This window comes from Pseudomonas cavernicola, from assembly GCF_003596405.1.
GTDB classification, from domain to species: Bacteria; Pseudomonadota; Gammaproteobacteria; order Pseudomonadales; family Pseudomonadaceae; genus Aquipseudomonas; species Aquipseudomonas cavernicola.
In genome coordinates this window covers 285281-399717 of sequence record NZ_QYUR01000008.1, presented here as the reverse complement: position 1 = coordinate 399717, position 114437 = coordinate 285281, and the positions used below count along the sequence as shown (strand labels likewise).

101 protein-coding genes and 16 pseudogenes (2 of these 117 running past the window's edge) are annotated in these 114437 nt (G+C 60.1%); 50 read left to right on the top strand and 67 right to left on the bottom strand.

Annotated elements, in window-relative coordinates; genetic code table 11:
* From D3879_RS23865 to D3879_RS23845, 5 genes and pseudogenes are all read right to left on the bottom strand, one after another.
* Positions 1-405, bottom strand: partial view of an NnrS family protein gene (locus tag D3879_RS23865; protein ID WP_119956683.1) — the 5' portion only. It extends 783 nt beyond the left edge of the window; the window shows 405 of its 1188 coding nt (coding positions 1-405); the start codon lies at positions 403-405; its stop codon lies off the left edge, out of view.
* A 27-nt stretch (positions 406-432) separates the two neighbouring features.
* Positions 433-1056 (bottom strand): molybdenum cofactor guanylyltransferase MobA, encoded by a 624-nt coding sequence (gene mobA, locus D3879_RS23860; RefSeq protein ID WP_119956682.1) that lies wholly within the window; start codon positions 1054-1056, stop codon positions 433-435.
* Positions 1057-1208: 152 nt separating this feature from the next.
* Positions 1209-1805, bottom strand: a pseudogene (locus D3879_RS23855) (DDE-type integrase/transposase/recombinase); the annotation flags it as partial.
* A gap of 34 nt (positions 1806-1839) precedes the next feature.
* Positions 1840-3042: a type II toxin-antitoxin system HipA family toxin gene (locus D3879_RS23850; protein ID WP_119956681.1), complete on the bottom strand. Its 1203-nt coding sequence runs from the start codon at positions 3040-3042 to the stop codon at positions 1840-1842.
* Positions 3039-3290, bottom strand: coding sequence for a helix-turn-helix transcriptional regulator (locus tag D3879_RS23845; protein WP_119956680.1), 252 nt, complete (start codon positions 3288-3290; stop codon positions 3039-3041). Before D3879_RS23845 ends, D3879_RS23850 begins: the two co-directional genes overlap by 4 nt.
* Positions 3291-3507: 217 nt before the next feature.
* Between D3879_RS23845 and D3879_RS27965 the strand changes: the two genes are divergently transcribed.
* Positions 3508-3762, top strand: a complete 255-nt coding sequence (locus tag D3879_RS27965) for a DUF433 domain-containing protein (protein WP_420800950.1) — start codon at positions 3508-3510, stop codon at positions 3760-3762.
* Positions 3763-3787: 25 nt separating this feature from the next.
* On the opposite strand, the gene D3879_RS23835 is transcribed toward D3879_RS27965, so the two are convergent.
* Together D3879_RS23835 and D3879_RS23825 are read right to left on the bottom strand one after the other, a co-directional pair.
* Entirely contained in the window at positions 3788-4537 is a 750-nt protein-coding gene (locus tag D3879_RS23835) for an IS5 family transposase (protein ID WP_119956678.1), read from the bottom strand.
* Positions 4538-5234: 697 nt separating this feature from the next.
* Positions 5235-5986 (bottom strand): annotated as a pseudogene (locus D3879_RS23825) (substrate-binding periplasmic protein).
* Positions 5987-6375: 389 nt separating this feature from the next.
* On the opposite strand from D3879_RS23825, the gene D3879_RS23820 reads away from it, so the two are divergent.
* The 3 genes and pseudogenes from D3879_RS23820 (at position 6376) to D3879_RS23810 (ending at position 8924) form a co-directional block, all read left to right on the top strand.
* Positions 6376-6897: a sugar dehydrogenase complex small subunit gene (locus tag D3879_RS23820; protein WP_119956676.1), complete on the top strand. Its 522-nt coding sequence runs from the start codon at positions 6376-6378 to the stop codon at positions 6895-6897.
* Positions 6898-6910: 13 nt separating this feature from the next.
* A complete protein-coding gene (locus tag D3879_RS23815) occupies positions 6911-7765 on the top strand; it encodes an NAD(P)-binding protein (protein ID WP_119956675.1) in 855 nt (284 codons plus the stop codon).
* A gap of 145 nt (positions 7766-7910) precedes the next feature.
* Positions 7911-8924, top strand: a pseudogene (locus D3879_RS23810) (catalase family peroxidase).
* Between the two features lie 538 nt (positions 8925-9462).
* On the opposite strand, the pseudogene D3879_RS23805 reads toward D3879_RS23810, so the two are convergent.
* Positions 9463-9921 (bottom strand): annotated as a pseudogene (locus D3879_RS23805) (IS5 family transposase); the annotation flags it as partial.
* A gap of 72 nt (positions 9922-9993) precedes the next feature.
* Entirely contained in the window at positions 9994-11202 is a 1209-nt protein-coding gene (gene ltrA / locus D3879_RS23800; protein WP_274381411.1) for a group II intron reverse transcriptase/maturase, read from the bottom strand.
* Between the two features lie 423 nt (positions 11203-11625).
* Here ltrA and D3879_RS23795 point away from each other — a divergent pair.
* Both D3879_RS23795 and tnpC read left to right on the top strand, forming a co-directional pair.
* Positions 11626-12012, top strand: a pseudogene (locus D3879_RS23795) (Tn3 family transposase); the annotation flags it as partial.
* Positions 12012-12374: a Tn3 family transposase post-transcriptional regulator TnpC gene (tnpC, locus tag D3879_RS23790; protein WP_177412486.1), complete on the top strand. Its 363-nt coding sequence runs from the start codon at positions 12012-12014 to the stop codon at positions 12372-12374. The pseudogene D3879_RS23795 and the gene tnpC, both read left to right, overlap by 1 nt.
* Before the next feature lie 85 nt (positions 12375-12459).
* Here tnpC and D3879_RS23785 read toward each other — a convergent pair whose 3' ends face one another.
* Together D3879_RS23785 and D3879_RS23780 are read right to left on the bottom strand one after the other, a co-directional pair.
* Positions 12460-12801 (bottom strand): type II toxin-antitoxin system HicB family antitoxin, encoded by a 342-nt coding sequence (locus D3879_RS23785; protein WP_119956672.1) that lies wholly within the window; start codon positions 12799-12801, stop codon positions 12460-12462.
* On the bottom strand, positions 12801-13049 hold the full coding sequence (locus D3879_RS23780; protein ID WP_119956671.1) for a type II toxin-antitoxin system HicA family toxin: 249 nt from the start codon (positions 13047-13049) through the stop codon (positions 12801-12803). Before D3879_RS23780 ends, D3879_RS23785 begins: the two co-directional genes overlap by 1 nt.
* Positions 13050-13155: 106 nt before the next feature.
* Here D3879_RS23780 and D3879_RS23775 point away from each other — a divergent pair, with 106 nt between their 5' ends.
* The 3 genes and pseudogenes from D3879_RS23775 (at position 13156) to D3879_RS23765 (ending at position 14217) form a co-directional block, all read left to right on the top strand.
* Entirely contained in the window at positions 13156-13362 is a 207-nt protein-coding gene (locus D3879_RS23775; RefSeq protein WP_119956670.1) for a hypothetical protein, read from the top strand.
* Between the two features lie 128 nt (positions 13363-13490).
* Positions 13491-13694, top strand: a pseudogene (locus tag D3879_RS23770) (DUF1654 domain-containing protein).
* A gap of 277 nt (positions 13695-13971) precedes the next feature.
* On the top strand, positions 13972-14217 hold the full coding sequence (locus D3879_RS23765; RefSeq protein WP_119956669.1) for a hypothetical protein: 246 nt from the start codon (positions 13972-13974) through the stop codon (positions 14215-14217).
* A gap of 182 nt (positions 14218-14399) precedes the next feature.
* On the opposite strand, the gene D3879_RS23760 is transcribed toward D3879_RS23765, so the two are convergent.
* On the bottom strand, positions 14400-15260 hold the full coding sequence (locus D3879_RS23760) for a LysR family transcriptional regulator (RefSeq protein ID WP_119956668.1): 861 nt from the start codon (positions 15258-15260) through the stop codon (positions 14400-14402).
* Between the two features lie 793 nt (positions 15261-16053).
* Here D3879_RS23760 and D3879_RS23755 point away from each other — a divergent pair.
* The 4 genes from D3879_RS23755 (at position 16054) to D3879_RS23740 (ending at position 20772) form a co-directional block, all read left to right on the top strand.
* Positions 16054-17568: an FAD-dependent oxidoreductase gene (locus D3879_RS23755; protein WP_119956667.1), complete on the top strand. Its 1515-nt coding sequence runs from the start codon at positions 16054-16056 to the stop codon at positions 17566-17568.
* 41 nt (positions 17569-17609) lie between these two features.
* Positions 17610-18482 carry a patatin-like phospholipase family protein gene (locus D3879_RS23750; RefSeq protein WP_177412485.1) on the top strand — a complete coding sequence of 291 codons (873 nt, stop codon included), beginning with the start codon at positions 17610-17612 and terminating at the stop codon, positions 18480-18482.
* Between the two features lie 82 nt (positions 18483-18564).
* On the top strand, positions 18565-20439 hold the full coding sequence (locus tag D3879_RS23745; RefSeq protein WP_119956665.1) for a multicopper oxidase family protein: 1875 nt from the start codon (positions 18565-18567) through the stop codon (positions 20437-20439).
* Between the two features lie 42 nt (positions 20440-20481).
* Positions 20482-20772 carry an SCO family protein gene (locus tag D3879_RS23740; protein ID WP_119956664.1) on the top strand — a complete coding sequence of 97 codons (291 nt, stop codon included), beginning with the start codon at positions 20482-20484 and terminating at the stop codon, positions 20770-20772.
* Between the two features lie 36 nt (positions 20773-20808).
* Here D3879_RS23740 and D3879_RS28035 read toward each other — a convergent pair.
* Positions 20809-20949, bottom strand: a pseudogene (locus D3879_RS28035) (IS3 family transposase); the annotation flags it as partial.
* Positions 20950-21178: 229 nt separating this feature from the next.
* On the opposite strand from D3879_RS28035, the gene D3879_RS23730 reads away from it, so the two are divergent.
* From D3879_RS23730 to folE, 4 genes are all read left to right on the top strand, one after another.
* Positions 21179-21526, top strand: coding sequence for a DUF488 domain-containing protein (locus D3879_RS23730; RefSeq protein ID WP_177412484.1), 348 nt, complete (start codon positions 21179-21181; stop codon positions 21524-21526).
* Between the two features lie 602 nt (positions 21527-22128).
* Positions 22129-22764, top strand: coding sequence for a hypothetical protein (locus D3879_RS23725; protein ID WP_119956663.1), 636 nt, complete (start codon positions 22129-22131; stop codon positions 22762-22764).
* Positions 22765-22830: 66 nt separating this feature from the next.
* A complete protein-coding gene (locus D3879_RS23720; RefSeq protein ID WP_119956662.1) occupies positions 22831-23475 on the top strand; it encodes a helix-turn-helix transcriptional regulator in 645 nt (214 codons plus the stop codon).
* Positions 23476-23497: 22 nt separating this feature from the next.
* Entirely contained in the window at positions 23498-24058 is a 561-nt protein-coding gene (gene folE / locus D3879_RS23715; protein ID WP_119956661.1) for a GTP cyclohydrolase I FolE, read from the top strand.
* 141 nt (positions 24059-24199) lie between these two features.
* On the opposite strand, the pseudogene D3879_RS23710 reads toward folE, so the two are convergent.
* From D3879_RS23710 to D3879_RS23695, 3 genes and pseudogenes are all read right to left on the bottom strand, one after another.
* A pseudogene (locus tag D3879_RS23710) lies at positions 24200-24355 on the bottom strand (integrase core domain-containing protein); the annotation flags it as partial.
* Between the two features lie 6 nt (positions 24356-24361).
* Positions 24362-24739: pseudogene (locus tag D3879_RS23705) on the bottom strand (recombinase family protein); the annotation flags it as partial.
* Positions 24740-25106: 367 nt separating this feature from the next.
* Entirely contained in the window at positions 25107-25487 is a 381-nt protein-coding gene (locus D3879_RS23695) for a hypothetical protein (protein ID WP_119956659.1), read from the bottom strand.
* 58 nt (positions 25488-25545) lie between these two features.
* Here D3879_RS23695 and D3879_RS23690 point away from each other — a divergent pair, with 58 nt between their 5' ends.
* On the top strand, positions 25546-26409 hold the full coding sequence (locus D3879_RS23690; protein WP_119956658.1) for a LysR family transcriptional regulator: 864 nt from the start codon (positions 25546-25548) through the stop codon (positions 26407-26409).
* Positions 26410-26422: 13 nt separating this feature from the next.
* On the opposite strand, the gene D3879_RS23685 is transcribed toward D3879_RS23690, so the two are convergent.
* The 3 genes from D3879_RS23685 to ccoN form a co-directional block, all read right to left on the bottom strand.
* Entirely contained in the window at positions 26423-27547 is a 1125-nt protein-coding gene (locus D3879_RS23685) for an HPP family protein (protein WP_238474314.1), read from the bottom strand.
* Positions 27548-27693: 146 nt separating this feature from the next.
* Positions 27694-27924 carry a hypothetical protein gene (locus tag D3879_RS23680; RefSeq protein ID WP_119956656.1) on the bottom strand — a complete coding sequence of 77 codons (231 nt, stop codon included), beginning with the start codon at positions 27922-27924 and terminating at the stop codon, positions 27694-27696.
* A 13-nt stretch (positions 27925-27937) separates the two neighbouring features.
* Positions 27938-29374, bottom strand: a complete 1437-nt coding sequence (gene ccoN / locus D3879_RS23675; protein WP_119956655.1) for a cytochrome-c oxidase, cbb3-type subunit I — start codon at positions 29372-29374, stop codon at positions 27938-27940.
* A gap of 485 nt (positions 29375-29859) precedes the next feature.
* Between ccoN and D3879_RS27700 the strand changes: the two genes are divergently transcribed.
* Positions 29860-31317 carry a nitronate monooxygenase gene (locus D3879_RS27700; protein ID WP_119956654.1) on the top strand — a complete coding sequence of 486 codons (1458 nt, stop codon included), beginning with the start codon at positions 29860-29862 and terminating at the stop codon, positions 31315-31317.
* 388 nt (positions 31318-31705) lie between these two features.
* Here D3879_RS27700 and D3879_RS23665 read toward each other — a convergent pair whose 3' ends face one another.
* From D3879_RS23665 to D3879_RS23635, 7 genes and pseudogenes are all read right to left on the bottom strand, one after another.
* Positions 31706-32077 (bottom strand): VOC family protein, encoded by a 372-nt coding sequence (locus D3879_RS23665; RefSeq protein ID WP_119956653.1) that lies wholly within the window; start codon positions 32075-32077, stop codon positions 31706-31708.
* 281 nt (positions 32078-32358) lie between these two features.
* On the bottom strand, positions 32359-33756 hold the full coding sequence (locus D3879_RS23660; protein WP_177412483.1) for a YncE family protein: 1398 nt from the start codon (positions 33754-33756) through the stop codon (positions 32359-32361).
* A gap of 42 nt (positions 33757-33798) precedes the next feature.
* A complete protein-coding gene (locus D3879_RS23655) occupies positions 33799-34257 on the bottom strand; it encodes a DUF305 domain-containing protein (protein WP_218567863.1) in 459 nt (152 codons plus the stop codon).
* A gap of 10 nt (positions 34258-34267) precedes the next feature.
* Positions 34268-35011 (bottom strand): anti-sigma factor family protein, encoded by a 744-nt coding sequence (locus D3879_RS23650; protein WP_218567862.1) that lies wholly within the window; start codon positions 35009-35011, stop codon positions 34268-34270.
* Positions 35012-35085: 74 nt separating this feature from the next.
* Positions 35086-35595: an RNA polymerase sigma factor gene (locus tag D3879_RS23645; RefSeq protein ID WP_119956650.1), complete on the bottom strand. Its 510-nt coding sequence runs from the start codon at positions 35593-35595 to the stop codon at positions 35086-35088.
* 92 nt (positions 35596-35687) lie between these two features.
* Positions 35688-36128: a nuclear transport factor 2 family protein gene (locus tag D3879_RS23640; protein ID WP_218567861.1), complete on the bottom strand. Its 441-nt coding sequence runs from the start codon at positions 36126-36128 to the stop codon at positions 35688-35690.
* Positions 36129-36315: 187 nt separating this feature from the next.
* Positions 36316-37424, bottom strand: a pseudogene (locus D3879_RS23635) (IS3 family transposase).
* A 422-nt stretch (positions 37425-37846) separates the two neighbouring features.
* Here D3879_RS23635 and D3879_RS23630 point away from each other — a divergent pair.
* From D3879_RS23630 to D3879_RS23625, 3 genes and pseudogenes are all read left to right on the top strand, one after another.
* The gene (locus tag D3879_RS23630; RefSeq protein WP_119957077.1) at positions 37847-38737 is read left to right on the top strand and encodes an alpha/beta fold hydrolase; all 891 of its coding nucleotides are present in this window, start codon (positions 37847-37849) and stop codon (positions 38735-38737) included.
* 425 nt (positions 38738-39162) lie between these two features.
* Positions 39163-39292, top strand: a pseudogene (locus tag D3879_RS27305) (hypothetical protein); the annotation flags it as partial.
* Positions 39293-39357: 65 nt separating this feature from the next.
* Positions 39358-39636, top strand: a complete 279-nt coding sequence (locus D3879_RS23625; protein WP_119956649.1) for a DUF2790 domain-containing protein — start codon at positions 39358-39360, stop codon at positions 39634-39636.
* Here D3879_RS23625 and D3879_RS27300 read toward each other — a convergent pair.
* Positions 39637-39885, bottom strand: a pseudogene (locus D3879_RS27300) (peptidogalycan biosysnthesis protein); the annotation flags it as partial.
* A gap of 436 nt (positions 39886-40321) precedes the next feature.
* Here D3879_RS27300 and D3879_RS23615 point away from each other — a divergent pair.
* On the top strand, positions 40322-40855 hold the full coding sequence (locus D3879_RS23615) for a LysR substrate-binding domain-containing protein (RefSeq protein WP_119956647.1): 534 nt from the start codon (positions 40322-40324) through the stop codon (positions 40853-40855).
* A 490-nt stretch (positions 40856-41345) separates the two neighbouring features.
* On the opposite strand, the gene D3879_RS26405 is transcribed toward D3879_RS23615, so the two are convergent.
* Positions 41346-41588 (bottom strand): hypothetical protein, encoded by a 243-nt coding sequence (locus tag D3879_RS26405; protein WP_147411222.1) that lies wholly within the window; start codon positions 41586-41588, stop codon positions 41346-41348.
* Between the two features lie 305 nt (positions 41589-41893).
* Here D3879_RS26405 and D3879_RS23610 point away from each other — a divergent pair.
* A pseudogene (locus D3879_RS23610) lies at positions 41894-42181 on the top strand (FAD-binding protein); the annotation flags it as partial.
* Between the two features lie 240 nt (positions 42182-42421).
* Here D3879_RS23610 and pcaC read toward each other — a convergent pair.
* The 22 genes from pcaC to D3879_RS23500 form a co-directional block, all read right to left on the bottom strand.
* On the bottom strand, positions 42422-42814 hold the full coding sequence (gene pcaC / locus D3879_RS23605) for a 4-carboxymuconolactone decarboxylase (RefSeq protein ID WP_119956646.1): 393 nt from the start codon (positions 42812-42814) through the stop codon (positions 42422-42424).
* Between the two features lie 118 nt (positions 42815-42932).
* The gene (gene pcaD, locus D3879_RS23600) at positions 42933-43721 is read right to left on the bottom strand and encodes a 3-oxoadipate enol-lactonase (protein WP_119956645.1); all 789 of its coding nucleotides are present in this window, start codon (positions 43719-43721) and stop codon (positions 42933-42935) included.
* Between the two features lie 9 nt (positions 43722-43730).
* A complete protein-coding gene (locus D3879_RS23595) occupies positions 43731-45092 on the bottom strand; it encodes a 3-carboxy-cis,cis-muconate cycloisomerase (RefSeq protein ID WP_119956644.1) in 1362 nt (453 codons plus the stop codon).
* 276 nt (positions 45093-45368) lie between these two features.
* On the bottom strand, positions 45369-46574 hold the full coding sequence (gene pcaF / locus D3879_RS23590; protein ID WP_119956643.1) for a 3-oxoadipyl-CoA thiolase: 1206 nt from the start codon (positions 46572-46574) through the stop codon (positions 45369-45371).
* The gene (locus D3879_RS23585; protein ID WP_119956642.1) at positions 46571-47353 is read right to left on the bottom strand and encodes a CoA-transferase subunit beta; all 783 of its coding nucleotides are present in this window, start codon (positions 47351-47353) and stop codon (positions 46571-46573) included. The genes pcaF and D3879_RS23585 overlap by 4 nt, the downstream gene beginning before the upstream one ends.
* Entirely contained in the window at positions 47350-48198 is an 849-nt protein-coding gene (locus tag D3879_RS23580; protein WP_119956641.1) for a CoA transferase subunit A, read from the bottom strand. The genes D3879_RS23585 and D3879_RS23580 overlap by 4 nt, the downstream gene beginning before the upstream one ends.
* 275 nt (positions 48199-48473) lie before the next feature.
* A complete protein-coding gene (locus tag D3879_RS23575; protein WP_119956640.1) occupies positions 48474-49754 on the bottom strand; it encodes an OprD family porin in 1281 nt (426 codons plus the stop codon).
* A 273-nt stretch (positions 49755-50027) separates the two neighbouring features.
* Entirely contained in the window at positions 50028-51257 is a 1230-nt protein-coding gene (locus D3879_RS23570) for a benzoate/H(+) symporter BenE family transporter (RefSeq protein ID WP_119956639.1), read from the bottom strand.
* A gap of 116 nt (positions 51258-51373) precedes the next feature.
* Positions 51374-52306, bottom strand: a complete 933-nt coding sequence (catA, locus tag D3879_RS23565) for a catechol 1,2-dioxygenase (protein ID WP_119956638.1) — start codon at positions 52304-52306, stop codon at positions 51374-51376.
* A 52-nt stretch (positions 52307-52358) separates the two neighbouring features.
* Entirely contained in the window at positions 52359-52649 is a 291-nt protein-coding gene (catC, locus tag D3879_RS23560) for a muconolactone Delta-isomerase (RefSeq protein ID WP_119956637.1), read from the bottom strand.
* Positions 52650-52673: 24 nt separating this feature from the next.
* A complete protein-coding gene (locus D3879_RS23555) occupies positions 52674-53795 on the bottom strand; it encodes a muconate cycloisomerase family protein (RefSeq protein WP_119956636.1) in 1122 nt (373 codons plus the stop codon).
* Between the two features lie 28 nt (positions 53796-53823).
* Positions 53824-55164: an MFS transporter gene (locus D3879_RS23550; protein ID WP_119956635.1), complete on the bottom strand. Its 1341-nt coding sequence runs from the start codon at positions 55162-55164 to the stop codon at positions 53824-53826.
* 53 nt (positions 55165-55217) lie between these two features.
* Complete coding sequence (locus D3879_RS23545) at positions 55218-55994, bottom strand: 1,6-dihydroxycyclohexa-2,4-diene-1-carboxylate dehydrogenase (protein WP_119956634.1); 777 nt, start codon at positions 55992-55994, stop codon at positions 55218-55220.
* A gap of 172 nt (positions 55995-56166) precedes the next feature.
* Positions 56167-57180: a benzoate 1,2-dioxygenase electron transfer component BenC gene (gene benC / locus D3879_RS23540; protein ID WP_119956633.1), complete on the bottom strand. Its 1014-nt coding sequence runs from the start codon at positions 57178-57180 to the stop codon at positions 56167-56169.
* A 13-nt stretch (positions 57181-57193) separates the two neighbouring features.
* Positions 57194-57682 (bottom strand): benzoate 1,2-dioxygenase small subunit, encoded by a 489-nt coding sequence (gene benB, locus D3879_RS23535; RefSeq protein WP_119956632.1) that lies wholly within the window; start codon positions 57680-57682, stop codon positions 57194-57196.
* On the bottom strand, positions 57682-59043 hold the full coding sequence (gene benA / locus D3879_RS23530; RefSeq protein ID WP_119956631.1) for a benzoate 1,2-dioxygenase large subunit: 1362 nt from the start codon (positions 59041-59043) through the stop codon (positions 57682-57684). The genes benB and benA overlap by 1 nt, the downstream gene beginning before the upstream one ends.
* 221 nt (positions 59044-59264) lie before the next feature.
* The gene (locus D3879_RS23525) at positions 59265-60221 is read right to left on the bottom strand and encodes an AraC family transcriptional regulator (protein ID WP_119956630.1); all 957 of its coding nucleotides are present in this window, start codon (positions 60219-60221) and stop codon (positions 59265-59267) included.
* 388 nt (positions 60222-60609) lie between these two features.
* Complete coding sequence (locus tag D3879_RS23520) at positions 60610-61452, bottom strand: IclR family transcriptional regulator domain-containing protein (protein ID WP_119956629.1); 843 nt, start codon at positions 61450-61452, stop codon at positions 60610-60612.
* Positions 61453-62145: 693 nt separating this feature from the next.
* The gene (locus tag D3879_RS23515; RefSeq protein WP_119952286.1) at positions 62146-63141 is read right to left on the bottom strand and encodes an IS110 family RNA-guided transposase; all 996 of its coding nucleotides are present in this window, start codon (positions 63139-63141) and stop codon (positions 62146-62148) included.
* 389 nt (positions 63142-63530) lie between these two features.
* Positions 63531-64493: an L-histidine N(alpha)-methyltransferase gene (egtD, locus tag D3879_RS23510; protein ID WP_119956628.1), complete on the bottom strand. Its 963-nt coding sequence runs from the start codon at positions 64491-64493 to the stop codon at positions 63531-63533.
* A gap of 2 nt (positions 64494-64495) precedes the next feature.
* On the bottom strand, positions 64496-65785 hold the full coding sequence (gene egtB / locus D3879_RS23505) for an ergothioneine biosynthesis protein EgtB (RefSeq protein ID WP_119956627.1): 1290 nt from the start codon (positions 65783-65785) through the stop codon (positions 64496-64498).
* A gap of 210 nt (positions 65786-65995) precedes the next feature.
* Entirely contained in the window at positions 65996-66274 is a 279-nt protein-coding gene (locus tag D3879_RS23500; RefSeq protein ID WP_119956626.1) for a hypothetical protein, read from the bottom strand.
* A 127-nt stretch (positions 66275-66401) separates the two neighbouring features.
* Here D3879_RS23500 and D3879_RS27295 point away from each other — a divergent pair.
* Both D3879_RS27295 and D3879_RS23490 read left to right on the top strand, forming a co-directional pair.
* Positions 66402-66666, top strand: a pseudogene (locus D3879_RS27295) (iron-containing alcohol dehydrogenase); the annotation flags it as partial.
* Between the two features lie 458 nt (positions 66667-67124).
* A complete protein-coding gene (locus D3879_RS23490; protein WP_119956625.1) occupies positions 67125-68327 on the top strand; it encodes an NAD-dependent formate dehydrogenase in 1203 nt (400 codons plus the stop codon).
* A 145-nt stretch (positions 68328-68472) separates the two neighbouring features.
* On the opposite strand, the gene D3879_RS23485 is transcribed toward D3879_RS23490, so the two are convergent.
* From D3879_RS23485 to D3879_RS23455, 7 genes are all read right to left on the bottom strand, one after another.
* Positions 68473-69399 carry a CobW family GTP-binding protein gene (locus D3879_RS23485; RefSeq protein ID WP_177412482.1) on the bottom strand — a complete coding sequence of 309 codons (927 nt, stop codon included), beginning with the start codon at positions 69397-69399 and terminating at the stop codon, positions 68473-68475.
* Positions 69399-71144, bottom strand: a complete 1746-nt coding sequence (locus D3879_RS23480; RefSeq protein WP_119956624.1) for an amidohydrolase — start codon at positions 71142-71144, stop codon at positions 69399-69401. The genes D3879_RS23485 and D3879_RS23480 overlap by 1 nt, the downstream gene beginning before the upstream one ends.
* A 235-nt stretch (positions 71145-71379) precedes the next feature.
* Positions 71380-72561, bottom strand: coding sequence for a pyridoxal phosphate-dependent aminotransferase (locus D3879_RS23475; protein WP_119956623.1), 1182 nt, complete (start codon positions 72559-72561; stop codon positions 71380-71382).
* Between the two features lie 62 nt (positions 72562-72623).
* Positions 72624-73313: an ABC transporter permease gene (locus tag D3879_RS23470; protein ID WP_119956622.1), complete on the bottom strand. Its 690-nt coding sequence runs from the start codon at positions 73311-73313 to the stop codon at positions 72624-72626.
* Positions 73314-73323: 10 nt separating this feature from the next.
* Positions 73324-74037: an ABC transporter permease gene (locus tag D3879_RS23465; RefSeq protein ID WP_119956621.1), complete on the bottom strand. Its 714-nt coding sequence runs from the start codon at positions 74035-74037 to the stop codon at positions 73324-73326.
* Positions 74038-74081: 44 nt separating this feature from the next.
* The gene (locus D3879_RS23460) at positions 74082-74918 is read right to left on the bottom strand and encodes a transporter substrate-binding domain-containing protein (RefSeq protein ID WP_238474313.1); all 837 of its coding nucleotides are present in this window, start codon (positions 74916-74918) and stop codon (positions 74082-74084) included.
* Complete coding sequence (locus D3879_RS23455; RefSeq protein WP_119956619.1) at positions 74915-75709, bottom strand: ABC transporter ATP-binding protein; 795 nt, start codon at positions 75707-75709, stop codon at positions 74915-74917. Before D3879_RS23455 ends, D3879_RS23460 begins: the two co-directional genes overlap by 4 nt.
* A 517-nt stretch (positions 75710-76226) precedes the next feature.
* On the opposite strand from D3879_RS23455, the gene D3879_RS23450 reads away from it, so the two are divergent.
* Together D3879_RS23450 and D3879_RS23445 are read left to right on the top strand one after the other, a co-directional pair.
* Positions 76227-77147 (top strand): LysR substrate-binding domain-containing protein, encoded by a 921-nt coding sequence (locus D3879_RS23450; RefSeq protein WP_119956618.1) that lies wholly within the window; start codon positions 76227-76229, stop codon positions 77145-77147.
* A 212-nt stretch (positions 77148-77359) separates the two neighbouring features.
* A complete protein-coding gene (locus tag D3879_RS23445) occupies positions 77360-78985 on the top strand; it encodes a 5-guanidino-2-oxopentanoate decarboxylase (protein WP_119956617.1) in 1626 nt (541 codons plus the stop codon).
* 248 nt (positions 78986-79233) lie between these two features.
* Here D3879_RS23445 and D3879_RS23440 read toward each other — a convergent pair whose 3' ends face one another.
* Together D3879_RS23440 and D3879_RS23435 are read right to left on the bottom strand one after the other, a co-directional pair.
* Complete coding sequence (locus D3879_RS23440) at positions 79234-80652, bottom strand: heavy metal sensor histidine kinase (RefSeq protein WP_119956616.1); 1419 nt, start codon at positions 80650-80652, stop codon at positions 79234-79236.
* Positions 80649-81332: a heavy metal response regulator transcription factor gene (locus D3879_RS23435; protein ID WP_119957075.1), complete on the bottom strand. Its 684-nt coding sequence runs from the start codon at positions 81330-81332 to the stop codon at positions 80649-80651. The genes D3879_RS23440 and D3879_RS23435 overlap by 4 nt, the downstream gene beginning before the upstream one ends.
* A 488-nt stretch (positions 81333-81820) precedes the next feature.
* On the opposite strand from D3879_RS23435, the gene D3879_RS23430 reads away from it, so the two are divergent.
* The 6 genes from D3879_RS23430 (at position 81821) to D3879_RS23405 (ending at position 86726) form a co-directional block, all read left to right on the top strand.
* On the top strand, positions 81821-82027 hold the full coding sequence (locus tag D3879_RS23430; RefSeq protein WP_119956615.1) for a co-regulatory protein PtrA N-terminal domain-containing protein: 207 nt from the start codon (positions 81821-81823) through the stop codon (positions 82025-82027).
* Positions 82028-82242: 215 nt separating this feature from the next.
* The gene (locus D3879_RS23425; protein ID WP_119956614.1) at positions 82243-84090 is read left to right on the top strand and encodes a copper resistance system multicopper oxidase; all 1848 of its coding nucleotides are present in this window, start codon (positions 82243-82245) and stop codon (positions 84088-84090) included.
* A 12-nt stretch (positions 84091-84102) separates the two neighbouring features.
* Complete coding sequence (locus tag D3879_RS23420; RefSeq protein WP_119956613.1) at positions 84103-84411, top strand: hypothetical protein; 309 nt, start codon at positions 84103-84105, stop codon at positions 84409-84411.
* Complete coding sequence (locus tag D3879_RS23415; RefSeq protein WP_420800949.1) at positions 84362-85513, top strand: copper resistance protein B; 1152 nt, start codon at positions 84362-84364, stop codon at positions 85511-85513. The genes D3879_RS23420 and D3879_RS23415 overlap by 50 nt, the downstream gene beginning before the upstream one ends.
* A gap of 9 nt (positions 85514-85522) precedes the next feature.
* Positions 85523-86269, top strand: coding sequence for a c-type cytochrome (locus tag D3879_RS23410; protein WP_119956611.1), 747 nt, complete (start codon positions 85523-85525; stop codon positions 86267-86269).
* A complete protein-coding gene (locus D3879_RS23405; RefSeq protein ID WP_119956610.1) occupies positions 86259-86726 on the top strand; it encodes a DUF411 domain-containing protein in 468 nt (155 codons plus the stop codon). Before D3879_RS23410 ends, D3879_RS23405 begins: the two co-directional genes overlap by 11 nt.
* Here D3879_RS23405 and D3879_RS27560 read toward each other — a convergent pair.
* From D3879_RS27560 to gfa, 3 genes and pseudogenes are all read right to left on the bottom strand, one after another.
* A pseudogene (locus D3879_RS27560) lies at positions 86707-86877 on the bottom strand (FAD-dependent oxidoreductase); the annotation flags it as partial. The gene D3879_RS23405 and the pseudogene D3879_RS27560 sit on opposite strands and share 20 nt — an antisense overlap.
* 376 nt (positions 86878-87253) lie before the next feature.
* On the bottom strand, positions 87254-87658 hold the full coding sequence (locus D3879_RS27290) for an MFS transporter (RefSeq protein ID WP_238474312.1): 405 nt from the start codon (positions 87656-87658) through the stop codon (positions 87254-87256).
* Between the two features lie 5022 nt (positions 87659-92680).
* Positions 92681-93259 carry an S-(hydroxymethyl)glutathione synthase gene (gene gfa / locus D3879_RS23385; RefSeq protein ID WP_119956608.1) on the bottom strand — a complete coding sequence of 193 codons (579 nt, stop codon included), beginning with the start codon at positions 93257-93259 and terminating at the stop codon, positions 92681-92683.
* 79 nt (positions 93260-93338) lie between these two features.
* Here gfa and D3879_RS23380 point away from each other — a divergent pair, with 79 nt between their 5' ends.
* The 9 genes from D3879_RS23380 to D3879_RS23340 all read left to right on the top strand — a co-directional run bounded on the left by D3879_RS23380 (position 93339) and on the right by D3879_RS23340 (position 100367).
* The gene (locus tag D3879_RS23380; RefSeq protein ID WP_119956607.1) at positions 93339-93629 is read left to right on the top strand and encodes a hypothetical protein; all 291 of its coding nucleotides are present in this window, start codon (positions 93339-93341) and stop codon (positions 93627-93629) included.
* Between the two features lie 406 nt (positions 93630-94035).
* Positions 94036-94887 carry a CAP domain-containing protein gene (locus D3879_RS23375; protein ID WP_119956606.1) on the top strand — a complete coding sequence of 284 codons (852 nt, stop codon included), beginning with the start codon at positions 94036-94038 and terminating at the stop codon, positions 94885-94887.
* A 165-nt stretch (positions 94888-95052) separates the two neighbouring features.
* Positions 95053-95412, top strand: a complete 360-nt coding sequence (locus D3879_RS23370) for a DUF4440 domain-containing protein (protein ID WP_274381410.1) — start codon at positions 95053-95055, stop codon at positions 95410-95412.
* Between the two features lie 136 nt (positions 95413-95548).
* The gene (locus D3879_RS23365; protein ID WP_119956605.1) at positions 95549-95950 is read left to right on the top strand and encodes a hypothetical protein; all 402 of its coding nucleotides are present in this window, start codon (positions 95549-95551) and stop codon (positions 95948-95950) included.
* Positions 95951-96150: 200 nt separating this feature from the next.
* Complete coding sequence (locus D3879_RS23360; protein WP_119956604.1) at positions 96151-97023, top strand: GNAT family N-acetyltransferase; 873 nt, start codon at positions 96151-96153, stop codon at positions 97021-97023.
* Entirely contained in the window at positions 97023-97916 is an 894-nt protein-coding gene (gene puuE / locus D3879_RS23355) for an allantoinase PuuE (protein WP_119956603.1), read from the top strand. The genes D3879_RS23360 and puuE overlap by 1 nt, the downstream gene beginning before the upstream one ends.
* Before the next feature lie 604 nt (positions 97917-98520).
* Entirely contained in the window at positions 98521-98985 is a 465-nt protein-coding gene (locus tag D3879_RS23350) for a hypothetical protein (protein WP_119956602.1), read from the top strand.
* Positions 98986-99081: 96 nt separating this feature from the next.
* Complete coding sequence (locus D3879_RS23345) at positions 99082-99489, top strand: SRPBCC family protein (RefSeq protein ID WP_119956601.1); 408 nt, start codon at positions 99082-99084, stop codon at positions 99487-99489.
* Positions 99490-99569: 80 nt separating this feature from the next.
* Positions 99570-100367: an alpha/beta fold hydrolase gene (locus D3879_RS23340; protein ID WP_119956600.1), complete on the top strand. Its 798-nt coding sequence runs from the start codon at positions 99570-99572 to the stop codon at positions 100365-100367.
* Positions 100368-100743: 376 nt separating this feature from the next.
* On the opposite strand, the gene D3879_RS23335 is transcribed toward D3879_RS23340, so the two are convergent.
* Both D3879_RS23335 and D3879_RS23330 read right to left on the bottom strand, forming a co-directional pair.
* Positions 100744-101451 (bottom strand): transposase, encoded by a 708-nt coding sequence (locus D3879_RS23335; RefSeq protein ID WP_238474310.1) that lies wholly within the window; start codon positions 101449-101451, stop codon positions 100744-100746.
* A 117-nt stretch (positions 101452-101568) separates the two neighbouring features.
* Positions 101569-101754 (bottom strand): annotated as a pseudogene (locus D3879_RS23330) (site-specific integrase); the annotation flags it as partial.
* Positions 101755-101835: 81 nt separating this feature from the next.
* Between D3879_RS23330 and dusA the strand changes: the two are divergent.
* Positions 101836-102861: a tRNA dihydrouridine(20/20a) synthase DusA gene (dusA, locus tag D3879_RS23325; protein ID WP_119956599.1), complete on the top strand. Its 1026-nt coding sequence runs from the start codon at positions 101836-101838 to the stop codon at positions 102859-102861.
* A gap of 144 nt (positions 102862-103005) precedes the next feature.
* Here dusA and D3879_RS23320 read toward each other — a convergent pair whose 3' ends face one another.
* Positions 103006-104025, bottom strand: a complete 1020-nt coding sequence (locus D3879_RS23320) for a zinc-dependent alcohol dehydrogenase family protein (RefSeq protein ID WP_119956598.1) — start codon at positions 104023-104025, stop codon at positions 103006-103008.
* Positions 104026-104191: 166 nt separating this feature from the next.
* On the opposite strand from D3879_RS23320, the gene D3879_RS23315 reads away from it, so the two are divergent.
* The 5 genes from D3879_RS23315 to tal all read left to right on the top strand — a co-directional run bounded on the left by D3879_RS23315 (position 104192) and on the right by tal (position 112350).
* On the top strand, positions 104192-105109 hold the full coding sequence (locus D3879_RS23315) for a LysR family transcriptional regulator (protein WP_119956597.1): 918 nt from the start codon (positions 104192-104194) through the stop codon (positions 105107-105109).
* 121 nt (positions 105110-105230) lie between these two features.
* Positions 105231-106463, top strand: a complete 1233-nt coding sequence (gene mexE, locus D3879_RS23310; RefSeq protein ID WP_119956596.1) for a multidrug efflux RND transporter periplasmic adaptor subunit MexE — start codon at positions 105231-105233, stop codon at positions 106461-106463.
* A gap of 12 nt (positions 106464-106475) precedes the next feature.
* Positions 106476-109646, top strand: a complete 3171-nt coding sequence (locus D3879_RS23305; protein WP_119956595.1) for an efflux RND transporter permease subunit — start codon at positions 106476-106478, stop codon at positions 109644-109646.
* Positions 109643-111037: an efflux transporter outer membrane subunit gene (locus D3879_RS23300; protein WP_119956594.1), complete on the top strand. Its 1395-nt coding sequence runs from the start codon at positions 109643-109645 to the stop codon at positions 111035-111037. The genes D3879_RS23305 and D3879_RS23300 overlap by 4 nt, the downstream gene beginning before the upstream one ends.
* Positions 111038-111423: 386 nt before the next feature.
* Entirely contained in the window at positions 111424-112350 is a 927-nt protein-coding gene (tal, locus tag D3879_RS23295; RefSeq protein WP_119956593.1) for a transaldolase, read from the top strand.
* Positions 112351-112406: 56 nt separating this feature from the next.
* Here the strand turns inward: tal and rssC are convergent, their stop codons facing one another.
* Together rssC and rssB are read right to left on the bottom strand one after the other, a co-directional pair.
* On the bottom strand, positions 112407-112889 hold the full coding sequence (rssC, locus tag D3879_RS23290; protein ID WP_119956592.1) for an anti-sigma factor antagonist RssC: 483 nt from the start codon (positions 112887-112889) through the stop codon (positions 112407-112409).
* Positions 112890-112899: 10 nt separating this feature from the next.
* Positions 112900-114084, bottom strand: coding sequence for a two-component system response regulator RssB (gene rssB, locus D3879_RS23285; protein WP_119956591.1), 1185 nt, complete (start codon positions 114082-114084; stop codon positions 112900-112902).
* A 216-nt stretch (positions 114085-114300) separates the two neighbouring features.
* On the opposite strand from rssB, the gene D3879_RS23280 reads away from it, so the two are divergent.
* A protein-coding gene (locus tag D3879_RS23280; protein ID WP_119956590.1) for a PilZ domain-containing protein crosses the window boundary here: on the top strand, positions 114301-114437 show its 5' portion. 163 nt of this gene lie beyond the right edge of the window; only the first 137 of its 300 coding nucleotides appear in the window; the start codon lies at positions 114301-114303; its stop codon lies off the right edge, out of view.

The window sequence follows — 114437 nt, the reverse complement described above, 5'->3', positions numbered from 1 at the left end:
AAGCAGGCGCGCCATCACCAGCGCCACACCGGCGAAGAACGCCAGGTTGGCGACGATCAACAACAACGGCGCACCCGACCACCAGGCCAGGCGTGCGGCCAGCCAGATCGCCACCAGTACCGCCAAAGGTTTGCCCGACAGCCCGGGACGCCCGGTCCAGGCCTGCACCGCCGTGAGCAGGAAGCCGGCGATGATCGCGCCAGCAAAGCCGAACACCAGTTCGTGCCGATGCCAGGCCAGCCAACCGCCCAGCGGCTGCCCGGCCACCTTCTGCCCCTGCAGAGCCAGAATCCACAGCGGGATGGCCAGCGCCGCCAACAGGCTGCCCAGCAGGAAGAAAGGGCGGAACCCCAGGCGCAGCAGTGGCGGAGTTTCCATCGCCTTGCGCTTATCGAGAATCTGCATGCCCACTCCTATAGCTTGCGACACTGGCTAGCCACCCAAGGTGGCGCCAATTGATTCGATCCTACGACTTGGCTGCAATAGCTCCAGGGAATTGCAGTTGAACAGGCGTGGATCATCTTCGGCATAGTTCAACGTATGAGCCTTCATCCCCAGCCAGAGCCGCAATGGGCTGCGTATACCGGCGGACCAAGCAAAGTCGACCTCTTCAAGGGCCAGACGCGGTAACAGGCAAACAAGGGGTTGCCAGTGCCTGCCCTGCTTGACCAGAACAGAGTGCCCACCACTGTGTTGGGCTGCCCGATACAGCTCCTCCAATAGTTCATGATCGATTCTCGGCAGATCGCAAGGCACCACCAACAACCAGTCGCCAGTCATCGCCCGCAGCCCCATGCGTATACCTGCCAGCGGCCCCTGGAAGCCCTTGCACTCATCCCTGACCACCAGATCGGCTAAGGAAGCATAACGCTCGATATTACGGTTGCAGGAAATGATCAGCTCATCCGTAAGCGGTCTTACCTGGCGATGCACCCATTCGATCATAGGCACGCCCTGCCAGGGAATTAGTCCCTTGTCTCGGCCGCCCATGCGACTGCCTCGGCCACCACTCAGGATGAGCACTGAACAGCCGGATAGCGCTGCTGAGAAACCCATACGCCCTCTATCGCCTTATCTGTGTAGGCTCGGCGGTCATCATGGAACACTCATCTATAAAAGTTTTGATCGAGATCAAGTCAGCCGAGCCTGGCCGCAAAATAACCAACCCGGTTATTGCCATCTCGCGTTACTGAAATAGGTTGCCGCTCGATGGCCAGATTGCGCAGTGCCGTCGCTCGATCAGGTTTGGGCATGTGGGTGATGTAGTCGCGCTTCATCGTCTTCACGAAGCTCTCTGCCATGCCATTGCTCTGTGGGCTGCACACTGGAGTTGTCAGGGGCAGCAGACCGATCTGCCGGGCAAAGGCACGGGTCTGCTCGGCGGTATAGGCCGAGCCATTATCGCTCAGCCATTGCACCGGCGACGCGGGCGGTCCTTGACCGAAGCGCTGCTCGACGGCCTCCAACATCACGTCGCGGACATCGTCGCCGCTGTAGCCGTTTGGGCTGGCCACCCAACTGATGGCCTCGCGGTTGCTGCAGTCCAGGGCAAAGGTCACGCGCAACTTGGCACCATCCTCACAGCGAAACTCGAAGCCATCCGAACACCAGCGGGTGTTGCTCGCCTCAACGGCAACACGACCTTCGTGACGCCGCGCCACGCCCGGCTGTCTGCGCTGTCGCTCCAGCAGCAGATCGTGGTCACGCATGACGCGGTAAATCCGTTTCACATTGACTGGAGGCAGAGCCTGCTGCTCATGCTGCCGCCGCAACAGGCCCCAGACCCGACGATAGCCATATCTACTCCAATCAAGCAATTGGTAGATGAATCCCTACTCGCTAGCCAAATGTCTGGATGAATGGAGTCGCCACATTTTGAATGGCTCTGCCAACATGCGGAGCCTGCTCCATCAGATCGCCGTTGCGATTGAGGACACGCTCAAGGGCCGCAAGCAGCGCCTGAATCCGCTCCTTCGGGTTCGAGACATCACAAGTCTGAGCGAATTCCAGAAGCCCTTGCCGCGAGGCGAACAGCGATTTGTTTCCGACCAAGTCCAGGGCCAGCACATCCTCTGGGATGTAGGCAGTGGTATTGACGATGTCATACGCGGGAGCAAGGCGTGCATCACGCTGGGTCGGCTCCGAATAGAGTAAGCCGAAGTTCTTCAGGTGCGCGTCGCCGTTGCCCACGATGCAACTCAGCGCCACGCTGTCGAACAGCTGATTGAGCGAGCTGCGCAGGTGCTCGGTAGAACAGAATAGCCTCACCGCCTTAGCGACCGCAGCATAGCTCTTGCTGTACTTCTGTTCCGCCGAAAGGCCCATCAATGCCGCCATGTCCTCGAAGCCGATGGGATTCAGTTGCTCATCCCGATCAAAGCGGCGCATGACAAACAGCTTGGCATTGTCCGACAGATAGAACTCGGGCACGGGCATACCCGCCTCTTTGGCGATGGACATGCAAAGAAATTCATTGATGGCCAAACCCGGAAACTCGTCTCGACCGCTCTTGATGATTAGATCGGAGGTCTTCGACGTAAACTTCTGCGGAGCAGAATCCTGCTGCTCAGGCACTAGCACTTTAGGCTGCACGCCAGAAATGCCTGCGCGCAGGATGTAGCGATCAACGAGGTCGACGAAGATGTCCTCCGTTCCATCCCAGGTCAGAATTTCTTCAAGCTTCTCCCCTGGGAAACGCTGCTGATTGCTCAGCAGCGCATCCACCGCTTCGGAATGCACGAAGACGCGTCCGATGGGGGAGCTGCTGCCGGAAAGCGCCAAGAGCAGCATGGGGTCGACGTTCACCGTTTTAGCCAGTCGGTTACGCAGCTGTTCTAGCACGTAGCCTTCAGGCAAGTTCATCTGGAAGATCGGATGCAGCTCCCGGCGACGAAACTCTTCGGTGCGCACTGGCATCAGCAGGCTGATCGCCGCATTGGCTATGGCTTCGTCCTGATAACGAAACAGATAGTCTTCGCCACTGAGCAGGATGCGCCCGCTGGCACCTTCTGGAGTGCTGACTTTTAGCGAGGTCATTTTCATTCAAACAGATCCTGCACTTCATCCAGTGTTGGCATGGCAGCGGGAATGACCGAGAGCTCGCAATCCAACGCACCAAGCGCTCGCGCGTAAGCACTCACGCCAACAGAGCCGCTGCCTTTTTCTACGGCAACCACCTTCTGCCGCGTCAGTCCGGCGATCTGCGCAAGCTCTGCCTGGGTCAGACCTCGGCTCAAACGCTTATCGCGTATCTGCAGCCCCAATCGCTGGGTCAGAATCTGATAGTCCATGTCTCGAATCCACGACATTAATTACTAAATGTATCGTATACAAGACACTACATTAGGTCAAAGGCTAATGGCCTGAGAGACAGGATGGACGCGGGTGACAGCCGGTTTGAACCTGCTACATGTAACAGCTTGCAAACGAAAACGGCCGGGCTCGCAAACAATGCGATTTCCGGCTCAGATTACCTGCGACTGACGAAGCCCTCGGGCCATCCAGACAGTGGTGCATGTCGATCCCGAGATCCAAGGGGGGCACGCGGTGTTCCGTGGCACGCGTCTGCCGGTAACAATCGCACTCGGCCGACTGGATGCCGGCGAGTCGTTCGAATCCTTGCACGAAGATTACCCCTACCTAACCCTGGAAAAGTTAAAACTGGCGCGGCTCTATCTAGACATCTTCCCCGCGGCGCCTCCCCCTCTCAATCGCCTAAACCAGGCGACTGGCGTCTGGTGGCCAGCGGGGTGCTGCCGATAGAGCGCCGCTAGGGGCTGTTGACGTTTCACATGGGTAGCCAGAGGAAGCCGCAGGCCATGGCGACCATGCTTTCGTAATTCCGCTTCAGCTTGTCATAGCGGAACGCCACAGCCCGGTAATGCTTCAGGCGCGCAAAGGCGTTCTCGACCAGATGTCGGTAGCGATACAGTCCCCGGTCCAGACCGGCATTGCCCTTGATCGAGTTGCGCTTCCTGGGTATCACCGCTCGAGCCCCTTGCGCCTCGATCTGGTCGCGGATGCGCTCACTGTCATAGCCCTTGTCTGCCACGACCACCTCGGCCGAGGGCAGCTGTGCGATCAACTCAGGGGCGGCGGTACAGTCGTTGACCTCGCCTCCGGTAATCTCGAACGCCACAGGCAATCCATGCGCATCGACAGCCAGGTGGATCTTGCTCGTATGGCCAGCGCGGCTTTTGCCGATGGCTTCTGGCTGATCGCTGGCGGCGCCGGCACTGTGCTGACGGGCCTTCACATAGGTACCGTCGATGAACGTCCACTCAAAGTCAGGTTCCTCAAGCAAGGCGTTGAAAACCTTGAGCCACTTGCCGGCAGCCGACCAGGCGTTGAAGCGCTTGCAGACTGAGTTCCAGCACCCGAAGGCGCTGGGCAGGTCTCTCCAGGTGCAGCCCACCCGCATCCGGTAGAGCATGCCCTCAACCGTCCTGCGCAGATCCGGCTTGTGGTAAATGGCTTGCTGAAGCAGAATTTTTTCCAGCTTCGACCAAAGCTCGTCACTGAGCATCAATCGGGGAATTGCAAACCCGCAGAGTTATTGGTGGAGGAACCTCAATTCTGCGGGTTTGCTCCTCTTCCTCCGCGCCTCTGACTCGAAACGTCAACAGTCCCTAGGGGAAGCGACCCGCATTCATAAGGGCGTGCGGGACAACCTGAAGTTGCATCAACAGGTCCGGCAACTCAGAGACGAACTGCGGAAGGCGTACTCCGAACTGAATCGCTACCGCCAGACGCACGCAAGAGCAGTTACCAACCTGCGCCAGTTCGAACGCGAGACCACGGCGCAGACCAGCACACTACGGCGCCGAAACCCGGGGCGATTCACCGTCTGTGTTGTCACGAATTGACGCTTGGCAAACTGGGGGCGTCCATGTATGTGAGAGGATGGCGGGGGTGACCTCGCCTCCTACTCGATTTCATCGCGCTTTCCCGGCGCCGCGGCGTTGCCCGCCGGCCTTCTCGTTTCACTAAGCCCTGTCCACCTTCATGGATGAAGGTCGGACTTGCCATGTCGATAGTAAGCGGCTGGGCACCGTGTGAAATTCGCTCTGCGTGTGAACAAGAAGCACCCACTTCGCAGGCATTGCCTGCGGCTTATGGCTCGCCTTTTCAGCTCGACTCCCGTTGCCGTTGGCGGCAGGATTTTCCCTCACCGCCACCGGCCAGGCTGGCTTGCACGTCAAAGCTCACACCAGGCGATCGGCAAGTAATGACATTCAGCGATAATTGTCGATGGTTTCGTCGACATAGCCCTCGGCGCGCATCTGATCCAGGGCACGCTGCAGCTTCTGCACCACCTCATCCGGCACCTCCTTATTCAGCGCCAGATAGAGCTCCGAGCGCTTGAAGCGCAGAACCGTCTTCAGACCGGTAATGCCTTCCTGTTTGGCCAGGTAGCGGCCAGCCGGATCACCAGTGGCCCAGAGGTCAAGTTGGCCGTTCTGCAGTTTCTTGGCGTTTTCCTGGTCGCGCAGCGCGGTGATTGGCGTCAAACCTTGCTGGGACAGGAATTCAGCGGTGGCATCGCCCTTGTAGGCTCCGACCTTATATCTCTTTGCTTCGTCCAGATTGCTCAGGCTGATCTGGCTGTCCCCCTTGGCCAACATTACCCAGTCATCGGAGCTGATCGGGCCCACCCATTTGAACAATTGCTCGCGTTCCGGCAGGCGGGTGGTGGAAAACACCCCGTAGCCGGGTTTTTCCAGGGCCAGCTTGTAGATCCTGTCCCAGAGAAAACGCAGGGTGAGGCTGTACTTCACCTCGGCGCGTTTGAACATCTCGCGGACAATATCGACGCCTATGCCGTCGATCGTGTCGTCTTGCGCAAAGTTCTTGCCATTGATCGCCATGTTGTAGGGCGGGTAGTTTTCGGTGAGCAGGACGAGGCGTAGTTCGGGTCCACTTCTGCGGCGACAGCGGTGGAAAGCAGCAGGCTGCAGGCAAGCGAAAGCGCTAGGCGTTTGGACATGTGAAGCTCTCATTATTATTGAAGTGGGCAACGCCGCTGCAGCATAGCTGTTCGCTTATAAAGGGCCGAGAGCTTTTGTGTCTCCGGCGTGGAGCGGCTGTGTCGCTCAGGGGCCGGTTACACAAAAATTCGTACCCCCTCTGCAAAGGGAACTCACGTCCGTCGGATGGACAGCGGGTTCCTGTCCGCTCAGGGAGGGACTGGATCAGGTCCATGTCGTGCCGTCGCGCTGGCCGCTGCGCTGTGCGCCGGCGAACAGGGGCCTGCTCCCTGTGCTGACGGACGCCCACATGGCGGAAGAACCACGACCGGTCATCACTCAACCTCGCACAGGGCCGAGCGAACCCTAGACTTCTTCCTGTTCCATTTGCTTTCAGCAGGTGATCGACATGGCTCAGGATGAAACTGCAGCAAGGGTCGGTCGTGGGCCGGAAAGCCCTGTGCGGCGCGACTTGCTGCGCGGCCTCCTAACCTTCTACTGCCTAACGCTGCTCCCCAGGACCGTGGTGGCAGCGGCGCCCAACGATGCCCAGGGCGCCTTCCGGGCAGTTTCCGAGTTCCTGACCGGCCGCCGTTCCCTGAGGGGCGGACTGGAGGGCGACATCTTCCAGGCGCTAGCCGCCATAGACCTCAAGTTTCCTGGCCGGGTCAGCCAGCTGCTCGCGGTAATCAATGAGCGCCGGCTGCAAGTCGGCCAGTTGCAAGGGGTACTGAATGCCGGGTTTCCCGAGCTGGCGCCGCTGCCCCGACAAATCGCCAGCGGCTGGTTCCTGGGCGTCGTCGGTAGCGGCTTCGAGGCTAGCTCGGTGGCGTACGAACATGCGCTGAACGCGGAAATCGTCGAGGACGTGCTGGAGCCCCAGGGCGTCTGTCTGGGTAATCCCGGCGTCTGGGCCGAGCTGCCACTTTAGTGAGGAGCAAGCAATGTCCGAGCAACCGTTGGCAGCCGATTACGTCGTGATCGGCTCAGGTATCTGTGGCTCGCTGGTGGCTCACCGGCTGGCTCACCGGCTGGCTCAGCAAGGCGCTTCCGTGCTGATCCTCGAAGCCGGTCCACGCATCAGGCGGGACGATATCTTCAAGGCCTTCCTCGACTCCCCGCGCAAGCGGGATTTCCAAGCCCCCTATCCATTTTCACCCTGGGCGCCGCATCCGGACTTCCAGCCGGTGGACAACGACTACCTGCAGCAAGCCGGCCCCGATCCGTACAAGGCCGAATACCTGCGCGTGGTTGGCGGCACCACTTGGCACTGGTCGGCGATGGCCTGGCGCATGGTGCGCAATGACTTTCGTCTCCAAACCCTGTATGGCATCGGGGTGGACTGGCCCTTCGACTACGAAACCCTCGACCCCTTCTATCAGGAAGCCGAGGAAATCATGGGGGTGGCCGGCTCCGCAGATGAGCACCCCGAATCGCCCCGTACCCGGCCCTTCCCGCTGGAGCTGGTGGCGGAACCTTTTGCCATAGCCATAGCCGGAACGCTTCTCCGGGGGCTCGAACACGCGTTTGCCGCGCGACTTGACGCGCTGAACGCCGGCGCGTTGCAGCGTCGTGGCCAAGGTGGCCGGATGCGTGGCGATGCCCGTCCGCTCCGTGAACAGTGCCATCAGCTCCGCCTGGCTCGCCAGCGGGTTGGTCCGAGCCAGCTCGACCAACAGCGCGTACTGCGCAGGAGAAATTCTGGGCGGGCGTCCCGCTTTGGCCATCATCCATACGCCGAAGAACCGGAGCAGAAGTACACTTTATTTTGTCCCCGCCCTCTTATAGGCACCTCCTGAATGAAGTCACTGCCGATTAGACAGAAGCGCGCGGGCCAGAGCCTCTGGCAACGTTTCCAGTCGCCAAGCCCGGTCTGCCCACACATCCCGGGAGAGCTGTCTATGCTTGCTGTTTCCAGAGCCCCGCGCACAGAGGAGCAGCCTGATGAGCCACAAACCCGATCATTCCCCACTACTGGACGGCCTGCTGGTAGCCTTGCTGGTTGGCGCTGCCGCCAACGCCGTAGCCGCTGAAAACGACGTGGCGCCCGACCAGGTGATCGGCGCCATCGAGAAGGTATTCGGGGCGACCAAGGGCGAGCGCCGCAACCACACCAAGGGCACCTGCGCGGAGGGCGAGTTCGTCGGCCTGCCTGCCGGCGCGGAATACTCAGGTTCGGCCCTGTTCTCCGGAAAACCGGTCCCGGTGGTCGCCCGCTTCTCCTTGGGCGGCGGCAATCCCAAAGCATCGGATGCCGGCAAGAGCCCGCGCGGCATGGCCTTGGAGTTCCGTATGCCGGGCGGCGGGCTGCAGCACATGACCATGCTCAACGTACCGATCTTCGGGGCATCGGTTCCGCGCACCTTCTTCGACCAGATGCAGGCGCTGCAACCCGACCCGAAAACCGGCAAGCCGGACCCGGAAAAACTCAAGGCATTCGCCGCCAGCCATCCGGACAGTCGTGCCTTGGGGCAGTTCATGGCCAGCCACAACCCACCACCCAGCTACGCCAACAGTGCCTACTTCGGCATCCACACCTTCAAATTCACCAACGCCAAGGGAGGGACCACCCCGGTGCGCTGGCGCTTCGTTCCCGCCGATGGGGAGAAGCGGTTGAGCAATGCCGAGATGCAGTCGCTGCCGGCGGATTTCCTCCAGCAACGGCTGATCGAGCGTACGACCCAGGGGCCGGTACGCTAGGACATGTGGATCGCGGTCGGCCAGCCCGGCGACCCGGAGGATGATCCGACCAAGACCTGGCCGGAAGACCGCAAGCAGGTACAGGTCGGGACCCTGACCATCACCAAGGCCATGAACCAAAAAGGCGCCGCCTGCGAACCGATCAACTACGACCCGATGGTGATGGCCGATGGCATCTCGCCGACCAATGACCCGATATTGCGCTTCCGCTCGCCGGCCTATGCCGTCTCGTTCGGCAAGCGCATGAGCGAGCAGTAGTGCGCCCGGCGCGACGGACCATAATGCCCGCCGCGCCGGGCATTGTCTTCGACTGTCAGCTCGCAGTACCCGCCGTCCCCGCGCGCGCGGACGCGGGTCACGCAGCACAGATTGTCCATGTATCGGGGAAGCCGCCCGAGTCCTTCGAGTAGTTTCCGGTCTGTGGTGACGTGGATGATCCGAAGAGCCAGGCAGCGCACCTGGTTCAAGCCTTGTAGTCGGGTTTGCGCAGCCCCCTGCTCGCTGCCGTTGGATAGCAGCACTCTTATGGCCCAGCTCCGAGGTTAAGAACTTCTGCAGCTCCCCGATGAGCAGGCTGACACGAATTGGACATGCGCAGCCTTCATATCGAATGGCACTCTCAACTGGCACGTCCCCACAATCCCGTCTAGGGATGGTCTGAAGTAGTCATGTATTTCTGGCTGACTTCAGCCTCCGACGATTTTGAAAGCGGAGAATCGATCAAAAACGATCCGACCACCCGCTCATTTCTGGTTTTTTGGCCACCGAGAGCACCTCGCAGCGGCCGTTTTCCGCATTACAGGCGCACCTCGCCTGCATTGGTCAGTAAGTGTCGGCGCGCCATCCACAGGTTCGACAGCGCGAACAGCGTCACCAGTTGCGCGGTGTTCTTGGCCAGGCCACGGAAGCGCACCTTCACGTAACCGAACTGGCGTTTGATTACCCGGAACGGATGCTCGACCTTGGCCCGTACCTGCGCCTGGGCCTTCTCGATCTTGCGCTTGGCTTTGTACAGGGCACTGCGCTTGCCCAGCTTCTGATAGGTGCTGCGCCGCGCCGCGACCTGCCAGATCACCTGACGCCCCTCGTGCTCGGTACGCTTCTCGACGCCGGTGTAACCGGCGTCGGTACCGACCATGTTTTCCTCGCCGTGCAGCAGTTGGTCGACCTGGGTGACATCTGCCACGTTGGCCGCCGTGCCCACCACGCTATGCACCAAGCCCGACTCGTCATCCACGCCGATGTGCGCCTTCAGTCGGGTAAAGCAAGAGTGTTACCACTCCTGCCTCCCCTAAGAACCGTACTTGAGAGTCACCCCTCATACGGCTCAAGCCTTCCAGCAGCCTGCTTGAGACCGGGCTACCTGACGATGCGCTCTTCGGCGCTCAAGGTAAAACGTCCATGCCGGATCGAACGGGTTCGCTGCACTGCATATTTTGATATGCCGAACAATCGAAACACTGGCTGCGGCAAAAAGCCAAGCGGATTGACTCATGCCGCGCACTTTTTCCTTGGTGGCGAAAATCCAGTGCCGTTGACCCACTACACGAAAGTATCGTTGCTTTACCCAATGGGCACTTTTCATGGCATGCCGGCGGACAGCCCAGCGCCATAACACACGCCAAATCTGATGGTCGATCCACGCGAAACGCTTGGCAGCGACAACATGGCGATGATACATGGCCCACCCCCGGATCACCGGGTTCAGGACCAGGATCAGGTTTGCTTGCGTCGCCGCCTTGTTCCCGCTTGTGATTTCCCGGACCTTATCCAGAAGCGCTTTCACACTCTTGCGAGCCGGAGTGATGAGTAGCTTGCCAGCGTACTTGCGTACGTTCTGGCCCAGAAAATCGAAGCCTTGCGAGATATGCGTGATGTGAGTCTTTTCACCAGAGAGTTCCAAGCCTTGCTCTTTCAGGAATGCCTCAATTGCAGGGCGGACCTGATGTTGCAGGATAGCCTTCGAAGTTCCCGTGATGATGAAGTCATCGGCATATCTTACGACGTGTATCTTGAATGGCCGTCGCTTGCGCTCCGTCGAAGCCACGCTTGTGTGGACAACCTGTTCCAGCCCATCCAACGTCCAATTCGCAAGTATCGGGGAGATGATTCCCCCTTGCGGGGTTCCTGCCTCCGTTGCGAACAAGGCTCCCAGATCGATATACCCGGCTCGAAGCCACTTACGCAGGACCACTTTATCCATGGGTACGTTGGCGAGCAGCCAATCGTGACTGATGTTGTCAAAACAGCCTCGAATGTCGCCCTCAAGTACCCATTGTGCCGAACTGCGTTTTGCCAGCGCATTGAAGCAATGTGCGATTGCATCGGCTGTGGATCGCTGCGGCCGAAATCCATACGAATTTGGATCCGCACGCGTTTCTGCAACCGGCTCAAGTGCCAGTTTCCACAGCGCCTGCATGGCGCGATCCCGCATCGTTGGAATTCCCAGCGGGCGCTTCTTGCCATTACTTTTGGGTATGTAGATACGTCTCAGCGGTTGAGGGCAATACGGGGTATGCCGAGATAAGCCAAAAATAGGACAATTGCGTTACAACCGTTTGATCTATACAGGCTTGCGGGCAAGCGACTTGAAGTGCGCCTGGAGGGCTGGTCCGGATCTCGGCCGATCCGCGCACGCCTGCCGCGTTGTCTGTGGAGTTTTCAATTCCTCCAAATAGTTGCGGACCAAATGAGTGAATTTTCCCCTTATCTCGGCATATCTCCAAATAGCCGTTCGATGTGCCGTGGGCGTTGCGCCGGAGCACGTCAAAAGAGCGGAAATGCGTATTTCGGCCCATCGTGACCGCCTGTTTCGGTCAATCGTGACCGGCCATTGCGCTAACGCGTGACCGCTCATTTCGCTAGCAGCGTGACCGGGCTGATCGCCGGAAAGAGCATTTTTATTAGTCAACTCATAGAGTTAAGTGAGCTATGGCGAATTTTGTGCGAATCCCGGCCAACCCTCAATACCAACAAGATCGAGTCCTACAACGGCTTCTCGAAGTGGTTGTCCTTCGGCGGCGATGTGATTGCCGAGAACGATCCGGATGAGCAACAGAAACGCCTGCGCTACAACGACATGGTTGCCTCCTCGGTGATTCTGCAGAACACCGTGGACATGATGCGCATCCTGCAGAAGCTCGCCCGTGATGGCTGGCAGTTTACCGATGAGGACGTATCGTTCCTCAGTCCCTACCTGACCAGCAACGTCAAACGCTTTGGGGAGTTCAATCTGAAACTCAAGCGCCCACCGGAGCCATGGATCAAGGATTCCGTTTTCCAGCAGGCTGCCGGTTCAATTCGTGGGCAACAGGCACCCAATAGCAAAGTTGAGGAGACGAACTGATGCACATCCCGCCGGCTTCGTTTCGGGTTACGCCTTATGGAGAGGTCGATGCTCAAGCGCTGAAGGCGCTGCGTGAGCATTACGACACCGCCAGCCTTCTCGGTATGGTCGATGCTTTGGATAAGTGCTTGGCTCGGGTAGGTGGGATTGACAGACTCCGTGATGAACTCATACGCCTACACGCAATGGCGCACACCGCCATCAACGGAGCGCCATTGTCCGTTCTCCCAGAGACGACAGGCAGCATCTGGGAGAACGCCGACGCCATCCTGATGGATCTTGAGGCGCTCAATGACTGGATCATTGCCGTGCGAGACACGGTAAGCCCTCTTGCAGGCCTTTCACCAGGCCATGATGGTTAAGGATTTAGTGTAATCACAGCCTAATCATCAGCAGAAAGCCCGCCATGTGCGACGCCCCGCGCGGGCTTTTTGTTATTGGCTCCGATCAGGAGTGGTGCTCCAGGTACTCGCTCAGCGCCTTGCGGGTCAGATCATTCAGAGAGATGCTTTGCCGAGTAGCGGCCACGCTGGCGGCCAGGTGCAGGTCATGCCCTACCCTCACATTGAACGAGCCTTTGCATGGAACCTCTGCCTCCTGCCCAAGTGACTCGCAGGTGCCCAGGTAATCGTCTACTGCGTCGCGAAACGCCTGGGTCAAATCGGCAACCGTTTCACCTTCATAGCTGATCAGGGCACGAACGAACTGAAGCCTGCCGAACAGGCAGTTGTCCTCGGGACTGGCTTCGATGGAGCCGTAATAGCCCCGGTGCTGCAACATGGTACTCATCACATCAATCCTCCCGCTTTCAGGTGCTCAATCACTTGGCGTTTGACGTAGGCCTTCAGCTCATTCCCCGGATGAGGCTTGTGCAGGTTGATCATGGCCTGCGGATTGCCGTTATCGAACTTCACCCGGCTGCCGTCACCTTCAAGCTGGCTATAGCCAAGGGCGCGAAGCAGTGTTACCAGCTCAGGCCAGGTAAATCCGGCTTGCTTGTTGAGCAGTTTGGCGAGCAGCTTTTCTTGCTTGGACATTTGGCCTCCTGCAATGCGACTAATTTTAGTCGCATGACCTCTCTATGTCGAGTGCTGGCCCTTTTTGTCCCTGCTAAGCTTTCCTCACGCAAAGGAGGATCAAGCCATGCCAACCAACGACCTCATCCCTTCACTGATCTTCAAACTCAACGAAAACCAGCTCGCCATTGCTGCGGCCGTGGAAGAGCTGTCGAGGTGGGTGGAACTGCACGGCTCCGCCGACGTGGCTGTCACTGTGCGCGCCACCCTGGCAACTCTCGATAAGAATCTGACATTCATCACGCGCGGGATTGCCGACCTGATGAATGACTGATCGGACCATCCACACTCCCTTGTCAAAAAGCGCCTATTTTTATACTGTATGCAAATACAGTATAAAAGGACGGTCATCATGGCAAAAGGCAAATCTGCAGTACCAGCCTCCCCAGTTCCTACGAACTTATGGGCATGCGCATCCAAAAGATCATCAACTCCCCTGCTGCGCAGAAGGCCAAGTCCGCCCTCCTCTACTGTACAAATCGCCCGACGAATCAGATGACGACTGGGCGCAGATCCTTGAGGAAATCGGCGAGACCGACAACGTGACTCTGGCGCACCGGGATGATGGCGGTGTCCATCCTCTGGGTTGCGCCCAGCGAGGACTGAGATAGCTGCCGGATTGAACCCGCCACTGCGCGCAATGCTGTTCACTTAAGAAAAAACGCCGCTTACCCCAGCTTGGGATAGCGGCGTTTTTATTGGCTTTCGCCGAACGTCGGTAGTCCAAAAAACACCGACGTTCGGCTTAAGTGAACAGCATTACGCCATGTGCGGCTTTCTGCTGTCCTTCCCAGCTTCGACCTTTTGTCGGCTAGTGGGAAAACTTCGGAAGAGAAGTGGATAGTGGGGGCTCGACTTGAGATCTAATTAATCTGAGGCCGCCATGAAACCACGACATTTTCCGGGGCACGTCGCATGGAGTGAGGCCCGTTTGAATGGTGACCATGCTTTGGCATTCGTTGCCGTTAAACCTCATGATTCTGAGGCCGAGCCACTGTTTCATCTGGTCTACGAGGGGGTCTACTTCTCTCGATTGTCAGAAGCCATCGACGCCGCTGAGGACGCACTCAGCAAGCTTCTTCATATCGACGAGGAAGGCAGGCCGGTATTCAGTTCGGTTGAGTGCTGAAGTACGCGCCGCAAGAGTTAGGTCCATCATCCATGGAGGTGCCCGCCTGCGCAGGCTCTCACGCGTCTGGTCTACCCTTCCCTTTCCAGGCTTTCATGAGGAGCGCGCCATGCGCAGGCGCCTTACTCATGGGTTAGTAAACCGAATTGCAGAGCGTCTGCCCAGGCACTGGCGATATCGTGTTACGCACTCTGACGCAAAATCTCTACCGTGACCTCACGCACGATCCGCAGGACAAGCCCCACCGCCTCAGGCTGCGGATCGACCGGATAAACCATATAGGCAGGCAAAAGAAAATCTGGGGCGCCAGGGTGTCGGTGCAGTCGTCCTGCGGTCAGCTCATTCTTGACGAGTCGCAGTGGGAAATACCCGGAGCCGCCATAGGCCAGGATGTGGTTCAGGCCCAGCCAGCCGATATTGGCGCTCAACCCTGGGCCTAGGAAGTCGGGGAAGGCTGCACTGTGCTTGCTGGCAAATTCCGGGCCCCAGTCGATATACACATAGTTCTCACCAGGTGGATTGGGGGTGTCGTCGCTGGTGGTCACGTAGACCAGTTGCTCTTCGAGCAGCGGTTCAACCACCAGCCCCGGCCGGCTTTGCGGCGTGTACATCACACCGATGTTGGTGCGCCCCTCGATCAGCCCCTGTATGAGTTCATCTTCGAAGGCGATCTCGGCGCGTATTGCGATGTCTGGTACCGCACTGCGGATTCGCGGCAGGCAGACAAACAGCAGGTCGTCCCAGAGCCCGAAACGTCCGCCGATGGTCACGGAAGCCCGAAAGCCCATGGCCACGCCTATGTCGTGGCGGGCACGTTCCACGGTGCGCACGAGCGTGGTCGCGTAGGGTTGAAAGGAGCGACCTGCGGGGGTCAGAGCCGTGCCGGCCTTGTTGCGCACGAACAGGCTGCAGCCGAGTTGCTCCTCCAGCGCGGCAATTCTGGCACTGACGGTCGATTGCGTGACGAACAGCCGCGAGGCGGCATTGCGGAAATTTCCGGCGGCGATGACCGTCAGAAACGTTCGGGCAAGTTCAGTATCCATAAGCTGCTATCCGTCCAGTAGGTCGTCAGGTAGAAGCATCATCTGCCCATGCTTCGTCTCTTGCGACGTCGATAACAGCCCCACCGCTTGACCAACCAACTGCCAGGAGCGTCGGGGGCTTTCTGGACTAATGTCGAGCGCCTTGCGGTGTCGGCGCTGCAGCTCAGCTCACTGGTTGGCTCGCGGTAAGACCTGGGGTGAGGCACCGGGCCGGGTGCGGCAGCCATCTTGCGCTTGGGCAGGCCCCACGCGCCCATTTAGGTAGCGGTGCCGCCAGCTGTCAAATGAATTCGATGTTGCCGATATAACCGGCCAATATTTATCGTTATTCAAATGCATTAGGGCGGCGTAACGTCGGGGGTGACATCCCGAATAGGCTCCTGCCGAGGTGGTCAAAATGCATCTGCTGGGCTCAGAGGATCGACAATCACTGCGCAGCGTCGCGTTTGTGCTGATGGGCTTCCTGTTAGTTGTTGGCCTATTGATCGTTGTCGCGGTGGCTGCCGGCTGACAACTAGCGAGTTGCCGATATCGTGATCCGCGACCTCTATGGACGCAAACGGGCGTTAACGATGGACGCCAGGATCTGTCCTTAAGATGAAGCTCTGGGCTTCTAGGAAGTAGATAAGGCAGCATCTTGAAGCACCCTGCTTTCGTAGACGTCTTCGAGCAGCCGCTATATTGGGTCGTTCTGAGTCGGTCGCGAGGGGCTCAGAACGGCCAAGAGCGGCCATGCCGTCCGTGCAAAACGGCTGCAGGGCAAGCGGATTTCCCACACTAAAGGAGTCGCACCATGGCTCAAACCGACACCACCCCCTCCGGTCCCGATCTGGCCAAAGGCGTGCCCTTGGCCAGTGTGCCGGCCGCTGGCGTGCTCGCCGGCCACGTCGATGGAAGCCCCGTCCTGCTGGTGCGAATGGATGATGGTATCCATGCGGTCAGCGGGCTCTGTACCCACTACGGTGCGCCGCTGGCCGATGGCCTGGTGGTCGATGACGAGATCCGCTGCCCCTGGCACCACGCGTGTTTCAGCCTGCGCACGGGCGCCGCGCTGCGAGCGCCCGCCTTCGCAGCGCTGGCGACGTGGCGTGTGGAGATCGTCGGCGAGACCGTGTTCGTGCGCGCCAGGGAAACGGCCACGCGGCCGTCGCGACCGCGTGCACCGCACAACCAGCCCGGACGCATCGTGATCATCGGTGGCGGCGCCGCGGGGTTCGCGGCGGCCGACCGGCTGCGCGAACTGGGCTATTCCGGCGCCTTGTCGATGCTCAGCGCCGATGCTTCGGCGCCCTATGACCGGCCCAATCTGTCCAAGGACTACCTGGCCGGGACCGCACCGGAAGACTGGATTCCACTGAGGGGGCCGAAGTTCTACGCCGATCGCCAGATCGACCTGCGCCTAGGCTGCGAGGTCACCGCGATCGATATCGGTGCACGGCAGGTGCTGACCGGATCAGGCGAGCGGCTGGCCTATGACGTCTTGCTCATCGCCACCGGTGCGGAACCGCGGCAGTTGCCCGTGCCGGGTTTCGACCGGCCCAACGTGTTCATGCTGCGCTCGCTGGCCGATGCCCGGGCCATTGTCGAGGCGAGCAAGAGCGCGGCTTCGGTGGCCCTAATCGGCGCCGGCTTCATCGGCATGGAGGCGGCGGCGGCCCTGCGCGCGCGCGGACTCAGGGTGCATGTAGTGGCACCCGAGGACGTGCCGATGGAGCGTGCGCTCGGTCGCGAAGTGGGCGGCTTCATCACCGGCCTGCACCAGGAACAGGGAGTGGTGTTCCACCTTCGGTCGGTGGCCAAAGGCTTCGATGGCAAGGTGCTCATACTGGGTGACGGCACCCGGGTTGCCGCGGACCTGCTGATCGTGGGTGCGGGTGTCGCGCCGCGCATGGAGCTCGCGGCTGCGGCCGGACTGGCGGTACAGGACGGCATCCTGGTCGATCCCAACCTGCAGACATCGGTCGCCGGCCACTTCGCCGCCGGCGATGTCGCGCGCTATCGGTACGGTGCGGACCTGGTCCGGGTCGAGCACTGGGTGCATGCGCAGCGGCAGGGCCAGGCTGCCGCGGCCAATATGCTGGGCGCCGGGCAGGTGTTCACGGATGTGCCGTACTTTTGGACCCACCACTACGGCCTGGATCTTCGCTACACCGGATACGCGGGCGGTTGGGACGAAGTCCGGATCGACGGCACGTTGTCGAAACAGGACTTCACGGCGCGGTTCTTTCGCGCGGGGATCCTCGTCGCGGCCGCATCGGTCGGGCGTGATCTGGAGAACCTGTCCATCGAGGCGACGTTGCAGGGTTGACCGGGTCCCCGTAGGGGCGGATGAGTCGTGGGACGGTTTGCATGAATCAGCATAGAGCCCGAAGGACTGCGTTCGTGCTGGCCGGCGGCGGCAGCCTCGGAGCCGTGCAGGTCGGCATGCTCAAGGCACTGAACCGAGCGCGCATCACCCCCGATTTGGTCGTCGGCGCCTCGGTGGGGGCGATCAACGGCGCCTACTATGCCGCCGCCCCCGACGAAACCGGCATCGCCCGCCTCGAGCGCATCTGGCTGGGGTTGCGCCGCCCGGATATCTTCCCGTTCTCGACGCTCAGCACCGTCCTGTGCCTGCTTGGCCGGCGCGACCACCTAGCACTGCCCCGCCACTTGCACGCGCTCATCGAGTCGCAGCTCCCCTACCGGCGCCTGGAAGATGCCGCATTGCCCTGTCACGTTGTCGCCACTGACGTTCTCGATGGCACGGAGGTCATCCTGTCCTCGGGAGAGGCCGTGCCGGCGCTGCTCGCCAGCACGGCCATCCCGGCAGTGTTTCCAGCGGTGGCCATCGCGGGCCGGCCGTTGATGGACGGCGGTATCGCCAGCAATACCCCGATCTCCGCGGCGGTTTCCCTGGGGGCAACCCGGGTGGTGATCCTGCCGACCGGAACGCCGTGCGTCCTGCAGGCACCGCCACGTGGTGCACTGGCCGCTGCGCTGCATGCGATCAACCTGCTGGCCATGCGCCAATTGCTGGCGGACGTCGATCGCTTCGCCGATCGCTGTGAACTGATCGTCGTTCCGCCATTGTGCCCGCTGGCCATCAACACCTACGACTTCTCACAAACGGGTGAGCTCATCCGTCGTGCGGAGACAGCCACCAGCCACTGGCTGAAGGACGGATTGCAGGGCAAGGATCCCCGTTGGGCCCTGGCACCGCATCGCCATCGCGCGGGCTGAGGGGTGTTTTGCGGCCATGAATTAAGCATGTCTGCAACCAGCATCGAGGAATACGCAACAAGCAACAAGGAGAAGAACCGCCATGAAAGCAAAACTCTTGGCCCACTGGAAAGGCAAACTACAAGCCGGCAGTTGGGGAATATCCATCCAGGCGAATGGCTGGAAACCCCTCTCACCCGCCCCTTTGGATGAACCCGACGGCGCCGGCCGCCGCGCCTTCCTCAAGCTCGGCGCCGCCGCGCTGGCCGTGCCGCTGCTGCTCAGCGCGCGCCCCAGCGCAAGTAAAGACGGCGAGCCCGAGACGCCGCTACCGGTATTTCCCCCCAGTCCGCCGACCAAGCCGTGGCAGGTGTTTCTGCCCAACGCGATCACGCCACTCGCCCCGGTCGACCCGCTAACTCCGCCCCCCAGCGTGACGGCGAATATTGCGGGCGGAGAAGAATGCGGCCGGGCCACGCACCAGCGTTATGCCGAACTCCTTGACGCGCTGGGTGTGACACCGACTGTTTACGAGCTGAATGCCGTGGAGCGACCCGATTGGGAATTCCATCCGGACTATCCGAAACAGCCGGTCTGGGTCTTCGAGAGCGACACGCCGGATAAGACGCAATTTAGCCCGGTGTTCTTCGCGCGTTATGGCCAGCCTATCCTCTGCCGCGTCCGCAATCGGCTGCCGCAGGATCACACGGGCTTCGGCACGCCGGAGGTCTCCGTCCACCTGCACAATTTGCATACGCCGTCGGAGAGCGATGGCTTCCCGGGCGACTACTTCAGCCCGGATAAGGCCGGGCCGACCCTGAGTGCGCCAGGGAAATGGAAAGACCACTTCTACCCCAACGTCTATGCCGGCTACGACCAGCAGAAAACCCGCCTTGGCGATCCCAACGAAGCCCTCGGGACGCTGTGGTTTCACGACCACACCCTGGACTTCACCGCGCCGAACACCGTCCGCGGACTGTTCGGCTTCTACCTGTTGTTCGACAACCTCGATTCCGGCGACGAGGGCCCGCAAAGCAGCGGGCTAAGGCTGCCGAGCCATCCCTACGATTACACCCTGAGCTTTGGCGATCGGCGCTTCGACGCCAACAAACGGTTGTTCTTCGACGAGTTCAACCCCGAGGGGGTGCTCGGCGACAAGGTGATAGTCAATGGCAAGATCGAGCCGGTGTTGCGCGTCGCTAGGCGTAAGTATCGCCTGCGCCTGCTGAATATCGGCCCGAGCCGTAATTACGAGCTGTATCTCACTCGGGCGGGCGTCGTGCAGCGATTCACCCATATCGCCAATGACGGCAACCTGTTGCCGGCCCCGCTGCTGTACCAGACCAGGGTGCGGATCGGCGTGGCCGAACGCGCCGACATAGTCGTGGACTTTTCCAGCTATCCGCTTGGCACCGAACTGTTCATCGTCAACCGTCTCGTTCAGGACACTACTCGCAAGCCTGGGGACGTGGTCGCGCCGGGTACCCAGTTGCTGAAGATCATCGTCGACCGCACCGCGGCGGATGTCAGCATGGTGCCGAGCGCGCTACGACCGCTGCCGGATATACCCAGCCCTGCTGAAATCGCGGCATTGCCGGTGCGGCGCTGGGAGTTCGATCGCAAGAATGGCCTGTGGCAGATTAACCAGCGGCTGGTCGACGTGAAGACTCCACGGGCCAAGATAAAGAAAGGCAGCGCCGAGGTCTGGGAGCTGGTGAATGACTCCGGCGGCTGGACTCACCCGATCCACATCCACTTCGAAGAGGGCCGCATCCTCAGCAAGACCGTGGATGGGGTTAACGTGCCCGTGCCGCTGCACGAGCGTGGCCGCAAAGACGTCTTCGTGCTCGGCCCAAACACGACCCTGAGGGTGTTCCTGCGCTTCCGCGATTTCATCGGCAAGTACGTCATGCACTGCCACAACATGATCCACGAGGACCACGCGATGATGCTGCGCTGGGACATCGAGGACGACTGAGTGGTACGTGGCAACAACACTCATGAGCCGGGAGAAATACAGATGAACACTCGCAGAAATCTATTGGCCGGCATCGGCGCCCTCGGCGCCACCGCGCTCGGCTGGGCCGCCTGGCGCGGGGTCAGCGAAGCACCGCAACTCGTTCGCAGCGCTGCCGCCGCTGGCGAGCGCTTCCCGAACGCGCGGCTCTATACCCACGAAGGCAAGGCGGTCAGCTTCTACGACGATCTGATCCGCGACAAGGTGGTCGCCATCAACATGATGTATGCCTCCTGCGCCGGGATTTGCCCGACCGCGACGGCCAACCTGCGGCTGGTGCAGAAGCTGTTATGAACCGTCCCGGGTTTCTCGGAGGCCCGTTGGTGTGAGTCAAGCCACTTGGGTCGACCCACTGAGTTGTTGATAATAGATAGCTTCGGCCTCTACCGGTGGAATGTGACCAGTCGGTTCCAGCAATCGGCGGTGATTAAACCAGTCCACCCATTCCACCGTCGCTAGTTCCACCGCTTCACGATTCAGCCGCCTGCTCTGGTTCACCTGACCGACATGGACACTCTCGGCAACCTGGTAGACGGACTTGGAATACGCTTGTGCATAGCGACTCTCCCAGCGATCACCACGAACTGTTCGGTTCGCAGAAGTGTGGTGATTACAGCATTCAAGCCGTTCGCTTCGCTCACTCGGGACCGGCTAAAGCCGGCCCCTTAACCAAACGTTAGGTCCCACAGGAGGATGAGACATGAGCGTGATGTTGAAGCGAGCTTATGAACCAGCGACCAAGGCCGATGGCGAGCGGATTCTCGTAGACAGGCTTTGGCCGCGTGGATTAGCCAAAGTCAAAGCAAAGATTGATCTATGGCTCAAAGACGTCGCTCCATCCACTGAACTCCGCCAGTGGTTCGGTCATGACCCGGAGAAATGGCCGGAATTCAAGAAACGGTACCGAGTCGAACTGAAAGGGAATCCTGCACTTTCGGAGCTTATGGCACTTTCGCGTCAAGGTGACATCACTCTCGTATACGCGGCCAAGGATCAGTTGCACAATGAAGCCGTGGTACTCAAACAAATTCTTGATCGCGGGACCTAACAGTCCGCAACATTCTTGGGGTCGTCTCAGAATTCGAAATTTAAAGCACGCTAAGGAATGCTCGATCCAACTGCGGCGCGGCTTGGCGGTTGGCGGTTATCGCTGGAAGCGGCGTTATGGTCGTTCTCGAAACTCGACAGTCTCGGAAGCTCGATACGAGAGCGGTTTTCGAGAATAGGATAGGCAAGGCCAGCACTGGCGCGGCCTGCTTTCTCACTCTGGCATCTCGAAAACGATCGTTTGCGAGCAAGGAAACCATGCCAACGGCTTAACGTACGATTTTTTCCGAATTCTGAAGCGACCCCTAGGACAGAAATTCACTGGCTAGACTTGATCCGGCTCAGGGGCGCCATGAGCCAGATCGGCGCAGGGTGCCGGAGTGGAATCCAGGGCGCTCGATCTGGCGAAACCGCCCCCGCGACGCATCCAAAACGCTCCCAGGCAATCCAAGCCGCTTTTGAGTCTAAAAATAACTCTATATAAATCAATTAGATAATTATTTATCTAGGTTTATCCAGAGGGATTTTTTGCTTTTTCCTATAATGGCATTATTTTATGCTTTAATTGATTTTGTAGGGAAATCCATAACCGAGGGTACCGCCATGAATATCAGGACACTGGCTTTGCTGCTTCTTGCACTGTGCGTTCAACCCGCCTGGAGCCAGACGGATGAGGGCCACGTCAAACCGGTCGGTTCGGAGGCTGCCGCACTCAGCACGCGTCTGGCGCTACGGGATCTGTGGGTGGAGCATATTTTCTGGGTGAGAAACTACGTGATCGCCAACCAGCAGGGTCAGCGCAAGCAGGCCGACACTGCTGGCACTGAGGTGGTGGCCAATGCCACTTCGATTGCCAATAGCCTCGCGCCCTTGTACGGCCAGCCGGCTGCAGACCAGTTGCTCAAGCTGCTGGCTGGGCACTGGGGCGCAGTGAAACACTACAGTGACGCCTCTGTAGCGAAGAATGCGGCAGGAAAGGACGCCGCCGTTGCCGAGCTGACGAGCAATGCCAAGGCTATCGCGAAGTTCCTGGCCACGGCCAATCCGAACTTGCCGGAAGACACGCTGGTCGCGATGCTCAGCGCTCACGGCGGGCACCATATCGTCCAGGTCGATCAGCTGGGCAAAAAGGACTACGTCGCTGAAGCCAGAACCTGGCAGGCCATGCGCGAACACATGCTTGGCTTCGCTGATACCTTGGCGGCAGCACTGGTCAAGCAGTTCCCGGACAAGTTCTGAGATGGGCCGGGGCGCCTAGGCGCCCCTCCTCCCTTTTTGGGTAGCTGGAAATGACGAGGTAGCAGAATGTTTCAGGGGATGGGTCGCACGCAGCAAGATCTTCTATCTGCATTGCTGTACCAACCGGCGGGTATGAGCATTGACGACCTGGCCAGCCACTTGGCGGTGACTCGCACAGCGATACGTCAGCATCTGGCCGCGCTGGAACGTGACGGTCTGATCCTTCGCGGGGTAACTCGACCAACCGGCCGTCGTCCCGAGCAGCTGTACCTGCTCTCGGCACGCGGCAAGGAACTCTTTCCCAGGCAATACCAGCTGCTGGCCGACCTGTTGATCGGTGAGGTCGCAGAAATCATCGGCCACGACAACCTAGTCCGATTGATGCGCAGCCTCGGCCGCAAGATGGCGGCCGGCATGGAGCAGCAGGCGGTGGCCGAGGAGCGGATCGTCAGCCACATGAATCAGGCCGGTTATGAGGCCGAGGTGTTTTTCCGCTCCTCTGGCGAGAAGGAAATAGTCGCGCACAACTGCGTTTTCCATCATCTGGCCAAGGCTCATCCGGAAGTCTGCGAGCTCGATCTGGCCCTGATCGGCGCCCTCGGCGAGGGCGAGGTGGAACACCTCGAATGCATGCTGCGTGGCGGCAATGTCTGTCGCTTCCAACTAACCGACACCAGCCCTACCGTCAGCGGCGGCCACTCCCTCAAGTAAGGTGCGCTGCGAGGATCTATCGATGCACGAACAACTGCCCAATCACTATCGCGAGATCTTGATCGGGGTGGGTGAAAACCCCGAGCGAGAAGGCCTGCTGGACACCCCAAAGCGTGCAGCCAAAGCCATGCAATACCTGTGTCACGGTTACCAGAAAAGTCTGGAAGAGGTGGTCAACGGCGCACTGTTCGCCTCGGACAACGACGAGATGGTAATCATCAAAGACGTCGAGTTGTATTCGCTGTGCGAACACCATCTGCTGCCCTTTATCGGTAAGGCCCACGTTGCCTACATCCCGACCGGCAAGGTGCTCGGCCTGTCGAAAGTCGCGCGGATCGTCGATATGTATGCGCGGCGCCTGCAGATTCAGGAGAGCCTGACCCGGCAAATCGCTGAGGCGATTCAGGAGGTCACTCGCGCCGCCGGGGTGGCGGTGGTGATCGAGGCCCAGCATATGTGCATGATGATGCGCGGGGTGGAGAAGCAGAATTCGGTGATGAACACCTCGGTGATGCTTGGCGCCTTCCGCGAGTCGGGCAGCACGCGTCAGGAATTCCTGCAGCTGATTGGGCGGGGCAAGTAAGCATGCCGCGACCGGCACCTGGAATGGCGCGGATTCTCGCCTAAATCGGTGTCCGGGATCAGTAAACCACTACAACAAGCGATTTTATCCACCTGGGTATCGGTGGACTTGCCCCCTATCAAACCGGACACCGGCACCCCGTTAAGTTGATGCCTTGGCCAAGTGCCTGAACTCCCGTGGTGAACGGTATTTCAGGGCGCTGTGGGGGTGCTGTTCATTGTAATGCTCGAAGGCAATTGCCAGGTTGCGCAGCGCCGTCTCTCGATTGGGCTTAGGCATGTGGGCGATGTAGACGCGGCATGGTCAGTCGTCCGTTCGTAGGTATTGGTGTAGAGTTTCGCGGCTAATGCCGTACTCGCGGGCGAGCTTCGCTTTCTGCACGCCGGTAGCGGCCCGACGCCGAAGCTCGACCACCTGTTCGGGCGACAGCGCTTTCTTGCGACCCCGGTAGGCCCCGCGCTGCTTGGCGAGTGCGATGCCTTCGCGCTGCCGCTCGCGAATCAAGGCCCGCTCAAATTCGGCGAATGCGCCCATCACCGACAGCATTAGGTTTGCCATCGGCGAATCCTCACCAGTGAAGGTCAGACTCTCCTTGACGAACTCGATGCGCATGCCGCTCCTGGTCAGCTTTTGCACTAGGCGGCGCAGATCGTCCAGGTTGCGGGCCAGGCGCGGCACCGATGCGTGCCAGTGTCCGAAAAATTTATTTTTGCGCCCCTAGGTTCTGTTGACGCATCAGCGTAACCACAGCAGAACAGCAGCGAAGGCTAGCATTGACCTGAAATGACAGGCTTTCTTCTCAAAACGTGTAGCGATCCGTCGGTAGTACTTCGGTTTGCTGAACAGGCACTCAACGGCGTGGCGCCCTTTATAGAGATACCAGTCACAAGAGCGTTGCTCGACACGGTTGGTCTTGGGAGGAATCACCGCTTGAATCTTGCATGCCTCTATCCGCCCTTCTGCACTCACTGGATCGCTACAACACCCTCTCTAGTCAGGGATTCAGAAGAGGACAAGGAGTCTGTTCCACCTGTTCCATAACGCTTTTTTACAGCACAAGCCGTCGATCTGTCAGTGAGCCAGAATCATCATGCGCATTGCACTCGAATCGCCTGATCAGTCCGAAGTCATAGATCTCATTGCGAAATTGGATCCGCGCCGCGTAGTAACCCGATCGGCTCACACTCAGTAAGCCTTGCTTGAGGAGTCCCGCTCGAATGCGCCGGTAATTCAGCCACCTCAGGAGCCGATGTTTCATCCGCTGGGTCTTGTCGAAGATGCAGTTGAAGAGACGCTCAGAGAAGAAACCCCAATATTGCTGGCTGACTTGCCGCAGCCAACAGAACATCACGGGCAAGCTGGTGTTTAGAAATAAACATATCGGTACATGGGCAAGTGAAACGCTATTTCGCTTGAACAGCAGAATCATCCCAAGGATGCACCATGCCCTCTACAATGGCGCTCCACTTTCTGCGCTGGGATGGCACATGGATATCGAGCTCGCCCGCACCTTTCTCGAAATCGTTCGCTGCGGCAGTTTCATCGCCGCAGCCGAGCGCTTGCACGTCACTCAGACCGCTATCACGGCGCGTGTCCAGAACCTCGAGAGCCAGCTCAACTGCAAGCTATTCGTGCGTAATCGTGCTGGAGCCAAACTCACGGCCAACGGCGAGGCCTTCGTCGTTTATGCCAACCAGATGGTGCAGACTTGGGAAGCCGCTCAGCGTGATCTGCCCCTACTGGATGGCTACCGCAACGTGTTGCACGTCGGTGGTGAAGTCAGCCTGTGCAACCCCCTGATGCTCAGTTGGGTGCGCAAATTACGCGAGCACATTCCTACCCACGCGATACGCGCGGAAATTGGTGACGGTCAAAGCCTGCTACGCCAACTCGAACTAGGGGTGCTGGATGCTGCACTGGTTTACCAGCCGGTCTACTGGCCAGGTCTGCAGGTCGAGCAACTGCTGGAGGAGAAACTGATCCAGATACGCTTGCCTTCCGCACCGGACCCTTACGTTTATATCGACTGGGGCGAAGACTTTCGCCGTCAGCATAACGCGGCTCTGCCGGACAAAGCCAAAGCCGCCCTCAGCTTCAACCTGGGACCACTGGCCCTGCAGTACATCCTCGAAAGTGGCGGCTCCGGCTATTTCCGAACCCGTGTGGTCCAGAGCTATCTCGACAGCGGGGTTCTGGAGCGGGTGACCAAGGCGCCAGAGTTCAGTTATCCCACCTACCTGGTCTATTCCCGCGACCGTGACTCGGCGATCCTGCAGCAAGCCTTCACGCTGTTGCGTGAGGCGGTCAAAGGCGACAGTGACTGGTCTCAGCGCTGGGACCCGCTGATATAGCCAGGATTGAGATTCAGCCCAAGTGCATGATCAGGTCCCGATGCAAGGCTGCAATCAAGTCGGTCTGGGTGACGATACCCACCAGCTCACCCTGCTCCAATACGGGCAGGCAATGAAGGCCCTGGCCGGACAATAGGGGAATCAGCTCGACCACGTGGGCGCGGCTGTCCACGCAGGTGACCGGGCTGCTCATCACTTGCTCCAGCAACACATCACGGCGTAGCCCTAAGCGGCCAAGCAGGTTGCGGCGCCCTGACCGGCGGGAATGCCCGATCAGGTCGATCAAGCTGACGATGCCCACCAGATGGCGCTCCTCGTCGAGAATCGGCAAGGTTTTCAGGTGATGGTGCTTGAGCATCCGCAAGGCCTGCTTGAGTGTGGTTTCCGGCGTCGCGCATTGCACATCGCGAGACATGATCTGACCGGCACGAATCTCCCCCATGCTACGGCGCAAGGCATGCTTCTCGGTGGCGCGGATGATCAGCTCGAGGTTCTCGCGGGTGACATCGACGAACTCGCCCATATCGGTCAGTGCCTGGTCCACGTCAGCAGATGTGATGCCGACACGCTGCTCCGGCGACGGATCGTGGGTATGGTGCAGATCGGTGGCGGGCGTCATATGCGATTTGGGGTAACGCACACGGGTCAAGTTGTTGTACAGCAACGCACAGCCGAGCAGACACAAGGCATTCAGCAGCACCGGGTACAGCAGCATGAAGCCCATGTTGACCATTGCCGGGCCGGCCAGGACCACACAGAGCGCCACGGCTCCGCCTGGAGGATGCAGGCAGCGCAACGGGCACATCAGTGCCAGGGAAATCCCGACCGCCAGGCTGGCGCTGCCCAGAGAACGGCCGAAAAAATGCACCATCAACAGGGCGACAACTGTTGCCGTGAGGTAACTCCCCACGATTGACCAGGGCTGGGCTAGCGCCCCGGAAGACACGGCGAACAGCAAAATCGCAGAAGCCCCCAGTGGCCCCATCAGATGCAGTGCTACCTCGCTGCCGAATACCTGACGACAGACCAACGCACTGAGCAGCACACCTAGGGCCGCACCGAACGCTGCGCGCAGCCATTCTTTGGGGCGAGTATTGAGTGCAGAGGGAACAAAACTAGCGAACCAGCTTGAGAACATAGGGCGATGCCGCATCTTGGAAGTCATGACAGGAAGGCGAAAAAAGGAGGGCTCACGCGGAGCAACCCGTGAGCCCTTAACCGTGCTGGGGAGCACGCGGAGGTTCCATTCCTGGAGAGAAAAATGTCTGCCCAGCGGAGCCTCGATCAGGCATCCAGGCGGTAACAATCCGGGTCGTAGGCAGCTTCGAGTGCGGGCGTCACCACCCGCTCGCAGAGCCGTCCGGTGGCGGCCGTCATGTTGCGGGCGGCCTCCAGGTCGTCCGCGAACGGCAGCAAGGCTGCCTGTTCGAGCTCGTGATCGCTTCGCTGCAGCAGGCAACTGTGGATGCCCGCGCAGAACGCAATGAACCCGAGAATGAACATCAGCGTTTGCATGCCGTTACCTCGCTCAGGCCACGGCAGGCACTGGCGCTTGCACGCCACGCTCGCCGGCTCGGATGGTGCGCCAGGTGTTATAGGCCATCAGCAGCATCCCGCTGGCGAAGGTCGCACCACCGAGCAGGCGCACGATATAGCCCGGGTGGCTGGCCTGCAGCGCCTCGACGAAGGAATAGGTCAGCGTGCCGTCGTCGTTGATCGCGCGCCACATCAGGCCTTGAGTGATGCCGTTGACCCACATCGAGGCGATGTACAGCACGGTGCCGATGGTGGCGAGCCAGAAGTGCGCGTTGATCAGGCCGACGCTGTGCATCTGCTCGCGACCATAGAGCTTGGGAATCATGTGGTAGAGCGTGCCGATGCTGATCATCGCCACCCAGCCCAGCGCGCCGGCGTGTACGTGGCCGATGGTCCAGTCGGTGTAGTGGGACAAGGCGTTGACCGTCTTGATCGCCATCATCGGCCCTTCGAACGTGGACATCCCGTAGAAGGCCAGCGACACCACCAGAAAGCGCAGGATCGGGTCGGTGCGCAACTTATGCCAGGCGCCGGACAGCGTCATCATGCCGTTGATCATGCCGCCCCAGCTCGGGGCCAGGAGGATGATCGACATTGCCATGCCGAGGGACTGCGCCCAGTCTGGTAGCGCGGTGTAGTGCAGGTGGTGCGGACCGGCCCAGATATACAGGGAGATGATCGCCCAGAAGTGCACGATGGACAGCCGGTAGGAATAGATCGGCCGCTCGGCCTGTTTCGGCACGAAGTAGTACATCATGCCGAGAAAGCCCACCGAGAGGATGAAACCCACCACACTGTGCCCATACCACCACTGAATCATGGCGTCGGTGGCGCCCGAATAGACCGAGTAGGACTTCATCAGACTAATCGGCACCACGGCGTGATTGATGATATGCACCATCGCCGTGACCACGATGAAGGCACCGTAGAACCAGTTGCCGACATAGATGTGCTTGACCTTGCGCCGCGCGATCGTGCCGAAGAACAGGTAGGCGTAGGCCACCCAGACGATGGTGACCCACAGGGCGATCGGCCACTCCATCTCGGCGTACTCCTTTGAGGTCGTGTAGCCCAGTGGATAGCTGATCAGCATGGCGACGATGGCCGCCTGCCAGCCCCAGAACACGAACTTCGCCAGCGAGTCGGAGATCAGCCGCACGCGACTGGTGCGCTGCACCACGTAGAAGGAGGTGGCGAACAGCGCGCCGCCGCCGAAGGCGAAGATCACCAGATTGGTATGGATGGGGCGGATGCGGCCGAAGGTGATCCAGGGCAAGTCAAAGTTCAACGCCGGCCAGACCAACTGGGCGGCGATGAACACGCCCATGCCCATGCCGAGAATGCCCCAGAACAGGGTCATCAGGGTGAACTGGCGGACCACATCGTAGTTGTAGGTAGAGTTTGTATCAGGGGGGATAGCACTGGCCATAGAAGTTCCGTTGCACCGAAGGAATCGCAGATCTGATCCCCCCACCGCATTCCGAACCGACAGACTCCCTCTTCGTGGGGACTAGGTATCAACGGGACTGAGCACGTCCGCTACGCTATGTGAGGCGGACCTAGGTGGCAGGACCGGGCTAGTCTGCCGCCCAACTTAACTCGTAACAAACTAATAATAATGAACTATAAGTGCATTTATTTTGATTTAAAAAGAGTTACCACTCTCGGCACCTCACCCAAGAGCCTGTTTCCATCTTCGTCTGGATGGGTTTGAACAATTCGACCGCATTGAAACAGCTGGAGAGCAATGAGAGCGCCGCACGGTCTCAGAAACTCAGCAAATAAAAATCAAAATCAATGATCTATACGTACATTAAATTTCATTTTTTATCATTCAATACCCGTGGATACCATTGGTTGGTTATCTAATCCTCAACAGCCCCTCTACCAGTCTGTCCTCTGGAGGAACCGACCATGACTCACCCAGCTTTCCACACTCCTTTGATCGACCTGTTAGATTGCGATCTGCCAATCATTGCCGCCGGCATGGGCGGCGTCGCACGACATGAACTCGCTGCCGCGGTCAGCAATGCCGGAGGTTTTGGTTGTCTAGGCATGGTGCGTGAACCAGCCGAGCGTATTCGCGCCGAGGTAGAAGCCTATCGCCGTTTGAGCGACCGGCCGTTTGCGGTCAATCTCATTCCCGCGGCTACGGAGCCACGATTACTCGAAGCTCAGGTACGAACCTGTTTGCAGCTGCAGGTGCCGACCATGGCCTTGTTCTGGGATGTCGATGTAGCCTTGATCCGCCGACTCAAGGCCGCGGGCATCCTGCTGCTGCAACAAATCGGCAATCGTGCTCACGCAGAAGAAGCGCTGCTGGCGGGCGCCGACATCCTGATCGCCCAAGGTTACGAAGCCGGCGGGCACCTATGGGGTACCACCGGCAGCTTCGCCCTGCTCCCGGAAATCGTGGCGATGAGCACGGTGCCAGTAGTGGCCTGCGGAGGCATTGCCAGTGGTGCGGCATTAGTCGCCGCCTTGGCGCTGGGCGCCCAGGGCGTCAGTTGCGGTTCGGCCTTCCTCACCACCCACGAAGCCAACGCCCACGACTATCACAAGCGACAACTGCTCCAGGCGAGCGCTTGCGAGACTGTGGTTAGCGAACGCTTTTTTCGTAACTGGCCAATGAGCGCCCCCGTGCGAGTGCTGCCCAATGCCGTGACTCGCGGCCAGCACGATGCACTGTATGCCACACGCAGCAGCCCGATCATCGGTGAGCAGGACGGCATGCCGATTCATCTGTTCTCCACCGATTCACCCCTGCGCGATGCGCGCGGAGAACTGGCAGATATGCCGATCTACGCTGGCCAGTCTTGCGGGCAAATCCAGCAAGTCTGCAGTGCGGCTGAACGAGTTGCACAACTGATGGATCAGGCCCGCGACACTCTTGAGCGCCTTTCATGCACACGCCCTGAAGGCCCAACGACACCGAGCGCGCCAGACTATAAACAAAGCGCCACACCTACCCTCGTCGAAGCCTTAAATGAGCTGCTGAGTGCGGAACGGGCCGGCGCCCGCGTAGCCGCAGCGAGCCTGAAAGAAACCGGTAATAGCCGGCAGCGCACTCTGCTATCGCGGATTCACCAAGGCGAAGCAGACAGTTGCCGACGCCTGCGACATTGCCTCGAGCACCTAGGGGCTGAACCGACACGTGAGCTTGGCGCCTTCCATGGCAAAGCCATGGCCATCAATGATCTCGAGGAACGCCTGGCATTCATCGACAAAGGCCAGCGCTGGGTGATCCGCAAAATAACCGAACTGTTGGCGGACACACTCGACGTCAAGGTTCGCCATGAACTGGAAGAGGTCCTGAAGACACACAAGCTCAACAGCGATGAACTTGCCTCGGGCACAGGTAACATTCAATAGGAAAGGAAAGGCCCATGTCCGCTGAAGTATCTGCCCCCCCTCTACTCCCACGCACAGCAAGCCCTCACGTGCACTCCGCCTGGCGGAAGTCCGGTTGGAAAATGCCGGTGTGGAACTCAACGGCAACGATCCCTGGGATCTGCAACTCAACGCGCCCGATGTACCTGAACAAGCATTGGCATACGGCAACCGCGGCTTGGCCCCGTTGCGCGAACTACAGAGTGGCCCGGGTCACAGAGCCCAACCAAGGCCGAATATACGAATGCAACCGCACTGACGACGGGGTTGGAAAAGCATTACTCACCGCTTGTGGGGAGAGTCCATATACGCTTTGTTAGGTCGCGCCCCTGCCGCACCCAAACAGCATCTGGCGGGCACAAGGCCCGCATCAAGAGCTTCCCAACTCAATCACGTATCCGTCTGGGTCGGTGAAATACGCATACGGAAGGCCGGGCGCATGATCGCCCCGGCTTAGGAGTCTTCCGCCCGCCCGCTCGACTTGCCGGACGCTCTCTTCGAACTGGTCCTGTCCGGCCAGGGCGAAGCCGAAATGCGAGACACCCCCCGCCCCAATCGGCTGATCCGTATCGACCTCGCACAACGTGATCGTGTCGTTGCCGCCTGGCGAGCCAAGGAAAACCATCCGCCGGCCATCCCAGAACCTGACTTCGAGTCCAAAAGCCGCTTGGTAGAATCTAAGCGAGCGTTGAATATCGCTGACGTTCAGGTTGATGTGGTTAAGCCCACGCGATTTGATCATCGGTTTTGCCTCCAGCGAGGAATGCTTCCATGGCTCTCGGCGGCGACGCGAGTACCCGTCGACCCGCCCACTCCATTCGAACTCGCGCGGCCTAACGTCAAAGCTAAAGGGCGCCGGCGCTCCCAAGCTCAGGTTATGTGCAGGACTGTCACCGGCGTCCCTGTTGAGTGTTATGCGCTTGTGTACCCAAGAGCTTCGATGAGAAGGAATTTACCTCTAACAAAAATGCCGTTGCCCCTTGCAAGCTCATTGGCAAATACCATGGTCTGTATGCGGTCGAATCACCGGCCACTGCTGAGCACTACCTTGGACGAGTTCATTGCACCTTCACCTTCCATAATCATCAGTGTGGCCGCTGTCGCAGGCTGCTTTGATTGCGCGGAAATAACGGTGCGGAGGGGGCCGATAACCGTGCTATTGGCAGCTCCGGCCGGGTTGGTTTTGAAGCTTGCCAGAGGGCGGTCTTGTCCGCTCATATACAAGCTATAGAGTGTTTGCGGCTTGAGTTTGAACAGCGACACTTCCAGCGAGTCGACTACCCCCAGATTGCGCGCGACCACAAAGCCCTTGCCGTCACCCGTAGAGGCTTTGAGCGCGACGTTAAGCGGTTCGTCATTCACCCGCGCAACCAGATTAGCGGTGCCATCGCCCGTGGATACCGCGTTGGAGACGTACACCAAGGCCTGTGGCGCTTGACCGGCGGGGACACGGGCAATGACCTGGTCGTTCGCCGTGTCAATCACATCAACGGCGTCACCATTCTCCAAGCCCACGTACATCCGCGTACCGTCGTCCGAGGGCCAGATGCCGTGTGGCAGCGCGCCCACTGTAATTGAAGTGAGCAGCTTAGGCGTGTCATCCATGGAGTAGACCTTGACGAGGTTATCGCCCCCTAAGGTGACGTAAGCCCGTGTGCCTTGCGCTGTCTTGGCGAAGCCGATGTGGTTGGTGATGAATCCGGTGTCAAATACGCTTTTTACTTCCAGAGACTCAAGATCAATACGCGTTACCTTGCCCACGTCCTTGTGCGTCATCCACAATTCTTTTGCGTTCGGTGTGAACTGCAAAAAGGGCGAGAACGGGCTGACCACCGGAATACGCTTGATAACTTTATGGGTCGCGACATCAATCACGTCCACTTCAGCAGTGAAGCTGTGCACGACGAAGGCGAGTTTGCCATTCGGGTGAAAGAGCACCATGCCTGGCCCCGCCGCCGTTTCGATACGGCGGGTTTCTTTAAACGTGGTCGGGTCGATCACCGAGATGTAATTCTCTCCCCGAACAACCACCCACACTTCTTTGCCATCGGCACTGAAGAACCCTTCATGGGGTGAGCGGCCAACATAAGTGATGCCTTTGACCTTGTTGGTGGCAGTGTCGATAAACGCCACCGAGTTGGAGCCATTGGAGATCGCGATCAAGGTTTTATGGTCAGGCGAGAAACCTAAGCCATGTACATTTATTTCACCTTTATAAAGGGGTGAAAGGATGTCTGGGCGTTGGTTGCCGAGGCGAATTTGACCCAGCAGCGTATTGCTCGCGGGGTTGATCACCGACACCGTATTGGTATTTTGATCCGCGGTGTAGACCCGGTCTGTAGGGCTGGGTGCCGCGAGCGCGAGGTGAGTGCCTAGCGTGAATGTCAGGCTTAGCGCGACAGCGCTTAAGGGCGTTTTCATTACGTTCTCCATCTGCTTAATCAGCTTAATCAGCTTATTGGCCTAGTGTTGAGTGTGTGCCGGTTGCGCGACGAAGCGCTTTTGCCAGGCTTGCATCACTCGAATTTCGTTCTCTTGCTCGGTAATGATCGCCTGGGCCAGATTGCGCAGTTCCGGATCCTCGCTGCTCAGTAACAGCGCCTTGGCCATATTCACGGCGCCCATGTGATGAGGAATCATCATGCTGACAAAGTCGTGCTCCGGAGAGCCGTTCATGGGGGCGGCACGCATGTCGTGGTCCATCACCGCCATGGCATCGTCCATCAGTTGGCTAAAGGGCTTGGCCGTACTGGCCACAAACGGTGCGGGCGCAGTACCCGTTACGGCTACATGTGAGTGAGGTGCGTCTTGTGCGTAACTTGGCATGCCACCTAGCAATACCAGCGCAGTCAATACAGCACCGCATAGCGGGCCACAGTGCTGCTGGAGCAAGGGTTTAGTCGCGATTATTAATTTTTTCATCGCCAGGCATTCACCTTTTCTCAAGTTGTTCATAGACGGCGGTAGCGACTCGCACGAGCTCACCCTTATCGATACCGGCCGAGAGCGCATAACCAAACTGACCATCAATCCAGTAGAAGACATTCACCGGGCCCTCTTGGGCGAAGTGAAAACCAGTGTCCTGGTTGGTGCTGTTTTCAGTTGAGACGTAGAGGGTCAGCCGCTGGCCGGTGATGTCGTGATACATAAACTGCGCAACGGGTCCGCTGTTACCCGGCAACAAACGGCCACCGATCAGTTCGTACCCCAACGCGCCCAATGTCGGCGGGCGGATCTTGGCTTTCAGGCGCTTGGATAACCACTCCACCAACTGTTCTTCCTGGTCCGCGCCGATTTCAACCGGACGGCGCACATCGGGGCTGTACACCACATGGGCAATTGCCGCTTGTCTGGACAAACTCGCAGGCTGCTCGCTCGCGAACGGCTGGATGTATGAATGCTGCACCAGGGGCTCAGGCCGCGACTGCACTTCCCCGCGTATGAGCCAACCCGACCAGCCCCCGACAAAGGCCATGACGAGACCGGCCGCTAGGCTTTGCCACGGCCAATGCTGTGTTTGGCGACGCGACGGCTCTTTGCCGGCAGCATCAAGGAGCCGCTTCGGCATGGGCTCATTCAGCACAGGGCTAAACAACGCGTTGAGGGCACGATTCTGTTCTTGATAGCTGCGCACACGTTCAGCCGCTTGCGGGTTGGCGGCCAGGTACTCGGCCATCTCAACCTGCCGAGAAGCCGGCCAAACCCCGTCAACGTAAGCGTGCAGGTCATGTTCGGTGATTGTAGGTCGGTTCATTTCACCACCTTGAATGTTGCGCTCAGCTCGCGACCTTCGAGCAGAGCGCGGAGCTTTTCCCGGCCCCGCGCAAGGCGCGACATCACCGTACCAATGGGAATATCAAGGGTTGTAGCCACTTGCTCGTAGGTCATTTCTTTAAGCGCCACCAACAGCAGGATTTCACGTTGATCGTCGGGCAAACGCTGCAACATCGCTTGAAGGTCACGCACCTCCAGGCTGTCAGCCTGAGTGGCACGCGTGGGCACGTTGAAATCTTCATCGCTGGTTAAAGACGTGGTCATGATGACGGGCTTACGCCTTTGGTCGATGTGCATGTTGTGCATGATGCTGAACAACCAGCTGCGCATATTCGTGCCACGTCGCCACAAGGCGAATTTGCTCCACGCACGCTCAAGGGTGTCTTGCACCAAGTCGTCAGCCGCAGCGGAGTCACGCACCAACGCTCGTGCGTAACGACGCAAGCGCGGTATGCAGGCCAGCATTTCTTCGCTGTTAGGGCTCATCGACAGTATCCGCAGGTATCAGGGGCAGCATGACGTAATGTCTGTGCAAGACCTGACCCTCATCGGAACAGGCCTCGCACGCGCTGGCGTAATCAATAAGCACTGGGCGCTGGACTCACTGGGACAATCTGCCAAGTTTCGTTGGCGATCTTGTCTTCGCGATAGGTCAGCACATAGCGCACGTTGATCAGTTGTGTACCGGTGAACTGCACATTGGCTGTCACCGTCGCGCCTTTTGGGTTGGCAGACTCCTGCAGTGTGTCCATGCTGACCTTGAGCGGGCCTTGAGCCTTGCTGAACTTGTCCCATACGCTGCGAATGTCGCTCGCACCGCGGTAAGTGCCATCCAGCGGACCGCCGACCCAATTTAATTGGGCGTTGTCGGCATAGTCAGCCATGACCTGAGCAACATCACCCTTGCCAATGGCCTGGAAGTGCAATGTGGCATCTTCGCTAGGTTGCGCCGCTAACACGGCATGGCTGAAGCCAAGTGCGGCACAGAGAGTCAAGGCGCCAGTAAGTTGCTTGTACATGGTGTGTCCTCCAAAGGGTCATGCCTTATCAATCAGGTTGAGCTATTTAGGTATACGAGAGCGGCGGAATGTTTATTCCGCCAGGCTGAGCAGAAATCCTTAAAGTGAATCCCCCGGATTTTCTAGACACTCTCCAGGCTTGTGAAATACCGCTCTGAGGTCGTCCCGGTTTTCCGACAGTTCTAAACTAGAGTTCGGCCGATTTGAGGGCCTGTTTCTGACCTCCTTGGGTGAACTCACTGGGGGGCAGATTGCCCAATGAGCTGCGCGGACGGAAATCGTTGTAGTCCTGGCGCCATGCTTCGATCCGAATCTGCGCATCCTCGACCGACACGAACTCGTGGGCATTCAGGCACTCATCCCACAGTCTGCCGTTAAAAGACTCGATAAACCCGTTGTCCGTGGGCTTTCCAGGGCGGCTAAAGTCCAGCTGGATGCCCTGCTGCCAGGCCCATTCGTCGAAGGTCTTGGCGGTGAATTCGGTGCCGTTATCGAGGGTAATTGTCTGCGGCAAAGACCCGGTCTGGGACAGTGCTTGCAAGGCGTCCACTACGCTCCGGCCGGTGAGCGAAAAACTGGTCTCCAGCAACACACTCTAGCGACTCCATTTATCGATCACCGTCAGCACCCGGAACTTGCGCCCGTTCTGCAACTGGTCGTGGACGAAGTCCATGCTCCAGGACTGGTTGGCGTGTGTCGGTGCCGGTACTGGCCCGCGAGGTAGGCTGATCCGCTTGCGCCGTCGACTGCGCCTGCGCACCTGCAAGTCTTCCAGGCGATAGAGGCGATGCACCTTGTGCCGACCGGCTTGCCAGCCCTCACGACGCAGCAGGATGTGGATACGGGCGTAGCCAAAGCGTGGACGGCTGTGCGCCAGCTCGCGGATACGCTGACGGAGGGCGCTGTAATCCTTGGCCACGCTCTTGTAGTAACAAGTGGCCCGATGTAGCCGGGCCAGCCGTCAGGCGCGCTTTCGGCTGATCTGGAAGCGCTCGTGAATCCACTGGGCCAGCTCGCGTCGGCGAGCCGTCCTCAGATCTTTTTTTTGATCACTTCCTGGAGGATATGGCGATCCAGAGTCAGGTCGGCCACCAGCTGCTTGAGCCGCGTGTTTTCGTCCCTGAGTTGGCGAAGCTCCCGTAGCTCCAGCACACCGAGGTTGGTGTACTTCTTCCACACATAGAAGGTGGCCTCGGCCACCCCGAGCTGCCGGCAGACCTCCGCCACCGGCATGCCGACCTCGGCTTGGCGCAAGGCAAAAGTGATCTGTTCTTCAGTGAATCTCGACTTTTTCATCGCCGCTCTCCTGCTGGGAAAGCAGCCATCGCCGCGACCGTACTCTAGTTATGCGCTGTGCTGGAATTTCGGGACAACGTCGGCTCGTCGGAATAATTCGTCTGCGTTCTTGCATGCGGGGGGTCGCCTGCTTAACTCTGAACCCCAGGTCAACTAGTGACCATTTGGTCACAATGACCATCTAAGCGCGCTCGCGCTGTTGTTGTTTGTCTGTGCTGCCTGGTTGAATCGGGGAAATCCCTTGCTTTGACGCCCGAAATTCACCCGAACAACCTCCGTAACAAATTGAAAGTAAATAAGTTATTAATTTATTCGCCTGGCACTCGACTGTCAGGTGCAGGCGTTCTGCTGTCTACCATATGGCCTGCGAACAGCCGCTCACGCTGTCCGCTGAGCCCAACTTGTGCCAGAAGGCTAACGACATGAAGCCAGAAACTGCCATCGTCGAGATTCACAAGAAGTACCAGGTTTATACCGAACGCTATCTCAACGACGCCGCTGACAAGACCATCATTCTGGTCAACGGCTCGCTGGCAACCACCGCATCCTTCGCCCAAACGGTGCGTTACCTGCAACCGCGGTTCAATGTGGTTCTCTACGACCAGCCCTACGCCGGCCAGTCGCGACTGCACAACCGCCACGACCAGCCGATCCGCAAGGAAGACGAGGCAGAGATACTGCTGGAGTTGATCGAACACTTCTGCGCCGACCATGTGCTGTCCTTCTCCTGGGGCGGCGCGGCTACCCTGCTGGCGCTGGCCCAGCGGCCGCGACGGATCGAGAAGGCGGTGATCAATTCATTCGCAGCGCGGATCAATACGCCGATGCGCGACTACCTGGAGAGCGGCCTGAACTTTCTCCAGGCCTGCGACCGCTGCAACGTCGGCCGCTTGGTCAACACCACCATCGGCAAACACCTGCCGTCGCTATTCAAGCGCTTCAACTACCGCCATGTCAGCAGCCTGGCCGAGCACGAATACCTGCAGCTGCACTTTCATATCCGCGAGGTGCTGACGCAGGATACCCAGTGCTACGTCGCCTGCGCCGAGGCCATAGATATCCCGCTGCTGTTCGTCAACGGCGAGTGGGACGAGTACACCACGGCGAGAGACGCCCGCCTTTTCGCCGACCATGTCCGTCGGTGCCAGTTCCGCACCATCAAGAACGCCGGGCACTTCCTCGATATGGAACACAAGGCGGCCTGGCACGACACCCAGCAGGCCCTACTCGGCTTTCTGCAGCCGGTTTCCAGCCTGGCCAAGCCGAAGCACGCGCGGCCCTGGACAGCCGACACCGCTGCGCAGACCGCATAGTCACAGCGCGGCGCATGGCCACTTGTCCCATCAGAGAGGGCGTGTCTCTGGGTTGATTCTTGGCGCGGCAGTTTGGATTCATCTCCAACGCGCCTTGGCGCAAGCCCTTTCTGTTTGGCTCTATGACGGTATGACGACGGAGTGTGCTCCATGCGAGAGAAACCAGCGGCGGGCTCTTTGCCCGTACCCTCGTCTTTCATGACTGCCGAACAAGGCGCCATGGTCGGCCTGCGCGGCCGCAATCTGTTCTCCGCGCTGCGCACCCAGCCTGTTCAAGGGCATCGGCCACCTGCTCGTCGGACAAGGCGCTAAGCATGCGGTCGCGGCCGATAGGTTTATGGTCAATTATGCTCGCGACCATAATTTATACCCTCAAGCATAATTGCCAATAATTGCTGCTTGGGGAAAGCATCGACTGCCTGGGAGACCGCCTAGTGGTGCTGGATAAAGGACGAGTGGTCGAGAGCAGCAACCACGGGGGATTGCTGGGACTTGGTGGCCTTTACATGCGGCCCTGGCAACACCAAACAGGGGGCGTTCGTCGGGGTGGAGTGAACTTCACTTTCATCGACGGTCACATGAAGTCCTTGTTAAGCGAACTCCAGCAGAGGAACAGCCTTATGAAATTGGCCTCGGTTGTCAGCGCCGTGATTTCCAGTCTCGCGCCCAGTGTATTCGCCCAGGATGGCCTGCATGAACCCGGCGCGAGAATCTCCGCCGTGGACTACCACTACGGGATGGAAATCGATGTGCAGAAGGTGCTGCAACGCACCGACACGTCCCAGAAGACCGGCGTGGTACCGGTGACCCTGGTCTACGAGGACAGCGAGGGCGAGATGCACAAGATCCGCTTCCTCGAGTGGGGCGGGAGCACAGCCAGCACCACCAGCATTGCCTGATCAGGCCTGTCGATAGGGGTGTAGGCCACGGGCCTCCCCGGCGTGCGCCTGCACCCCTCGCCCCTGTCGCACGAACTCTCCCACCGCCGAGCGCAGGCCGGGGTGGGCCAGCCAATGCCCGGAGAGGGTGATCACCGACTTGAAGCCACAGATCAGCTTGTGCTCGCCCTGGGCACCGGCGTCGAAGCGCTGCAGGCCATCGCCGATCGCATGCTCGGTCCCCTGGTAGAAGCAGGTCGCGAAATGCAATCCGTACTTGGTGGTGCCCTTATCGGTATCCTCGGAATGACGGGTATGCCGATCAGCTCTGATGACCGCGATACCGAATCTGCCCCCAGCGATAACTTTATAGCCCGCCACCTGATCGCGGATTTTGAGCACCGTGGTGGAGGAGTTCGCGTGCCGTGCGGCGGCTCGAATGCCCATGTTGGCGCCCAGCAGTTCCCGAACGCACTTGTGCAGATCCTCGTCCATCGGCCTGCCCGTGTAATCCCGCTGAGATGAGGTGCATTTCGGCACAAGGACTGAGCCAAAAAACCCATACAAACAATCTTTAAAATCAAATAATTACAGAACGAATGTCCTAATTTCCCCCTTATCTCGGCACGCCCCCATCAGGGAGCACTCGTTCGATCTGATAGCGAACCTCCTTTTCGCCGACGCTGTAGGTCAGAGTCGCCTGCTTATGCGTTGCTACCTGCTCGGCGTCGGCTGCGGAGGTATCCGTCTGGGCGAAAGCTTGGCTGAGCATATGGTGGCAGTTCCTATTACCCCCATGCTTGAAATGGTTGTTGTTGGGTCGCCCGAATACTTTAAACGCCACGAGCTACCCGGAACGCCAGCCGATCTGGTACACCACAACTGCCTTAGCTACCGGAATACCACCAGCGGAGCGATATACCACTGGGAGTTCTCATCACCGGAAATTGAGGGGCACACCTTTGTGGTGGAACCGCAAGGCACACTCACCACAAATGACGATGACGGCATGATCCGTGCGGCGCTCCAGGGCTTAGGACTAATCCAGCACATGGACTTCGCCTTGCATTCGCACCTGAACGAAGGCTTGCTGGTGCGCGTATTGCGATCATGGAGCAAGCCGTTTCCGGGCTTTTACCTCTATGTGCCGACACGTGAGCAAATGCCGGCGAAGGTCCGGGCATTGATGGACTTTTTACTGGAGAAGCGAGCACAAGTGGACACCGGACCAAAGGGATAGCGGTTGCGGTCTCGGCCGCTCGATCTGATCAAACACTTCGCACAGTGGGCCTGTGCGGACCATTTGGGAGGAAAAACCCAAAGGAAAAGCCGCGGGCCTTGAATAATCCGAATTCTCAATAATTTAAAACGGTGGATGTGAAGCGCAACAAATGGCCCTGAGATCGTTAGCCATCCGACGTGACGACGCTGAAAATTGTTGCTCTTCGTCTATAAGGCTTTAGCAACAAAACGCCGATTTTTGCTTAGGCAACATGTTAATCCAGGAAAACCATCTAAGAATTTGAAATTCATAAGAAAAATAATAGCAACACTTCCCGGCCCAACCCGTTTTAGGAAGCCTTGGTATTCGCTCAGGAGTATTCCCCGGGCGATTCTGGCTACTGGAAAGGATTCGCCGCAGCTGGGCTGGCAGGCGTCCTCATCCTTCGGATCGCTCCGTCAGACCAGCAACGGCTCCATACCACCGGCAATAGAAATTACCGGAGCAGTCACTCGAGCACCTCAAGCACTGTGAGGTCTGCAATATCTGCGTAGTACGGATCGCTGCCATCGACGTCCTGCAAGAGCAACCCCGTTTCGATGCCATGCTCGATGCTGCCCAGATGGACTGCCAGAACAATAGACACGGTAATCGAAGACTCAGGAGCAAATGGATAGCCGTCCATATTACACGCATGGACGATCTGAGCATTGCGGATGCGTTTACCCATGAGGGCCAAGGGATGAAGCAACGATTTACCACGAATCGAACATGATACCTTTTCAAGTTCAGGCAGCTTTAGCAGCTTTAGCAGCGCCTGGGGAAAAGCACTAAAGCCAGTAACCGCAATGGACGGGATAGAATCTGCATTAGCTATTTCGCTCTCCTTATCAGATCGTTATTGGTAGCCGTCCTGGAGAGCGGCAACTCTCCAAGGCGGCATCTAGCCCACCACTGGGCTGGATTCACTGCAGCACCGCCGCTGCGCTCTGAACCGAGCCGCTTAGCGACGACGCCATACAAAAGAGAGCGGCAACTCCCCTTCCCCGCACCTAGCCTATCAATCAACCCAACCCCTGCGTGGCGCCCATCGACAAGGGGCCCTTTGATGCGGTCAAGGCGCAGCCGGGCTGCTTCGGCACCTTCGCCGGCCTGAAGACCAACGAGTATGCCCAGGTCCTGAATGGCGAGGGTCAGACAATCGGTGGCCTGTATGCCGTGGGTACCGACATGGCCAGCATCATGGGCGGCCACTACCCGGCCGGCGGCATCAACCTCGGGCCGGCTGTGACCTTCGGCTATGTCGCAGCTCGCCATATCGCCGGGGCGACGGCTTACGAATAAGCGCCGGGGTGTCCGGATGCGCCTTCAGCACCCCGGGCACCCGCCTGAACAATACGATGGGAGCTAGCGACCTGAGCGGTTGATTCGTTTACCTATTGCGGTCCCTGTACCACGCGCTCTGTAGGCTGGGTGGAGCGAAACCCAGCGGGGTATGAGGTATGAGCTGGGTTTCGCTTCGCTCTACCCAGCCTACGGTCTACAGAGCGCGCCTACAAAGAATTGAATTGTTGCAGCCAGGCTTCAGCCTAGGGACTCCACACCCAACTCATCCCACACTTCCTCGGCCAGGTGGAAGGTGGCGTTGGCCGCCGGAATGCCGCAGTAGATTGCGCTCTGCATCAGCACTTCCTTGATCTCGTCGCGGGTCACGCCGTTGTTCTTCGCCGCGCGCAGGTGCAGCTTCAGTTCGCCTTCGCGGTTCATGCCGATCAGCATGGCGATGGTGATCAGGCTGCGGGTATGTCGCGGCAGGCCGGGACGGGTCCAGATATCGCCCCAGGCATGCCGGGTGATCATTTCCTGGAATTCGGAATTGAACGGCGTCAGATGCTCCAGGCTGCGATCGACATGAGCATCGCCGAGCACCGCGCGGCGCACCTGCATGCCGGCTTCGTAACGTTCTTTCTCATCCATTTGGATGGCTCCATCGCTGCTAAGCCCTTTCCTTTCAGGAAAAGGGCTCGGGAAAGTAAATCGCTCTGCTATTGCGCAACTGTCTGAGAACAACGCCGCCCCCGACAAACAGTTGCAGTCAGGCGCTCAGGAAATCCAGCACACGCTGGCTGAATACTGCACCGGCTTCAACGTTGGACAGATGCGCCGCATGAAACTCGACCATCTCGGCGCCATGGATGCGCTCGAGCATGAAACGGCCATCCGCCGGGGTAGTCACCGCATCCTGGGCGCCACAAACGACCAGAGTCGGCACTTGGATGGAGGCGATCTGCTCGCGGAAATCCGCATCACGTACCGCCGCGCAATTGGCTGCATAGCCTTGCGGCGAAGTGGCCGCCAGCATCTCGGTGACCACCTTGACTTTGGCCGGTTCGGCCACGGCGAATTCCGCAGTGAACCAGCGCGCGATGGAGGCATCGCGCAGCGCCAGCATGGCCGCAGGACCGTCGCGCAGCACGGTTTCGATCCGTGGGTTCCACACCTCGGGGCCAGCGATCTTCGCCGCGGTGTTACACAGCACCACGCGCTGCAGGCGCTCGGGTGCATTGATCGCCAGCCACTGGCCGATCAGCCCACCCATGGACAGGCCGCAGTAACTGGCACGCGGGATATCCAACGCATCCAGCAGGGCCAGCACATCATGGCCCAGTTGCTCGATGCTGTAAGGCCCCTCGGTCACCAGCGATTTGCCATGGCCACGGGTGTCGTAGCGCAGCACGCGGAAATGCCGGGTAAAAGCCGGGATCTGTTCATCCCACATGCAGAGGTCGGTGCCCAGGGAGTTGGACAGCAGCAGAACCGGCGCAGCGGCCGGACCTTCGAGCAGGTAGTTCAGTTCGCCATCGGCGAGTTGTACGACAGGCACGGGAATCTCCTAATGCGAGAAAGCTTGATGATCGGCCAGAGCACGCTCGACCCAGCGACGCGCCTGGCCAAGGTACTGGGTCGGGTCGAGTAAACGATCCAGCTCGACGGCTGAAAGTTCGGCGGTGACTTGCGGCTCCTCACCGAGCACCAGACGCAGATGGGCGCCCTCCTGCACTGCCCGACGGCAGCATTGTTCGATCAAGTGGTGGGCGGCATCGCGACCGATACGCTGGGCCAGGGCGATGCTCACCGCCTCGGCCAGCACCAGCCCCTGGGTCAGGTCGAGGTTGGCACGCATGCGCTCGACATCTACCTCCAGCCTTGGCACCACCAGTAGTGCCTGCTGCAAGGCACCGGATACCAGGCAACACAGCTCCGGCAGGGTTTCCCATTCGGCATGCCAGAGGCCGAGGCTGCGCTCGTGCTCCTGCGGCATGGCGCTGAACATGATCGACACCAGCCCCGGCGCACGGGTCGCGGCGCCGATCAGTACGGCAGCGCTCACCGGGTTGCGCTTGTGTGGCATGGTCGAGGAACCACCCTTGCCCGGCGCGGCGGGTTCGAACACTTCGCCGGCCTCGGTCTGCATCAGCAGGCTGAGGTCGCGCCCGAGCTTGCCCAGGCTGCCGGCGACCATGCCCAGCAGGCTGGCGAACTCCACCAGACGATCGCGCTGGGTATGCCAAGGCTGCTCAGGCAGGCTCAATTGCAGTTCTTGCGCCAGGGCCTCGGCCACCGGAAAAGCCAGGTCGCCGAGCGCGGCAAGGCTGCCGGAGGCACCGCCGAACTGCAGGCACAGCAGGCGCGGCTTGAGTTCCACGAGGCGCTGACGATGTCGGGTGACAGCCCCGAGCCAGCCAGCAATCTTCATACCGAGGGTCACCGGCGTGGCATGTTGCAGCCAGGTGCGCCCGACGAGGGGGGTGTCGGTGTGGCGCTGGGCCTGTGCGGCCAGGGCATCGGCGAGGCTGGCGAGATCGCTTTCCAGCAGGGCGATGGCCGCACGCAGTTGGAGCACCAAGCCACTGTCCATGGCGTCCTGACTGGTAGCGCCGAGATGCACGAAGCGCTCGGCCTCGACACTGCGCGCGGCAATCAGGCTGCCCAGCGCCTTGACCAGCGGAATGGCGGAGTTACCGGCACTGGTGATGGCGCCTGCCAGCGCCGCAAAGTCATACAGTTCGGCCTTACAGGCGGCTTCGATGGCCGGCACGGCGTTCTGCGGAATCAGTCCCACGCTCGCTTCGGCGCGGGCCAGAGCAGCTTCGAAATCGAGCATGCCCTGCACCCGGCCATGGTCGGAAAAGATCGCGCGCATGGCAGGCTGGGTGAAATAAGCATCGAAGAGTTGGTTGCGTGGCCTGTTCAAGCCAGTGCTCCAGAAATCAAGTAAGTGGGTTCTGTTATAGATGCAGCGTGGCACTTGCGGCCAGCCCTGCTTTTGTATGAACAGGTTTGCAAGAACAGGCTCGTCTGCCGATCGGGTTTCCGAGACCCTGATGATCGCAGACGAGCCTGCTATGCAAAAAATGCTGGCCCAAAGCAGTCTCGTAGGGCGGGTTAGCCAAAGGCGTAACCCGCCAACAGCGCCAACGGTGGGTTACGCCGCTTCGCGACTAACCCAGCCTACGGGTCTAAACGCCGGTCAAACTCGCTCGATGGCCAGCGCCAGGCCCTGACCAACGCCCACGCACATGGTCGCCAGCCCTTTGCGGCCGCCGGTCTTCTCCAGCTGATGCAAGGCGGTCTGAATCAGCCGCGCGCCGCTGGCGCCCAGCGGGTGGCCGAGGGCGATGGCACCGCCGTTGGGGTTGATCTGCGGCGCGTCGTCGGCCAGGCCGAGTTCACGCAGCACCGCCAAGCCTTGGCTGGCGAAGGCTTCGTTCAGTTCGATGGTGTCGAAGTCGCTGATCGCCAGGTTCAAGCGCTCCAGCAGCTTGCGCACTGCCGGTACCGGGCCGATACCCATCACGCGTGGCGCCACGCCGGCGCTGGCCATACCGAGCACCTTCGCGCGCGGAGTCAGGCCGTGCTTCTTCACCGCCTCGGCCGAGGCCAGAATCAGCGCCACCGCGCCATCGTTGACGCCCGAGGCGTTGCCGGCGGTGACGGTCTTGTCCGCACCGTTGACCGGCTTGAGCTTGGCCAGGGTCTCGAGGGTGGTGTCCGGGCGCAGGTGTTCGTCCTGCTCGATCACGGTCTCGCCCTTCTTCTGGGCGATGCGAACCGGCACGATCTCTTCGGCGAAGAAGCCTTGCGCCTGGGCGCGGCCGGCGCGTTGCTGGCTGCGCAGGGCGAAGGCGTCCTGGTCCTCGCGGCTGACCCGATAGTCGTCGGCGACGTTGTCGGCGGTCTGCGGCATCGCATCGACGCCGTACTGGGCCTTCATCAGCGGGTTGATGAAACGCCAGCCAATGGTGGTGTCCTCGATCTTCTGACCGCGCCCAAAGGCGCTGTCGGCCTTGCCCATCACATAAGGCGCGCGGGACATGGACTCGACGCCACCGGCGATGGCCAGCTCCATCTCGCCACTGGCGATGGCGCGGAAGGCGGTGCCGACCGCATCCATGCCCGAGGCGCACAGACGGTTCAGGGTCACGCCCGGGATGCTGTCCGGCAAACCGGCCAGCAGCAGCGCCATGCGCGCCACATTGCGGTTGTCCTCGCCGGCCTGGTTGGCGCAGCCCATGAACACCTCATCGACCTGGCTCCAGTCGACCGACGGGTTACGCTCGATCAGTGCCTTCAGTGGCACCGCCGCCAGGTCGTCGGCACGCACAGTAGCCAGGCCACCGCCGAAGCGGCCGATCGGCGTGCGGATGGCGTCGCAGATAAAGACTTCGCGGCTCATTCTTCACCTCCCAGTTGTCCGTGGGCGGCGGCGGTGCGAGCTTCCAGCGCACGCAGCGCGGTCAGTTCGACCTCGCTGGGTACTTCGCTTACCGCCACGGCTTCGGCAAAGCGGATCTGCCAGCCGGTGGCTTCGATCACCTGCTCGCGGGTCACGCCTGGATGCAGCGCAGTAACGATGAACTCGTTGCTGCCCTCCTCCGGCTCCATGATGCACAGGTCGGTGATGATGCCGACCGGCCCGGCGCCCGGCAGGCCGAGGCGCTTGCGCGAATCGCCGCCCTCGCCATGACCGACCGAGGTGATGAAGGCCAGCTTGTCGACGAAGGTACGGTGCGACTGCTTGAGGATGATCAGCACCTGCTTGGCCGAACCGGCGATCTCCGGAGCACCACCCGCGCCCGGCAGACGCACTTTCGGTTTGTGGTAGTCACCGATCACGGTGGTGTTGATGTTGCCGTACTTGTCGACCTGGGCAGCGCCGAGGAAGCCCATGTCGATGCGCCCGCCTTGCAACCAGTAGCGGAAGATTTCGCCGGTCGGCACCACGGTGTCGGCGGTTTCGGCCAGCTCGCCGTCACCGATGGACAGCGGCAGCACACTCGGTTTGGCGCCAATCGGACCGGATTCGTAGATCAGCACCACGTCCGGCGAAGACGTCAGGCGCGCGAGGTTGGCGGCCTTGGACGGCAGACCGATGCCGACGAAGCAGACCGCGCCATTCTTCAGCCGGCGGGCGGCGGCCACGGTCATCATTTCATTGGTGGAGTAAGTCATTATTTGGCCTCCGCGAGTTTGGATTGGAAGGCGGCGAAATCTGCGGTGCCACGGATGTATTCGTCGATCCAGGCGCTGAAGCTTTCGCGGTCACGGGCAATCGGGTCCCAGGCTTGATAGAAGCGGTTGTCGCGCTCGTAGTAGCCATGGGCGTAAGACGGGTGCGCACCACCCGGGACGTGGCAGACCGCGGTCAGCGCCCAGGTCGGTAAGACGCAGGCGTTCATTGGCGCGTTCAGGTCGTCGACGATTTCTTCCACTGTGACGATGCAGCGCTTGGCCGCCAGGGCCGCTTCCTTCTGCACGCCGAGGATGCCCCAGAGCAGCACGTTGCCTTTGCGGTCGGCCTTCTGCGCGTGGATCACGGTGACGTCCGGGCGTACCGCCGGCACGGCCGCCAGCACTTCGCCGGTGAACGGGCAAGTGACGGACTTGATCAGCGGATTGACCTTCGGCAGATCGGAGCCGGCATAGGCCCGCAGGACCGCAAACGGCAGGCCGGATGCCCCGGCGATGTAAGAATTGGCGAGGTCGGCGTGGCTGTGCTCCTCGATCTCCAGCGCATGCGGCCAGTCCTTCTCGACCGCGTCGCGCAGACGGTGCAGCGAGCCGACACCCGGATTGCCGCCCCAGGAGAAGATCAGTTTCTTGGCGCAACCGGCGCCGATCAGCAAGTCATAGACCAGGTCGGGGGTCATGCGCACCAGGGTCAGGTCTTGCTTGCCCTGACGGATGATCTCGTGGGAGGCGGCAGTCGGAATCAAGTGGGTGAAGCCTTCGAGGGCGACGGTGTCGCCGTCGCTGACGAAACGTTCGACGGCTTCGCGGAGAGTCAGAAGTTCAGCCATGGTGGTTCTCGTGTCGTTATCCAGGGCGCGGTTAATGCGCCGGGTGGAAAAACAGTAGCGCCGTGTTGCAACTCGAACAATCCGATAATCGACTAGTGGTGCGATTATCGAACAATTCTTGACCAGCAAACGATCAAGGAAAGCTCGCCCCTGCGTCACACCAACACCTCGCTACCTCAATTACGCTTACTACAGCGCGCGCGAGCTTGCTGGCGCAGCTGGTCGATCAATTCGCCAGCAACCACCAACAGCCCCAAGGCTCCCGCGCCCGGCCCTCAGAACAGGACCCAGGTGTAGCTGAGGATCAAGCGGTTCTCGTCGATATCGGTGCGGTAGTTGGAGCGCGCGGTAACGTTGCGTATGCGCACCCCGAGGTCCTTCAACGGGCCGCTCTGGATGGCGTAGCCGATATCCAGGTCGCGCTCCCAGTCCTTACCCTCGAAGCCCCGCCCGGTGCTGACGTTGTCGCCGTTGATGTAGCGCACGGTGGTGACCAGACCGGGTATGCCGAGAGCGGCGAAGTTGTAGTCGTGACGCACCTGCCAGGAACGTTCGTCCGGGGCGGCGAACTCGAAGGTTGGCACCTCGTTGCCGAGCGGCGAGATGTTGTCGCCGATGCGTAGGAAACCGTCTCTGCCACTGATGTCCTGATAACCCAGATAGAAGGTGTGGCCGCCATGCGCTGCGGATAGCAGCGAGAAGAACGCGCGGTTGTCCAGGCTGCCGGCCTTGCTCTGGCCATCGTCCTGCGAGTCGTAGAAGCCCAGATTGGCGCCGAGCTTCCAGTCGCCGAACGGTTCGACATGTTTGAGACTGTAGAAACGCTGTTGATAGATGTCCTGCAGCTGCGCCTGCCAGATGCCGACTGTGGTGCGTTTGTCGTTGAAGGTGTAATCCGCCCCCGCGTAGTTGAAGCGATCGGAGGTAATGTTGGCGATGCGCCGCGGGTTGATCGGGTCGTTGATCAGGGCGTACATCTCCTGATCGTTGCTGGAGTCGCGCAGGCTGGTAGAGCGCAACTGGCCGGCATTCAGAGTCAGGCCGTCGATTTCGCTGGAAACCAGGCTGGCCCCTTGGTAGCTCGGCGGCAACAGGCGGATGTCGCTGAAGGTCAGCACCGGCAGGTTGGGTTGCAGCTCGCCGATCTTCAGTTCGGTCTTCGACATCTTGACCTTCAGCGCACCGGCCAGGCGGCTGTACTCGTCGGCGGACTTGCCATCGCCGTGCAGCGGCAGCAAGCCGGTCTTGACCCGGTCGGGACTGCTGTCGAGCTTGATACCCAGAGTGCCGATGGCATCGATTCCGAGGCCGACCGGCCCGTCGGTATAGCCGGACTTGACGTTGAGGATGAAGCCCTGGGCCCACTCCTCGGCCTTGGACTGCTTGTTCGGCCCGACAATGTCGGAAAAGTCACGACTGAAGTAGTAATTGCGCGCTTGCAGGGTGGCAGTCGAATCCTTGATGAAACTGCCTTCAGCCGCAGTAGCCAGCCCGGAAAAACCAGCGGCCACGCCAGCCGATACCATCACACAGGTAATGCTCACATTGTTTTTCATGCTGTCGCTCTTGTTTTTATTGGGACAAAGCGATCCCCTTCCGCATGGCCCGGTTTTGAAAACCGTGCAGCTGCAGCAAACACTCAAGGGGGGATCTATTGATTAGCGCCGGTATGCAGATCGCTCCAAACCTGCAAACACTCTTCGACAGGGGGTTCAGCCCTCGCCTGCCGCGTACCACAGATTCAACGTTTCGTTTCACCTCCAGAAACCCAGCTGGGTTCATCGTTCATTGCCGGCTCTGGCGAACCTGGTTCGAGGGTTGGCATTCACTTAGTTGTCCGCGGGCCAGGCTGGCATGGCGTCTGGCGGCGCAGTCTGTGCTGTAGGTTTCGCGACTCCGTTGAGGGTCAGCAGCAGGTGCGCGGCGAGGCCGAAGATCAGCCCCCAGAAAGCCGCCGACAGACCCAGGAAAGACATACCCGAAGCGGTGACCAGGAACGTGATCAGTGCAGCCTCACGGTCTTCCGGCACCGCCATGGAACCGGCCAGCGCGCCGGCAATCGCGGCGAACAATGCCAACCCGGCCAGTGCGGCAATCAGCTCCTTGGGGAAGGCACTGAAGACCGACACCAGCGTTGCACCGAAGATGCCCAGCAGCAGGTAGAACAACCCGCCGACCACACCGGCCACATAACGCTTGCTCTTGTCCTCATGGGACTCCCGCCCGGTGCAGATGGCTGCGGTGATCGCCGCCAGATTGAGGCCATGGCAGCCGAATGGCGCCAACAACAGCGTGCCCAGCGCGCTGCTGGTAATGATCGGGCTGGCCGGCGTCTGGTAGCCCGCGTTGCGCAGCACGGCGATGCCCGGCACGAACTGGCCGGTGAGCGCCACCATCACCAGCGGCAAGGCGATGTTCAAGGTCGCGTGCCAGCTGAACTCGGGGCTGATGAACACCGGCGTTGCGAAACCGACTACCAGTGCATCGCTGTGCAGCTCACCGGCCAACGCCGCAATCAGGCAGCCCACCACCAATACCGCCAGCACTGCGTAGCGCGGCAGCATGCGCTTGCACAGCAGGTAAGTGGCGAACATCGCCAGCACCATGAACGGCTTGTCCTTGATCGACACGAACAACTGGGTACCGAAGCTGAACAGAATGCCCGCCAGCATCGCCGCGGAAATCGCGGCCGGCAGTTTGCTGATGATCTTGTCGAAGGCGCCGGAAAAGCCGACCACCAGGATGATCAAACTGGAAATGATGTAGGCGCCAATCGCCTCGTTGAGGCTGATCGACGGCAATAGCGCCACCAGCAAGGCCGAGCCGGGGGCCGACCAGGCGATGATCACCGGGACCTTGAAGCGCATGCTCAGGACGATGCCCAGCACCCCGCTGCCGATGGAAATGGCCCAGACCCAGGAGGACAACACGTCATGGGGAAGATTGGCCGTTTTAGCCGCCTGAAAGATGATGACCAACGGACCGGCATAGGAAATGACCGTTGCAATGAATCCCGCAACCGCCGCCGATAACGAAAAGTCTCTTAGCAATTCTTTCATCGGGCCTCGCGAAGCTCGAACGGCACTCCTCGGGCCACGCCCGGAAACGCTCTTTTAGTCAATTTGTTGAACCGCGGACTTGCCCGGCACAGGCAAGTCCGCGGTTCAGCTCAGGCTTACTGCAGGGCGCGCGGCCGCTTGCTGCGCGCTTGCTCGACCGGAGCCGGAGCAGTTTGCAGCTGGAAGTCGAAGTCCAGCTCGGCGAAACGCCCTTCGATACCGCGGGCACGGGCGGCGGCAGCGTCTTCGACGAAGTGGATATCGCCGACCAGGCCATCACGGGTGGCGTAGGCGAAGTCGTCCCACAGGTACTGATCACCCGCCAGGTTGATCTGGGTGGTCAGGTGGCGGTAGCCCGGGGCCGAGATGAAGAAGTGGATGTGCGCCGGACGCTGGCCGTGACGACCGAGCTGATTGAGCACTTCCTGGGTCGGGCCATCCGGCGAGCAACCGTAGCCGGACGGCACGATGCTGCGCGCACGGTAGCGGCCTTCGGCGTCGGTGATGATCCGGCGGCGCAGGTTGTACTCGGACTGGCTCTGGTCGAAGTAGGAGTAGTTGCCCAGGGTGTTGGCGTGCCACAGGTCGACGGTGGCACCGGCCAGCGGCTTGCCCTGCGGGTCGAACACCTGGCCCTGGAGGAACATCACAGTGGCGACGCCCTCCTCGCTGCCGTCATCCAGGCGCGCTTCGCCCTGGCAGATCGGTGCGCCGGCCACGTACAGCGGGCCTTCGATGGTGCGCGGGGTGCCACCGGTGAGATCGGCCTGTTCGTCCTTGGCGTCCTGCAGCAGGTCGAGGAAGTGCTCGATGCCAAGGCCGGCGACCAGCAGGCCGGCTTCGTTGCGACCGCCGAGACGGTTGAGGTAGTCCACTGCCTTCCAGAATTCTTCGTCGCTGATTTCCAGGTCTTCGATGATCTTCGCGCTGTCGTTGAGGATGCGCAGGATGATCTGCTTCAGGCGCGGGCTGCCGTTGTCGTTGCCGAAGCCGCTGGCTTCTTCGAAGAACTTCTGGATCTCGGCAGTCTGGGAAATCTTCACGGTCATGATGGTTACCTCGAATTGTTGTTATCGCTGGTGAGTCGCGGGCATCGCCGGCTCAGCGGTCATCGGCATGGATCGACGACGGGTGCCGGCACAGGCCGTCGATCTCGATGTCCATGTAGGGGAACAGCGGCAGCTGCAGCAGGGTGTCGTGCAGCGCCTCGACGCTCGGCAGGTCGAACACGCTGTAGTTGGCGTAGTGCCCAGCGATGCGCCACAGATGGCGCCAGGTGCCTTCGCTTTGCAGGCGTTGGGCCAGGGCCTTCTCATCGGCCTTGAGTTGGGCGGCCTGCTCGGGGTTCATGTCGAGCGGGATTTTCACGGTCATCTTTACGTGGAACAGCATCGGCTTTTGCTCCTGTGCTGAGGGTTACTTGCGGCGAAAGAACGCCAAGCGCTCTTCGTCGATGGCCAGGCCAAGGCCCGGCAGTATCGGGACTTCCAGCTGAAAGTCGCGGTACACCAGCGGCGTGGTAACGATGTCTTCGGTCAGCAGCAGCGGGCCGAACAGTTCGGTGTCCCAGGTCAGCTTGTTCAAGGTGACGAAGGCGTGCGCCGACGCCAGGGTGCCGACGCTGCCCTCGAGCATGGTGCCGCCGTACAGGCCGATTCCGGCCGCTTCGGCGATCGCAGCGGTACGCAGCACGGCGCGCGGGCCGCCGTTCTTGGCGATCTTCAGGGCGAACACCGAGGCCGCGCCATCGGCCGCCAGGCTGAAGGCATCCTCTACGCATTCGATCGATTCGTCGGCCATGATCGGCGCCGGGCTGCGCTGGTTCAGGCGCACCTGACCACTGCGGTTGTGGCGTGAAATCGGCTGTTCGATCAGGTCGATACCGTTGTCGCCGAGCACTTGGCAGGCGCGGATGGCGACTGCTTCGTCCCAGTACTGGTTGACGTCGACGCGCACGCTGGCGCGATCGCCGAGAGCCTTCTTGATCGCGACCACGTGGGCCAAATCCTGGCTCACTTCATTGGCGCCGATCTTCAGTTTGAAGATGCGATGGCGGCGGATGTCGAGCATGTGTTCGGCTTCGGCGATGTCCTTGGCGGTATCGCCGCTGGCCAAGGTCCAGGCCACTTCCAGGCTGTCACGCACACGGCCGCCGAGCAGTTCGCTGACCGGCAGGCCGAGGCGTTTGCCTTGAGCGTCCAGCAGCGCGCTCTCGACACCGGACTTGGCGAAGGTGTTGCCCTTGATGACCTTGTCCAGGCGCAGCATGGCGGCGTTGATGTTGCTGGCGTCCTGGCCGATCAGCAGCGGCGCGAAGTGGCAATCGAGGTTGGTCTTGATGCTGTCCGGGCTTTCATTGCCGTAGGACAGGCCGCCGATGGTGGTGGCCTCGCCAATGCCTTCGATACCGTCGGCGCAACGAATGCGGATGATTACCAGGGTCTGGTTCTGCATGGTGTGCATCGCCAGCTTGTGCGGGCGGATGGTCGGCAGATCGACGATGATCGCCGAGAGGCTTTCGATCAGGACTTGGCTCATTTCAATCTTCCAGTTTTAGGTATCGGACTCAGGCCTTGGCCGCCAGCAGCGGCGCGGACGCCGGCTGGCTGCGCCGCTCGCTGAGGCTGTACACCAGCATCGCCAGGGCGGCGACGGCGCCGGGCACGGCGAAGGCCATGAAGTTGAGTTGCAGCGGCAGGTTGATGCCGAGCAGCGCGCCGCCGAGCAGCGGGCCGACGATGGCGCCGTTGCGGCCGATGCCCGAGGCCCAGCCGAGGCCGGTGGAGCGGATGGACAGGCCGTAGAGCTGCGCAGCACCGGCGTACAACAGGATCTGCGTGCCGATGGTGGTGGCGCCGGCGACGAAGATCAGCAGGTAGAGCAGCGGCGTCGGACTGTTGAAGCCGAGCAGGCTGATCGACACGGCGGCGGTGACGAAGAATGCCGCCACCACACGCGGCAGGTTGAAGCGGTCGCCCAGCCAGCCGCCGAAGATGGCGCCGAACATGCCGCCGAAGTTCAGCGCGAGCAGGAACGACAGGCTCGAACCCAGGCTGTAGCCGGCGTTGGCCATCAGCTTCGGCAGCCAGGAACTCAGCGCGTAGACCATCAGCAGGCAGCAGAAGAACGCCACCCAGATCGACAGGGTCCGCACCGCGCGGCCGTCGCGGAACAGCTCCAGCACGGCCACGCCCTTGCCCTTGGTGTCGCTCATTTCCAGCACGTCGTCGGCCTGCAGTGCACGGCTGTCATCGACGCGGTTGAGGATGGCGCGCGCCTGCGCGGTACGCCCCTGGCGCAGCAGGAAGCCGACCGACTCGGGCAGGAACCAGAGGATCAGCGGCAACAGCAGCAGCGGCACCGCGGCGGCGAAGAACATCGCCTCCCAGCCGAAGCGCGGCAGCATGTAGATGCCCACACCGGCGGACAGCATGCCGCCCAGCGAGTAGCCGCTGAACATGATGGCGACCAGGGTGCTGCGCAGTTTCTTCGGCGCGTACTCGTTCATCAGCGCCACCGCGTTGGGCATCAGGCCGCCGCAGCCGAGGCCAGCGAGAAAGCGGCAGATGCCGAACTCGGTGGGATTGCTGGCGAAGCCGTTGACGATGGTGGCACTGCTGAACAGCGCGAAGCAGATGGCGATGCCCTTCTTGCGGCCGATCTTGTCGGCCAGGCTGCCAAACGCCAGGGCACCGAACATCATGCCGAACAGCGCGTAGCTGCCGAGGGCGCCGGCCTGCAGCGGGGTCATGCCCCACTCCTTCATCAGCACCGGCAGGACCACGCCGTAGATGAACAAGTCGTAGCCGTCGAAGATCAGCAGCAGCGCGCACCAGCACATCACCATCCAGTGGAAGCGGCTAAAGCGCGCGTTGTCGATTACCTCATGTACGTCGATTTTTCGCATGGCATCTGTCTCTCTTTTGTTTTTGTTGTCTAGAAACCGCGTAAGCGGGCCGATCAACCCAGATCGCCACCGCCGACTGGCAGAGTCATACCGGTGATATACGAAGCCTCATCCGAGGCCAGGAACAGAATCGCCCCGACCTGCTCGTCGATGCTGCCGTAGCGTTTCATCAGCGTGCTGTCGAGGGTCTGATCGACGATCTGCTGATACCAGACCTTTTCCTCTTCACTCTGCTCGGCCGCGTTACGTGGAATCCGCCGTGGCGGCGCTTCGGTGCCGCCTGGCGCGGTGGCGTTGACGCGGATGCCGCGCTGCGCGTTCTCGAACGCCAGGCAGGCGGTCAGCGCATTCACGCCACCCTTGGCCGCGCCGTAGGGCACACGGTTGAGGCTGCGGGTGGCGATCGAGGAGACGTTGACGATGGCGCCACTGCCCTGCTCGAGCATGTACGGCAGCGCCGCATGGCAGCACCACAGGGTGGGGAACAGCGAGCGGCGCACTTCGGCTTCGATCTCGTGCTCCTGGTAATGCTCGAACGGCTTGGCCCAGATGGTGCCGCCGACGTTATTGATCAGGATGTCCAGGCGCCCGAAGCGCTCTCGGGCCGCCGCCATCACCCGCGAGCAATCGCCATACTGTTCGAGGTCGGCGGTCAGGGTCAGCACGTCGCTGACGCCGTTCAGTTCTTCGGCCAGTTCGTGGACCAGTTCGGAACGGTCGACCAGCACCAAACGCCCGCCCTCGGCGGCCATCCGCTCAGCGACACGGCGACCGATACCTTGGGCCGCTCCGGTAACCACCGCGACCTTGTTATGAAATCTCTTGTTCATGGCAATGATCCGTTCAATGGGATCCCGCGAACGGGTCCAAGGCTATCTCGTGGTCCAGCTTCGCCCCCTCTCCCGCTTGCGGGAGAGGGCTGGGGAGAGGGCAGCTTTTGCGTTGGCTGCTACACTCTCTCCCCCAGCCCCTCTCCCATGAATGGGAGAGGGGAACTGAGGCTCAGGCGACGCTGGCGGCGAATTTCTCGTAGTAGAAGTTCGCCGGCTGAATGCCCTTCTCTCGGATGAACTGGCTGACCGCCTCGACCATCGGCGGCGGGCCGCACAGGTAGATGTCGACTTCGCCATCGTTGAGGTGCGCAGGCGAAATGTGCTGAGTCACATAGCCCTTCTGCGGATAGCTGCTGTCCGGGTTGGCCACACAGGCGCTGTAGGTGAAGTTGGGAATACACGCGGCCAGGGCCTCGATACGCTCCATTTCCACCAGGTCGAAATCGTTAGTGACCCCGTAGATCAGGTGCAACGGGTGCTCGCTGCCCTGCTCGGCAATCTTCTCGAGCATCGCGGTGAACGGCGCCAGGCCGGTGCCGCCGGCCAGCAGTAGCAACGGACGCTTGATCTCACGCAGGTAGAAGCTGCCCAACGGGCCGGCCAGGTTCATGCTGTCGCCAGCCTTGGCCAGGCTGGTGAGGAAACTGCTCATCAGCCCACCCGGCACGTTGCGGATCAGGAAGCTGACCTCGCCATCGCGCTGCAACGAGCTGAACGAATAGGCACGGCTCTGCTCGCTGCCCGGCACCTGCAGGTTGACGTACTGGCCCGGCAAGAAGGCCAGCTTGGTCAGTGCCTCGCCCTTGATTGACAACGCGATGGTGCTGTCGGACAGCTGACGCACGTTGCTGATCGCCGCTTCGAAACTGGCCTGCGCGGTTTTGCAGACTTGCGACGAGGCCGGCACGCTGATCACGCAGTCGCTCTGGGCGCGCATCTGGCAGGTCAGGACGAAACCTTGCGCGGCTTCCTCTTCGCTCAGGGCGTCATCGATATAGTCCTGGCCCAAGTCGTACTGACCGGCTTCGGCGCGGCACTTGCAGGTGCCGCAGGCGCCATCACGGCAGTCCAGCGGAATGTTGATCCCCTGACGATAGGCCGCATCGGCAACTGTCTCGTTGGGGGTGGCGTCGATGAACCGGGTCACCCCGTCTTCGAAGTTGAATGCGATTTTATGGCTCATGTTGGCGCGCCCCTCAGAGGTGATACACGTCGATGACTTGGCGTACGTAGTCGTTCTTCAACACAACCTTCTTGGCCTTGATCAGCGGGCTGTCGCCGCGCACATCGAGGGTGTAGAAGCTGGTGCCGAAGTAGCTGTCCACGGTCTTGTAGCGGAAGCTCAGGGTGTGCCAGTTGAAGCGCAGCGTGCACACGCCATCGGCCTGCTGGAGGAGCTCGATGTTGCTGATGTTGTGCGAGGTACGGGTGTCCGGAATGCTCGCGCTGGAGCGCTCGGTCTTGATGCGGAACACGCGGTCTTCCAAGCCACCGCGGCTGCCGTACCAGATCAGCGAGATTTCGGTCTGCGGGTCCTCGGTCAGCTCGTCATTATCGTCCCAGGACGGCATCCAGAAGGTCGCATCCGCGGCGTACAACTCCAACCAGCTGTCCCAGTCCTTGTCATCCAGGTAACGCGCTTCGCGGTAGAGGAAGTCGCGCACGGCTTCGTAGGAAATGCTCATTACGCACCCTCCACGTGAATCAGTTGCTCTTGCTCTTTTTTCAGCGCCGCGATCATGGTCTGCTGCCAGTACTGGTGCTGCAGCACGAACAGACCCTCATCTTCGGTGCGCACACCGCTGAGCTTGGGTTTGAGGTCAATTTCTTGCGCGGCTTCATCGGCGCCTTCCACCCAGTGCTCGGCACCGCGGGACATATCGTTCCAACCGGCGTGACTGCCCTGATAGCCCTGCTGGCAGGAGCGGAACTCTTCCAGGTCATCGGGGGTAGCCATGCCGCTAACGTTGAAGAAGTCTTCGTACTGACGGATGCGGCTGGCGCGTGCCTCGGCGCTCTCGCCCTTGGGTGCGATGCAGTAGATGGTGATTTCGGTTTTGTCGATCGAGATCGGCCGGGCAATACGGATTTGCGAGCTGAACTGGTCCATCAGGTACACGTTCGGGTACAGGCAGAGGTTGCGCGAGTTGCCAATCATCCAATCGGCACGCGCCGGACCGTAATCGCTCACCAATTCATCACGGCGCTCGTACAGCGGACGGTCTTGCGGGTTGTCCCAGCGGGTCCAGAGCAGCAGGTGGCCTTGCTCGAAGGAGTAGAAACCACCGCCCTTCTTGCCCCAGCCACCAGCGCTCATGGTGCGCACTTCTTCGCCGGCTTCGCGCTGCTTGCGCTGGTTCTGGGTGGCGGCGTAGTTCCAGTGCACGGAGCTGACGTGGTAGCCGTCGGCGCCATTCTCGGCGGTCAGTTTCCAGTTGCCTTCGTAGATGTAGCTGGATGAGCCACGCAGCACTTCCAGCCCATCCGGCGACTGGTCAACGATCATGTCGATGATCTTCGCCGACTCACCCAAGTGCTCGACCAATGGTTTGACGTCGGCGTTCAAGCTGCCGAACAGGAAGCCACGATAGGACTCGAAACGCGCGACCTTGGTCAGGTCGTGGGAGCCTTCGCAGTTGAAGCTATCCGGGTAGCCGGCATCGGCCGGATCTTTGACCTTGAGCAGCTTGCCGGAGTTATTGAAGGTCCAGCCGTGGAACGGGCAGGTATAAGAGGACTTGTTGCCGCTCTTGTGGCGGCAGAGCATCGCACCGCGGTGACTGCAGGCGTTGATGAACGCGTTGAGTACGCCGTCTTTGTTGCGCGCGATGAAGATCGGCCGGCGCCCCATAACGGTGGTGATGTAGTCGTTCTTGTTGGGGATCTGGCTCTCGTGGGCGAGATACAGCCAGTTACCCTCGAAGATGTGTTTCATCTCGAGATCGAACAGCCGGGGATCGGTGAACATCTCACGCTTACAGCGGTAGATGCCCTTCTCCTTGTCTTCTTCAAGCAGGGAATTAATAAAGTCGAATCCCAGGGACATGGCCAGGGCCTCCATTGTTTTTGTACTGACAGGCCAAGACTAGGGACGCAGGAGGGCGCGCAATATCCGCTTTGCGCAGACATCTATCCGTTTTGTGCAGTGGCTGTTGTTACTGGGTCCCCGCCTGCGCGGGGATTACGGATGGGTATATGGCGGGATATCGAGGGGATGGCGCGGATTTACCTGATTACGTCTTCCCCGCGAACGCGGGGATCAAGCGATCAGACCCTGTGCTTGAGGGTGTCCGAAGGCAGCTCGCCGAAGGCGATCTTGTAGCTTTCGGAAAAACGTCCGAGGTGCAGGAAGCCGTAATCCAGCGCGATCTCGGTGACATTGCGCACGCTACAGCTCGGGTCGCTCAGGCAAGCATTGATCTGTTCCAGCTTTTTGCGCCGGATGTAGCTCTTCGGCGTACTGCCGGCATACCGCTCGAACAAGGCATACAGCGAGCGCAGGCTGATATGCGCCTGGCTGGCCAGCTGCTCGACGCAGATGTCCTGCTTCAGATTGCTGTCGATGTAATGGGCAATCCGCTCGAACGAAGCCGCCTGCGCACACAGCTCCTCGCGGCTGACGTTGGTCTTGAGCAGGGTCAACAATTTGCTGGCGATGATCTGCGTGTAGTGCTCACTGATCCTTGGCAGGATCAGATCGGACTCCGCCTCCTGGCAAACCAGGCCGAGCAAGCCGACAAAGCCTTCGAGTTCCTGCAGACGGTAGCGGTTCTGGGTGAAACGCACGCCTTCGCTTGGCTTCAACCAGCGTTGCTCGTTGCAGGTGGCTTCGAGCAGCGACACGGGTAGCTTGAGGATGAATTTTTCGCAATCGTCCGAGTAGGTCAGGTCGACTGGATCATCCGGATTGATCAGCAACAGCTCACCGGGAGCGAGGAATTTTTCCTGCTCGCGGCCCTTCCACAGGCAGTGCCCCTTCAACAGGATCTGCAGATGGAAGATGTTCTCCAAGGCCGGGGAAGTGACGCGCACGCTGCCGCCATAGCTGATCTGGCAGAGATCCAGGCTGGCGAACTTGCGGTGGCTGAGGCTAGCCAGCGGATGGCCGACAGCGGGCAGACGAATGCAATGGTTGCCCACATGCTGATTGACGTAGCCAGACACCTCGTAGGGGTCGCCACGCTCAAACACCATACTGCGTTCACTCAGCAGGGGACTATTCATACGCAAGACACTCTTGATGTCATTTTCAACTCGCGCGGCTCAAGCATCCAGGCCAAGCCTTATGGCTAATCTACCGGATTCCCTACCACAGATTGTCAGACAACTGACCGGCGGGCGGGCCCACCCTGCCCTGCCGGTCAGGCTCTGAGGTTACATCCTGGTAGTGCTGCATCTGCGCATGAATGTGGCCATCTGGTATCGAATGGAGGTGCGCTTGCGCGCTGGAAGCAGAAGTTAGTCACGGCCACATCTCATTGTTTTTATCAGGACGCGCTCCAGATGGAGCGCTGCAACCTGCACGGTAAGATGTGCTGCCCACTCTCACAATTCGGTTATCAGCCCAGTAGCCGATAATCGAACGGTATTACCAGCAAGTGACTGCTGCCTTCTAAGGGAACAATCGCGCACTCAGTTCCTTGCTGGCCTCCAGCAACGCCGGCAGAAAGCGCGACTCCAACTCCTTGCGGGTAACTCGACCGGCATGAGTGCCTACGTTGAGGGCCGCCAGCACCTGCCCGGCTGAATCCCTGACCGGCACCGCCACCGAACGCAGGCCGACCTCCAGCTCCTGATCGATCACCACCCAACCCTGGCTTCGGATCTCCTCGATGCTCGCCCGCAATGCTTCGGGGGTGTGCACGGTGCGCGAGGTCTTCACTTGCAGATCGGCATGGCTGAGGTAGTCGCTCAGTGCCGCGTCATCCAGTGCGGCGAGCAGAATCCGTCCCATGGAGGTGCAGTAGGCCGGCAGGCGGCTGCCGACACTCAGATCGACCGAGATCAACCGTTGCGGCGTCGCCGAGCGGGCGATGTAGAGAATCTCGTCGCCTTCCAGGGTCGCCATCGAACAGGCTTCGTGCAGTTGCTCGCTGAGGCGGTCGAGGATCGGCTGGGCGGTGACCGCCAGCGGGGTCGAGGACACATAGGCGTGGCCAAGGGTCAGTACCTTGGGCAGCAGCGAGTAGGTGCGCCCGTCGGTGGTGACGTAGCCCAGCTTCATCAAGGTATACAAGCAGCGGCGCACGGCAGCGCGGGGGATCTCGGTGCGGTGGCTGATCTGCGCGATGGTCAGGTGGCGCTTGCGTTCCTGGAACGCATGGATAACGACGAGGCCCCTGGCCAGGGATGTCATGAAGTTCGGATCACCCGCGAAAGCCTCGATGCGCTTGGCCGGCGAGGCAATAATCGGAGGCGCTAGTGGTGGCGGGCTTGCGCGCTGTTCGTCGCTCATTGTTCTTGTCCTTGCAGGCATTGGAGTTGAGGTTCCGACCGATTATCGAACCATAGTTCGATAATCGCAATTGACCATAACGCCCGAGGCTCCTAACTTAGCGCAGCCGTCCGGCGCCCCGCTTAAGTCACTGGTCAGGTTGTACCTGGTGGCGCCCGGCTCGGCTTCGCTCATAAGGTGAAGTCGCACTCCCCCACGTCAGGTGCCAGACTCCCGGCGTGCCATAAGCACGTTTGGGACTGGTTTTCAGCCCTGAAATAGCAGCAGACGCAATGCCGGCGCAGACTCCACGGCAGCCCTCCCCCTCGGCAAGTTGCTCCGGCGGCACCTGCGTAAATGCTGGTTCCTACGCAAGAACTTGGGAACGATCAAATTGGATTGCCGTCCCGCCCTACGAAGCCTGCAGGCGAAAGGTAGCCCGTTGGTGCTGAACGAAGTGATACCCAACAAGGAGTCGCTCGGCGACTCCCCTATGCACGATCCCGAATTTGATTGAATTCCCGCCTGCGCGGGAACCCTGGCAGGACACTCTGCGTCCGGCATGTAGAGCAGACGCGGAGCGTCTTTAGCTGCGTTCCCACGCTGGAGCGTGGGAACGATCAACGCAAAAGCTTGGGAACGATCAAATTGGCTTGCGTTCCCGCCCTACGAACCCTGCAGGCGAAAGGTAGCCCGTAGATACTCTGTTGGACGTCAAGCTTCAGCCAGATGGATTTTGCTGAATAGCTTGCTGGAGTCGAAGGGTTCGCCCAGTTGGATGCAAGCCCAAAGCCCGGTCAGGTACTTGCGCATGACGGCGCATACGGCCTGTATTTTCTTTTTGCCACGGCGTTGTAGGGACAGGTAGAAGGCCTTGGCGTTTGGGTCATGTCGTACCGCGCTCAGTGCCGGCATGTAGAGGGCGCTTCGTAGATAGGCATTACCCGCCTTGCTCAGCCGTGAAGCCTTATTGACGCTACTGCCCGATTGGCACAGGCGGATATCTAGCCCGGCATAGCGACTGACTTGCGGCGCCTTCAGATGCTGGGGCAGGACACTGAGTTCAGCCAGTAACGCAATAGCACTGGCAACGCCAACACCTTTGGCTGCCAGCAGATGCTGAAACTGACTGTTCAACACGGCGTCCTCGGCAATCAGGCGCTGTGCAGCGTTGCTGAGTCGCTCGATGCGCTGATCCAGCCTCTCGACCGCTTCAACTTCGTCTTCAATCAGCAGCGCCAGCGTGTCACGTTTGGAGCGCAAGGCGTGCAGGCGGTTCTTGGCTTGTGTACGGGTCGCGGTCAGCCGATTGATTTGTCGGCCGATGTCACGCAGCGCCATACGGAGGGTATCCGGCGCAGTCCAAGGGGCTGGCGTCATCCGCTCGGCGTACTCGGCCAGGAGGGCCGCGTCTAGCGGGTCGGTCTTGCTTTGCGCCAACTTGAGTTGGGCAAAGTGGTGGAAGCTTTTGGGGTTGATGACAGACACGACGATCCCGGCCTTGCTCAAGGCAACGGCCAAGTCCAAGTAGTAAACGCCGGTGGCCTCCATCACGACTTGGACGGCTTCTAGCGCTTTAATCCGCTCCACCGCCTGGGCGTGCCCCTCGGGCGTTTGCTGGATGTCCAGCTTGCCCCGCGTGCGACCACCCTTTCGCCATGCCAAGACAACTGTCTTGGCACCCACATCCACACCGACAAATACGCTCATTGTTTTCATCTCGCCCGGCATTTGAGCAACAATAGCTACCGGTTCCCCGACCTCGCACTTCTTGCCGCTGCAACCTTGTGATGCGAAGTCCACCTCAATGAGCTGGCTTCCGGATACTCCACGCGGTGGGCAATGAGGCGGGGGGCCAATCTACGGACGAGGTTGAGTGTGAACTCACCTCCAGGTTGGAACGGCCTCCCCAGTAACTGCTTCTCTGCGTCAAGCGCAGGGCCTGAAAGGCTAACCCGGTTGACGGAAAACAACATACAAGGCTGGATAGAGGCCCTGGCCGAAACCCAGCGCTTTGACAGCGCTGGGTTTCACTGCGTTCTACCCAGCCTACAAGGCTGGAGTACGGCGCAGCGCGGGTTTCATCCATCCTAGAGGGTTTATTCGCGCTGCAGGTAATGCACGCTGAACAGCTGACGCGGGTCGAGCCATAGGGCGACCGACTTGAAGCCGGCACTGCTGGCCAGGTCGCAGAAAATCGCCGGGGTGTATTTGTAGGAGTTCTCGGTGTGCAGGCTTTCGCCATGGGCGAAGCTGAAGCGCTTGCCCTCGATGGTCACGGTCTGCGCCCCCGGGCTGAGCAGGTGCATCTCGATGCGCGCGGCCTCCTCATTGTAGAAGGCTTGGTGGTCGAAGCGCGCTGGCTCGATGTCGCTGTCCAGTTCGCGGCGGATGCGCTCCAGCAGGTTGCGGTTGAAGGCGGCGGTGATGCCGGCCGCGTCGTTGTAGGCGGCCTCCAGCACGGCCTTGTCCTTGATCAGATCGACGCCGATCAGTAGGCCGCCGCCCGGCGGCAGCAGGGTGTGCAGGTTGCGCAGGAAGACCTGGGCCTCCGGCGGATCGAAATTGCCAATGCTCGAGCCGGGGAAGAACGCCAGCGGGTGCTCGCCGTCGAAGCCCTCCGGCAGCTGCATCGGCCGGCTGAAGTCGGCGCAGGCGGCATGCACCTCGAGCCAGGGATAATCCGCCGCCAGCCGCCTTGTGCTCGAGAGCAGGAAGTCGCGGGAAATATCGATGCCCAGGTAGCTGGCCGGGTGCAGGGCTTCCAGCAGCAGGCGCACCTTGCGGCTGGCGCCACTGCCCAGCTCCAGCAGGCTGGCCTGCGGCCCGGCGATTTCGGCGATCTGCCGGGCCGCCAGGCGGAGGATCAGCTCTTCGGTACGGGTCGGGTAATACTCGGGCTGCTGGCAGATCTGCTCGAAGAGTTCGGAGCCGCGCCGGTCATAGAAGAACTTGGGCGAGGCCCACTTGGGATCGCCGGCGAAGCCGGCCAGAGTCTCTTCGCGCAGCGAAGCGTTGGCGCCGTTCTGGCATTGATCATGAAAGTGAATAGCCGCTGCCATCCTCAAGCCTCCCTGGCCAGACGCAGGCCGGCGAACTGCCAGCGCATCGCGGGGTAGAAGAAGTTGCGGTAGCTGGCGCGGATGTGCGCTTGCGGGGTTGCGCAGCAGCCGCCGCGCAGCACCATCTGACCGCACATGAACTTGCCGTTGTATTCACCAAGGCTGCCCTCCAGCGCCCGGAAGCCGGGGTAAGGGCGGTAGGCGCTGCCGGTCCATTCCCAGACGTCGCCGTACAGCTGGACCGGACCGTCCAGTCCGGGCGCAGCGGCGAGCGGTTGCAGGTAACCGGACTCGATGAAATTGCCGTTGAGCGGCTGCTCCAGCGCCGCCACTTCCCACTCCGCCTCGCTCGGCAGGCGCGCACCGGCCCAGGCGGCATAGGCCTCGGCCTCGTAGAAGCTGATGTGGCAGACCGGCGCCTGCCGATCCAGCTCGCGCAGGCCAGCCAGGGTCATTTCCAGCCAGCGGCCGCCGCGGCGCTGCCAGTACAGCGGCGCCTGCCAGCCGGCCTGCTGCACCAGATTCCAGCCATCGGACAGCCAGAATGCGCTGCGTCGGTAGCCGCCGTCCTCGATGAAGGCGAGGAAGTCGGCATTGCTGACCGGCTGGCTGGCCAGCTCGAAATCGGCGACGAACACCCGGTGGCGCGGCAGCTCGCAGTCGAAGGCGAAGCCGTCGCCGGCATGGCCGATATGCCGCAAGCCGCCCGGATAGCCATGCCAGCGTTGGACACTGGCGGGCTGGGCGACCGGCACCGGCAAGTCGCGGCGATAGGCCGGCTGCAGCGGGTTCTGCGCGAGAATGTGTTTGATGTCCATTAGCAGCAGCTCCTGATGCTGCTGCTCGTGCTGCAGGCCCAGTTCGAGGCGCCGGGCTATCTCCTCAATGTGTTCCGCGGGTGGCTGGCGGAGCAGCTCGGCGATCGCCGCATCGACCTGCGCCCGGTAGCTATAAACCTCTGCCACCCCTGGGCGCGACAGCAGGCCGCGTTGCGCGCGCGGGAAGGGCGTGCCGTGGGTCTGGTAATAGGAGTTGAACAGGTGGTCGTAGGCCGGCTCCAGCGGCCGATAGCCGCGCAGGAAAGGCGTCAGCAGGAAGGTCTCGAAGAACCAGCTGACATGCGCCAGATGCCATTTCGGCGGGCTCACGTCGGGCATGCTCTGGATCACGAAGTCCTCGACCTCGAGCGGGGCGCAGAGCGCCTCGGAAGCGGCGCGCACCTGCCGGAAGCGCGTCAGCAGGCGCTCGAGATCGGCCAGGGCGGGTGCGGCTGCAGGGGCCGGATTGGGCATTCAGCTCCCTCCTGTGCAGGGTGATGGGGCCAGCTCGCCGTGAGCCGGTGGTCTTACAAGCGGCCGGGAGGCATCGGGAGAGTTTCGGCGCTGGTCGTCTTTTCGCGGCGAGTCCGAATTTAGAGCGTAGCGGGTTCACCGAGCTTCGATCGGCGGTGCCCGACGAGCGCACCGATCCCCCTATGGCCAGCTCGCGCCTGCGCGGCACGCTCAATAATTCGGCGGCATTTCTGGCAACCCGCTGGGATCGGGGATGAACGGCATCGTCCAGTCTTCCAGGTGGCGCCCCTGATACTGCAGGTCCAGACGGACCTGCTCGATCACCCCGGCCAGGCGCAAGGGGTTGGTGTATTGCGTGCTCGGGATATGTGGAACGCTCAGCACCTGGGCGCAGGCGATGTCCAGCACCCGAAAGCCGAAGCTGTCGTCGCTCGCATTGACGTTGGTGATGCAGCTATAGGGCTGGAAGGCTTGCGAAGCCAGTCTCATCGCAGTGTCGAGTGAGATGGGCTGTTCATAGAACCTCCAATCACGGGGCTTGCATGAGGCTAAAGGGTCAGGCTAAAGGGTCGGAGTGATCTATTTTTGATCAGTTAAATGACTCCGACCCTTTGCCTCTATCGAGGAACGCATCACTCGACTAGCGGCTTACCTGAGCCTGCCAGCAGCGGGCTTCGACAGCTTCCTGGCCTTCGTCCTCAAGCTGCGCGAGGACGAAGGCGTGCCCCAAACGTTACCAGAGCTGGGTGTCGATGATCGCCAGGCCGCTTTGATCGCGGAAATGGCGATTGTCGACCCCTCCGCCGGCGGCAACCCGCTGCCATTGACGTGGGAAAGCCGCCGCCGAAATTTTCTCCGCGGCTTTCCACGGCCATATTTAGAAGCAGTCGTCTATCCATGGCCGAGGCTTGAGCATGCAGCATGGACGGGTTTTACGCGCTGGAGAAAGGAGCAGCACGACAAGGGATTGAGTGCCAGGGTCTGTGCGAAAAAAAGGGGGGGAAAGATTTATTTTCCATAGCCAAAAATAATTCTGTCCCCTTTCTTTCTGTCCCCTTTCTTTGGCGGTGTTTTTTCTATGGACTAAGCTGGGTTATGTGGGTAATCGGGGACAGGTAATCGGGGACAGACCACGGTTAGTCAGACGGATTGGAAAAGATAACCGTGGTCTGTCCCCTAATGCCCTAGTCCCCTAATGTCCTAATGTCCCTTCGCCTGACGCTCAGCATGCACAGCTCGGAGCATGGCCATGTGCCAAGCCCGTAGCATGGGGACGACACGCTGACTTTACGCATGCCGTGCCTAATCCAACCCTGCTCATAAAAGATGGAGACACAGTATGGCCAAAGTTTTGTGTGTGCTTTACGACGATCCCGTGGGCGGTTACCCCAAGACGTACGCGCGCGACACGATTCCCAAGATCGAGCTTTATGCCGATGGGCAAACCACACCGACCCCCCAGGCGATCGATTTCAAGCCGGGCGCGCTGCTGGGCAGCGTGTCAGGCGAGTTGGGACTGCGCAAGTTCCTTGAGGCGCGCGGCCATACCCTGGTCATCACGTCTGATAAGGACGGTCCGAACTCTGCGTTCGAGAAGGAACTGATCGACGCGGAGATCGTCATCTCGCAACCATTTTGGCCTGCCTATCTGACGGCAGATCGCATCGCCAAGGCGCCCAAGCTCAAGCTTGCATTGACGGCCGGCATCGGCTCGGACCATGTGGATTTGCAGGCAGCGATCGATCGCAAGATCACGGTGGCGGAAGTCACCTTCTGCAACAGCATCAGCGTGGCCGAGCATGTGGTGATGATGATCCTGGGCTTGGTGCGAAACTACATTCCATCCTATCAATGGGTCGTGAAAGGCGGCTGGAATATTGCCGATTGCGTTGAGCGCTCTTACGACGTGGAAGGCATGGAAGTCGGCACGGTAGCGGCGGGACGTATCGGGCTGGCCGTGCTGCGTCGGCTCAAGCCCTTTGACGTGAAGCTACATTACACTGACCGCCATCGTCTGCCGGAAAGCGTGGAGAAGGAGTTGAACCTGACCTATCACGCAGATGTGGAATCGATGGTCAAGGTCTGTGACGTGGTCACGATCAATTGTCCGTTGCATCCCGAGACAGAGCATCTGTTCAATGCTTCGCTGATCGCGAAGATGAAACGCGGTGCCTATATCGTCAATACGGCTCGTGGCAAGATTTGTGATCGCGATGCCATTGCGAGTGCGCTGGAGAGTGGCCAATTGGCCGGTTATGCGGGCGATGTCTGGTTCCCGCAACCCGCACCGAAGGATCACCCCTGGCGCACGATGCCGCACCATGGCATGACCCCGCATATCTCGGGTAGTTCGCTGTCGGCGCAAGCGCGCTATGCGGCAGGCACGCGCGAGATCCTTGAATGCTGGTTCGACGGAAAGCCCATCCGCAACGAGTATCTCGTGGTCGATGGCGGCAAGCTTGCCGGTGTTGGTGCGCATTCCTACAGCGCAGGCAATTCCACAAAGGGCTCCGAGGAAGCAGCGAAGTTCAAGCGGGTCTAACGACCTTGGTCATGTGACCGTCCCGGGGGTGCGATCCCCCCGGGTCAAATTCCTTGAATATTCGATGAAAACGTATTCAGCTAAAGGGGTCGGAGTGATTTGATCTTGATCAGCTAAATGACTCAGACCCTTTGCCTCTTCGATCTCAAGCCGCCACCAGGCAGGCTTCCAGCCCTTGCTCCAGCGACTCCCGCAGATCGCTGCCGCGTCTGGCGATAAACACCAACTGCACGGCTGGCGCGTCGCCGCTGCTCGCTGCCGGACTGAACTGGCTGCGTGTGCCTACATGCTGCACCCAGTACGGATGGCCAGTGCCTTGCAGGAGAACCTGGCCTTTCAGACGAAATACGTCTGCCGGCAAACGGGCCAACCAGGCTCGAAAGGCTGTCGGTTCGAGCTGTTGCTGACTTTTCCAGACCCAGCTCTCGAACAGTTGATCATGACGGGCGCTAACCGGCGTCATTTTCAGGCTGGCGGGCTCGTCTCTATCCGCCAGCAATAAGGCGTCTGGTAACTCTGCCTGAACGGTGCTGAATACTCGCGCCCGCCCTCCCAGACTGTTACGCACGCTTGCCAGCTCGCTCGGGCTCACCAGATCCGACTTGTTCAGCAGCACCAGATCGGCACAGGCAACCTGAGCGCGGGAAAGCCTGGCGAACTCACCTTCGAGTGCGCTGTAGCCAGTGGCATCCACCAGGGTGATCACCGCGTCCAGATGCACATAAGCGCGCAATTGCGGATAGCCGAGTGTCTGCACGATCCGTTGCGGGTCGGACACGCCGCTGCACTCGATGACGATGCGTTCCAGGCGTGGCGTGAGCTGAGTCAAGCTAACCAACTGAGCCAGCAGATCCTCTTGCACCGTGCAGCAGATGCAACCGTTTTGCAGGCTGTAAACCGCGTCGGTGACCTCGGCAATGATCGCCGCATCGATGTTCAGCTCACCGAAGTCATTGACGATCACCGCCAGCCGCCCACCCTCGGCGCGCTGCACCATGCGGTTGAGCAGCGTAGTCTTGCCGGCGCCGAGAAAGCCGGCGACCACCGTGACCGGTATGCTTGAAATGGCCATCAGGCTTTCCCTTCCAGCACCGGCGGCTCGCCCTGCCACAGCGCTTGCAGCGCAGTATCGGCAAAATCACCCTGGCGGTCGTACACCGGCCGGCCTTCTACGAAGGTGAGCAGCACCTGAGTGCGGTGGATGTAGTTGCGCGGCGCCTGGGCAAACAGGTCACGGTCGAGCACGATCAGATCCGCCGACTTGCCCACTTCCAGACTGCCGGTGAGCTGCTCAAGCCCCATCGCGTAAGCACCGTTGAGGGTGGCAACCTGCAACGCCTGCTCCAATGTGATCGGCTCACCAAAGCAGTTCGGCTCCTGGTTCCATGGGTTCTGCCGGGTGACCATGGTTTCCAGCGCCAGCCAGGGGTCGATCGAGGCCACCGGCCAGTCGGTGCCCATCACTGCGATGCCGCCAGCCGCCAATACGCCCTTGAAGTCGTAAATGCGCTTCAGGCGTTCCTGGCCATAGCCAGAACGCGCGCCACTGGCGAACGGCGTCGGATACCACGCCGCCGGCGAAAACTCGGCAATCACCTCCAGTTCGCGGAAGCGTTTGAGATTCCCCGGATGCAGCAAGGTACTGTGCGCACACTGGTGCCGAATACCGCTGAAGCCATTACGCCGCCGCGCCTCGGCGACCGCATCGAGGAATACATCCGAGGCCCCGTCACCAGTGCAGTGGGCGATCACTCGCAGGCCACGGCTGTCCATGTCCACCACCATGTCGGTGATGTGCTCCGGGGTCAGGTTGAGCTTACCGCGCCAGCTCGACTCCTCTGGCCATGGGGTAAGCAGGTAGGACGAGCGTGGCTCGACCGTGCCGTCGAAGTGGAACTTCACCGCGTTGGCATTCAGCCGGGCACTGCGGTAATAGTGGCGCTCACCGCTGAGCAGCTCCCAGCGGCGACGCACCGGAAAAATGTCGTCCTGCCAACTGATGGCCGCCTCGACGCGCAACGTCAGTTCGCCGCTATCGTCGAGCTCCTTCAATGCCTCCAGCCGCCGCTCGCAGACATGCACATACTTGGTCGCAGTCACCCCGCGCGCGCTCTGGAAGTGCACGCCATCGCGGTAAGCGCGCCGCAGCACACTCACCGGCGTCGGCGGCATGGCTGCATGAATCAGCGCATAGGCCCCATCGATCAGCAGGCCATTGGGCTCGCCGCTCAGCTCATCACGCTCCAGATAGCCGTTGCGCGGATCGGCCGTGGTGCGGTCGATACCCGCCAGCTCCAGGGCCTTGGAGTTGACCATCATGGTGCCCCACATGCGGTCGAGCAGCGCGACCGGGCGATCCGGCATGACGCTGTCGAGCCACTCGCGACCGGGGGTCAAACCGGCTTCGCGGAAGGTGTAGCGCACCCAATATTGGCCATAAATCCAGCCGTCGCCGGGGTGCGCATCGGCATAGGCGTGGATCGCCTCGACCAACTGCTCCGGGGTCGGATCTTCGATACCGACATCCAGGTCATCGCTGTAACGCGGTGCCAACGCCAGGTCTGGGTGAGTGTGCATGTCGTGTAGCCCAGGCATGCAAAACGCGCCGGCCAGGTCATGCTGCAGGGTTTTCGGGCCGATCAGCGACTGCAGCGACTGCAAACTACCGACAGCGACGAAGCGCCCCTCGCGGATGGCCACCGCCTCAGCCCATGGCTGCGCAGGATCAAGCGTGTAGAAACGCCCGTTGCTGAGAACCAAATCGGCATATTGGTCGACAGCACTATGAGTGGAGTAGAAGTTGTCTGAATCGGTCACGTTATAAACCCCTTGTTCTCATGCAATCTTCAGCTCGGGGCTGTTGGATTGGTCTGGGCAACAGCTACGAACTGTTGGTTCGCGCACGCCCGGCGATCCTTGATCCGCGCCTGAAAAAGCTTTCGACGTACAAATTTCAGGCGCAGTGCTACTGCTCACCTGGGCGTTGCCGCCTGGGTGACTTGTGGCATCAGGCGTCAGCCGGTGCCTACACGAAAATTTTCAAGTGAAGCGCTTAGCGGCCCACGCGCAGCGACTCGACGAATCCAGCGATGCGCTGGCAAGCGTCTTTCAGCACGTCATCGGCAACGGTGAAAGACAACCGCACGAAGCCCTGCGCGCTGGCGCCAAAGGCCTGCGCATCGAGCACCGAGACGCCGGTCTGGCGGAACAACTGCCAGGCGAAGTCGATGCTCGACAAGCCAGTCCGACGCACGTCCACCAGCATGAACATGCCGGCTTCCGGCGTGCGGCAATCCAACTCACGCACCTGGCTCAGACCGGCGACCACCAGGTCGCGACGGCGCCGGTACAGCTCACGCGCTTGCGCCACGACCGGCTCATCCAGTTCCAGCGCTTTCAACGCCGCTTCCTGGATAAAGCCCGGCAGCCCGTACAGCATGCACAGCAAGAGGTTGTCCAAATGCTCGATCAGGGTGGGCGGCGCAACGACCCAGCCGACTCGCCAGCCAGTCATCGCGTGTGATTTCGACAGGCTATTGAGCACCACTGTGCGCTCAGCCATCCCCTCGAACGAGGCGATGCTCAGGTGCGGGTGGTCGAAGGTGATCTGGCCATAGACCTCGTCGGAGATCACCCAGAGGTCGTGGCGCCGAGCGACCTCCGCCACCGCCTCCAGCTCCTCGCGGGTGTAGACGTTGCCGGTCGGATTGCAGGGTGTAGCCAAGGCAATGCCACGGGTGTTTTCAGTCAGCGCGGCCTCCAACGCCGCCGCGGTCAGCCGAAAGCCGTTCGCCGCCGGCTGCTCGATGGTCGCAATGCGCGCGCCAGAGGCATGAATGCACGCCTCATAGGTCAGGTACATCGGCTCAGGGACCAGTACCTCGTCGCCCTGGTCGAACAGGCACAGAGCCGTCGCGAACAAACCATTCTGCGCCCCCGCCACCAACGCCACGTTCTCCGGCAGCACAGGCACGCCGAGCAAGGCGCTCTGCTTGGCGGCGATCGCCTCACGCAGCAGTGGCCGACCCAGCACGTGGGTGTAATGGGTATCGCCATGACGCAAGGCCTCGACCGCGGTCTCGCAGATCGCGCTATCGGTAGCGAAATCAGGGTCACCGACACTCAGGACGATCACGTCCTCGCCCCGGCCGCGCGCTTCAATGGCCGCGTAATGGATGTCCCACGCGCTTACCGACTCGCCGGAAATGCGCTCGACAAAGGGTGAATAACGCATTGTTTCCTCCTCGCCGGCGATCGTTCGCCAGCGTCTATCAATTCATAGGGCAAGCAGCTGACTCAGGCCTGGCGCTGCGGTACCTTGCCAAAGCGCGCAAAGCCATGCTCGATCAAAAACGCCAGGATGATGTAGATCACCGCCACCGCCAGTAGCGGCTCGTAAACACGCAGGGTCTGGGCACGCACCAGGTTGGCGGCGCCGAGTAGATCGGTCACCGCCACGGTCGAGGCCAGCGCCGTAGACTTCAGCAGCATGACGCTCTCGCCAGCCAGAGTCGGCTTCAGAATCTGCAGTGCACGCGGCAGCCAGACCCGCCGCAGCAATAACCAGCGGCCCATGCCATAGGCTCTACCAGCCTCAAGCTCGCCACGCGGCACCGAACGCAATCCACTGCGCAACACTTCCCCAACGTAGGCGCCGACACTGAGGATCAGCGCCAGGGTCACGTACCAGAAGCCTTCCCGCAGGTAAGGCCACAGCGCACTGCCACGAATCAATGGATAAGTGGCAAACAAGCTGCCAACGCCGTAGTAAAGGATATAAATCTGCACCAACAATGGCGTGCCACGAAAAATACTGGTGTAAGCACGCATGCTGTTTGAGATCAGCCAGTTGGGAGACAAACGGCCCAGCCCAACACTTACAGCGAGAATGAAACCGAAAACGCCCGAAAGTAGTAACAACGCCAGGGTAATACCCACGCCACGCAGTAGCTCAGAAGCAAAACCAGTTATCCAGGAGAAATCCATTACGCCACCCTCAGTGCTTGGGCATCCAGCGATTGGAATGTCTTTCAATAAGCTGGAAGACAACATTGGAAAGCAGAGTAATCGCGAAGTAGAACGCTGCTACAGCCAGATAGAACGCTAGGTAATGCTTGGTCGAGCCGGCAGCCTGCTTGCCCACCGAGAGCAACTCGCTGTAGCCGACGACACTGATCAGCGCGCTGTCCTTGATCAGCACCAGCCAAAGGTTGGATAGCCCGCCCATGGCATAGGGCAACATGCTCGGCAATATGACTCGGCGCAGCAAAAGTACCCGCTCGATGCCAAAGGAACGCGCGGCCTCGATCTGGCCGAATGGAATCGCCTGAACGGCGCCACGGATGATCTCCGCCGAATAGGCCCCTTGAACAATGCCCAGCACCACCACCGCCGCGATGAAGCCATTCACCTGAACGCTGGGCTGGCCGAGCGAGGCCAGCGCAGCATTGAGGAAGTCAGTGCCCGCGTAATACAACAGCAGTATCAAGAGCAACTCAGGCACGGCCCGGTACAGCGTCGTGTAGCAGTTTGCCAACTTGACCAACCAGCGCGGCCCCTTGAGCTTGATCATGGCTACTACTAGACCAATACCCAGGCCTAGCACGAAGGCTCCCGCAGAAATCTGCAAGGTGATCAAGGCTCCCTGCATGAGAGCGACTAGCCAGCCATCGGCGACGAATAGCTGTGATATTTCGGGCAATGACATCATGACCTAGATCCCGCAATGAAGTTGACTGCACAGGGGTCGCTATATCAGTGGACAGAAATGTCCAGAGCGAAATAGCGGCTGCGGATCTTGTCGTAAGTGCCGTCGTCACGAAGAGCATCCAGTCCTTGGTCGACTTTGCTCTTCAATTGCGTATCACCCTTGCGGATCGCCACGCCAACACCGTCGCCGAGCAACGGATCTTTTGGCGCCATGCCCATCTCAGCCAGCGCTTCTCCGCCCGGGGTTTTCAGCAAGGATTCGACGCTCAGCGCGTCGACCAGCATGATGTCGATACGGCCACTTTGCAGATCCGCGGCCATATCGTCCTGGGTGTTGTAGTACCGAAGAGTCGAGTCTTTACCGTAGTGCTGCTTCACGTAAGCGGCGTTAGTTGTCGAGTTCTGCACCCCGATTTGCTTGCCCTTGAGTCCCTCGGGGGTCGGTTCCAGCGGCAGGTTTTTATCACCGACCCAGGTGGACGGGGTCTGATAGTACGGCTTGGAAAAATCGATGACTTGCTGACGCTCGGGGGTGATGCTCACCGAGTTCAGAATGGCATCGATCTGCTGCGCTTGTAGCGCAGGGATGAGACCATCCCAAGCGATCTCTTTAAGCGTGCATTGTGCCTGCATACGCTCGCACAGCGCGCGGACCAGCTCCGGCTCAAACCCTTGCCATTCACCATTACCGGCCTTCATCGAAAAGGGTGGATAGGGTTCCAAGGCAATACCGAAGACGAGTTTCTCATCCGCACTCACCTGGCTCGCGGCCAAAGCCAGGAGGCAGCTACCGACAATGGCGCTCAATACTTTTTTCATGGCTGTTACCTTTATGTGGGTTTTATTTTTGTTAAGCACACAAGCATGAATCTCCGCATTCAACTGCGGTTGTCCTCTGCCGTCACGAATTGGCGGCAACGCTCACTTTTCGGATCGAGGAACACCTGCTCTGGCGTGCCCTCCTCCGCCACCAAGCCTTGATGCAGAAACATCACCTTGCTCGAAACATCCCGAGCGAAAGCCATCTCGTGGGTGACCAGAATCATCGTCCGGCCTTCCTCGGCGATCCCTTGAATCACCCGCAGCACTTCACCGACCAACTCCGGGTCGAGTGCTGAAGTCGGCTCGTCCATCAGCAACACTTGCGGCCGCATAGCCAACGCACGCGCAATCGCCACCCGCTGTTGCTGGCCGCCGGACAGAAAGGAGGGAAAGACGTCGCGCTTGTCGACTAAACCGACTTTTTCCAACAGGTGTTCAGCGTGGGCTATCGCATCTTTACGGTCCTCACCCAACACATACACCGGCGCTTCGATGACGTTTTCCAGCACGCTGCGATGCGGCCACAAATTGAAATTCTGAAACACCATGCTGAGACGTGTGCGCAGCCGCGCCACCTGACGGGCATCGGCAATCATCGGCGTGCCGGCACGGTCTTTTTTCAGCCGGACCTCCTCACCGTTGATGCGCAAGCTGCCGCTACAGGGGACTTCAAGAAGGTTGATGCAACGCAGCAAAGTGCTCTTGCCCGAGCCGCTAGAGCCGATCAGGGAGACCACCTCGCCTTCGTTAGCACGCAGGGAGATACCTTTGAGCACGTGGTGATCTGCATAACTCTTGTGCAGATCGTCTATCGCCACCACCGGGTTTACTGAATTGGACTGCAATTCCAAGGATCGACCCTCTTGTTTTTGTGAAGTCGCCTACTGCAACAAATATGTGCAGGTCATTTCATCCCTGGAAATCCGCTGCTACCTCCATGAGGCAGAGCTATTGCGACGCTCATAAGCAACCTGTCTTGGCTGCCGAGAATAGCCAATGGCAAAACAGGGTCAATCGAGCTTTTTTTGAGGAATAGTGAAAATTAATTCAATTGTTGAGCATGCAACCGCTACTTCGTTGCACCTGAAAATGGTCAGACGAGGGCAGGCATGTCTTAATCTGCTCGCGAACGATGCAAAGCCCTGTTGAGGCAAGCATTCTGCGCCCAGTGCTGCCATACAGATATGGGCTAAAGAGGCCTGACTGGCTGTTGCCTCCAGACGATTCCGGCTATCTTAAAAACCCACTACAAATGCCGACTGCGACAGGGCGGCGATGGGTACTTTGCACAGGTTGTGCCTCACCCCGTTTGACATGGTTCTGCCGCGCAACCTCACACCGACCCAACCGGGGGATTGATTCATCTCTATGCGCTTTCCTTCAATGACCGCTTTACGTGCGCTAGATGCGGTTGCCCGCTTAGGCAGTGTGTCCGATGCGGCCAGCGAGCTGAATCTGACGCCCAGCGCCATTAGTCACCAGATCAAGAGTCTTGAGCAGACCCTCGGATTCGCCTTAACCGAGCGCATAGGACGAGGCATCCGCATCACCTACCAAGGTGAGCGTTATGCAAGAGACATTCATCAGCTGCTGGCCAATATCTTAGAAGCGGGCCAACGCTTCGATGGTCAACAAGTCACTGGCAGACTCTGTATCAGTAGCCCCGCTGGTTTCGCGACCTATTGGTTGTGCCCGCACATTGCAGCGTTTCAGGACCTCTACCCGCAGGTGGAGTTACATCTGATTTCGCCTCGTACACCGGGCGACACCAGCGATAGCAACGCCGATCTGTTCATTGCCTATGGCTTGGGCGACTGGCCTAACCAGCATGTCCAACAAATCGTGACGCTGCGCTTTTTCCCGGTTTGTAGCCCACGGTTGGTCAATGCCTTGGGTGGATTAAAAAGCCCACAGGAACTGGATGGCTGCCCACTTTTGCACATGATCGACTACTCGGATTGGCGGGTTTGGCTGGCCGCAGCCGATGCCTCGAATGTCGATGTGCGCAACGGGATTGTGTTTTCTGATGCGCACTTCGTGCAGTCCGCCTGCATTGCCGGCCAAGGCATCGCCATAGGCGACAATTTGATTAGTGGCGAAGCATTGGCGCGGGGCTTGTTGATACGGCCTTTCGAAACGGAAATTGAGTCCAACCGCGGCTACTACCTGGTCGCTGATCAACAAAAAGCTGAGCGTCCGGTTGTTCAGGCCTTTAGTGAGTGGGTCAAAGCTCAGCTGAGCACCCCTACCCGAACACGAACTGACGTGCGCAGAACGCTAAAAACGTGAATTTAATTGCTCAATAGCAAGCAAATTTTTCGATTGTTGACGCTGTGGTCCCCCCACTACTGTCTCCTCGTTCTCTACCTGTGTGACCTACCCCTGCCATCTTCGGGCTAGTCCGGACGTTATCAACGTCCTCCAGGTATTTCAGTTCTCAGTACACAGGATCAGCCGGGCTAGCCCTGCTGGTCGGTGCATAAGAATAAGAGGAGTTTTTGATGACCACGTGTGCTCAGTCGCTAGTTCACTTGCTTGAAGGCTATGGCGTAAAAACCATTTTTGGCATTCCCGGCGTACATACCGTCGAGCTGTATCGGGGATTGCACGGCAGTAGCCTCACGCATATGAGCCCGCGCCACGAACAAGGTGCGGGCTTTATGGCCGATGGATATGCCCGTGCCAGTGGCAACCCAGCGGTGTGCTTCATCATTACCGGCCCCGGGATGACCAATATTCTGACCGCAATGGGCCAGGCCTATGCCGACTCGGTGCCGATGCTGGTTATCTCCACCACCAATCGCCGCGAGCAACTGCGCCTGGGCCACGGGCATCTGCACGAACTCCCCGACCAGCGTGCAATGATCGCCGGGGTCTGTGCCTTCAGTCATACCCTGCAGTCCCCAGCCGAGTTACCGGAACTCCTGGCCCGCGCCTTTGGCATCTTCAATTGCGCCCGTCCGCGACCGGTGCATATCGAGATCCCGCTGGACGTTCTGGAAATGTCGGCAGACTCGCTCGACCTCCTGCCGCGCACCTTGCCCAACCCGCCCGCCCCGGCCCCTGCGGCTATCAAGGAGGCGGCCAAACTGCTCGACACGGCCAAGCGCCCGTTGATACTCGCAGGTGGCGGCGCCCGCCGAGCGGCTGAGGCACTGCAACAGCTGGCCGAACGTCTGCAAGCCCCCGTTGCGCTCACCACCAACGCCCGCGGCTTACTCCCCTGCGGGCATCCGCTACTTTTGGATGGCGTGCAATCTTCTGCGCATGGACGGGCCTTGTTCGATGAGGCCGATGTGGTACTCGCCGTCGGTACCGAGCTGGGCGAAACGGACTATGACTTCTTCGGTCTTGGCCCTGTGCAATTTCAAGCACCGCTGATTCGCCTCGATATCGATCCGATGCAAGTCATGGGGGCTCAGCGAGCACAGGTCGGCTTAGTTGGCGATGCCAATGAAGGGCTACAAGCGCTCCTCGCGCAGACCACGCCCAATCACCCCCGAGGGAGCTGGGCGGTAGACAGCGTGGTGCGCGTCAACAACTGCGAGCGCGCCAGCTGGACGGCAAAACAGAACAGCCTGCAAGCACTCCTCGATCTGCTGCGCGACACCCTGAAAAATCCGCTGATTGTCGGTGACTCAACGCAACCTGTGTATCAGGGTGCGCTCGGTTATCAGGCGCCCCAAGCCAATAGCTGGTTCAACGCTGGGACCGGCTACGGCACGCTGGGCTATGGCCTACCTGCAGCGATTGGCGCCAAGCTCGCATTACCCCAGCGCCCGGTCGTCGCACTGGTTGGAGATGGTGGCATGCAGTTTTCTTGTGCTGAGCTCATCGCCGCACGCGAGGCGGGCATCGGCGTTATCCTGCTGCTCTGGAATAACCAATGCTACGCAGAAATTCGCGATTACATGGAGGCCCGTGAAATCCCGCCCTTGGGTGTGAATATCCTGCCGCCAGACTTCGAGGCCATGGCCCGCAGTTTCCATGTCGCTCATCACGCGCCACAAAGCCCGGAGAGCTTGCGCGCCTTGCTCCTAGAGCTGGCTGAGACCACTCAGCCAGTGATGATTGAACTGGACGCCGCCACCCTGTTGCCACAGCTCAATCGGAAATACGTGGAGTAGCCATCACCTAAGTACGGATAGCGTAAGGCGTGGCTGATAGTGTTCATCTCCCCTCCGAGGGCGGTCGGCTTCGTAGGCTGGGTAGAGACCCAGCGTTTCGATAGCGCTGGGTTTCACTGCGTTCTACCCAGCCTACAAGGCTGTGCCTACGACTATCAGGCCTTAATCCGGCAGCATCGAATCGTGCACAGCCATTCACGGGCTGGAAACTGCTGGAACTTCGAGCGGTGGGCAGCAATGGGCAGTACTTAACTAACTGTCCACCGACCCAGGGAAAGACCATCCTTTGATATCTCTGGGCTGGGAAACTCCATATGGAAAGCCGTCCACCCGCTGGTGGAGGTACACCAGATCCGGCCTTGGTGTGCTTCAACGATAGAGCGGGCAATGGCTAGCCCCAAACCGGCGTTACTGGGACCGCCTTCGCGTCGAGCTGGGTCAACGCGATAGAACCTGTCGAATAACCTTTCCAGATGCTCAGGAGGGATGGGCTCACCAGGGTTTCCCACAGTCAGCACTGTGGAAACGTTATTCTGGCGGATCTGCACGCTGATGGTTTTACCCTGCGGGGTATATCGCAGTGCATTGGAAAGGAGGTTCGAAATGGCGCGATGCAGCATCAGGACATCGCCTTGAACACTTCCGGAACCAGACAGTTCAAGCTCAATGCCGCGCTCGTCAGCCAGCAGGTAGTAATACTCGAGCAGCTTGGCCACCACCTCCTCGAGGGCAATCCGCTTGCGCTCGGGAATGATCAAGCCGTTGTCCGCCTTGGCCAGGAACAGCATGTCATCGATCATCCGTGACATGCGCGTCAAGTCATCCAGGTTCGAGTAAAGAGTTTCCTCGTAGTCCTCAGTGTTTCTCTTTCTGGAAAGAACTACCTCCGTGTGCGTCATCAGGTTGCTGACCGGTGTACGCAGCTCATGGGCAATGTCGGCGGAAAAGTTGGAGAGCCTTACGAAGGCGTCGTCCAGCCTTGCGAGCATGGCGTTGAATGAGGAAACCAATTGCTGTAGCTCCAAAGGAATAGGCGCCATTGGGATTCGCTCCTTGAGCGACTTGGCCGACATTGAAGCGGCTAGAGCAGTCACCTGCCGCAATGGGCGCAAGCCACTTCGAGCCACTACCCACCCGAGTCCGGCGCTTACGAGAGCACTGATAACCAGGCCTATCCAGAACCACCGCTGCAGGGTCACAAAGAAGGACATGTGGTGGGTGACCTCGAGAACCAGTATCACGGTCAGGGGCTTCTCCTGCCCTGTAACCGCTACCTGCGCAGTCATGCCGCGGAACATCTGCTCCTGGTCCTGCCACTCCCAATCACGCTGGCCTGCGGAGGTGCGGAACCGCTCGGGAATACTCACCTGTGCCGGATCGGCAAATAGCACCTTTGCATTGCTGTCCAGAATGATCGCCGTGAGCTCTCGATGCGCCCCCAGCAATGCCTGCAATTGCGGCTTCGCCTCATCGAAAGCCTCAATGCTAGGCAGCGCCCCCAAAATACTTTGGCTGGACTGCAGCTTCTCGAGCAGGGTGTGCTGATCGAGTGATTTGAAGTGCAGTTGGCTGAGATGGTTGAAGCCGAGCCCTGCGACGGTCAGGACCGCAGTGACAGCGAGCATGAACATCAAGCTCAGTCGTACTGTCAGGGAAAGCCTCCTCATGCCGACTCCGGGGCGTCGAGCATGTAGCCCATTCCGCGGGCGGTGTGGATGAGTTTGAGCTCGAAATCATCATCGATCTTCGCCCTCAGCCGTCTGACAGCCACCTCAATGACATTGGTATCGCTGTCGAAATTCATGTCCCAGACTTGCGATGCGATCAATGCCTTCGGCAACACCTCACCACGCCGGCGAAGCAGGAGTTCAAGAAGGGCGAACTCCTTTGCGGTGAGGTCGATGCGCCGGCCTCCACGGATGGCTCTGCGTTTCATCAGGTCGACCTCAAGGTCGGCGATCTTCATGTGTGTCAAAGACGGGGCACTGCTACCACGGCGCAAGAGGGTCCGAACCCTGGCCAACAGCTCGGAGAAGGCAAAGGGCTTGATCAGATAGTCGTCAGCGCCAAGCTCAAGCCCTTTCACCCGATCTTCCACCCGGTCGCGGGCAGTCAGAAAGAGCACGGGAACATCTTTGCCCGCTGCACGAACCTTACGCAGCACTTCCCAACCATCCAAGCCAGGCATCATGACGTCCAAGATCAAGAGGTCATACGCTTCGCTCAACGCCTGCTGAAGGGCATCTGTGCCGGTGGTGACTCGATCAACGTTGAACCCGGCCTCACTGAGGCCCTGCTGTAAGTAGATACCAATTTTCGGTTCGTCTTCAGCAACCAAAAGTTTCATGTGGCGGTTCTCAAGGAATGTAGTGATGGTGTTGAGGTCCGGCGTGAGGTGCTTGCTTCTAACCCGCTGAAGGATAGGCACGACTGCCTCGCATGTAATTCAGGCGACCGCTCAAGCCGGTTACCTGCCCAGTGGCCTGTGTGGCTAGTTCCATTAGTCAATTTCGGCGCCTGAAGCCCCGATACTGCGTTGCCGCGGATCAAAGTAGCCCTGCTATGACTCGTCACGGCGCCTTGTCGCAGGACTCCAGGCATCCGAACTTGAGTTAACCAACTAGCCGTACAGGCCACTAGCAAGGCCTAGACACTACAGAGCAAGCAGGAAGCTCATCAAGGAGGAAGCTGGAACCTGACTGATCTGTAATGTTCGTCTCAGGTTTCTGACAGGGCGTGATGGTTAAGGTTACTCCGAGCTTGAAGCTCAGCCCCAGAAAACCACTTAGTGATGTGGACCATTGGGGTAACTAACGCTCTCTCGAGGATACCCAAATGAAATCCATGAAAGCTCTTTTCGTCGTCGCCGCTCTGACCGTCTCCTCCCTGGCCATGGCCGCAGGTGGCGGTGACCGGACCTTCGCGCGTATGGAGCAAGCCCGGAAAGTCTCGATGGAGGCCTACCAGCTTGCGCAGAAGCAGAAGGCTGAAGCCCCTGTCGCTGAAACCAATGCCAAGTCGGCCGAACACGCCAACTGCTAACCCTCAGGGTGCGCGTCAACCTTACAGAAATGTAATCACTCGAATGGTTGGGATGTGGCAGTTTCAACGCTCGCTGGCCGCCCGCATTTGACCTCCGCGGCTGCGGGCAAGCAGATGGGATCAAAAAGGCGATCCTGCAAAGGCTGCCCATCCTGCAAGCAACATGTGTTGGCTGTTCAGCACTGGTTTCTTTTGACTGATTGGACATAAACGGCATGCAACCCAAAACCTCAAGGCGGACGTTCGTCAAAGGCCTGGCCGCCGGCGGCATTCTCGGAGGCCTAGGCCTATGGCGCACCCCGGTATGGGCAGTGACCAGTCCGGGGCTGCCGACTGTGCTTACCGGTACCGAGTTCGACCTGTTCATTGGTGAAACCCCGGTTAACATCACCGGGTCACCGCGTACGGCCATGACCATCAACGGCACCTTGCCAGGTCCGCTGCTGCGCTGGCGTGAAGGCGACACGGTCACGCTTCGGGTCAAGAACCGCCTGGATCAAGACACTTCCATCCATTGGCACGGGATCATCCTGCCCGCCAACATGGATGGCGTTCCTGGCCTGAGCTTCCACGGCATCGCGCCCGATGGCATGTACATCTACACATTCAAGGTTCATCAGAACGGCACCTACTGGTACCACAGCCATTCAGGGCTGCAGGAGCAGGCCGGGGTCTATGGACCGATCGTGATCGATGCGAAAGAGCCCGAGCCTTTCCTGTACGACCGCGACTATGTCGTGATGCTGACGGACTGGACCGATGAAGATCCTGATCGTGTCATGGCGAAGCTCAAGAAGCAGTCGGACTACTACAACTTCCACAAGCGCACCGTCGGCGACTTCATCGATGACGTGAGCGAGAACGGCTGGTCCGCCACCGTTAGCGACCGGAAAATGTGGGCTGAGATGAAGATGAGCCCCACCGATCTCGCCGACGTCAGCGGCTACACCTACACCTACCTGATGAACGGCCAGGCGCCCAATGGCAACTGGACCGGCACTTTCAAGCCTGGCGAGAAGATCCGCCTGCGCTTCATCAACGGCTCGGCCATGAGCTATTTCGATGTGCGCATCCCGGGTTTGAAAATGACCGTGGTGGCCGCCGACGGCCAGCGCGTGAAACCTGTCAGCGTCGATGAGTTCCGCATCGCTGTCGCGGAAACCTATGACGTGATCGTCGAGCCAGCCAACGAAGAGGCCTACACCCTCTTCGCTCAGTCCATGGATCGCACGGGCTATGCCCGCGGCACCCTGGCCGTGCGTGAAGGCTTGAGTGCTCCCATTCCCGAGATCGATCCCCGGCCGCTGATCGGCATGAGTGACATGGGCATGGACCATGGAAGCATGGGCGGCATGGCCGGTATGGACCACAGCAAGATGGCTGGCATGGGCAACGGCGACATGGCCGGCATGGACCACAGCAAGATGGCTGACATGGGCAGTGGCGACATGGCCGGCATGGATCACAGCAAGATGGCTGGCATGGGCAGCGACGACATGGCCGGCATGGACCACGGCAGCATGGCCGGGATGACCGGAATGCAGTCACACCCGGCATCAGAGGAGAACAATCCGTTGGTCGACATGCAGACCATGTCACCGACACCGAAACTGGATGATCCTGGTATTGGCTTGCGGAACAACGGCCGTAGGGTTCTCACCTATTCGGATCTCAAAAGCACCTTCCCCGATCCCGATGGCCGCGAACCGAGCCGCACGGTTGAACTGCATCTGACCGGCCACATGGAGAAATTCGCCTGGTCGTTCGACGGCATCAAGTTCTCCGATGCGGAGCCCCTTCGCCTCAAATACGGCGAGCGGTTACGGATCACCCTGGTGAACGACACCATGATGACTCACCCCGTCCACCTGCACGGCATGTGGAGTGACCTCGAGGATGAGAACGGCAACTTCATGGTACGCAAACACACCATCGATATGCCGCCAGGCTCGAAGCGCAGCTACCGGGTAACGGCGGATGCCCTCGGCCGCTGGGCCTACCACTGCCACCTGCTGATGCACATGGAAATGGGCATGTTCCGCGAAGTCCGTGTGGATGAGTAAAGGAGACCAATAATGAGCAAATTCCTGAATCGTAAAACCCTGATCGCCAGTGCCTTCGCGGTTAGCCTGCTGGGTGTCATGCAAATGCCCATCGCGGTTGCTTCTGGTGACCATGGTGAGCACGCGCACTCCTCCGCTCCTGCTGCGAGCTCCACCGGCAAGCCCGCCCCCCAGCAGAAGGACCAGGCCGCTGCCTCGCAAAAAATGGATCACGGCTCGATGAACCATGGTTCGATGGATCACAGCAAGATGGCTCATGGCTCGATGAACCATGAGCTCAAGGCCAACGAGGCCGCTGCGGAACCAAATCATGACCAGTAGGTTTTCACGCCCGACCCTGATGGCTCTGGCCGTTTCGTTCAGCACGGTTACGGCCGGGCTGGCGAACGCTGCCGAGCCAATGGACCATTCGGTGCACTCATCTTCGCCGGCGCCTGCCGCGGTGGAAGTTAAGCCTGCATCTAAAGCTGAATCCACGCCGCCTAAGCAGACCGATTCCAACAGCGCCCAGATGGATCACTCGGCAATGGGACATGGCTCAATGGAGTCCATGGACCACAGTAAAATGGGTTCGATGGACCATAGCGCTATGGATCACAGCAAGATGAACCATGAGCAGATGGGCCAAGGCCAATCGGACGCGATGGATCACGGTTCCATGGACCACAGCCAGATGAACCATGGCAGCGCTGACGAAGGACCCAGGACAACGAGTCGGACCCCGATTCCGGTCCTGACCGATGCCGATCGCGAAGCAGCGTTCCCTCCGCTGCCTGGCCACGCGGTGCATGACAAGCAGCTCAACTCCTTCTTCTTGCTCGACCAACTGGAATACCAGGACGCCGATGAGGGCAGCACACTGAATTGGGATGCCATCGGCTGGATCGGCGGCGACGTCGATCGCCTCTGGTTGCGCTCCGAAGGTGAGCGAACCAACGGCGTGACCGAGGAAGCTGAGATCCAAGCACTCTGGGGGCACTCCATTGGCCCTTGGTGGGATGTCGTCACCGGTGTCCGGCAGGATTTCAAACCAGGCTCAGCGCAAACCTGGGGCGCCTTCGGCATTCAGGGCATGGCGCTCTATGCCTTCGAGGCCGAAGCCACCGCGTTCATCGGCGAGAACGGTCAGACCGCCGCTCGCCTGGAAGGCGACTACGACATCCTGCTCACCAACCGCCTGATCCTGCAGCCGACGGCCGAGGTGAATTTCTACGGCAAGAACGACCCGGAACGCGGCATCGGTTCTGGCCTGGCCAATACCGAGGTTGGCCTCAGGTTGCGCTATGAGATACGCCGAGAGTTCGCCCCCTATATCGGGGTCACCTGGAATCGCTCCTATGGCAATACTGCCGACCTGGCCAGCGATGAAGGTGAGGATGATAACGAGGCTCGCTTTGTAGCCGGTATTCGGATGTGGTTTTGAGGGCCTGAGATGAAAAGAACAATTAAAACCTTAGTGGCAGCGAGTATCGTCGCAAGCGCCGCAGCAGGCGCCGGTGCCTACTTTGGCCTGGTTAACGTAGGCGCCGATGATCCCCATCTGCCCGCCGTGCATGCCTTCCTGGCCATGGCCCGTGATCGCTCGATCGAGGTGCGTTCCCGGGACATCCAGGTGCCCAACCTAGAGGATGAGGCGATGATCCGCGCCGGGGCCGGCAACTACAACTCGATGTGCATCGGCTGTCACCTGGCCCCTGGCACCGCAGAAACCGAGTTGAGCCAGAGCCTGTACCCGGCGCCGCCGAACCTGACCGAGGTCGGCGTCGATGGCAACCCGGCCACTGCGTTCTGGATCATCAAGCACGGCATCAAGGCCACCGGTATGCCTGCCTGGGGCAAGAGCATGGGCGACCAGTATATCTGGGGGATGGTTGCCTTCCTCCAGCAGCTCCCGACTCTCGATGCCGAGAAGTACCAAGCCTTGATCGCATCCAGCGGTGGCCACCAGCACGGTGGTGGCGAAACAGACATGCATAACCATGAGGGCCAGCACGGTAGCGGCGAGGCAGCCGGTGCTGAGCACCATCAAGACAGTGGTGAAGATCATCATGCTGGAGAGCATGCCGGGGCAGATGGTGAGGCTAGCCACCATGACTCGAGTGACGTTCAAGACAAATCTGCGCCCGCTGCTAAAACTCACACCCACGCCGATGGGAAAGAGCACGTCCATGAACGCTAAACTTCTTCTGAAAGGCCGAGCACTGCGTATCGCAGCATTCGCCACCTTGTTCATTGCTTCTGCAGCTCAGGCAGCAGAGGCACTGACAATTGATGTGCACCGCAGTGCCAGCTGTGGATGCTGCAAGAAATGGATCGAGCACCTCGAAGCCAATGGCTTCAAGGTCAACGACTACGTCGAGTCCAACATGAGTGAGGTCAAGCAGCGCCTCGGCGTTGTCCCGCGCCTCGCCTCCTGTCACACCGCAGTGATCGATGGGAAGTTCGTCGAGGGCCACGTCCCAGCGGCGCAGGTCATTGAGCTGAGCAAGCGATCCGATCTGCTGGGCATCGCCGTGCCAGGTATGCCGGCAGGTTCTCCTGGTATGGAAGTCGGCGGGACACAGCACGCCTATCAGGTCATCGGTTTGACCAAAGCCGGTACCGATCATGTGATCGCTGACTACCCGGCAAACTAACTTCCGAAAGCAAGAGTCCCACGCAGGTCGGGCTACCGGGAGGACAGCGCCCCTCCACACAAGCCACCTTGAGCCCGAGCTGGCCTGCGCGAATGGCCGCGTTATAACCACCGGGACCACCGCCAATCACCACAACGTCATAGGGACTCATGCTTGTGTTCCTTTACAAAGAATTGCCGGGGAGATGGGAGAGATGAAAGCGGCGCTGCCAATAGCAGCGCGACGGCAAAAAACCTCCTACACGATAGGATTAAAGCCGCACTCCCGCCTTCACGATTCACCACAGGCAGCATTCACGTATCAACCGCCTAGGAAAGGTCTGAAAAAGCCGTCATCCCCGCGCTGGCTGGGATCCAGAGCCTGCGTAACAACTGGGTTATTCACTACGTTCACCTCTCCGAGGCCGCCCTTTTGGCGTTCAACGCACTTCGTGCTTTTGTCCCGCTTTCGCGGGAACGACGAAAGGACGTTAATTCAGAGTTCCCCCAGCCATCAGGATGCCTGCCTATTGGCGGTCGCAGCCTTGATTACTCCGCTTTATCCGGCAGTGGCACTGCGGCAAGTTCGGCGCGTCTGGATCGCATCAGATGAAAGACTGCGCATGCCGTTACGGCAAAAACGACGTGGGTAGCGATCATTGGAACCGCCGTGCCGTCCTGCAACGATCTCAGTACGAGCCCGGCAACAGTCGCCCCAGCCATCTGGGCAAACCCCATGAAACCCGCAGCGAGCCCGGCACGATGAGCATTGGGCATCACTGCGCCGGCCACCGAAGCAGGCAGGACCATGCCACCACCGAGGGTTACGAGCACTTGCGGCGCGAAGAGCCCCATGACGGAAAGCCCCATGAGTTCATATACCGCCAAAGTCGCGACAGCTCCAGCGGCGACCAGGCTTGTGCCGATGGCCACGATCTTTTCTGGCCCGAGCAACGGAAATCATCCGCCGGGTCAAAATCGCGCGACAATCAAGCAGCCCTATTCAAGCGAACGTCAAGCGCCGTATTGGGCTGCAGTCCACCAAGCAAGCCACGAACACCGCGGACGAACCCGCTATGACACCTGACCATTGCCCAAGGTGCAGCCAGAGTCCGGGGCAACAGTTCTTATAGGCACGTCGCCGTCCAAGAAGGTTTGGACATAATTTCTCGCCAGAGAACGGCAGCTTGCCCGCGTGGCGGGGTCGGGCTGTGATTGCTTTCGCGGTAGATAAAAATGGCCGCGATGAAGCGCGAAGACGCCGAGCAAAAGCGAAGCAGCGATTGGGATACACGTTCCAATCGCCCCAATAGGTCGCGACGATCCCACCACCACCGGCGTTACCACGCGGCGCAGAGCATGCCGATTCACCGTCAAGGCAAGCGCCGGCCCGCCTGCTCCCGCATAGTCACGAACGATCGCGCGTGCGCAGCACCAATGCCGCACAGGCGCCCAGCCCCCTGCAGCGCCCGCGCCAACACGAACTCGGCCATGCCCGTTGCAAGCATCATCCACAGGGTTGCCAACACATAAAAGAAGAAGCCCAACCGATTCAGCACGGCGCCGCCCACTCGGTCAGAAAGCGGAACCGAAGACGAGTGCCGAGGCCAAAGGCCGGACGAATGTGGATAAGGCGAGAGATTGCGCCAGGTTGAGCAGGAAGCTGTGCTCAATATCTCCAAGGCTCGGGATAAGCAGTTTGCGTCGATATTCTCGCCAGCCAGAGAGCCCGATGAGTATCAAGAGCACTTCTGGGTGCGGTTGTCATAGGCGGTCATGGTGGCGTTTCCTGAGTCGCATGTTTATATGATGAATTTCATTTATTAATCAATTATGATCGTAATCTATTCTGTCAAGCAGGTTTCTGGCCAAGCAACAGTGGGCGGGAGCTGGACAGCGGTTTTCTATCAGCGGTTCATGACGAGCCTATATCCTGCCGGCACGCTGCCGTTTTGTTCTGGACGCTTTGTACAAGCGTCAGCCAATCACACGCTGTAGAACAACCAGCGCCCAGGAGGCGTCGCAACATCATGCCCAATCGGGAGAGAGAAATGAAGCTGGCTGGCTGCAGAAGAGATATCCGCGCCAAACTGGGCCCAGCGTGGCACCTTGACATGCGGGAGGTTCAGCGACTGAGTCCTCAGGACTTCTTTGATCGGTATGCAGCGGGCGACCTTCTCTCCCCCCTTCGGCGAGCTGCTTCCCGGGGTTTTTCCCGGGGGTGGGGGCAACCCTCGAAAATGGTCGTCAGGTCACTTCATCTTCCAGGGAACGCCAGAAGCGCATCATTAGCACATCCGCTCGGGCATCGTGCATGGCGGTTATGCGCAACCTTGCTTCGACTCGGCATGGGCTGCGGCTATTCATATGATGCTTAGAAAGGTTCAGGGCTACACCACACCGACTCAGAATCAGACGTGCCCGCCCAGTGGGTTGCTGGGACGGCCTGGCCCCGCCCTCGCCTTCATCCCCTGACTCTCGGTGTTCTGGCGGCGCTGGCTATGGTGCTGATCGGTGGCGTGGTCGCGGGACGCTGATACACGCTTGCTGTTCTTGCCGGCCGGTTATGCACCGTGTGCTTGGCAAAAGAAAGCGAAACGGCAAATGCCATTCAACAGCTCTACCCCTCCGAAAGCAGCCAGCTGAAAACCCCTGAAATGGATGCTTTCGCTGACCAAATATCTGTAGAATTAGAGTAGCAATTTTAATGTTCAGCCAAGTGGGAGGCCTTGCAGTGCGGTATTCAAAGATCACAAGGCGCAAACCCAACCAGGCATATCGAGAAGCATCCCGAACGCTTTTCGCCGTGGACGGCGTAGGCCGCTACTTGGCTTGCACGTTGATGAAGGCTCTGGGGCTGACCCAGGCGGCTTCTATGCGCACTTCAAGTCCAAGGATGAGCTGGTCGAGAAGGCCGCTGGGCGCAGCGCAGTCCAAGCTCAGCGAGGTCACGGACTTTTCTCCGGGGACAACCCGCTGCGCGCTATTCATAGAGAGCTATTTTGTCTGCTGGACATCGGGCCAACCCAGGACAAGGCTGCCCCATTACATCCATACTCCGCAGAAGCTGGGCCTGGGGCGCGCCAGGCAGCCCGATTCCCGATGAGGTGGTGAAGGAGCGCCTGTCGATGATCGAGGGTGGCCCTGCCGGGCCGGAGGCGACGAACAGAGCATGTCATACTCTCGACCTGGTCGGCGCCCTGATGCTATCGCGCAGCGTCCGCAGCCCCGACTTGTCCGACCGCCTACTCGAAACCGCACAGCGCTTGCTCATTCAGCAGGCCAACGCACACAAGTGTAAGAGTCCACTTCCACGGAGTCCGACGGCACTGCGGCCGCAACGTGTGCGCTTTATGTACCAGCAACGCCCAAACACACGGGCGTAGCTGTAGCACGATGACAGCGCTGCACAGTTGTAGGGCGGGTGAAACCGCCAAATAAAAACCACACGATAGTCTCAGCCAAATCATTGGATTTCACCCTATACACGGCTCCAGGGGTTTCGGACAACCAGCTTGAGATTGCACTCGCGGCATAGAGTGCGACGCTGGGAGGTCACTGCTGCATTCCCACGCGGAGGGCGTGGGAAACGATTCAAAAAAAGCCGCTGGTTAGCAGGCTTGGGGGAAGTGCGTGGGGGGCATGCATACGAAGGTGGCAGCGAAGCATGGACAGCCAAGCCTCTAACCTGTACTCGAACGCCAGTCTTTGTCACGCTCCAGCGGCACGGTTTATGCGACAGGTGGGGCGAGCTTTTGCGGGCAGCAACGAAGGCGTCCAATCGCCTGCATCGGTAGAGAAGGAATAGTGATCAGCTCACCTTGGTGAAGCCCGCCAGCGAAGGCAATCCACCCTCTCCCAACCTCCATCACAGTGGAGACGGAATTCTCTCGCATCGATCCTGTACGCTCCCAGATTTCGGTGCGAGTAAGCCGGCACATGCCTGCCGCTCACGCCCTGCGGGTGGACCTCTTGGTGCAACGACTGGTCAAGCTCCAGCACATAAGCTTGGTCGCGCTGTAATGGCATTGAACATCTCCGGCGCCATGCACGACGGAGGCCGGTTGATGATCGCACCAACGCCCATGCGGCAAAATTTTGGCCGCAGCAGCCGCAAGCCAGTCGGTCAGGGCACACGTTGAGCTGGATCATGCTTCTCGAACTTGGTCGAGGTCAGCGTCGATCAACGGGCCGTCCATCGCCACCGGCGTTATTGACCAGCAGGCTGATGGACTTATCGGATGCGCAGACGTTGCTCACCAACTTGCAGATCAGCTTGCTGGTCCGTCAGCTTTACACACCTCGACCGTCACCCAGTCTCGCCATTCAGTCGCGCGGCTGGGCTTTCGAGCCGTTGCTGATCACGGGGCGACCAGCAATAAGTCGTAGCCGGGCGGGCCAGACGGTCGGCATAGTGCACCGATCAGAGGAGCGCAGTGCTGCAGCGCAGTGCCTTTTCCGTCTCTGTTGCTCATTGCAATTCTCCAGGGCTGAATGAGCCCGATAGGGATAAACACGTGGCAATTGGTTAAGAGTCCCGCGTCACAGCCAAGGTAGCAGCGGGGTAAGTCGAAACAACTCGTGCTGGGCGCCCATCAGGCTAGGTACGGTTATTGCTTGATCTGCACATGGGGCACGCCCAATTCGAACCTCAGCTGGCCGCATCAAGACGGGCGACCTGCTCGGCGGAAACCACCCCATGCGCCCAGCCCGTCCCGAGTTGCCAGTACCAAAGCGCCCACTCAGATACGCGCAACTGTGCGCCGACAATACTTTAATATCGCATGGTGGCTTCTCCTTCGAATCGTGGCGGCAAGGCGCCGACCTTTAGATTACGATCATCATTTTTGATTATATGTCGATTGTAATTTTATTTGTCAAGCAGTCTAAGACTGAAGGGAGCAAAGCGAGGTATCGCACGAATGGCCGGCTCTGGTGGCTGCTGGAGATCACGAGGCGCCGGCTACATCAACCAAGGTGCCGAGCTGGGCCGCCTCACTCGGCTTCACGCTGGCAAAGCTGTGGCGGCGGCTTCCCAGAGCTGCTGCAAGGTGGTTGTTGGCGGCCAAGGAAATAAGCGTAAATTGAAATGTCACCCGAAGGAGAAGACGTCATGAGGGGCGTACAAAGTAATTCTGGTCGGACCTGTCGGGCCAAGACCCAGAAGACGCGCTAGACCGCTAACGCGGCAACGCCGTCACAACCTGCGCCTGGCCACTAGTGAGCAGGCGAACCGCAAGATGAGTGGGCAGAGAGCGAGAAACAGAATGGCAGCCGCGTAAGTGCTCTGTCGTAAGGTCGCCGAGATTGCGGCGAATACTTTGCACAAAGGCTCCATGTCTACATCGAAGGCAAGCTGCAGCAACTCGCGAGTGGGAAACAGACGGGCTCAGCGGCTACACACCGAGATGTGGTGGACAACAAGGCACCATCCAATTGCCGTTGGCGGTAAACCGGAAGGGCAAGTCGCACGTACCGCAGGAACAGCCGGCCCGCCAGCAAGCCAGCGCAGCCACCGCAGGCAGCGCCACCGAACAACTTCGACGAAGAATTCCGTTTCTGAGCTGACCGGCAGCTTGATCCACCCGGGCGATTCGGGCGCCCTTCTCATTCCCCGGAGCATCCATGCCATTTAAACCGGCGAGGAGCCGCGGCTCGCCCGTGAACGCCGCTCGAAGCCTGAAACTGCTCAACGCGCACAGCAAACACTGGACGCGGAGTTGATGGCCGGTTCGGCGTTGTGTACCTGTAAAAGTCCGGATTAGGATGGATGGTGAAACGGAGGTGTTTAGTCGATGCCTGCCGTCTACCGGCTGGAGCCAGGGTGGCCCGCTGAGCAAAGCAGAAGCCTGCCTTGCTCAGCTTCGAGCGTCGAATGCACAAGAGGATGCCGAAGAGCCGCTCGGCGCGTGCACCCAAGGGACAAAAGAGCCACCCCCGACTTACGCTCGCAAGCGCCTCTGACCCCGCGTCACTTCAGGACTTCAGCACGCCAGAGGCCTTGGCGGTGTGCGTCGCAATGGCATCCATCAGCGGTGGCGACAGGCAATCATAAGGCTCCAGGCCGAGTGCCTTCAGCCGGGCACGCACAGCGCCCATGATGGCCGGATCCGCGCCCGACTCGATGATCGAGGAGACGAACGCGGCGAATTGCGGCGCGGACCATCCCGAATCCGAGGACAGTTCGGTGTGGATGAAGTCGAACCCGTATAAGGGGTGCCCGGTGTTCTCGATCCGGCCGTACATGTGCACGCCGCACTTCGTGCAGGCGTGCCGCTGGATGGTGGCCTTGGGATCGACCACCGCAAGCTTCTCCGCATGGTCGGTGACCGTGAGCTTGTCGCGCGGCACCACAGCAACCACGGAGAAAAGTGCACCCTTTGGCTTCCAGCACTTGGTGCAGCCGCAGGCGTGGTTGTAGGCCGATTGCGAATCGATCTTCACTCGGACCGGGTCCTGAGCGCAGCGACAGACAAGAGTACCGCCAGCGAAATCGTCTGCGCCCGCTTGGATGCCGTTGTCGACCGACGGATGAATCGAAAATGCGCTAGCCATTGCACACCTCCTTAGTAATCAAAACGAGAATAGCGCAAAACCGGGCCCCTTGTTTGAGCCCCCCAGCCGCGAAGAATTCATGAACCGCGTTGATGGCTTCGTGTTGTCTGTGCCGATCAAGAACCTGCCGGCGCGGACGTATGCTGAGGTTGGTCTAAGCAACGAGTTCGAACGACCCAACGACGGCCGCATGATCACTGGCGACCTGAGTCTGGAAAAGACCTCGCCCTGGTCGGGCAGCCTACGCACGGGCGTACAGGCCTTGGTGGCGCCGGATGTGTTTATCGACACCAGTCTCGGGTATCTCAGCTTCGGCCAGAATGGCCTGGATGTGTGGGAAGGGAGAGTCCTGCTTTCCATTGCTTTCTGAGGCGCTCATGGCATTGGCGCCAGTCATTCCTGGCGTCCACGTCAATCGGCGCCTTTCACGAAAAAGCTGAGCATGAACCTGCGGGAGGTAAAGACGCCTGGGATTATTTCCCCCCGCACCGCTCAATACCGAGGCGCTCTGATGCCCTTCCAGATAGAAGGGCCCGATTTCGGTCCAGTGAATCGCCCCGTGTTTCGTAGGCACTTGTGACCTTCGGCTTTGGGTCGGTTGCTGCTGCTCACAATAACCGCCGCAAGCTCGAGGCGGAGTGCCCTTTGGCTCGGGTGTCACCTAGCGCGAAATATGTCGTGTCTGCCAAACGATTTTTGGTTCGGCGTGAAAAGGCATTGCGCTGGGTGGGGCGGAATTGCGCATCATAGACGCAGTCAGCTCAAGGGAGACTTCTATGCGCGTCATATCATCCGTTATGCGTCTTGCCGTGTTGTCGCTGGGACTGGTGTTCGCCGCCACCGCCGTGGCGACCGAGGAGGTGCAGCTGGTCGAGTCGATCAACGCCTACCGCAGCCAGGTGCAGCGATGCGCGGGCCAGGCGTCTCAGGAGCTGCCACCGCTAGCGACCGATCCGCGTCTGGCTCTGTCCGCCAACAGTATCGGGGACCTGCAGCAGGCGCTGGCGCGTGCGACTTATCCGATGGTCAACGTGCAGGCGATCAGCTTGTCCGGGCCGCGTGATGCGCAGTCGGCCATGACGGCGCTGCAGGAGAGCTTCTGCCAGGTTGTGCTGGACCCGCAATTCGTCGATATCGGCGTGAGCCGAGAGGGGCGTGAGTGGCGCATCGTGCTGGCGCGTCCGCTGTTGGCTGGGCGTTTGGGCGATTGGCAGGCGGAGGCTCAGAAGCTACTCGAAATGATCAACACCGCCCGCACGCAACCGCGCCGGTGCGGCGCCCAATCCTTTGCCGCCACGACGCCGCTGGCTTGGAACGCCACGCTGGCGACGGCGGCCGAGACCCATACCCGGGCCATGGCCAATAACAACTTCTTCGATCACAAGGACCGCGATGGCCGCACGCCGGGCGATCGGGCTGAACTGGCAGGCTACGTCGGCCGGCAGATCGGCGAGAACATCGCCGCCGGGCACGACACCGTGCGCAAGGTGGTAGATGGCTGGCTGGCGAGCCCCGGTCACTGCGCCAACCTGATGAACCCACAGTTTCGCGAGCTGGGTGCGGCCTATGCGGTTGATCCAAAGAGTGATGCGGGGATTTACTGGACGGCTATGTTCGGTGCGCAGTGAGTGCCTGAGCGCATTTCTATACTTTCGCCGTTGAAGGGGACACGTTTGAGTTTGGCCCGCAGAAGTCACCGCTCGGCCTGCTGATCATCCACATGCTGATGTTGCTCCTGGAGCTTGCTGTAGGACGAAAATAGGGAAGTTTGCAAAGCAACCAATGAGCAAGAAATCTCGGCCTTGTTTGACCGATGGAATCGCTCGCTGCAAACCGGTGACTCACACAAAGTTGTCGCCAACTATGCCGAGCGTTCGGTCCTTCTTCCTACCGTGTCGAACAAACCGCGACTAAATGCGGCCGAAAAGGAGGACTACTTCCATCACTTCCTGGAAAACAAGCCCGTAGGCAGGATCGACTCAAGAACAATAGAGATTGGTTGTAACTCTGCGGTTGACGCTGGACTCTATACGTTCACCTTCGGCATTACGAGTGCTCAAGTCAAAGCTCGCTATACATACACCTACAAGTGGGACGGAAAGCAGTGGTTGATTACTAGTCACCACTCCTCTGCAATGCCAGAGAAGAATTGAGGCGGCGATCACTATCGGACAGCGGCGGCGATCACTCAAACAGCGCCTGATTCTTGCTCAGCCGGACAGGCCGAGTCTGCATGCCTCTACGAACCCCATGGGCAACGGCGATCTCGATTCGCTATGATCGGAGTCCATGACGCCCCCATTCCCGATCCGCCAACCCTGCCCGCCCGGAGCCTGCATCTGCGGGCTTGAGCGACTGCTGGACACTCCCGGCGCCGATCTGCGCATCGTGCGTCTGACCCGCCAGGAGGAAAGGCGCCTGCTCGACCGGCTGGAAAATATCGAGAACCTGGCCGACCTCGAGCATATGCAGCGTCGGATGTACGAGCAGCTAGGCATCCGCCTGGAAATCGCCCCGGGCCTCAACGAAGTGCGCAGCATGCGCGGCATCGGTATTCACATCGACGAACTGCCCGGACTCTGTCGCAAAACCCGCCAGTCGATCCCGGCAGCGATTCGCCGAGGGCTGGAGAAGCGACCGGAGGTTGCCTACGGGCTGCTCAATGCCCACGACCTCTTGCGCGATGCCTGAAGTGCACCCTGCCTACGATGGACTGGATCGAAACTTGAGTTGACGCTATACCGAAAAGGTTCGGACTGGACAGGGCCCACGCTATAGCGGCCCACTTACGCCGGTCGTCCGGCATTAGCTTTTCGGATTGCACGCACCCTGATGCCCCCGGCCCCGGGGATGGACCGCGCGCTCGACTAGCGACTGAGGAGAACATCGCGGTGTCGAATCAGCTTGTGATACGCAACATGACCCGCTCCGAGCTGGACGAGCTCGTCGGCTGGGCTGCACGCGAGGGTTGGAATCCCGGGCTTCACGATGCCGAGCTGTTCTGGGCTACGGACCCTGAGGCCTTCATCGCGGCGGACCTTGATGGCAAGTTGATCGGCGGCGGTGCCATTACGTCCTACAACGGCGAATTCGGCTTCATGGGTTTCTTCATCGTTCGGCCCGAATATCGCGGACGGGGTCTCGGCAATGCCCTCTGGCACGCCCGCCGCGAGCGACTCCTCGCCCGTCTGCGCCCAGGTGCGAGCATCGGCATGGACGGCGTCTTCGCGATGCAGGACTACTACGCCAAGGGTGGCTTTGTCTTCTCCCATCGCAACATGCGTTTTCGTGCCGAGATCCCCGAACGTCCGGCAACCTCACTGGTTGACGGCCAAGACATCGTCCCGCTGGCTACCTTTCCGTTCGATCAGGTTCTCGATTACGACCGCACCTGCTTCCCAGCCTCGCGCCCGACCTTCCTGAGAGGGTGGATAGCCCAACCCGATGCGCTCGCCCTGGGTTGCCGGCGCGAAGGAAGGCTGAGCGGATTTGGCGTGGTGCGACGCTGCAGGGAAGGCTGCAAGATCGGCCCCTTGTTCACCGATGACGCCCTGGCGGCCAATGCCCTCTACTCGCACCTGGCAGGCTTCGCCGCGGGTGGCCCGCTGTTCCTCGACGCCCCGGAGAACAACTCCGCCGCGATGGAACTCGTGCACCAGCATGGGATGATCGAGGTCTTCGGCTGCGCGCGCATGTATCTCGGCCCTCCTCCGGCTCTCGCGCACGAACGTGTCTTCGGCGTCACGACCTTCGAGCTGGGCTGATGTCCCCGCGCGATCTTGTCGGTTACGGCGGTTGCCCACCCCATCCGCGATGGCCGGGTGAGGCTCGCGTCGCGGTTCAGTTCGTGCTCAACATCGAGGAGGGCGCGGAGTCGTGCATCCTCAATGGCGATGCCCAGTCAGAGGCCTATCTCCACGAGCTGCCGGGCCGCCCGCCTCGCACGGGAGAACGGGATTTGAGCGTCGAGGGCATGTATGAATACGGATCGCGCGCAGGCGTGTGGCGCATCCTGGAGCTGTTCAGCGCCCGTGCCCTGCCCCTGACCGCCTTCGCCGTCGGCCGGGCACTGGAACTCAACCCGCAGATCGGCCATGCGCTCGGCGCTGCCGGACACGAGGTTGCCGGGCATGGTTACCGTTGGCTGGACTATCGCGACATCCCTGAAGATGAAGAGCGGCGCCATATCCGCCTTACCCTCAACGTGATCGAGCGGATCTGCGGCAAGCGCCCCATAGGTTGGTACACGGGGCGGGTCAGTCAGAACACCCGCCGCCTGTTGCGGGAGGACGGCGGGCTCCTCTACAGCTCAGACGCCTACAACGATGACCTGCCCTATTGGCTCCCAGGTTCGCCCGCACACCTGGTGATCCCGTACACGCTGGTCAACAACGACGCCCGCTATCTGCTGCCGAACGGTTTCTCTTCCGGGGAGGACTTCTTCCGGCTGCTCAAGGATGCTTTCGACCTGCTGTGGCAGGAGGGCGCGCAACGTCCGAAGATGATGAGCGTCGGCTTGCATGGCCGGATCAGCGGTCATCCCGCCCGCGCGATGGCGCTGGCGCGCTTTCTCGATTACGTGCAAGGCCACGGCTCGGCGTGGATCTGCCGGCGGGAAGAGATTGCCAGGCACTGGATAGCCGAATTCCCCGCCTAGGGGCGCCTCGATGACCACATCGCGTTGCCCTTTTCCCTTGCGATCTTAGTCAGCGAGCACGGGTGAGCTCCCTGACTGCCTTCGCTGCCGATTGCATCCTTGCCTGACGCGAGACCAACGCTCTCGTGCTGTCGGCTCTGGGTGACCAAGTCACCGCCGCCCTCAAGACCGGGCCTGCGATGCAAGTTCGAGTCGCGAAGCAGCCTCAGGACCCGAAAGCATCTCAACCGGATAGAGTCGACTCTCTTTGTGCAGTTGATACAGCATCGCTTCGCGAGCGTCCGCCTTTTGCAAGCCGGAAAGTCGGCAGCGGGTTGATTGCGATCAATCAAGACTGGCAGCTCCGGACCCGAAGCTGCCGGAGGCTATTGGCAGCTTCGGGCCAGGAGCGGCCTGTCAGAGGCAGAGTACGAAATGTTCTTGAGCTCTGCCCTGCGGATCAAATCGCATTGGTATATAACGTCGTTATCACCTCATCGCGCCGCTACCAGCCCCGATTTAGGCACGGAGCAGAATGTGGCAAGGAAAGTTATCCACCAAACCCGTAAAGGCGTTATGACAGCATTTGGTGTCTATCTATAATTCGACCTCACTAGGAGGAGAAATGCGTATCGGGGGTTGGAGCCGTCTGTGGGTTGTCATCACGGTACTCTACGGAGTCGTTGTGGCTTTTGTTGCGTACGATGAACGCCCCACCCTCGAGCAACTTCAATACAACTGGGTGCGCGATGCATCCGACATTATGGCGGAGGCAATCTCTCGCACCGAGAAAGTGGAACTGTCAGGCCTCAAGCTCCGAGAGATGGTGTTTGCCGAAAAGACTGACGCCGAGGCGATCACCACACTCGAAGAGATCGCAACGTCGCCAACCGAGAACCAGAGGCTGTTCTCATCCAAGGTCGCGAAGGTCAATGAAAAGCACCGCCAGATCGTTTCACAGTTGGGAGCCGTTCGCGGCATGCATGTCCTTCTGTCGCTCGCATGGTGGCTGGGCCCATCGCTCATGTTGCTCGCGCTCGGGTGGTCGGCGGGTTGGGTATTCAGGGGCTTCCGTGGAAAGTCGGTCTAACCCTTCGTCGCAGCGGACCGACTTCGGCGGCCGCTGAACTCAAACGTTAGCCATTCAATCCATCCGTTGTGGGTCATCAACCGAGGAGCATCTCACATGGCTTCTATCCGCAAAGAGATCCTGATCGAGGACAGCCCGGAGCATGTCTGGGCGGCGGTTCGCGATGTCGGCGCAATACATGTGCGCCTTGTGCCTGGCTTCGTGGTCGACTGTCGCCTGGAAGGAGATTCCAGAATCGTCACATTTGCCAATGGGATGGTAGTGCGCGAGCTGATCGTGGACATCAACGACGACGCTCGCCGGCTCGTGTGGGCAGCGGTTGGAGGACGGTTCACCCACCACAACGCGTCGCTGCAAGTGTTCGCAGAGGGTGCGAGTCATAGTCGGCTCGTCTGGATCGCCGACTTGCTGCCTAATGACATGGCAGGAGCCATCGAAGCAATGATTCAGCAAGGAACAATTGCCATGAAGCATACGCTTGAGCGCAATGCCACAAATGGCTAGCTCTTCGTTGCAGCGGACTGCCTCCGGCGTCCGCTGAACTCAAACGTTAGCCTCGTTTACCATCACTTCAGGAGGCATGCTTGGAGCCAATCGAACCCTTTTTCCGGGACTCCGGCACCGGCCCTGGGGTCGTGTGCTTTCACTCCAACGCGAGCAGTTCGGTGCAGTGGCGAGGGCTCCTGGAACTCTTGGCACCGCGGTTCCGTGTGCTTGCTCCCGATTCATTTGGCGCAGGTAAGAGTCCTGCATGGCCGTCCGATCGGATCATCACCCTCAGCGATGAGGTCGCGCTCGTAGAGTCAGTTCTCGCCAGAGCGGGCGCACCTCTCACGTTGGTTGGCCATTCGTATGGCGCCGCAGTAGCGCTGATCGCAGCGTTGCTGAACCCCAGCCGGGTGCGCGCCATCGCCTTGTATGAGCCAACGCTGTTTGCGCTCCTTGACGCCGAAGTGCCACCGCCAAATGAGGCGGACGGAATCCGCGAGGTAGTGGCGGACGCCGGGCTTGCCCTCGATGCAAATAACCAAGACGCCGCCGCCGAGCGGTTCATTGACTATTGGATGGGCTCTGGAACGTGGAAGCGGACCCCGGAACAACGCAAGCAACCCATCGCAGTGGCGGTGGCAAATGTGCGTGGCTGGGCTCACGCACTGTTTGCCGAGCCAACGCCCTTACACGCCTTTCGTTCGCTCGACGTTCCAGTGCTCTACATGGTGGGCAAGAACTCGCCGTCGTCATCACTTGGGGTGGCGAGGCTGCTGGCCGGTGCACTCCCTAAAGTCGAGCTTGTAGAGTTTGAGGGCCTTGGCCACATGGGCCCCGTTACGCATCCGGACGTCGTCAATGAGGTCATTGCACGATTCGTCGAACGGGGCTAACCCTTCGCTCAAGCCGGCAGCCACCGGCAAGTCAGTGTCTGGGGGAGCAAAGGGGGCGCCCATTAGCCGGTCCTACGTCAAGATCCAAAGCAACCCCGCCCTGCTTTTTAACAGCAGGGTGTTTCCCTCGCTAAACCTGATCGGTTGAACCGATCGAACCCGTTTCCTCGTTTTTGGCTACGACCGAGTCGCGCCAGTCACCCATATGGATCAAGCCGTAGTGATGCCTCCAGTACCGCCCTGGCGGTAACCCGCCCCAGAGAAACGTTGGTGCCGCCAATGTGTCCAAAACGTGTCACAGAACCGTGGCTCGCGTAAAAAATCACACGTCCAGTCTCTACGGGCTCACTTGGCAGACGACCCGGTTACAACACACTCAGGTGGTGACAGCAGACCTCCACTCAGATTTCTTGGTTCTCGCCCAGTCCCCTGCTGGCTGATCTGCAATCACCATAATCGCCTCGCAGGCGAAATAGCGCTTGGCATCGAAAGGCTGTTTCTGCTTCAGAATGTGGTAACTCGCACGACCCAGTTTGTGGGCCAGCGTCTTAGTCGCTACCACGTTGTTGGTTTTGGCTTTCTTCTTTTCGAAAGAGCGTTTGGCATCGTCACTGCAGCGCCGGACAAAGTTGGCCGCTTCGATAAAGGCCCAGACCAAATAGGCATTGCCATTTTTGGTGTTGCCTTCACCTTTTTTCTTGCCATTGGAGTAATGGGCGCTAACCACGCATCGAGCGTAAGAAGCGAAGTTGCCGACATCGGCAAAGCGTTCAACGTCTCCCGTCTCCAGCATGATCACGGTAGCCAGCACCTCACCAATCCCCGGCATCGATTTCAATAGGGAAAACTCCGGCCGCAAATGGGCACCGTGAAGCAACCGAACCTCCAGACAACCAATCTGAACGTTAAGCGTCTCGATGACTGCCACATTGGCTTTCATCGCCAGAGCGACATCGGGTGGCAGGCCCAGCCTGTCGACCGATGTCGCTGACAGGCCTTTGACTGCGTTGCTGTTGAGTCGACTGCCTAACTGACGGGCCATAATGTTCTCGACCGCCAGGACGTGTTGGGTACGGCTACGCACGAGTTGAATCCGTTTGCGAGCCAAGTCACTAGCGCTCGCTCTTGCGGCGGATGAATGTAACCCGTCGGCAAGATCCCCAGCCGCAGCAAATGTGCCAGAAAAGCCGCATCATCCTTTTGCTTTAGCAATGGCGCCTGGCTCAGCCAATTCCGTCGATCGCCGCTTGATCCAGGCCTGCGCCGTGGCCTTGCGGTCGAACGTCTGGCTTTCCTGATAGACTGTTACGCCCTGCTGCATGATCCTGATTTGCGCGGTATACCGCGCAGACCCGTCCTTGCGCTTGCGGATAGTAATAGAGCCCATGATTTTGCTACACGACTGATTCAGTTTGCTTGTAGCAACGCACTATCAGAAACAAGCAAAAATAAGCGGAAACAGTAGCAAATGAGCAAAGCAGAAAACCTCACAAATCAAGCCAATAAGCCCGTCGCATCAAGGCTAGAGCCAAGTAGGAGGTTTTCTGTTGCGCCGATGATGGACTGGACCGATCGGCATTGCCGGTTCTTCCTTCGCCTGCTATCGCAGCAGGCTCTGCTGTACACCGAGATGGTCACGACGGGCGCCTTGCTGCGCGGTGACCACGAGCGTTTCCTGCGCCATACCGAGGCCGAGTATCCGTTAGCCCTGCAGCTAGGCGGCAGTGTGCCAGCCGAGTTGGCGGCGTGTGCGCGGATGGCTGAGGAAGCGGGCTATGACGAAGTCAATTTGAACGTCGGTTGCCCGAGCGACCGAGTGCAAAACAATATGATCGGCGCTTGCTTGATGGCCCATCCCGCGTTGGTAGCTGATTGCGTGAAAGCCATGCGCGATGCGGTCTCGATCCCTGTAACGGTCAAGCACCGGATTGGCATCGACGGCCGTGATAGCTACGCCGAACTCTGTGACTTCGTCGGTCAGGTGCGTGAGGCGGGCTGCCGGAGTTTTACCGTGCATGCCCGAATTGCCATCCTCGCGGGCCTGTCACCGAAGGAAAACCGCGAGGTTCCGCCGCTGCGCTATGAGGTGGCGGCGCAGCTCAAGCAGGACTTCTCGGATCTGGAGATCATCCTCAACGGCGGCATCAAAAGCCTGGAGGAATGCCAGGAGCATCTGCGGACGTTCGATGGGGTGATGCTCGGCCGCGAGGCTTATCACAACCCCTACCTGCTGGCCGACGTCGATCAGCGACTGTTCGGCAGTACGGCCCCGGTCGTCAGCCGGGCTGGCGCGCTAGAGCTGCTGCGCCCGTATATCGAACAGCATCTGGCCGAGGGTGGCGCCATGCACCATATCACCCGGCATGTGTTGGGTTTGGGTCAGGGTTTTCCGGGAGCGCGACGTTACCGGCAATTGCTGTCCGTCGATATTCATAAAGCTGCCAATCCACTGGCACTGCTTGACCAAGCGGCCGATTTGCTCAGAGGCCGCTAGACAACAGCGAGCGAAGCAGAACGTAGCCACTCGCGCACTTCGCGTGGGGGCAATGTCCGTCCAACGCTTGAATGCCGCAAAGCGCCCTGCCAAATGGATGGGCGCTGGCGTCTTCTACAGCCTTACCCCGCCAACCGCTGGGGTTTATTCAGCGACTTGTAACACCACCCGTCCACGCTTCGGGCAGCCTTCCATGTAGTGGTGGGCTTCGACGAACTCCGTGAAGGGGAACACCCGCTCAATCCGTGGCAGTAACACGCGATCACGGGTCAGTTGGTTCAATGCACTCAGGGCTCGCTCCAGTGCCACCTGATCCTGGGGAATGCCCAGCTCCGGCTTACCGGTGAAATTACCCAGGCAGTGGACGAAGAACTGGATGTTCTTTTGGAACGCCGCACAGGCCGGGAATGGCGTTTGGTTACCACCCTGCAGACCGTACAACACCAGCCGCCCACGCGGCGCCAGCACATCGCCGAGCAGGCACATCTGCGGGCCACCCAGGCCGTCCAGAACCACGTCAACGCCACGCCCATCGGTGTACTTGCTGACTTCCGTCACCAGGTCTTGCTCTTCGGTGACTATGACTTTCTCGGCGCCGAGGGCCAGTAATTGTTCACGATCACCTGCATCTTTGGTCGCCGCGATGATCCGCGCGCCCAGCGCCTTGCCCAACTGTAGAAAGGCCGGTCCCGAACAGTGCGCAGCATCCGTCACCAGCACGGTTTGCCCTGATTGAATGCGGGCCAGATCGACATAAGCGAAATAGGCAATCAGCAGCGGCGTGTAATGCCCGCTGGCTTCAATCGGAGTCAACAATTCCGGATAGCGGGTCAATGAGCTGCGCGGCAACACCACCTCATCGCCATAGCCCGGATACTGATTGGGGCTGTGCGCCGGGAAGCTGGCCACTTTGTCACCCACGGCCAGGTCTTCCACACCCTCGCCCACCGCCAGCACCACGCCGGCCAATTCATGCCCCAGCCCAGCCGGCAAATGCGCCTGCGACGGAGCCAGATTCTGCCGCCACAGCACGTCGTACCAGCTGACGCTGATAGCCTCGACACGCAGCAACACCTCACCCGCCGCGGGTTGGGCGGTTGGTTTTTCTTCCAGCTTGAGCACTTCAGCCGGGCCGAACTGATGGAAACGAATCACGCGGGACATCTCTCACCTCGCATATGGATCCCTATGGCCATGGACTTTATCGGGGCTTTGCCAGCAAAACCACCCGCTATCAGTGATAGTCGACATAAATACCAATGATGCGGTGTCTTGACGCCAGGGGCGTAGCCCTTCAGCCTCATGCACGAGGGATTTCGAGAGCCGCCGAATGAATCGTAATGACTTGCGTCGCGTTGACCTGAATCTGCTGATCGTCTTCGAGACACTCATGCACGAGCGTAGTGTGACGCGTGCGGCGGAAAAACTGTTCCTCGGCCAGCCGGCGATCAGTGCCGCCCTGGCGCGTTTGCGCAGCCTGTTCGACGACCCGCTGTTCGTTCGCACCGGCCGGAGCATGGAGCCGACCGCCCGCGCGCAGGAAATCTTCGGCCTCCTCTCACCAGCGCTGGACTCGATCTCCACTGCCGTCAGCCGCGCCTCGGAGTTCGACCCGGCCACCAGCACCGCGGTGTTTCGCATTGGTCTGTCTGACGATGTCGAGTTCGGCCTGCTGCCACCGCTGCTCCGCCGTGTACGCGCCGAGGCCCCCGGCGTGGTGTTGGTGGTACGCCGCGCCAACTACCTGTTGATGCCGAACTTGCTGGCCTCCGGGGAGATTTCCGTGGGCGTCAGCTACACCGACGAACTCCCGGCCAATGCCAAACGCAAGACCTTGCGTCGCAGCAAGCCCAAGCTGCTGCGCGCCGACTCCGCGCCCGGGAGGCTCAGCCTCGACGACTATTGCGCCCGTCCGCATGCCCTGGTGTCCTTCGCCGGCGACCTGAATGGTTTTATCGATGATGAACTGGCGAAGATCGGCCGCAAGCGCAAGGTGGTGCTGGCCGTGCCGCAATTCAATGGCCTAGGGACTCTGCTCGCCGGCACCGATCTGGTGTCCATAGTTCCGGATTACACCGCCGCGGCCCTGACCGCCGCCGGCGGGGTGCGCGCCGAAGACTTACCCATGGAAATCCCCACTTTCGAGTTATCCATGGCCTGGCGCGGCGCGCAGGACAACGATCCGGCCGAACGCTGGCTGCGCTCACGCATCCAGATGTTCATTGGCGATCCGGATAGCCTGCTCTAGAGCCGTCCGCGCACTTAATCATCATTCCCGCTAATAATCATCTTCGCCTCGTTCGATTCGTCGTCCCGCCTGCCCCACAGCACACTCCGCCCATCCAAAAAACCGATTGGCGGAGACAAACATGGGACAGTCATTCAAGGCCTTGCGCGTGCCCCTGGCGGCACTTGCCCTCGTAGCCATCAGCGCGTGCGGCAAAGCCCCAGAAGCGACCAGTGCGCTCCCCGCCGCCAAAGTCAGCGTGGCCCAGGTCCTGCAACAACCGATCAATGAGTGGGACGAGCTCACCGGCCGCCTCGAAGCGCCGGAAGCTGTGGACATCCGCCCACGCGTGTCCGGCTATATCGACAAGGTGGCCTTCAGCGAAGGTTCGCTGGTGAAGAAAGGCGACCTGCTGTTCCAGATCGATCCGCGCCCTTTCGAAGCTGAAGTACGCGGCCTCGAGGCTCAGCTGCAACAAGTACGGGCTAACCTTGGGCGCACCGAGAACGAAGCCCGCCGCGGCGAACGACTACGCGCCAGCAACGCGATCTCCGCCGAACTGGCCGATGCCCGTGCCAGTGCCGCCCTCGAGGCTCGCGCCGGCGTCGCCGCGATTCAGGCGAAGCTGGAAAACGCCCGGCTGAATCTCAGCTTCACCCGGATCATCGCGCCTATCGATGGGCGCGTGAGCCGCGCCGAAATCACCGTCGGCAACCTGGTCAACGCCGGGCAGACCCTGCTCACCAGCCTGGTCTCGACCGATAAGGTCTATGCCTACTTCGATGCCGATGAGCGGGTCTTCCTCAAGTACAACGACCTCGCCCGCCAGGGCCAGCGCGGCCAGACCAGCCCGGTCTACCTTGGCCTGAGCGATGAAGACGGCCACCCGCACCTCGGGCAGATGGACTTCGTCGACAATCAGGTCAACCCGAAAACCGGCACCATCCGCGCTCGCGCCGTCTTCGACAACAGCGATGGCCGCTTCACCCCGGGGCTCTACGCCCGCCTGAAGCTGGTCGGCAGCGCGACCTATGCCGCCGTGCTGATCAACGATGAAGCCGTGGGCACCGACCTGGGCAAGAAGTTCGTGCTGGTCCTGGGTGCGGACAACACCGTCAGTTATCGCAATGTCGAACTGGGGCCCAAGCTCGAAGGCCTGCGCATCGTTCGCAGTGGCCTGGCCAAGGATGAACGCATCGTGGTCAAAGGCCTGCAGCGGACCCGTCCAGGCATGGCCGTGGAGCCACAGGACATTCCAATGGCCAACGAAGCGACCGTGGCCGCCCTGGCCCAACAACGCAAGGCCGTGGAAGCCGCCAACCCGCCACGGGTTGTGCAGAAGTCCGACGCCCTCTCCTCTGCTCCACGCAGCTAAGAGACGACACCGATGAATTTCTCGCAATTCTTCATCCAGCGGCCGATCTTCGCCGCCGTGCTATCGCTCCTGATCCTGATCGGCGGCGCAATCTCGCTGTTCCAGCTGCCGATCAGCGAATACCCGGAAGTCGTGCCGCCTACAGTCGTAGTGCGCGCCAACTTCCCGGGTGCCAACCCCAAGGTCATCGGCGAGACCGTTGCCGCGCCCCTGGAGCAGGCGATCACCGGTGTCGAGAACATGCTCTACATGTCCTCGCAATCCACCGCTGACGGCAAGATTACCCTGACCATCACCTTTGCCCTCGGCACCGATCTGGACAACGCCCAGGTGCAGGTGCAGAACCGGGTCACCAGGACGCAGCCCAAGCTGCCGGAAGAAGTCACCCGGATCGGGATCACCGTGGACAAGGCTTCGCCCGACCTGACCATGGTTGTGCACTTGACCTCGCCGGACCAGCGCTACGACATGCTCTACCTGTCCAACTACGCCTTGCTCAATATCAAGGACGAGCTGGCGCGGCTGGGCGGAGTCGGTGATGTGCAACTGTTCGGTATGGGCGACTACTCACTGCGGGTCTGGCTCGATCCGAACAAGACCGCCTCACGCAATCTCACCGCCACGGACGTGGTCAACGCCATCCGCGAGCAGAACCGTCAAGTCGCCGCCGGCGCCCTCGGCGCACCACCCTCGCCGAGTGCCACCAGCTTCCAGCTGTCGGTCAATACCCAGGGCCGCCTGGTCAGCGAAGAAGAGTTTGAAAACGTCATCATCCGCTCCGGCGAAAATGGCGAGATCACGCGCTTGAAGGACATCGCACGGGTTGAACTGGGCTCCAGCCAATACGCCTTGCGTTCGTTGCTCAACAACCAGCCGGCGGTAGCGATTCCGATCTTCCAGCGCCCTGGCTCGAACGCCATCGAAATCTCCAATGAAGTGCGCGACAAGATGGCCGAGCTCAAGAAGAGCTTCCCCCAGGGTATGGACTTCGAGATCGTTTATGACCCGACCATTTTCGTTCGCGGCTCCATCGAAGCCGTGGTTCACACCCTGTTCGAAGCCCTGCTGCTGGTAGTCCTGGTGGTCATTCTGTTCCTGCAGACCTGGCGCGCCTCGATCATTCCGCTGGTGGCCGTACCGGTCTCGCTGATCGGCACCTTCGCGGTGATGCACCTGTTCGGCTTCTCACTCAATGCGCTGTCGCTGTTCGGCCTGGTGCTGGCCATCGGTATCGTGGTGGACGACGCCATCGTGGTGGTGGAGAACGTCGAGCGTAATATCGGCCTGGGCCTGACCCCGGTCGAGGCCACCAAACGCGCCATGCGCGAAGTGACCGGGCCGATCATCGCCACGGCGCTGGTGCTCTGTGCGGTATTCATCCCGGCAGCGTTCATTTCCGGGTTGACCGGGCAGTTCTACAAACAATTCGCCCTGACCATCGCGATTTCCACGGTGATCTCGGCCTTCAACTCCCTGACCCTGTCGCCGGCCTTAGCTGCCGTGTTGCTCAAAAGCCACGATGCGCCCAAGGATCGCTTCTCGAAATTCCTCGACACGCTGTTCGGTGGCTGGCTGTTCCGCCCCTTCAACCGCTTCTTCGACCGCGCCAGCAAGGGTTATGTCGGCACTGTTAGCCGCGTCATCCGTAGCAGCGGCATTGCCCTTCTGCTGTACGCCGGCTTGATGGTGTTGACCTATTTCGGCTTCGCCACTACACCAACCGGTTTCGTACCGCCGCAAGACAAGCAATACCTGGTGGCCTTCGCCCAGTTGCCGGATGCGGCGAGCCTTGACCGCACGGAGGCGGTGATCAAGAAAATGTCCGAGATAGCGCTGCAGCAGCCTGGCGTCGCCAACTCGGTGGCCTTTCCTGGCCTGTCGATCAACGGTTTCACCAACAGCCCCAACAGCGGCATCGTCTTCACTCCATTGAAGCCGTTCGATGAACGTACCGACCCAAGCGAGTCCGCGGGCGCCATCGCGGCGGCCTTGAATGCCAAGTTCGCCGGTATCGAAGACGCCTATATCGCGATCTTCCCGCCACCACCGGTACAAGGCCTGGGGACCATCGGCGGCTTCCGCCTGCAGATCGAAGACCGTGGCGGTCTGGGTTATGAAGAGCTGTACAAGGAAACCCAGAACATCATCGCCAAAAGCCAGAGCGTGCCGGAACTGGCCGGGTTGTTCACCAGCTATCAGGTCAACGTGCCGCAAGTCGATGCTGCCATCGACCGGGAAAAAGCCAAGACCCATGGCGTGGCGATCACTGACATCTTCGATACCCTGCAGATCTACCTGGGCTCGCTGTATGCCAACGACTTCAACCGCTTTGGCCGCACTTATCAGGTCAATGTCCAGGCCGAGCAGCAGTTCCGCCTCGAACCCGAGCAGATCGGTCAGTTGAAGGTTCGCAACAACCGTGGCGAGATGGTTCCGCTGTCGACTTTCGTCAAGGTCAGCGACACCTCGGGCCCGGACCGGGTGATGCACTATAACGGCTTTATCACTGCGGAAATCAACGGCGGTGCGGCTCCGGGCTATAGCTCGGGACAAGCGGAAAAAGCCATCGAAAAACTGCTCAAGGAAGAACTGCCCAACGGCATGACCTTCGAATGGACCGAGTTGACCTATCAGCAGATCCTTTCCGGCAATACCGCACTGTTCGTGTTCCCGCTCTGCGTACTGCTGGCCTTCCTGGTGCTGGCGGCGCAGTACGAGAGCTGGAGCCTGCCGCTGGCGGTGATCCTGATCGTGCCGATGACGCTGCTGTCGGCCATTACCGGGGTGATCGTCTCCGGTGGCGATAACAACATTTTCACCCAGATCGGCTTGATCGTACTGGTGGGGCTGGCCTGCAAGAACGCGATCCTGATCGTCGAGTTCGCCAAGGACAAGCAGGAGGAAGGTCTCAGCCCTCTGGCTGCGGTGCTGGAAGCCTGCCGCCTGCGTCTGCGGCCGATCCTGATGACCTCCTTCGCGTTCATCATGGGCGTGGTGCCGCTGGTGTTCTCCAGCGGTGCCGGTGCCGAAATGCGCCATGCCATGGGTGTTGCGGTGTTCTCCGGGATGCTCGGGGTGACCTTCTTCGGCCTGCTGCTGACGCCGGTGTTCTATGTCCTGATCCGTGCTTTCGTGGAGCGCAGAGACGCCCGCAAAGTTGCCCTGCTGGAGGCAAAAGCATGACGTTCAAAGCCTTCACCCCTGCCCTCCTGGCCCTCGCTTTGAGCGCCTGCACCGTGGGCCCTGACTACAAGACACCGGCTACCGAGCCGGCAAAAATCAGCGCCGCCGAACAAGGCGACTACGACCGCAGCAAATTCGAGGTCAGCTGGTGGCAGCAGTTCGAAGACCCTACGCTGAACCAGTTGGTGGCGCAGTCACTGCACAACAACCGTGAGTTGCGTGTCGCCTTCGCCCGCCTGAAGGCAGCGCGGGCGATCCGTGACGACGTGGCCAATGATCGCTTCCCCACGGTCACCAGCCGCGCCAGCAGCGAGCATGGCAAGGCCCAGCAACCGGGCATTACCGAGCGCCGGGTAAGCAACGATCGCTACGACCTCGGCCTGGACATGCTCTGGGAAATCGACCTGTTCGGCCGTATCCAGCGTCAGCTGGAAGCCAGCGATGCCGAGCAGGAAGTCGCCGAAGCCGAGCTCTATCAATTGCAGGTCAGTCTGATCGCCGAACTGGTGGACGCCTACGGCGAACTGCGCGGCGCGCAGCTACGTGAGCGGATCGCCCGCAGCAACCTGAAAAACCAGCAGGAATCCCGCGACCTTACCGAACGCCTGCGAGATGCCGGTGTTGGCAACGAGCTCGACGTACTACGAGCCGATGCCCGCCTGGCGGCCACCGAGGCCAGCGTGCCGCAGTTGCAGGCGCAGGAGGTGCGAGCCAAAAACCGCATCGCCACCCTGCTCGGCCAGCGTCCGGAAGAGTTGCAGGTCGACCTCGGCCCGCGCGAGCTGCCGGCCATTGCCAAAGCCCTGCCGATTGGCGACCCGGCTGAGCTGCTGCGCCGTCGGCCTGACGTGCACATCGCCGAGCGCCAACTGGCAGCCGCAACCGCGAATGTCGGCGTGGCCACCGCAGATCTGTTCCCACGGATCAACGTTGCCGGCTTCCTCGGCTTTACCGCTGGCCGCGGCTCGCAGTTGGGCTCCTCGGCGGCGCGCGCCTGGGGTGTGGCACCGACCATCAGTTGGGCGGCCTTCGACCTGGGCAGCGTGCGGGCACGTCTGCGTGGCGCCGAAGCAGACGCCGATGGCGCCCTGGCCAGTTACGAACAGCAAGTACTGTTGGCCCTGGAAGAGTCGGAAAACGCTTTCAGTGACTATGGCAAACGTCAGGAACGCCTGATCTCGCTGCTGCGCCAGAGCGAGGCCAGCCGCGCCGCGGCCGACCAGGCATCGATCCGCTACCGCGAAGGCACGGTGGACTTCCTGGTGCTGCTCGACGCCGAACGCGAACGCCTGGCCGCCGAAGACGCCCAGGCCCAAGCTGAAGTCGAGGTCTACCGTGGCATCGTCGCCATTTACAAGGCTCTGGGCGGCGGCTGGCAACCACAGGCCTGAGAACCTGTTCAATGTCTACTGCGCTTGGTGATGCTGCGTTGAAAAAAGGCTCGGACGACCGCTTGCGGGAGAACGTCCGCAGGACGGCCCGGAGGGCGAGTGAAACGAGTACTGCTCATTTACAGCTCGTAAATTCCGCGTCCTCGCCTGTTGTTGTTATGCCTTGTGACCCACATGGATGTGGGGAATGCCGCTACCCGTAGGCGACCCCATGGATGGGGGAGGTAGGAAAAATGCCGGGAGCATTTTCGAGAACGGGTGCGGCCCTGACCTGCGCTAGCGACGACCATGAACAGGTACTGAAGCAACTGATGGCAGTATGCATTCGTTGAGTGGCTTCGACAGCTCGGGTAAGGTCATAGCATACGCAACGACAAGGCTTTGCTATGACCTCCAAGCTAGATCAACTCAAGCAGTTCACTACCGTGGTCGCCGACACTGGCGACATCGACGCCATTGCCCGCCTCAAACCGGTAGACGCCACCACCAACCCCTCGCTGCTGCTCAAGGCCGCCGCTATGCCCGGCTATGCCGAGTTATTGGACAACGCGGTAGCCGGCTGTGGCGGCGATCTGGGGCTGGCCTGCGATCGTTTTGCGGTCGCTGTCGGTCAGGGAATTCTCGAGGTGATCCCGGGGCGTATCTCCACCGAAGTCGATGCACGTTTGTCATTCGACACTCAGGCAACCCTGCGCCGCGCCGAACGGCTGATTGGCCTGTATGACCAGGCCGGCATCGGCCGCGAGCGTGTGCTGATCAAGGTCGCCGCCACCTGGGAAGGTATCCGCGCGGCCGAACAACTGGAGCGCGCCGGCATCCAGACCAACCTGACCCTGCTGTTCGCCTTTGCCCAGGCCGCCGCTTGCGCCGACGCCGGCATCTTCCTGATCTCGCCCTTCGTCGGACGTATCTACGACTGGCACAAAAAAGCCGAAGGCCGCGACTTTGTCGGGGCGGATGACCCGGGTGTGCGATCTGTTACACGGATTTATAACTACTACAAAGCCAACGGCTACAGCACCGTGGTCATGGGCGCGAGCTTCCGCAATCTGGGGCAGATCGAGCAATTGGCCGGCTGCGACCGCCTGACCATCAGCCCCGAACTGCTGCAGCAACTGGCGGACGACCAGAGCCCGTTGGAACGCAAACTGGCCGTGGGCAACCCTGGCGAAGCACGCCAGGCATTTGATGAAGGCCGCTTCCGCTGGGCGCTGAATGAAGAGGCTATGGCCACCGAGAAACTGGCCGAAGGAATCCGCTTGTTCGCCCGCGACCAGGAGAAACTCGAAGCCCTGCTCGCCGCCAAACGCTAGAAAGCACAGCGCGCGAGGCCCATAAGGCATCGCGCGCTGTCATGCAGATAGCTGAGTCAGCTGCGCTCGAGCGCGTTGACCAGGTCGTGGAAAGCTTCGCGATTGGAGTCATTCAGCCCCATCAGAATACGGTGTGCTTCGAGCACTTTGGCTTTCACCACCTCTTCCGATTGATCCTGCGACGGCAAGTCAGTCAGGCTCTCAGGACAGGGAACGGGTCGATCGACAATATTGAACACCTGATCGAAGCCCATCGACTGCAGCAACCGGGTGATATCCGGGTGAGTCGTCACTACCGTCGGCAGCAGGCCAATCTTCTGCCGCGAGAGGATCGACAGCTTAGCCAGCAGACCCAGCGTCGTGCTATCGATACTGCGCGTCTCCGTCAGATCGATGACGATCGCCGAGAAATTCAGCGCAGTGAAGATTTTTTCAATCGTGGCATCCAGCGCTGAACAGAGCGTCAGGCGCACTTCACCGACAAACTTGAGAACGAAGGTGCCGTTCTGCTCGGCGAATTGAATTCTACCGGTACTCATGCAGCGGTACTCATGCAAGGTTCCTGCTTAACACCAGCAAGGCGATATCATCTGGCATATCACTTAGATTGGCCAGCCCAAGCACCTGGCGCAGGCCATCCAGGCTGCCGCCCGCCGTGCATACCAATTGCGGTAACAGTGCTTCCTTTTCTTTGAGTGTATCGCCCGGCAAAAGGTCCAAAATGCCGTCCGAGAGCAAGGTCAAACTGAATGACTCAGGCAGTTCCAATACATGGTCGGAATAGGTCGCTTCATTAAATAAGCCCACCGGCAGACCACGCCCATCGAGGTAGTGCGCCGCACCTTGGCTATACAGCACAGGCAGCGGCAGATGACCGCCAATGCTGTAAGTCAACTTACCGCTCTGCTCATCGATCACCCCACCGAGCATGGTCACGTGCTTGCCCAACTTGCAGTTGATCAGCCCGCGGTTGATATGGCCGAGCACATCCGAAGGTTTGAACTCCGGCAGCACCCCGCCGCGGCGCGACTCGTACAGCAGCCGAGTGGTCATGAATTTCAACAACACGGTGATGAACGCTGAGGAAGCGCCGTGCCCGGACACATCGGCCAGATAGAAGGCGATGCGCCGCTCATCAAGGCGGAAGTAATCGACGAAATCACCCGACAGGTACAGCGAAGGAATGATCTGATGGGCGAATTGCAGCCCGTCGACCGCCCAGGGCGTCACCGGCAGCATGTTCATCTGCACTTGCCGCCCGGCGTTCTGATCCTCCTGCAACAGATGCAGACTGGCTTGCAGCTCGCGGTTAGCCACCTCGAGCTTCTCGCGATAGCGGCGGTTTTCCAGCCGCAGGTGCGAGCGATCCAGCGCACGACGCACCGAGTGCTCAAGTACGGCGAGATCTTCTAGAGGCTTGATCAGGTAGTCGGCGGCGCCAAGGCGCAAAGCTTCGACCGCGTCGCTCATCACGCCGGCGCCGGAGACAACGATCACCGGCGTCTCGACTTCCAACGCGTTGATTCGGCGGATCAGCTCTAAGCCATCGACCTGCGGCATGCGCAGATCGCAAATCACCAGATCGGGTTTTTCCTGCTCGAAGACTTGCAGTCCCTGCAAGCCATTGCTCGCTTGCAGGACGCTGAAGCCACTGTCTTCCAAGTAGGCCGCGAGGCTCGCGCGCACTACTTCGTCGTCATCAATAATCAGCAGCGAGGCACTGGAATTGTGCATGGGGTACCAGGCAAACGGCGCCAGGGATAGTTGGCATAAGCGTCAGGCCGATAAGCCAGGACGCGTGTACTCGGAGATCACTTCAAGGCGCAGACGGTACTCCCATCCGTTCATCGATTCAAGCTTACGCCGATCGTCGTCAGGCGCCTTTACACCTTAAATAGACGAAGGTTATAAGAACCAAGGGAGAACCTATAAAACCAGAGGATCGGGTCAATGAGCCAAAGCGATCATGCTTACACCGAGAAACGCGACTATATCCGCATGCAACTGGAAGCACCCGTCACTTTGCAGCACGCCGGCCGGGACATCCCCGCGCTGTGCCTCGACCTGTCTAGCACCGGCATGCAACT

What these genes read in the sequence shown, in the direction of transcription:
- D3879_RS23575 (WP_119956640.1), bottom strand. Translation starts at nt 49,754, where the DNA reads ATGAAAAACAATGTGAGCATTACCTGTGTGATGGTATCGGCTGGCGTG.
- catA (WP_119956638.1), bottom strand. Translation starts at nt 52,306, where the DNA reads ATGACCGTGAAGATTTCCCAGACTGCCGAGATCCAGAAGTTCTTCGAA.
- D3879_RS23695 (WP_119956659.1), bottom strand. Translation starts at nt 25,487, where the DNA reads ATGATTCTGCTGTTCAAGCGAAATAGCGTTTCACTTGCCCATGTACCG.
- D3879_RS23720 (WP_119956662.1), top strand. Translation starts at nt 22,831, where the DNA reads ATGTTTCAGGGGATGGGTCGCACGCAGCAAGATCTTCTATCTGCATTG.
- puuE (WP_119956603.1), top strand. Translation starts at nt 97,023, where the DNA reads ATGTCCCCGCGCGATCTTGTCGGTTACGGCGGTTGCCCACCCCATCCG.
- D3879_RS23375 (WP_119956606.1), top strand. Translation starts at nt 94,036, where the DNA reads ATGCGCGTCATATCATCCGTTATGCGTCTTGCCGTGTTGTCGCTGGGA.
- D3879_RS23765 (WP_119956669.1), top strand. Translation starts at nt 13,972, where the DNA reads ATGAAACCACGACATTTTCCGGGGCACGTCGCATGGAGTGAGGCCCGT.
- D3879_RS23820 (WP_119956676.1), top strand. Translation starts at nt 6,376, where the DNA reads ATGGCTCAGGATGAAACTGCAGCAAGGGTCGGTCGTGGGCCGGAAAGC.
- pcaF (WP_119956643.1), bottom strand. Translation starts at nt 46,574, where the DNA reads ATGAGCCGCGAAGTCTTTATCTGCGACGCCATCCGCACGCCGATCGGC.
- D3879_RS23420 (WP_119956613.1), top strand. Translation starts at nt 84,103, where the DNA reads ATGAGCAAATTCCTGAATCGTAAAACCCTGATCGCCAGTGCCTTCGCG.
- D3879_RS23740 (WP_119956664.1), top strand. Translation starts at nt 20,482, where the DNA reads ATGAACACTCGCAGAAATCTATTGGCCGGCATCGGCGCCCTCGGCGCC.
- rssB (WP_119956591.1), bottom strand. Translation starts at nt 114,084, where the DNA reads ATGCACAATTCCAGTGCCTCGCTGCTGATTATTGATGACGACGAAGTA.
- tnpC (WP_177412486.1), top strand. Translation starts at nt 12,012, where the DNA reads ATGCACATCCCGCCGGCTTCGTTTCGGGTTACGCCTTATGGAGAGGTC.
- D3879_RS23750 (WP_177412485.1), top strand. Translation starts at nt 17,610, where the DNA reads ATGAATCAGCATAGAGCCCGAAGGACTGCGTTCGTGCTGGCCGGCGGC.
- D3879_RS23555 (WP_119956636.1), bottom strand. Translation starts at nt 53,795, where the DNA reads ATGAGCCAAGTCCTGATCGAAAGCCTCTCGGCGATCATCGTCGATCTG.
- D3879_RS23440 (WP_119956616.1), bottom strand. Translation starts at nt 80,652, where the DNA reads ATGAGGAGGCTTTCCCTGACAGTACGACTGAGCTTGATGTTCATGCTC.
- D3879_RS23410 (WP_119956611.1), top strand. Translation starts at nt 85,523, where the DNA reads ATGAAAAGAACAATTAAAACCTTAGTGGCAGCGAGTATCGTCGCAAGC.
- D3879_RS23445 (WP_119956617.1), top strand. Translation starts at nt 77,360, where the DNA reads ATGACCACGTGTGCTCAGTCGCTAGTTCACTTGCTTGAAGGCTATGGC.
- D3879_RS23660 (WP_177412483.1), bottom strand. Translation starts at nt 33,756, where the DNA reads ATGAAAACGCCCTTAAGCGCTGTCGCGCTAAGCCTGACATTCACGCTA.
- benA (WP_119956631.1), bottom strand. Translation starts at nt 59,043, where the DNA reads ATGTCCCTGGGATTCGACTTTATTAATTCCCTGCTTGAAGAAGACAAG.
- D3879_RS23365 (WP_119956605.1), top strand. Translation starts at nt 95,549, where the DNA reads ATGACGCCCCCATTCCCGATCCGCCAACCCTGCCCGCCCGGAGCCTGC.
- D3879_RS23630 (WP_119957077.1), top strand. Translation starts at nt 37,847, where the DNA reads ATGAAGCCAGAAACTGCCATCGTCGAGATTCACAAGAAGTACCAGGTT.
- D3879_RS23465 (WP_119956621.1), bottom strand. Translation starts at nt 74,037, where the DNA reads ATGATGTCATTGCCCGAAATATCACAGCTATTCGTCGCCGATGGCTGG.
- D3879_RS23305 (WP_119956595.1), top strand. Translation starts at nt 106,476, where the DNA reads ATGAATTTCTCGCAATTCTTCATCCAGCGGCCGATCTTCGCCGCCGTG.
- D3879_RS23730 (WP_177412484.1), top strand. Translation starts at nt 21,179, where the DNA reads ATGAGCGTGATGTTGAAGCGAGCTTATGAACCAGCGACCAAGGCCGAT.
- D3879_RS23615 (WP_119956647.1), top strand. Translation starts at nt 40,322, where the DNA reads ATGCGTTGCTACCTGCTCGGCGTCGGCTGCGGAGGTATCCGTCTGGGC.
- D3879_RS23470 (WP_119956622.1), bottom strand. Translation starts at nt 73,313, where the DNA reads ATGGATTTCTCCTGGATAACTGGTTTTGCTTCTGAGCTACTGCGTGGC.
- benC (WP_119956633.1), bottom strand. Translation starts at nt 57,180, where the DNA reads ATGAGCCATAAAATCGCATTCAACTTCGAAGACGGGGTGACCCGGTTC.
- dusA (WP_119956599.1), top strand. Translation starts at nt 101,836, where the DNA reads ATGAGCAAAGCAGAAAACCTCACAAATCAAGCCAATAAGCCCGTCGCA.
- D3879_RS23425 (WP_119956614.1), top strand. Translation starts at nt 82,243, where the DNA reads ATGCAACCCAAAACCTCAAGGCGGACGTTCGTCAAAGGCCTGGCCGCC.
- D3879_RS23780 (WP_119956671.1), bottom strand. Translation starts at nt 13,049, where the DNA reads ATGTCCAAGCAAGAAAAGCTGCTCGCCAAACTGCTCAACAAGCAAGCC.
- D3879_RS23475 (WP_119956623.1), bottom strand. Translation starts at nt 72,561, where the DNA reads ATGCGTTATTCACCCTTTGTCGAGCGCATTTCCGGCGAGTCGGTAAGC.
- D3879_RS23320 (WP_119956598.1), bottom strand. Translation starts at nt 104,025, where the DNA reads ATGTCCCGCGTGATTCGTTTCCATCAGTTCGGCCCGGCTGAAGTGCTC.
- D3879_RS23725 (WP_119956663.1), top strand. Translation starts at nt 22,129, where the DNA reads ATGAATATCAGGACACTGGCTTTGCTGCTTCTTGCACTGTGCGTTCAA.
- folE (WP_119956661.1), top strand. Translation starts at nt 23,498, where the DNA reads ATGCACGAACAACTGCCCAATCACTATCGCGAGATCTTGATCGGGGTG.
- D3879_RS23520 (WP_119956629.1), bottom strand. Translation starts at nt 61,452, where the DNA reads ATGAGCGACGAACAGCGCGCAAGCCCGCCACCACTAGCGCCTCCGATT.
- D3879_RS23640 (WP_218567861.1), bottom strand. Translation starts at nt 36,128, where the DNA reads ATGTACAAGCAACTTACTGGCGCCTTGACTCTCTGTGCCGCACTTGGC.
- D3879_RS23785 (WP_119956672.1), bottom strand. Translation starts at nt 12,801, where the DNA reads ATGAGTACCATGTTGCAGCACCGGGGCTATTACGGCTCCATCGAAGCC.
- D3879_RS23435 (WP_119957075.1), bottom strand. Translation starts at nt 81,332, where the DNA reads ATGAAACTTTTGGTTGCTGAAGACGAACCGAAAATTGGTATCTACTTA.
- D3879_RS23485 (WP_177412482.1), bottom strand. Translation starts at nt 69,399, where the DNA reads ATGGCCATTTCAAGCATACCGGTCACGGTGGTCGCCGGCTTTCTCGGC.
- D3879_RS23665 (WP_119956653.1), bottom strand. Translation starts at nt 32,077, where the DNA reads ATGATCAAATCGCGTGGGCTTAACCACATCAACCTGAACGTCAGCGAT.
- D3879_RS23415 (WP_420800949.1), top strand. Translation starts at nt 84,362, where the DNA reads ATGAGCTCAAGGCCAACGAGGCCGCTGCGGAACCAAATCATGACCAGT.
- D3879_RS23690 (WP_119956658.1), top strand. Translation starts at nt 25,546, where the DNA reads ATGGATATCGAGCTCGCCCGCACCTTTCTCGAAATCGTTCGCTGCGGC.
- D3879_RS23570 (WP_119956639.1), bottom strand. Translation starts at nt 51,257, where the DNA reads ATGAAAGAATTGCTAAGAGACTTTTCGTTATCGGCGGCGGTTGCGGGA.
- D3879_RS23845 (WP_119956680.1), bottom strand. Translation starts at nt 3,290, where the DNA reads ATGGACTATCAGATTCTGACCCAGCGATTGGGGCTGCAGATACGCGAT.
- D3879_RS23745 (WP_119956665.1), top strand. Translation starts at nt 18,565, where the DNA reads ATGAAAGCAAAACTCTTGGCCCACTGGAAAGGCAAACTACAAGCCGGC.
- D3879_RS23300 (WP_119956594.1), top strand. Translation starts at nt 109,643, where the DNA reads ATGACGTTCAAAGCCTTCACCCCTGCCCTCCTGGCCCTCGCTTTGAGC.
- ccoN (WP_119956655.1), bottom strand. Translation starts at nt 29,374, where the DNA reads ATGGCCAGTGCTATCCCCCCTGATACAAACTCTACCTACAACTACGAT.
- egtB (WP_119956627.1), bottom strand. Translation starts at nt 65,785, where the DNA reads ATGCCCAATCCGGCCCCTGCAGCCGCACCCGCCCTGGCCGATCTCGAG.
- gfa (WP_119956608.1), bottom strand. Translation starts at nt 93,259, where the DNA reads ATGGCTAGCGCATTTTCGATTCATCCGTCGGTCGACAACGGCATCCAA.
- D3879_RS23450 (WP_119956618.1), top strand. Translation starts at nt 76,227, where the DNA reads ATGCGCTTTCCTTCAATGACCGCTTTACGTGCGCTAGATGCGGTTGCC.
- D3879_RS23405 (WP_119956610.1), top strand. Translation starts at nt 86,259, where the DNA reads ATGAACGCTAAACTTCTTCTGAAAGGCCGAGCACTGCGTATCGCAGCA.
- D3879_RS23525 (WP_119956630.1), bottom strand. Translation starts at nt 60,221, where the DNA reads ATGAATAGTCCCCTGCTGAGTGAACGCAGTATGGTGTTTGAGCGTGGC.
- D3879_RS23550 (WP_119956635.1), bottom strand. Translation starts at nt 55,164, where the DNA reads ATGCGAAAAATCGACGTACATGAGGTAATCGACAACGCGCGCTTTAGC.
- D3879_RS23350 (WP_119956602.1), top strand. Translation starts at nt 98,521, where the DNA reads ATGCGTATCGGGGGTTGGAGCCGTCTGTGGGTTGTCATCACGGTACTC.
- D3879_RS23650 (WP_218567862.1), bottom strand. Translation starts at nt 35,011, where the DNA reads ATGGCCGAGTACCTGGCCGCCAACCCGCAAGCGGCTGAACGTGTGCGC.
- D3879_RS23815 (WP_119956675.1), top strand. Translation starts at nt 6,911, where the DNA reads ATGTCCGAGCAACCGTTGGCAGCCGATTACGTCGTGATCGGCTCAGGT.
- D3879_RS23685 (WP_238474314.1), bottom strand. Translation starts at nt 27,547, where the DNA reads ATGTTCTCAAGCTGGTTCGCTAGTTTTGTTCCCTCTGCACTCAATACT.
- mobA (WP_119956682.1), bottom strand. Translation starts at nt 1,056, where the DNA reads ATGGGTTTCTCAGCAGCGCTATCCGGCTGTTCAGTGCTCATCCTGAGT.
- D3879_RS23315 (WP_119956597.1), top strand. Translation starts at nt 104,192, where the DNA reads ATGAATCGTAATGACTTGCGTCGCGTTGACCTGAATCTGCTGATCGTC.
- D3879_RS23500 (WP_119956626.1), bottom strand. Translation starts at nt 66,274, where the DNA reads ATGAGACTGGCTTCGCAAGCCTTCCAGCCCTATAGCTGCATCACCAAC.
- rssC (WP_119956592.1), bottom strand. Translation starts at nt 112,889, where the DNA reads ATGAGTACCGGTAGAATTCAATTCGCCGAGCAGAACGGCACCTTCGTT.
- D3879_RS23580 (WP_119956641.1), bottom strand. Translation starts at nt 48,198, where the DNA reads ATGGCTGAACTTCTGACTCTCCGCGAAGCCGTCGAACGTTTCGTCAGC.
- D3879_RS23515 (WP_119952286.1), bottom strand. Translation starts at nt 63,141, where the DNA reads ATGAGCGTATTTGTCGGTGTGGATGTGGGTGCCAAGACAGTTGTCTTG.
- tal (WP_119956593.1), top strand. Translation starts at nt 111,424, where the DNA reads ATGACCTCCAAGCTAGATCAACTCAAGCAGTTCACTACCGTGGTCGCC.
- catC (WP_119956637.1), bottom strand. Translation starts at nt 52,649, where the DNA reads ATGCTGTTCCACGTAAAGATGACCGTGAAAATCCCGCTCGACATGAAC.
- pcaC (WP_119956646.1), bottom strand. Translation starts at nt 42,814, where the DNA reads ATGGATGAGAAAGAACGTTACGAAGCCGGCATGCAGGTGCGCCGCGCG.
- D3879_RS23655 (WP_218567863.1), bottom strand. Translation starts at nt 34,257, where the DNA reads ATGAAAAAATTAATAATCGCGACTAAACCCTTGCTCCAGCAGCACTGT.
- benB (WP_119956632.1), bottom strand. Translation starts at nt 57,682, where the DNA reads ATGAGCATTTCCTACGAAGCCGTGCGCGACTTCCTCTACCGCGAAGCG.
- D3879_RS23345 (WP_119956601.1), top strand. Translation starts at nt 99,082, where the DNA reads ATGGCTTCTATCCGCAAAGAGATCCTGATCGAGGACAGCCCGGAGCAT.
- D3879_RS23645 (WP_119956650.1), bottom strand. Translation starts at nt 35,595, where the DNA reads ATGAGCCCTAACAGCGAAGAAATGCTGGCCTGCATACCGCGCTTGCGT.
- D3879_RS23625 (WP_119956649.1), top strand. Translation starts at nt 39,358, where the DNA reads ATGAAATTGGCCTCGGTTGTCAGCGCCGTGATTTCCAGTCTCGCGCCC.
- D3879_RS23545 (WP_119956634.1), bottom strand. Translation starts at nt 55,994, where the DNA reads ATGAACAAGAGATTTCATAACAAGGTCGCGGTGGTTACCGGAGCGGCC.
- D3879_RS23380 (WP_119956607.1), top strand. Translation starts at nt 93,339, where the DNA reads ATGAACCGCGTTGATGGCTTCGTGTTGTCTGTGCCGATCAAGAACCTG.
- D3879_RS23430 (WP_119956615.1), top strand. Translation starts at nt 81,821, where the DNA reads ATGAAATCCATGAAAGCTCTTTTCGTCGTCGCCGCTCTGACCGTCTCC.
- D3879_RS23760 (WP_119956668.1), bottom strand. Translation starts at nt 15,260, where the DNA reads ATGGATACTGAACTTGCCCGAACGTTTCTGACGGTCATCGCCGCCGGA.
- D3879_RS27700 (WP_119956654.1), top strand. Translation starts at nt 29,860, where the DNA reads ATGACTCACCCAGCTTTCCACACTCCTTTGATCGACCTGTTAGATTGC.
- D3879_RS23850 (WP_119956681.1), bottom strand. Translation starts at nt 3,042, where the DNA reads ATGAAAATGACCTCGCTAAAAGTCAGCACTCCAGAAGGTGCCAGCGGG.
- D3879_RS23755 (WP_119956667.1), top strand. Translation starts at nt 16,054, where the DNA reads ATGGCTCAAACCGACACCACCCCCTCCGGTCCCGATCTGGCCAAAGGC.
- D3879_RS23490 (WP_119956625.1), top strand. Translation starts at nt 67,125, where the DNA reads ATGGCCAAAGTTTTGTGTGTGCTTTACGACGATCCCGTGGGCGGTTAC.
- D3879_RS23775 (WP_119956670.1), top strand. Translation starts at nt 13,156, where the DNA reads ATGCCAACCAACGACCTCATCCCTTCACTGATCTTCAAACTCAACGAA.
- mexE (WP_119956596.1), top strand. Translation starts at nt 105,231, where the DNA reads ATGGGACAGTCATTCAAGGCCTTGCGCGTGCCCCTGGCGGCACTTGCC.
- D3879_RS23680 (WP_119956656.1), bottom strand. Translation starts at nt 27,924, where the DNA reads ATGCAAACGCTGATGTTCATTCTCGGGTTCATTGCGTTCTGCGCGGGC.
- egtD (WP_119956628.1), bottom strand. Translation starts at nt 64,493, where the DNA reads ATGGCAGCGGCTATTCACTTTCATGATCAATGCCAGAACGGCGCCAAC.